This is a genomic window from Amycolatopsis sp. GM8, assembly GCF_021653975.1.
Classification (GTDB): Bacteria; Actinomycetota; Actinomycetes; order Mycobacteriales; family Pseudonocardiaceae; genus Amycolatopsis_E.
Genome location: NZ_JAJKFK010000003.1, coordinates 670915 through 784572, shown reverse-complemented (window position 1 = coordinate 784572; position 113658 = coordinate 670915). Strand labels below are relative to the sequence as shown.

Annotated in this window: 109 protein-coding genes, 1 pseudogene and 1 riboswitch (2 of these 111 cut by a window edge); of the genes and pseudogenes, 81 read left to right on the top strand and 29 right to left on the bottom strand. The window is 71.0% G+C overall.

Annotation, left to right across the window (positions count from 1 at the left end):
* A protein-coding gene (locus LOZ83_RS17050; protein WP_236791749.1) for a bifunctional oligoribonuclease/PAP phosphatase NrnA crosses the window boundary here: on the top strand, nt 1-316 show its final stretch. The gene continues 662 nt to the left of window position 1, outside the view; only the last 316 of its 978 coding nucleotides appear in the window; its start codon lies off the left edge, out of view; its stop codon occupies nt 314-316.
* Nucleotides 317-434: 118 nt separating this feature from the next.
* Here LOZ83_RS17050 and LOZ83_RS17045 read toward each other — a convergent pair whose 3' ends face one another.
* Complete coding sequence (locus tag LOZ83_RS17045; protein WP_236791748.1) at nt 435-1052, bottom strand: TetR family transcriptional regulator; 618 nt, start codon at nt 1050-1052, stop codon at nt 435-437.
* 69 nt (nt 1053-1121) lie between these two features.
* Between LOZ83_RS17045 and LOZ83_RS17040 the strand changes: the two genes are divergently transcribed.
* The 12 genes from LOZ83_RS17040 (at nt 1122) to LOZ83_RS16985 (ending at nt 13188) form a co-directional block, all read left to right on the top strand.
* Nucleotides 1122-1982, top strand: a complete 861-nt coding sequence (locus LOZ83_RS17040; RefSeq protein ID WP_236791747.1) for an SDR family NAD(P)-dependent oxidoreductase — start codon at nt 1122-1124, stop codon at nt 1980-1982.
* Nucleotides 1983-1998: 16 nt separating this feature from the next.
* Entirely contained in the window at nt 1999-3303 is a 1305-nt protein-coding gene (locus LOZ83_RS17035; RefSeq protein WP_236792112.1) for an MATE family efflux transporter, read from the top strand.
* A 123-nt stretch (nt 3304-3426) separates the two neighbouring features.
* The gene (locus LOZ83_RS17030) at nt 3427-4737 is read left to right on the top strand and encodes a nitrate/nitrite transporter (RefSeq protein WP_236792111.1); all 1311 of its coding nucleotides are present in this window, start codon (nt 3427-3429) and stop codon (nt 4735-4737) included.
* 11 nt (nt 4738-4748) lie between these two features.
* Nucleotides 4749-5651: a tRNA pseudouridine(55) synthase TruB gene (gene truB, locus LOZ83_RS17025; protein WP_308190228.1), complete on the top strand. Its 903-nt coding sequence runs from the start codon at nt 4749-4751 to the stop codon at nt 5649-5651.
* Nucleotides 5652-5660: 9 nt separating this feature from the next.
* The gene (locus tag LOZ83_RS17020) at nt 5661-6617 is read left to right on the top strand and encodes a bifunctional riboflavin kinase/FAD synthetase (protein WP_236791746.1); all 957 of its coding nucleotides are present in this window, start codon (nt 5661-5663) and stop codon (nt 6615-6617) included.
* Between the two features lie 119 nt (nt 6618-6736).
* A complete protein-coding gene (locus tag LOZ83_RS17015; RefSeq protein ID WP_236791745.1) occupies nt 6737-7210 on the top strand; it encodes a helix-turn-helix transcriptional regulator in 474 nt (157 codons plus the stop codon).
* On the top strand, nt 7207-7722 hold the full coding sequence (gene thpR / locus LOZ83_RS17010; protein WP_308190227.1) for an RNA 2',3'-cyclic phosphodiesterase: 516 nt from the start codon (nt 7207-7209) through the stop codon (nt 7720-7722). The genes LOZ83_RS17015 and thpR overlap by 4 nt, the downstream gene beginning before the upstream one ends.
* A gap of 121 nt (nt 7723-7843) precedes the next feature.
* Nucleotides 7844-8113 (top strand): 30S ribosomal protein S15, encoded by a 270-nt coding sequence (rpsO, locus tag LOZ83_RS17005; protein WP_236792108.1) that lies wholly within the window; start codon nt 7844-7846, stop codon nt 8111-8113.
* Between the two features lie 222 nt (nt 8114-8335).
* Entirely contained in the window at nt 8336-10579 is a 2244-nt protein-coding gene (locus tag LOZ83_RS17000) for a polyribonucleotide nucleotidyltransferase (protein ID WP_236791744.1), read from the top strand.
* Between the two features lie 76 nt (nt 10580-10655).
* Nucleotides 10656-12005: a pitrilysin family protein gene (locus LOZ83_RS16995; RefSeq protein ID WP_236791743.1), complete on the top strand. Its 1350-nt coding sequence runs from the start codon at nt 10656-10658 to the stop codon at nt 12003-12005.
* A complete protein-coding gene (gene dapB, locus LOZ83_RS16990; RefSeq protein ID WP_236791742.1) occupies nt 12002-12739 on the top strand; it encodes a 4-hydroxy-tetrahydrodipicolinate reductase in 738 nt (245 codons plus the stop codon). The genes LOZ83_RS16995 and dapB overlap by 4 nt, the downstream gene beginning before the upstream one ends.
* Entirely contained in the window at nt 12736-13188 is a 453-nt protein-coding gene (locus LOZ83_RS16985; protein WP_236791741.1) for a hypothetical protein, read from the top strand. The genes dapB and LOZ83_RS16985 overlap by 4 nt, the downstream gene beginning before the upstream one ends.
* Before the next feature lie 118 nt (nt 13189-13306).
* On the opposite strand, the gene LOZ83_RS16980 is transcribed toward LOZ83_RS16985, so the two are convergent.
* Genes LOZ83_RS16980 through LOZ83_RS16970 form a run of 3 tightly spaced genes read right to left on the bottom strand, consistent with a single transcriptional unit; the run spans nt 13307 to nt 15134 of the window.
* Nucleotides 13307-14143 carry an alpha/beta fold hydrolase gene (locus LOZ83_RS16980; protein ID WP_236791740.1) on the bottom strand — a complete coding sequence of 279 codons (837 nt, stop codon included), beginning with the start codon at nt 14141-14143 and terminating at the stop codon, nt 13307-13309.
* Complete coding sequence (locus LOZ83_RS16975) at nt 14140-14559, bottom strand: helix-turn-helix domain-containing protein (RefSeq protein WP_236791739.1); 420 nt, start codon at nt 14557-14559, stop codon at nt 14140-14142. The genes LOZ83_RS16980 and LOZ83_RS16975 overlap by 4 nt, the downstream gene beginning before the upstream one ends.
* 53 nt (nt 14560-14612) lie before the next feature.
* Nucleotides 14613-15134, bottom strand: a complete 522-nt coding sequence (locus LOZ83_RS16970; RefSeq protein WP_236791738.1) for a hypothetical protein — start codon at nt 15132-15134, stop codon at nt 14613-14615.
* Nucleotides 15135-15269: 135 nt separating this feature from the next.
* Here LOZ83_RS16970 and LOZ83_RS16965 point away from each other — a divergent pair, with 135 nt between their 5' ends.
* A complete protein-coding gene (locus LOZ83_RS16965) occupies nt 15270-15767 on the top strand; it encodes a GtrA family protein (RefSeq protein WP_236791737.1) in 498 nt (165 codons plus the stop codon).
* A gap of 32 nt (nt 15768-15799) precedes the next feature.
* A pseudogene (locus LOZ83_RS16960) lies at nt 15800-16753 on the top strand (glycosyltransferase family 87 protein); the annotation flags it as partial.
* Nucleotides 16754-17035: 282 nt separating this feature from the next.
* On the opposite strand, the gene LOZ83_RS16955 reads toward LOZ83_RS16960, so the two are convergent.
* Nucleotides 17036-17593, bottom strand: a complete 558-nt coding sequence (locus LOZ83_RS16955; protein WP_236791736.1) for a GNAT family N-acetyltransferase — start codon at nt 17591-17593, stop codon at nt 17036-17038.
* Nucleotides 17594-17650: 57 nt separating this feature from the next.
* Here LOZ83_RS16955 and LOZ83_RS16950 point away from each other — a divergent pair, with 57 nt between their 5' ends.
* Entirely contained in the window at nt 17651-18853 is a 1203-nt protein-coding gene (locus LOZ83_RS16950; RefSeq protein WP_236791735.1) for a winged helix-turn-helix domain-containing protein, read from the top strand.
* Nucleotides 18854-18986: 133 nt separating this feature from the next.
* On the opposite strand, the gene LOZ83_RS16945 is transcribed toward LOZ83_RS16950, so the two are convergent.
* Both LOZ83_RS16945 and LOZ83_RS16940 read right to left on the bottom strand, forming a co-directional pair.
* Nucleotides 18987-19892, bottom strand: coding sequence for a DUF4097 family beta strand repeat-containing protein (locus LOZ83_RS16945; protein ID WP_236791734.1), 906 nt, complete (start codon nt 19890-19892; stop codon nt 18987-18989).
* Nucleotides 19893-19894: 2 nt separating this feature from the next.
* On the bottom strand, nt 19895-20419 hold the full coding sequence (locus LOZ83_RS16940) for a toxin-antitoxin system HicB family antitoxin (RefSeq protein WP_236791733.1): 525 nt from the start codon (nt 20417-20419) through the stop codon (nt 19895-19897).
* Between the two features lie 112 nt (nt 20420-20531).
* On the opposite strand from LOZ83_RS16940, the gene thyX reads away from it, so the two are divergent.
* The 7 genes from thyX to LOZ83_RS16905 all read left to right on the top strand — a co-directional run bounded on the left by thyX (nt 20532) and on the right by LOZ83_RS16905 (nt 29117).
* Nucleotides 20532-21284 (top strand): FAD-dependent thymidylate synthase, encoded by a 753-nt coding sequence (gene thyX / locus LOZ83_RS16935; protein ID WP_236791732.1) that lies wholly within the window; start codon nt 20532-20534, stop codon nt 21282-21284.
* Complete coding sequence (locus LOZ83_RS16930) at nt 21281-21679, top strand: ACT domain-containing protein (RefSeq protein ID WP_236791730.1); 399 nt, start codon at nt 21281-21283, stop codon at nt 21677-21679. Before thyX ends, LOZ83_RS16930 begins: the two co-directional genes overlap by 4 nt.
* Nucleotides 21680-21754: 75 nt before the next feature.
* Nucleotides 21755-22993, top strand: a complete 1239-nt coding sequence (locus LOZ83_RS16925) for an Nramp family divalent metal transporter (RefSeq protein WP_236791729.1) — start codon at nt 21755-21757, stop codon at nt 22991-22993.
* Nucleotides 22994-23077: 84 nt separating this feature from the next.
* The gene (locus LOZ83_RS16920; RefSeq protein WP_236791728.1) at nt 23078-24535 is read left to right on the top strand and encodes a serine/threonine-protein kinase; all 1458 of its coding nucleotides are present in this window, start codon (nt 23078-23080) and stop codon (nt 24533-24535) included.
* Between the two features lie 130 nt (nt 24536-24665).
* Nucleotides 24666-25679, top strand: coding sequence for a 4-hydroxy-tetrahydrodipicolinate synthase (gene dapA, locus LOZ83_RS16915; protein WP_236791726.1), 1014 nt, complete (start codon nt 24666-24668; stop codon nt 25677-25679).
* A gap of 5 nt (nt 25680-25684) precedes the next feature.
* Nucleotides 25685-27379, top strand: a complete 1695-nt coding sequence (locus LOZ83_RS16910; protein WP_236792107.1) for a ribonuclease J — start codon at nt 25685-25687, stop codon at nt 27377-27379.
* Nucleotides 27380-27446: 67 nt separating this feature from the next.
* Nucleotides 27447-29117 (top strand): substrate-binding domain-containing protein, encoded by a 1671-nt coding sequence (locus tag LOZ83_RS16905; protein WP_236791724.1) that lies wholly within the window; start codon nt 27447-27449, stop codon nt 29115-29117.
* Here the strand turns inward: LOZ83_RS16905 and LOZ83_RS16900 are convergent.
* From LOZ83_RS16900 to LOZ83_RS16885, 4 genes are read right to left on the bottom strand one after another with little or no spacing between them, the layout of a single operon-like run.
* Nucleotides 29069-30061, bottom strand: a complete 993-nt coding sequence (locus tag LOZ83_RS16900; protein ID WP_374202670.1) for a DMT family transporter — start codon at nt 30059-30061, stop codon at nt 29069-29071. The two genes, LOZ83_RS16905 and LOZ83_RS16900, sit on opposite strands and share 49 nt — an antisense overlap.
* A 41-nt stretch (nt 30062-30102) precedes the next feature.
* Nucleotides 30103-30714, bottom strand: a complete 612-nt coding sequence (gene wrbA / locus LOZ83_RS16895; RefSeq protein ID WP_236791722.1) for an NAD(P)H:quinone oxidoreductase — start codon at nt 30712-30714, stop codon at nt 30103-30105.
* A gap of 46 nt (nt 30715-30760) precedes the next feature.
* A complete protein-coding gene (locus tag LOZ83_RS16890; protein ID WP_236791721.1) occupies nt 30761-31546 on the bottom strand; it encodes a 1-acyl-sn-glycerol-3-phosphate acyltransferase in 786 nt (261 codons plus the stop codon).
* A 14-nt stretch (nt 31547-31560) separates the two neighbouring features.
* Complete coding sequence (locus LOZ83_RS16885) at nt 31561-32220, bottom strand: hypothetical protein (protein WP_236791718.1); 660 nt, start codon at nt 32218-32220, stop codon at nt 31561-31563.
* Between LOZ83_RS16885 and LOZ83_RS16880 the strand changes: the two genes are divergently transcribed.
* Together LOZ83_RS16880 and pip are read left to right on the top strand one after the other, a co-directional pair.
* Nucleotides 32219-34498 (top strand): DNA translocase FtsK, encoded by a 2280-nt coding sequence (locus LOZ83_RS16880; RefSeq protein ID WP_236791717.1) that lies wholly within the window; start codon nt 32219-32221, stop codon nt 34496-34498. The genes LOZ83_RS16885 and LOZ83_RS16880 overlap by 2 nt on opposite strands.
* Nucleotides 34491-35438 carry a prolyl aminopeptidase gene (pip, locus tag LOZ83_RS16875; RefSeq protein ID WP_236791715.1) on the top strand — a complete coding sequence of 316 codons (948 nt, stop codon included), beginning with the start codon at nt 34491-34493 and terminating at the stop codon, nt 35436-35438. The genes LOZ83_RS16880 and pip overlap by 8 nt, the downstream gene beginning before the upstream one ends.
* Here the strand turns inward: pip and LOZ83_RS16870 are convergent, their stop codons facing one another.
* Nucleotides 35439-35951 (bottom strand): amino-acid N-acetyltransferase, encoded by a 513-nt coding sequence (locus LOZ83_RS16870; RefSeq protein WP_236791713.1) that lies wholly within the window; start codon nt 35949-35951, stop codon nt 35439-35441. It lies immediately after the preceding gene.
* A 73-nt stretch (nt 35952-36024) separates the two neighbouring features.
* Here LOZ83_RS16870 and rimO point away from each other — a divergent pair, with 73 nt between their 5' ends.
* The 7 genes from rimO (at nt 36025) to LOZ83_RS16835 (ending at nt 42268) form a co-directional block, all read left to right on the top strand.
* Complete coding sequence (gene rimO, locus LOZ83_RS16865; RefSeq protein WP_236791711.1) at nt 36025-37428, top strand: 30S ribosomal protein S12 methylthiotransferase RimO; 1404 nt, start codon at nt 36025-36027, stop codon at nt 37426-37428.
* Nucleotides 37425-38021, top strand: a complete 597-nt coding sequence (pgsA, locus tag LOZ83_RS16860; protein ID WP_236791709.1) for a CDP-diacylglycerol--glycerol-3-phosphate 3-phosphatidyltransferase — start codon at nt 37425-37427, stop codon at nt 38019-38021. The genes rimO and pgsA overlap by 4 nt, the downstream gene beginning before the upstream one ends.
* Nucleotides 38018-38482 carry a CinA family protein gene (locus LOZ83_RS16855; protein WP_236791707.1) on the top strand — a complete coding sequence of 155 codons (465 nt, stop codon included), beginning with the start codon at nt 38018-38020 and terminating at the stop codon, nt 38480-38482. The genes pgsA and LOZ83_RS16855 overlap by 4 nt, the downstream gene beginning before the upstream one ends.
* Nucleotides 38483-38577: 95 nt before the next feature.
* The gene (locus tag LOZ83_RS16850; RefSeq protein ID WP_236791705.1) at nt 38578-39018 is read left to right on the top strand and encodes a helix-turn-helix domain-containing protein; all 441 of its coding nucleotides are present in this window, start codon (nt 38578-38580) and stop codon (nt 39016-39018) included.
* A gap of 248 nt (nt 39019-39266) precedes the next feature.
* Entirely contained in the window at nt 39267-40100 is an 834-nt protein-coding gene (locus tag LOZ83_RS16845) for a PspA/IM30 family protein (RefSeq protein WP_236791703.1), read from the top strand.
* An 11-nt stretch (nt 40101-40111) separates the two neighbouring features.
* Nucleotides 40112-41020: a hypothetical protein gene (locus tag LOZ83_RS16840; protein ID WP_236791701.1), complete on the top strand. Its 909-nt coding sequence runs from the start codon at nt 40112-40114 to the stop codon at nt 41018-41020.
* A gap of 60 nt (nt 41021-41080) precedes the next feature.
* Nucleotides 41081-42268 carry a hypothetical protein gene (locus LOZ83_RS16835; RefSeq protein WP_236791699.1) on the top strand — a complete coding sequence of 396 codons (1188 nt, stop codon included), beginning with the start codon at nt 41081-41083 and terminating at the stop codon, nt 42266-42268.
* On the opposite strand, the gene LOZ83_RS16830 is transcribed toward LOZ83_RS16835, so the two are convergent.
* The 4 genes from LOZ83_RS16830 to LOZ83_RS16815 all read right to left on the bottom strand — a co-directional run bounded on the left by LOZ83_RS16830 (nt 42240) and on the right by LOZ83_RS16815 (nt 46049).
* A complete protein-coding gene (locus LOZ83_RS16830; protein WP_236791697.1) occupies nt 42240-43259 on the bottom strand; it encodes a quinone-dependent dihydroorotate dehydrogenase in 1020 nt (339 codons plus the stop codon). The two genes, LOZ83_RS16835 and LOZ83_RS16830, sit on opposite strands and share 29 nt — an antisense overlap.
* A 15-nt stretch (nt 43260-43274) precedes the next feature.
* A complete protein-coding gene (locus LOZ83_RS16825) occupies nt 43275-43832 on the bottom strand; it encodes a GNAT family N-acetyltransferase (protein ID WP_236791695.1) in 558 nt (185 codons plus the stop codon).
* A gap of 563 nt (nt 43833-44395) precedes the next feature.
* Complete coding sequence (locus tag LOZ83_RS16820; RefSeq protein WP_236791693.1) at nt 44396-45199, bottom strand: DNA-formamidopyrimidine glycosylase family protein; 804 nt, start codon at nt 45197-45199, stop codon at nt 44396-44398.
* Nucleotides 45186-46049 carry a ParA family protein gene (locus LOZ83_RS16815; protein ID WP_236791692.1) on the bottom strand — a complete coding sequence of 288 codons (864 nt, stop codon included), beginning with the start codon at nt 46047-46049 and terminating at the stop codon, nt 45186-45188. The genes LOZ83_RS16820 and LOZ83_RS16815 overlap by 14 nt, the downstream gene beginning before the upstream one ends.
* A gap of 63 nt (nt 46050-46112) precedes the next feature.
* On the opposite strand from LOZ83_RS16815, the gene LOZ83_RS16810 reads away from it, so the two are divergent.
* From LOZ83_RS16810 to LOZ83_RS16795, 4 genes are all read left to right on the top strand, one after another.
* On the top strand, nt 46113-46859 hold the full coding sequence (locus LOZ83_RS16810) for a methyltransferase domain-containing protein (protein ID WP_236791690.1): 747 nt from the start codon (nt 46113-46115) through the stop codon (nt 46857-46859).
* A 25-nt stretch (nt 46860-46884) separates the two neighbouring features.
* Nucleotides 46885-47115 carry a type II toxin-antitoxin system HicB family antitoxin gene (locus LOZ83_RS16805; RefSeq protein WP_236791688.1) on the top strand — a complete coding sequence of 77 codons (231 nt, stop codon included), beginning with the start codon at nt 46885-46887 and terminating at the stop codon, nt 47113-47115.
* 96 nt (nt 47116-47211) lie between these two features.
* Nucleotides 47212-48477 (top strand): DNA polymerase IV, encoded by a 1266-nt coding sequence (dinB, locus tag LOZ83_RS16800; RefSeq protein WP_236791686.1) that lies wholly within the window; start codon nt 47212-47214, stop codon nt 48475-48477.
* Nucleotides 48478-48660: 183 nt separating this feature from the next.
* Nucleotides 48661-49044, top strand: coding sequence for a DUF3040 domain-containing protein (locus tag LOZ83_RS16795; protein ID WP_236791679.1), 384 nt, complete (start codon nt 48661-48663; stop codon nt 49042-49044).
* A 54-nt stretch (nt 49045-49098) separates the two neighbouring features.
* Here LOZ83_RS16795 and LOZ83_RS16790 read toward each other — a convergent pair whose 3' ends face one another.
* From LOZ83_RS16790 to LOZ83_RS16780, 3 genes are read right to left on the bottom strand one after another with little or no spacing between them, the layout of a single operon-like run.
* On the bottom strand, nt 49099-51585 hold the full coding sequence (locus LOZ83_RS16790; RefSeq protein ID WP_236791677.1) for a DUF3488 and transglutaminase-like domain-containing protein: 2487 nt from the start codon (nt 51583-51585) through the stop codon (nt 49099-49101).
* Nucleotides 51582-52868, bottom strand: a complete 1287-nt coding sequence (locus LOZ83_RS16785; protein WP_236791674.1) for a DUF58 domain-containing protein — start codon at nt 52866-52868, stop codon at nt 51582-51584. The genes LOZ83_RS16790 and LOZ83_RS16785 overlap by 4 nt, the downstream gene beginning before the upstream one ends.
* 6 nt (nt 52869-52874) lie before the next feature.
* Nucleotides 52875-53957 carry a MoxR family ATPase gene (locus LOZ83_RS16780; RefSeq protein ID WP_236791672.1) on the bottom strand — a complete coding sequence of 361 codons (1083 nt, stop codon included), beginning with the start codon at nt 53955-53957 and terminating at the stop codon, nt 52875-52877.
* 239 nt (nt 53958-54196) lie between these two features.
* Between LOZ83_RS16780 and LOZ83_RS16775 the strand changes: the two genes are divergently transcribed.
* The 23 genes from LOZ83_RS16775 to LOZ83_RS16665 all read left to right on the top strand — a co-directional run bounded on the left by LOZ83_RS16775 (nt 54197) and on the right by LOZ83_RS16665 (nt 76894).
* On the top strand, nt 54197-54535 hold the full coding sequence (locus LOZ83_RS16775; RefSeq protein ID WP_236791671.1) for a hypothetical protein: 339 nt from the start codon (nt 54197-54199) through the stop codon (nt 54533-54535).
* The gene (locus LOZ83_RS16770) at nt 54525-55013 is read left to right on the top strand and encodes a DUF3558 family protein (RefSeq protein ID WP_236791669.1); all 489 of its coding nucleotides are present in this window, start codon (nt 54525-54527) and stop codon (nt 55011-55013) included. Before LOZ83_RS16775 ends, LOZ83_RS16770 begins: the two co-directional genes overlap by 11 nt.
* Before the next feature lie 106 nt (nt 55014-55119).
* Complete coding sequence (locus LOZ83_RS16765; protein WP_236791666.1) at nt 55120-55662, top strand: PPE domain-containing protein; 543 nt, start codon at nt 55120-55122, stop codon at nt 55660-55662.
* A complete protein-coding gene (locus tag LOZ83_RS16760) occupies nt 55659-56369 on the top strand; it encodes an ESX secretion-associated protein EspG (protein ID WP_236791664.1) in 711 nt (236 codons plus the stop codon). Before LOZ83_RS16765 ends, LOZ83_RS16760 begins: the two co-directional genes overlap by 4 nt.
* 293 nt (nt 56370-56662) lie before the next feature.
* Nucleotides 56663-57094 (top strand): division/cell wall cluster transcriptional repressor MraZ, encoded by a 432-nt coding sequence (gene mraZ / locus LOZ83_RS16755; protein WP_236791662.1) that lies wholly within the window; start codon nt 56663-56665, stop codon nt 57092-57094.
* A gap of 181 nt (nt 57095-57275) precedes the next feature.
* Nucleotides 57276-58232: a 16S rRNA (cytosine(1402)-N(4))-methyltransferase RsmH gene (gene rsmH, locus LOZ83_RS16750; protein WP_236791660.1), complete on the top strand. Its 957-nt coding sequence runs from the start codon at nt 57276-57278 to the stop codon at nt 58230-58232.
* Nucleotides 58229-58975: a hypothetical protein gene (locus LOZ83_RS16745; RefSeq protein WP_236791658.1), complete on the top strand. Its 747-nt coding sequence runs from the start codon at nt 58229-58231 to the stop codon at nt 58973-58975. Before rsmH ends, LOZ83_RS16745 begins: the two co-directional genes overlap by 4 nt.
* Complete coding sequence (locus LOZ83_RS16740) at nt 58975-60876, top strand: penicillin-binding protein 2 (RefSeq protein WP_236791656.1); 1902 nt, start codon at nt 58975-58977, stop codon at nt 60874-60876. Before LOZ83_RS16745 ends, LOZ83_RS16740 begins: the two co-directional genes overlap by 1 nt.
* Before the next feature lie 76 nt (nt 60877-60952).
* Nucleotides 60953-62530: a UDP-N-acetylmuramoyl-L-alanyl-D-glutamate--2,6-diaminopimelate ligase gene (locus LOZ83_RS16735; RefSeq protein WP_236791654.1), complete on the top strand. Its 1578-nt coding sequence runs from the start codon at nt 60953-60955 to the stop codon at nt 62528-62530.
* The gene (gene murF / locus LOZ83_RS16730) at nt 62527-63978 is read left to right on the top strand and encodes a UDP-N-acetylmuramoyl-tripeptide--D-alanyl-D-alanine ligase (RefSeq protein WP_236791652.1); all 1452 of its coding nucleotides are present in this window, start codon (nt 62527-62529) and stop codon (nt 63976-63978) included. Before LOZ83_RS16735 ends, murF begins: the two co-directional genes overlap by 4 nt.
* Nucleotides 63975-65039: a phospho-N-acetylmuramoyl-pentapeptide-transferase gene (gene mraY, locus LOZ83_RS16725; RefSeq protein ID WP_236791650.1), complete on the top strand. Its 1065-nt coding sequence runs from the start codon at nt 63975-63977 to the stop codon at nt 65037-65039. The genes murF and mraY overlap by 4 nt, the downstream gene beginning before the upstream one ends.
* Nucleotides 65040-65044: 5 nt before the next feature.
* Nucleotides 65045-66430: a UDP-N-acetylmuramoyl-L-alanine--D-glutamate ligase gene (murD, locus tag LOZ83_RS16720; protein WP_236791648.1), complete on the top strand. Its 1386-nt coding sequence runs from the start codon at nt 65045-65047 to the stop codon at nt 66428-66430.
* Entirely contained in the window at nt 66417-67850 is a 1434-nt protein-coding gene (gene ftsW, locus LOZ83_RS16715; RefSeq protein WP_236791647.1) for a putative lipid II flippase FtsW, read from the top strand. The genes murD and ftsW overlap by 14 nt, the downstream gene beginning before the upstream one ends.
* On the top strand, nt 67847-68959 hold the full coding sequence (murG, locus tag LOZ83_RS16710) for an undecaprenyldiphospho-muramoylpentapeptide beta-N-acetylglucosaminyltransferase (protein ID WP_308190225.1): 1113 nt from the start codon (nt 67847-67849) through the stop codon (nt 68957-68959). The genes ftsW and murG overlap by 4 nt, the downstream gene beginning before the upstream one ends.
* Nucleotides 68956-70350: a UDP-N-acetylmuramate--L-alanine ligase gene (gene murC, locus LOZ83_RS16705; protein ID WP_308190224.1), complete on the top strand. Its 1395-nt coding sequence runs from the start codon at nt 68956-68958 to the stop codon at nt 70348-70350. Before murG ends, murC begins: the two co-directional genes overlap by 4 nt.
* A 1-nt stretch (nt 70351) precedes the next feature.
* Nucleotides 70352-71140, top strand: a complete 789-nt coding sequence (locus LOZ83_RS16700; protein WP_236791640.1) for an FtsQ-type POTRA domain-containing protein — start codon at nt 70352-70354, stop codon at nt 71138-71140.
* A 276-nt stretch (nt 71141-71416) separates the two neighbouring features.
* Nucleotides 71417-72703, top strand: a complete 1287-nt coding sequence (gene ftsZ, locus LOZ83_RS16695; RefSeq protein WP_236791633.1) for a cell division protein FtsZ — start codon at nt 71417-71419, stop codon at nt 72701-72703.
* A gap of 26 nt (nt 72704-72729) precedes the next feature.
* Nucleotides 72730-73431, top strand: coding sequence for a peptidoglycan editing factor PgeF (pgeF, locus tag LOZ83_RS16690; RefSeq protein WP_236791632.1), 702 nt, complete (start codon nt 72730-72732; stop codon nt 73429-73431).
* Between the two features lie 100 nt (nt 73432-73531).
* On the top strand, nt 73532-74269 hold the full coding sequence (locus LOZ83_RS16685; RefSeq protein WP_236791631.1) for a YggS family pyridoxal phosphate-dependent enzyme: 738 nt from the start codon (nt 73532-73534) through the stop codon (nt 74267-74269).
* Between the two features lie 36 nt (nt 74270-74305).
* Nucleotides 74306-74899 carry a cell division protein SepF gene (locus LOZ83_RS16680; RefSeq protein WP_236791630.1) on the top strand — a complete coding sequence of 198 codons (594 nt, stop codon included), beginning with the start codon at nt 74306-74308 and terminating at the stop codon, nt 74897-74899.
* A gap of 224 nt (nt 74900-75123) precedes the next feature.
* Nucleotides 75124-75408, top strand: a complete 285-nt coding sequence (locus LOZ83_RS16675) for a YggT family protein (RefSeq protein ID WP_236791623.1) — start codon at nt 75124-75126, stop codon at nt 75406-75408.
* 53 nt (nt 75409-75461) lie between these two features.
* Nucleotides 75462-76289, top strand: coding sequence for a DivIVA domain-containing protein (locus tag LOZ83_RS16670; RefSeq protein WP_236791621.1), 828 nt, complete (start codon nt 75462-75464; stop codon nt 76287-76289).
* 86 nt (nt 76290-76375) lie between these two features.
* Nucleotides 76376-76894, top strand: coding sequence for a hypothetical protein (locus tag LOZ83_RS16665; RefSeq protein ID WP_236791619.1), 519 nt, complete (start codon nt 76376-76378; stop codon nt 76892-76894).
* On the opposite strand, the gene LOZ83_RS16660 is transcribed toward LOZ83_RS16665, so the two are convergent.
* On the bottom strand, nt 76875-77630 hold the full coding sequence (locus tag LOZ83_RS16660; protein ID WP_236791617.1) for a helix-turn-helix transcriptional regulator: 756 nt from the start codon (nt 77628-77630) through the stop codon (nt 76875-76877). The two genes, LOZ83_RS16665 and LOZ83_RS16660, sit on opposite strands and share 20 nt — an antisense overlap.
* A gap of 64 nt (nt 77631-77694) precedes the next feature.
* Between LOZ83_RS16660 and LOZ83_RS16655 the strand changes: the two genes are divergently transcribed.
* The 5 genes from LOZ83_RS16655 to LOZ83_RS16635 all read left to right on the top strand — a co-directional run bounded on the left by LOZ83_RS16655 (nt 77695) and on the right by LOZ83_RS16635 (nt 84945).
* Nucleotides 77695-78969 carry an MFS transporter gene (locus LOZ83_RS16655; RefSeq protein WP_236791616.1) on the top strand — a complete coding sequence of 425 codons (1275 nt, stop codon included), beginning with the start codon at nt 77695-77697 and terminating at the stop codon, nt 78967-78969.
* A 232-nt stretch (nt 78970-79201) separates the two neighbouring features.
* Entirely contained in the window at nt 79202-82375 is a 3174-nt protein-coding gene (gene ileS, locus LOZ83_RS16650) for an isoleucine--tRNA ligase (RefSeq protein ID WP_236791615.1), read from the top strand.
* Between the two features lie 81 nt (nt 82376-82456).
* Nucleotides 82457-83986 carry a penicillin-binding transpeptidase domain-containing protein gene (locus LOZ83_RS16645; protein WP_236791614.1) on the top strand — a complete coding sequence of 510 codons (1530 nt, stop codon included), beginning with the start codon at nt 82457-82459 and terminating at the stop codon, nt 83984-83986.
* A 21-nt stretch (nt 83987-84007) separates the two neighbouring features.
* Nucleotides 84008-84679 (top strand): helix-turn-helix transcriptional regulator, encoded by a 672-nt coding sequence (locus LOZ83_RS16640; RefSeq protein WP_236791613.1) that lies wholly within the window; start codon nt 84008-84010, stop codon nt 84677-84679.
* Nucleotides 84679-84945 carry a DUF167 domain-containing protein gene (locus tag LOZ83_RS16635; RefSeq protein ID WP_236791612.1) on the top strand — a complete coding sequence of 89 codons (267 nt, stop codon included), beginning with the start codon at nt 84679-84681 and terminating at the stop codon, nt 84943-84945. Before LOZ83_RS16640 ends, LOZ83_RS16635 begins: the two co-directional genes overlap by 1 nt.
* Here the strand turns inward: LOZ83_RS16635 and LOZ83_RS16630 are convergent.
* Complete coding sequence (locus LOZ83_RS16630) at nt 84881-85450, bottom strand: hypothetical protein (protein WP_236791611.1); 570 nt, start codon at nt 85448-85450, stop codon at nt 84881-84883. The genes LOZ83_RS16635 and LOZ83_RS16630 overlap by 65 nt on opposite strands.
* A 282-nt stretch (nt 85451-85732) precedes the next feature.
* Between LOZ83_RS16630 and LOZ83_RS16625 the strand changes: the two genes are divergently transcribed.
* The 5 genes from LOZ83_RS16625 (at nt 85733) to LOZ83_RS16605 (ending at nt 93868) form a co-directional block, all read left to right on the top strand.
* Nucleotides 85733-87211 (top strand): potassium/proton antiporter, encoded by a 1479-nt coding sequence (locus LOZ83_RS16625; RefSeq protein ID WP_236791610.1) that lies wholly within the window; start codon nt 85733-85735, stop codon nt 87209-87211.
* 13 nt (nt 87212-87224) lie between these two features.
* A riboswitch (SAM riboswitch) is annotated at nt 87225-87339 on the top strand.
* A gap of 169 nt (nt 87340-87508) precedes the next feature.
* On the top strand, nt 87509-88804 hold the full coding sequence (locus tag LOZ83_RS16620) for an aminotransferase class V-fold PLP-dependent enzyme (RefSeq protein ID WP_236792103.1): 1296 nt from the start codon (nt 87509-87511) through the stop codon (nt 88802-88804).
* Between the two features lie 22 nt (nt 88805-88826).
* On the top strand, nt 88827-89378 hold the full coding sequence (gene lspA / locus LOZ83_RS16615; protein WP_236791609.1) for a signal peptidase II: 552 nt from the start codon (nt 88827-88829) through the stop codon (nt 89376-89378).
* Nucleotides 89375-90301, top strand: coding sequence for an RluA family pseudouridine synthase (locus tag LOZ83_RS16610; RefSeq protein ID WP_236791608.1), 927 nt, complete (start codon nt 89375-89377; stop codon nt 90299-90301). The genes lspA and LOZ83_RS16610 overlap by 4 nt, the downstream gene beginning before the upstream one ends.
* Nucleotides 90302-90319: 18 nt before the next feature.
* Nucleotides 90320-93868: an NB-ARC domain-containing protein gene (locus LOZ83_RS16605; protein ID WP_236791607.1), complete on the top strand. Its 3549-nt coding sequence runs from the start codon at nt 90320-90322 to the stop codon at nt 93866-93868.
* A 7-nt stretch (nt 93869-93875) separates the two neighbouring features.
* Here LOZ83_RS16605 and LOZ83_RS16600 read toward each other — a convergent pair whose 3' ends face one another.
* Entirely contained in the window at nt 93876-94676 is an 801-nt protein-coding gene (locus tag LOZ83_RS16600; RefSeq protein WP_236791606.1) for an AsnC family protein, read from the bottom strand.
* A gap of 111 nt (nt 94677-94787) precedes the next feature.
* Here LOZ83_RS16600 and LOZ83_RS16595 point away from each other — a divergent pair, with 111 nt between their 5' ends.
* The 3 genes from LOZ83_RS16595 to LOZ83_RS16585 are packed head-to-tail and all read left to right on the top strand — an operon-like array spanning nt 94788 to nt 99131.
* Nucleotides 94788-96440, top strand: coding sequence for a DUF885 family protein (locus tag LOZ83_RS16595; protein WP_236791605.1), 1653 nt, complete (start codon nt 94788-94790; stop codon nt 96438-96440).
* Nucleotides 96433-98049 (top strand): DUF885 family protein, encoded by a 1617-nt coding sequence (locus LOZ83_RS16590; RefSeq protein ID WP_236791604.1) that lies wholly within the window; start codon nt 96433-96435, stop codon nt 98047-98049. Before LOZ83_RS16595 ends, LOZ83_RS16590 begins: the two co-directional genes overlap by 8 nt.
* A 41-nt stretch (nt 98050-98090) precedes the next feature.
* Nucleotides 98091-99131 (top strand): LLM class F420-dependent oxidoreductase, encoded by a 1041-nt coding sequence (locus LOZ83_RS16585; RefSeq protein ID WP_236791603.1) that lies wholly within the window; start codon nt 98091-98093, stop codon nt 99129-99131.
* 3 nt (nt 99132-99134) lie between these two features.
* Here the strand turns inward: LOZ83_RS16585 and LOZ83_RS16580 are convergent, their stop codons facing one another.
* Nucleotides 99135-99512 carry a nitroreductase family deazaflavin-dependent oxidoreductase gene (locus LOZ83_RS16580; protein ID WP_236791602.1) on the bottom strand — a complete coding sequence of 126 codons (378 nt, stop codon included), beginning with the start codon at nt 99510-99512 and terminating at the stop codon, nt 99135-99137.
* Between the two features lie 91 nt (nt 99513-99603).
* Here LOZ83_RS16580 and LOZ83_RS16575 point away from each other — a divergent pair, with 91 nt between their 5' ends.
* Nucleotides 99604-99810: a hypothetical protein gene (locus LOZ83_RS16575; RefSeq protein ID WP_236791601.1), complete on the top strand. Its 207-nt coding sequence runs from the start codon at nt 99604-99606 to the stop codon at nt 99808-99810.
* A 28-nt stretch (nt 99811-99838) separates the two neighbouring features.
* On the opposite strand, the gene LOZ83_RS16570 is transcribed toward LOZ83_RS16575, so the two are convergent.
* The 4 genes from LOZ83_RS16570 to LOZ83_RS16555 form a co-directional block, all read right to left on the bottom strand.
* Nucleotides 99839-100486, bottom strand: a complete 648-nt coding sequence (locus LOZ83_RS16570) for a dihydrofolate reductase family protein (protein WP_236791600.1) — start codon at nt 100484-100486, stop codon at nt 99839-99841.
* Nucleotides 100487-100568: 82 nt separating this feature from the next.
* Nucleotides 100569-102953 carry a glycoside hydrolase family 65 protein gene (locus LOZ83_RS16565; RefSeq protein ID WP_236791599.1) on the bottom strand — a complete coding sequence of 795 codons (2385 nt, stop codon included), beginning with the start codon at nt 102951-102953 and terminating at the stop codon, nt 100569-100571.
* Nucleotides 102950-103684, bottom strand: coding sequence for an HAD family phosphatase (locus LOZ83_RS16560; protein ID WP_236791598.1), 735 nt, complete (start codon nt 103682-103684; stop codon nt 102950-102952). Before LOZ83_RS16560 ends, LOZ83_RS16565 begins: the two co-directional genes overlap by 4 nt.
* Before the next feature lie 27 nt (nt 103685-103711).
* Nucleotides 103712-104068, bottom strand: a complete 357-nt coding sequence (locus tag LOZ83_RS16555) for a metalloregulator ArsR/SmtB family transcription factor (RefSeq protein ID WP_236791597.1) — start codon at nt 104066-104068, stop codon at nt 103712-103714.
* Between the two features lie 158 nt (nt 104069-104226).
* Between LOZ83_RS16555 and LOZ83_RS16550 the strand changes: the two genes are divergently transcribed.
* Nucleotides 104227-104379, top strand: coding sequence for a hypothetical protein (locus tag LOZ83_RS16550; RefSeq protein WP_236791596.1), 153 nt, complete (start codon nt 104227-104229; stop codon nt 104377-104379).
* A 13-nt stretch (nt 104380-104392) separates the two neighbouring features.
* Here LOZ83_RS16550 and LOZ83_RS16545 read toward each other — a convergent pair whose 3' ends face one another.
* On the bottom strand, nt 104393-105793 hold the full coding sequence (locus LOZ83_RS16545; protein ID WP_236791595.1) for an aminomethyl transferase family protein: 1401 nt from the start codon (nt 105791-105793) through the stop codon (nt 104393-104395).
* 225 nt (nt 105794-106018) lie between these two features.
* On the opposite strand from LOZ83_RS16545, the gene pabB reads away from it, so the two are divergent.
* The 6 genes from pabB (at nt 106019) to LOZ83_RS16515 (ending at nt 112496) form a co-directional block, all read left to right on the top strand.
* The gene (gene pabB / locus LOZ83_RS16540; RefSeq protein ID WP_236791594.1) at nt 106019-107149 is read left to right on the top strand and encodes an aminodeoxychorismate synthase component I; all 1131 of its coding nucleotides are present in this window, start codon (nt 106019-106021) and stop codon (nt 107147-107149) included.
* Between the two features lie 123 nt (nt 107150-107272).
* A complete protein-coding gene (locus LOZ83_RS16535) occupies nt 107273-108613 on the top strand; it encodes an aminomethyl transferase family protein (protein ID WP_236791593.1) in 1341 nt (446 codons plus the stop codon).
* Between the two features lie 31 nt (nt 108614-108644).
* Nucleotides 108645-109502 (top strand): methylenetetrahydrofolate reductase, encoded by an 858-nt coding sequence (locus tag LOZ83_RS16530; protein WP_236791592.1) that lies wholly within the window; start codon nt 108645-108647, stop codon nt 109500-109502.
* Nucleotides 109502-110362: a formyltetrahydrofolate deformylase gene (gene purU, locus LOZ83_RS16525; RefSeq protein ID WP_236791591.1), complete on the top strand. Its 861-nt coding sequence runs from the start codon at nt 109502-109504 to the stop codon at nt 110360-110362. Before LOZ83_RS16530 ends, purU begins: the two co-directional genes overlap by 1 nt.
* A gap of 5 nt (nt 110363-110367) precedes the next feature.
* Nucleotides 110368-110934, top strand: a complete 567-nt coding sequence (locus LOZ83_RS16520) for a tetrahydrofolate dehydrogenase/cyclohydrolase catalytic domain-containing protein (RefSeq protein WP_236791590.1) — start codon at nt 110368-110370, stop codon at nt 110932-110934.
* On the top strand, nt 110934-112496 hold the full coding sequence (locus tag LOZ83_RS16515; protein WP_236791589.1) for an AMP-binding protein: 1563 nt from the start codon (nt 110934-110936) through the stop codon (nt 112494-112496). The genes LOZ83_RS16520 and LOZ83_RS16515 overlap by 1 nt, the downstream gene beginning before the upstream one ends.
* On the opposite strand, the gene LOZ83_RS16510 is transcribed toward LOZ83_RS16515, so the two are convergent.
* Nucleotides 112493-113143, bottom strand: coding sequence for a TetR/AcrR family transcriptional regulator (locus LOZ83_RS16510; RefSeq protein ID WP_236791588.1), 651 nt, complete (start codon nt 113141-113143; stop codon nt 112493-112495). The genes LOZ83_RS16515 and LOZ83_RS16510 overlap by 4 nt on opposite strands.
* Nucleotides 113144-113262: 119 nt before the next feature.
* Here LOZ83_RS16510 and LOZ83_RS16505 point away from each other — a divergent pair, with 119 nt between their 5' ends.
* Nucleotides 113263-113658 carry the 5' portion of a triacylglycerol lipase gene (locus tag LOZ83_RS16505; protein WP_236791587.1) on the top strand. Its footprint extends 459 nt past the window's final position, so 396 of the gene's 855 nt are visible here — the first part of the coding sequence; the start codon lies at nt 113263-113265; its stop codon lies beyond the right edge, outside the window.

Here is a 113658-nt window from a genome sequence, read left to right as displayed (position 1 = left end):
GGCGCAGGGCTACGGGCTCGTGTACGCGTTCGTCACCCTCGAAGCGGCCGCCGACGTGCGGCTGGAAGAGGTCGAGGGCGTCGTCGACGTCGTCCGCTCGGTCCGGGACGCCGAGGTCGCGGCCGTGTTCAAGCAGCAAAAGCCGGACGAGTGGACGGTTTCGCTGCGCGCCATCGGGAAGATCGACGTCTCGGTCGCCGCGCGCGGCCTCGGCGGCGGTGGGCACCGCCTCGCCGCCGGCTGCACCGTGCGGGGCACCGCGGACGAGGTCCTCGCCGCGGTCCGCGACGCCCTCGCCGGCGCCCCCCTGCTCTGACGGCGTGTTCGCCCGCCACGCGCGCGTGTTGGCCCGCCAGGTCGGTGAGTTTGCCCGTTACGTCGGTGAGTTTGCCCCGCGCGCGGCCAACCCACCGACGCGGAGGGCCAACACGCCGTCAGCTCGGGTGGGCGGGGGTGATCGTCGCCATGGCGCGGTCGATGGCCTCGGCGTAGGAGCCCTTCGCGCCGGAGTCGAGCCAGGAATGCTGCGCGGCCACGAGGCATCCGAAGGCCGCGGCGGTCAGTGCGCGGGGCGCCGGATCTCCAGCGGCGTAAGGCTTTCCGGCCGCCTCGGCGCGGGCACGTAGCTCGGCGACGACCGCTTCCTGCAGGTCCTGCAGCTTCTGGAGATAGCCGGCGGACAGCGCGGGCGTCTCGAAGATCATCCGGTGGACCGGCGCCACGAGCTGCTCGTTGACCGGCAGGTCCGCGAGCGAGACCAGCACGTCGATCGCCGCGCGCAGGGACGTCCACACCGGTTCACCGGCCGGGCGGGCGCGCAGCGTGGCGAGCATGTCGTCCACGACGAAGCCGAACTTGCCGAGGACGATCTCCTCTTTGGTGCCGAAGTAGCGGAACACGCTGCTCTGCGACATGCCGACGGCCGCCGCGATGTCGCCGATCGTCGTCGCCTCGAACCCGCGCTCGGCGAACAGTGCGGTGGCGGCCTCGGCGATCTCCTGCTGGACCGCCCGGCGGGTGCGGTCTCTGAGCTGCTGGTTTCTCGTTGTCATGGCAATCCCGATCGTAGCAGTGCGCTTCGAGGATGACAGTGACTCCTATGTTTGGGATAAGCTTCCGTCATGAGTCAGCCCAAGACAATCGTCATCACCGGCGCCAGCGACGGCATCGGCGCCGCAGCGGCTCGCCGGCTCAGCGCCGAAGGCCACCGTGTCGTCGTCATCGGCCGTTCCCGGCAGAAGACCGAGGCCGTCGCGGCGGAAACCGGCGCGGATCACTACGTCACCGACTTCACGCGCCTGGACGAGGTGCGCGCGCTCGCCGCCGAACTGAACTCCGCGTACCCGCGCATCGACGTGCTCGCCAACAACGCCGGCGGTATCTTCGCGCGGGCCGGCAAGACGGTCGACGGGTTCGAGCAGACGTTCCAGATCAACCACCTGGCGCCGTTCCTGCTCACCCGGCTGCTGCTGGACACCCTCATCGCGAGCAGGGCCACGGTGATCCAGACCTCGAGCGTCGGCGCGCGCATGGCGGGCAAGCTGGACCTCGACGACCTCGATCTCGACCGGAACTTCGACTCGCTGCGGGCCTACAACGCGGCCAAGCTCGAGAACATCCTGTTCACCACGGAACTGCACCGCCGCTACCACGAGCAGGGCATCGCGGCCGTCGCGCACCATCCGGGTAATGTCCAGACCAGTTTCGGTTCCGCCACCGACAGCCGGCTGATCAAGTTCGTCATCGCGATCCTGTCCAGCCCGCTGGTCCATCGCTTCCTGCTGCTCACCCCGGACAAGGGCGCCGAGCAGCTGGTGTGGTTCGCGCGGAGCACGCCCGGCGCGGACTGGACACCCGGCGGCTACTACGAGAAGGGCAAGCCGGCGAAGCGCACCAACCCGCAGGCGGGTGACTCTGACCTGGCCCGCCGGCTCTGGGACCGCTCCGAGGACCTGCTCGGGCTGGGGGCCGCCGCCGGTTAACCTGCTGGATGTGCAGATGATCGCCGAGCGGGTGCCCGCCAGGAAAGTGTTCGGGCTCGCGATTCCGGCGCTGGGGGTGCTGTGCGCCGAGCCGCTGTACGTGCTCGTGGACACCGCCGTCGTCGGCCATCTGGGGGCGCTGCCGCTCGCCGGGCTCGCCCTCGGCGGCGTGGTGCTGTCGCAGATCTCCACCCAGCTCACGTTCTTGTCCTACGGCACCACGTCGCGCACGGCTCGGCTGCACGGCGCGGGCCGGCGCGCGGACGCGGTCAGCGAAGGCGTGCAGGCGACCTGGCTCGCGGTCGTGGTCGGGCTCGTCCTCGTGCTGGCCGGGCAGTTGCTGGCCGAACCGATCGCGAAGGCCCTCTCCGGCAGCGACGAGATCGCGGCCGCGGCCGTGTCCTGGCTGCGGATCGCGCTGTGCGGCGCGCCGCTGATCCTCATCACGATGGCCGGCAACGGCTGGATGCGCGGCGTGCAGGACACCGTCCGCCCGCTGCGCTATGTGTTGCTGGGCAACGGAATCTCGGCCGTGCTGTGCCCGGTCCTGGTGTACGCGGCGGGCTGGGGGCTGGAAGGTTCGGCGATCGCGAACGTCGCCGCGCAGGTGATCTCGGCGAGCCTGTTCCTGCGGGCGCTGGTCGCCGAACGCGTCCCGCTGCGGCCGCACCCGTCGGTGATGCGCGCGCAGCTGAGCCTCGGCCGGGACCTGGTGCTGCGCAGTCTCGCGTTCCAGGCCTGTTTCGTCTCGGCCGCCGCCGTGGCCGCCCGGACCTCGACCGCCGCGGTCGGTGCGCACCAGATCGTGCTGCAGCTGTGGACGTTCCTGTCGCTCGTGCTGGACTCGGTCGCGATCGCCGCGCAGTCGCTCGTCGGCGCCGCGCTCGGCGGCGGCGAACAACGGCAGGCGAAGGGCGTCGCCGCGCAAATCACCGGCTACGGGCTGATCTTCGGCTGCGTGCTGTGCGCGGTTTTCGCCGCTGTCTCACAGGTTTTGCCGCACGCGTTCACCTCGGATCCCGGCGTACTCGGGGAAATCCCGCACGCGTGGTGGTTTTTCGTGGCGCTGCAACCGATCGCGGGCGTGGTGTTCGCGCTCGACGGGGTGCTCCTCGGGGCCGGCGACGCGGCTTTCCTGCGCACCGCGACACTCGCCAGCGCCGCCATCGGCTTCCTGCCGCTGATCTGGGTCTCGCTCGCGTTCGGCTGGGGGCTGACCGGGATCTGGACGGGGCTGTCGCTGTTCATGGCGCTGCGGCTCGCCTCGGTACTCGTGCGCTGGCGGTCGGGCCGCTGGGCGGTGATCGGCGCAGTGCGCTGAGCGATGTGGCCGATGACACCGCGGTGATCGGTAAGTTTCTTCCTTACGCGGGCGATGTATTCATCGGTTCCCCGTCCCCGACTCCGCCAGGAGGATTCCGTCGTGCCGCCCGCGCAGGCACCCGTGACCGGTAAGGCCAGCACCCGGTCGTGGCTGATTTGGTTGACCGCTTCTCTCGTCTATCTCCTCGCCGTCTTCCACCGCACCTCCTTCGGGGTCGCGGGTCTGGAGGCCGCCGACCGGTTCGGGGTCGGCGCCGCGGCGCTCAGTACGTTCACCGTCCTGCAGGTCGGCGTCTACGCGGCCATGCAGATCCCCACCGGCGTGCTCGTGGACCGCTACGGCCCGCGCCGGATCCTCGTCGCCGCCCTGCTGTTCCTCGGTCTCGGCCAGGTCCTGCTCGCCGTCGCGACCTCTTATGGTCTCGGGCTGCTCGCCCGCGGCGTGCTCGGCTTCGGCGACGCGATGACGTTCGTCAGCGTGCTGCGCCTGGTCGCCGCCCATTTCCCGGGCCGGCAGTACACCGTGGTCGCGTCGTTCACCAGCGCCATGGGCTTCATCGGCAACCTGGCCGCGACGGTCCCGCTCACGCTGCTGCTCGCCGGTCCCGGCTGGCTGCCGACGTTCCTCGCGGCGGGCCTGGTGACCGCGCTGTACGCGGGAGTCGTCGCAGCGCGCGTCAAGGACACCCCGGCCGGGCACGCGGCCACTCCGGTCGCGGTGGACCGGCGTGAGCTGCTGCGGCAGATCCGCTTCGCGTGGCGGGTGCCCGGCACCCGGCTCGGGTTCTGGGTGCACTTCTCGACGATGTTCGCGCCGAACGTGCTGGCCCTGCTGTGGGGTGTGCCGTTCCTGGTGCAGGGGGAGGGCATGGCGCCCGCGACCGCGAGCGCGCTGCTGACGGTGTTCGTGTTCGGCGCGCTGCTCGGCGGTCCACTGCTCGGCGCCGTCACCGCCCGCCGCCCCGAGTTGCGGATGCCGCTCGTGGGCAGCTATCTCGGCGGCGCGGCGCTGGTGTGGGCGCTGCTGCTGAGCTGGCCCGGCTCGATCCCGGTCGCGGTTCTGGTGCCCTGCTTCGCTTTCCTGTCACTCGGCGGCCCGGCCTCGATGATCGGTTTCGCGCTCGCGCGGGACTACAACCCGCTGCACCGGGTCGGCACCGCGACCGGCGTCGTCAACGTCGGCGGGTTCGTCGCGACCACGATCACCGCGCTCTTGGTCGGCGTGCTGCTGCAGTACACGGACAGTTTCCGGATCGCGCTGCTGGCGGTCGTCGTGATGCTCGCGCTGGGCACCACGCGGATGCTCGTGTGGTGGCGCCGCGCCCGCGCCGAACTGTTCGCCGCGCAGGCACGGGGGGAGCGGGTGCCGGTACAGGTGCACCGCCGCCCGTGGGATGTCCCCGAGGAGACCCCGCTCCCCGCGGCGGCTTAGAGTTTCCCGTCGTGCCACCGAAGAACCCACCGCCGCCGCCCGGTCTGCTCGTCGTCGACAAGCCGCCGGGCATGACCTCGCACGACGTCGTCTCCCGGGTGCGGCGGATCATGGGCACCCGCAAGGTCGGCCACGCCGGCACGCTCGACCCGATGGCGACCGGGGTGCTGGTGCTCGGCATCGAGCGGGCGACCAAGCTGCTCGGCCATCTCGCGCTGGACCGCAAGACCTACCTCGGCACGCTGTCCCTCGGCGCCGCGACGACCACCGACGACGCCGAGGGCGAGCGACTGTCCACTTCGGACACCGAGGCGCTGGCCGCCGTCACCGACGAGCGGATCGCCGCGGGGATCGCCGCGCTGACGGGGGAGATCGACCAGGTGCCGAGCGCGGTGAGTGCGGTCAAGGTCGCGGGCAAGCGCGCCTATGCCCGGGTGCGCGCGGGGGAGGACGTCGAGCTGCCGCCGCGCAAGGTCACCGTGTACCGCTTCGATCTGCTCGCGACCCGCCACGAGGCGGACCGCGTCGAGCTCGACGCGGTCGTCGAATGCTCGTCCGGGACCTACGTCCGGGCGCTGGCCCGCGATCTGGGCGCCGGGCTCGGCGTCGGCGGTCACCTAGCGGCACTGCGGCGGACCACGGTCGGCCCGTTCACCCTCGCCGCCGCCCGCACCCTCGAACAGCTCGAGGAGCGGCCCGAACTGTCCTACGACCTGAGCGCGGCGGTCGCGGCGGCGTTCCCCCGGTACGACGCCGACGCCGCCACCGCGCGCGCCGTCCAATATGGACAGCAGGTGCGCGCGTCCGGGATCGAGGGCACCTACGGCGTGTTCGATCCGGCCGGCCGGGCCGTCGCACTAGCCGTCGACGCGGGCGGCGTGGCCCGTTCCCTGGTCGTGCTCGAACCGGCCTAAGGTGTCCTCGTGCAGAGGTGGCGTGGACTGGAGGACCTCCCCGGCGGGTGGGGCCGGTGCGTGGTGACGATCGGCGTGTTCGACGGGGTGCACCGCGGGCATCAGGCGCTCATCGGCAAGACGGTCGAGATCGCCAAGAACCGCAACCTGCCCAGCGTCATGCTCACGTTCGACCCACACCCGTCGGAGGTGATCCGCCCCGGCAGCCATCCCGCGCAGCTGACCACCCTGCGGCGCAAGGCCGAGCTGGTCGAGGAGCTGGGCATCGACGTCTTCGCGGTGCTGCCGTTCACGGCCGAGCTGATGCGGGTGCCCGCGCACGAGTTCGTGCACAGCGTGCTGGTGGACCGGCTGCACGCGGCCGCCGTCGTGGTCGGCGAGAACCTCACGTTCGGCGCCAAGGGCGCCGGCACCGTGTCGCTGCTGCGCGAGCTGGGCAAGCGGTTCGGTTTCGCGGTGTACGGCGAAGGCCTGCAGGGCGAGCGCGACGACAGCGCCGAGATCACCTTCTCCTCCACCTACGTCCGCTCGTGCATCGACGCCGGTGACGTGACGGCCGCCGCGGAGGCGCTCGGCCGGCCGCATCGGCTGGAGGGCATCGTCGTCCGCGGCGCCGGCCGCGGGCACGACCTGGGCTACCCGACCGCGAACCTGTCCACCCCGCGGTTCGCTGCCGTGCCGGCCGACGGGGTCTACGCGTGCTGGTTCATCAAGGCGTCCGACCCGATCCGGAAGCTGCCGGCCTCGGTGTCCGTCGGCACGAACCCGACGTTCTCCGGGCGCGAGCGCACCGTCGAGGCCTTCGTGCTCGACGTCGACGAGGACTTCTACGGCCAGTACGTCGGCCTGGACTTCGTCAGCAGGCTCCGCGACCAGATCCGGTTCGACACACCGGCCGACCTCGTCGAGCAGATCGACGACGATGTCACCCGCACGAGGGATATCCTCGGCCTGGCCCGAGGGTGAGTGCGTTTGCGAATCACTGGGTGAAAGCGCCCCGCCGAACCGGGCAGTCCTGGCAAAATGCTGGGGACGCCCGTGGGTGCCGGGGTCGTGACGGGGAGTAAAGGGGGAGTGCGGCCAGCGTGGAGGACCACAAGATCGTCCAGCGCAACATCGCGCTGCAGCGGGAATGGTACGGGGAGCCACTGGGGGACAGGGTGCGCCGACTCGTGGTCGCGTTCGACGTCTCGCAGGCCTACCTGGCGGAGGTGCTCGGCATCAGCGCGCCGATGCTCAGCCAGGTGATGAGCGGCCGCCGGGCGAAGATCGGCAACCCGGTCGTGCTGGCCAGGATGATCATGCTCGAGCGCAAGTGCCTGATCCCGGACGTTGCGGCCGGCCGCAAGGAGGCCCTGCTCGCCGCGCTCGAGGACGTCAAGGACGCGCGGCCCACCGTCGGCCGGGACAACATCCCGGTCGCCGCGGACGACGGGCCCGCCCTCGCCGCGCTGCGCGAGATCGCCGAGGACGAGGACCTGACCGAGGCCGCCAAACTGCTGGACGACGACTATCCGGCGATCGCGGACCTGCTGCGCCGCGCCGGACTGCAGGGATGAACATGGTGCTGTTCTCGGCGGTGCTGCCGCCCACCCAGGTCGCGGAGTCGCTCCAGGCGCATCTGGAGCCGCTTCAGGCGGAGGTGCCCGAGCCGCGCTGGATCCCGCCGGCCCAGTGGCACATCACGCTCGGCTTCTACGGTGACCGGGAAGACCCGGACGCGCGGGTGAAATGGCTGCGCTCGGCGCTGGCCGGGTGGCACGCGCCGATGCTGCGCCTGGAAGGCGCCGGCACCTTCTCCCGGGTGCTGTACCTCGGGGTCTACAGCGACGGGCTGACCGAACTCGCCGCCGCGGCCGGCGCGGGCGAACAGCGCCCGTACCTGCCGCACCTGACCGTGGCCCGCACCGAGGACGACGTCCCGGCGGAGCTGCCGAAGCGGCTGTCGGGCTTCGTGAGCGAGCCATGGACGGCCACCGAGGTCGTGCTCATGAGCAGCGAGCGCACCGAGCGGGGCCCGCGGTACGCGGTGCTCGAACGGTTCCCCCTGGAGTCCCGCCAGGCCGGCTGAGGGGCTGCCTGATACCCTGGACCACCGGGTCCGGCTGCAGTCCGTGGCGGCCGTGACCGACTCACCCGGCGCGGTCGCGCGTCCGGGCCGCACGGCACAGGAAATCCAAGGAGAACACAGCGTGGCGCTGTCCACCGACGAGAAGAAGTCGATCCTCACCGAGTACGGACTGCACGACTCGGACACCGGATCCCCCGAGGCCCAGGTGGCCCTGCTGACCAAGCGGATCATCGGGCTCACCGAGCACCTCAAGGAGCACAAGCACGACCACCACTCGCGTCGTGGCCTGCTGCTGCTGGTCGGCCGCCGCCGCCGGCTGCTCGACTACGTGAAGAAGGTGGACATCGAACGGTACCGGTCGCTGATCCAGCGACTCGGCCTCCGCCGATAGCACCAGGCTCCGAGGGGGAGTGACCACCCGGTCGCTCCCCCTCGCCACATAACCGCAAGAAAGAGGCATGCGAACCGCGCGAGGACAAGCCCGCCGGTCCTCGGTAGTGGCTTCCGGGCAGTGTCCCCGGGGGCTTCGATCGAAGACCGGCCTCGTTCCTCGGGCGCTGCCCCGGACGGATGGGGCACACGTTCGCCGTACGAACGAGGAGAACCACAGAAAATGACCGAATCAGGCGGATACCCGGTGCACGAGACCGAAGCCGTCATCGACAACGGCAAGTTCGGCACCCGCACGATCCGCTTCGAGACCGGGAGGCTGGCCCGTCAGGCCGCCGGGGCCGTCGTGGCCTACCTGGACGAAGAGACCATGCTCCTGTCGGCGACCACCGCGTCCAAGCACCCGAAGGATCACTTCGATTTCTTCCCGCTGACCGTGGACGTCGAGGAGCGGATGTACGCCGCGGGCCGGATCCCCGGCGCGTTCTTCCGGCGTGAGGGCCGCCCCTCCACCGACGCCATCCTGACCTGCCGGCTGATCGACCGGCCGCTGCGGCCGTCGTTCGCCGACGGGCTGCGCAACGAGATCCAGGTCGTCATCACGGTGCAGAGCCTGCACCCGGACGACCCGTACGACGTGCTGGCGATCAACGCCGCGTCGGCCTCCACCCAGATCGCCGGGCTGCCGTTCTCGGGCCCGGTCGGCGGTGTCCGCGTCGCGCTGATCGAGGGCCAGTGGGTCGCGTTCCCGACCTGGCCGCAGCTGGAGAAGGCCACCTTCAACATGGTGGTGGCGGGCCGCGTGGTCGGTGACGACGTCGCGATCATGATGGTCGAGGCCGAGGGCACCGAGCGCACGCTCGACCTGATCGCCGGTGGCGCGGCCGCGCCCGACGAGCAGGCGGTGGCCGACGGCCTCACCGCCGCGAAGCCGTTCATCCGCGTGCTGTGCGAGGCACAGCAGAAGCTCGCCGACGTGGCCGCCAAGCCCACCGGTGAGTTCCCGCTGTTCCCCGCCTACCAGCAGGACGCCTACGAGGCCGTCGCCGCGATCGCGACCGACGAGCTCGCGCAGGCGCTGACGATCGGCGGCAAGCAGGACCGCGACAACGCGACCGACGCGGTCAAGGCCGCGGTGCTGGCGAAGGTCGGCGTCGGTGAGGGCGAGGCCTTCGAAGGCCGGGACAAGGAGATCGGCGCCGCGTTCCGGGCGCTGACCAAGAAGCTGATCCGCCAGCGGATCCTGCGCGACAAGGTCCGGATCGACGGCCGCGGGCTGACCGACATCCGGAGCCTTTCGGCCGAGGTCGGCCTCATCCCGCGGGCGCACGGCTCGGCGCTGTTCGAGCGCGGCGAGACCCAGATCCTGGGCGTCACCACGCTCAACATGCTGCGGATGGAGCAGCAGATCGACTCGCTGTCGCCGGAGACCACCAAGCGCTACCTGCACCACTACAACTTCCCGCCGTTCTCGACCGGGGAGACCGGCCGGGTCGGCTCGCCGAAGCGGCGCGAGATCGGGCACGGCATGCTCGCCGAGCGCGCGCTGGTGCCGGTGCTGCCCAAGCGGGACGAGTTCCCGTACGCGATCCGGCAGGTGTCGGAGGCGCTGGGCTCCAACGGGTCCACCTCGATGGGCTCGGTGTGTGCCTCGACGATGGGCCTGTTCAACGCGGGCGTCCCGCTCAAGGCGCCGGTCGCGGGCATCGCGATGGGCCTGGTGTCCGACGAGGTGGACGGGGAGACCCGCTACGTGGCGCTGACCGACATCCTCGGCGCCGAGGACGCGTTCGGTGACATGGACTTCAAGGTCGCCGGCACCAAGGACATCATCACCGCGCTGCAGCTGGACACGAAGCTCGACGGCATCCCGTCGGAGGTGCTCGGCGCCGCGCTGACGCAGGCGAAGGACGCGCGGCTGACCATCCTGGAAGTCATCGCCGAGGCCATCGACGGCCCCGACGAGATGAGCCCGTACGCCCCGCGCGTGACGAGCGTGAAGATCCCGGTCGACAAGATCGGCGAGGTCATCGGGCCGAAGGGCAAGATGATCAACTCGATCACCGAGGAGACCGGCGCCGACATCTCGATCGAGGACGACGGCACGATCTACGTGGGTGCGGCCGACGGCCCGTCGGCGGAGGCGGCGATCAGCAAGATCAACGCCATCGCCAACCCGCAGCTGCCGAAGGTGGGCGAGCGGTTCCTGGGCACCGTGGTGAAGACGGCCGCGTTCGGCGCGTTCGTCTCGCTGCTGCCGGGCAAGGACGGCCTGATCCACATTTCGAAGCTGGGCAACGGAAAGCGCATCGGCAAGGTCGAGGACGTGGTCAACGTGGGCGACAAGCTCCGCGTCGAGATCGCCGACATCGACAACCGCGGCAAGATCAGCCTGGTGCTGGTGAAGGAGGAGGAGGGCGACAAGCCCGCCGAGTCCGAGCCGCAGAAGGCCGACGCCGCCCAGTAGGAGACGAACCACCGCTGAATGGCCCGTCCGGCACCTGCTCGGGCGGGCCATTCGCGCTCTCGAGGTAAGGATTGTCTTGGCGCGTCAGATACCCGGCTACGAACAGCCCGCCGGCACCACGAAGACGCTCGACGCTTCGGTGAAGCGGACCGTGCTGCCCGGCGGGCTGCGGGTGGTCACCGAGCACGTACCGGGCGTGCGCTCGGCCACCGTCGGCCTGTGGGTCGGCATCGGGTCGCGGGACGAGCCGGCCGCCGTCGCCGGTGCCGCGCACTACCTGGAGCACGTGCTGTTCAAGGGCACCAAGAACCGTGGTGCGGCGCAGATCGCGGAGGAGATCGACGCGGTCGGCGGTGAGTTCAACGCCTTCACGGCCAAGGAGCACACCTGCTACTACGCGCAGGTGCTCGACGAGGACCTGCCGCTGGCCATGGACCTGGTCACCGACGTGGTGTTCGAGGCGCTCTGCGCGCAGTCCGATGTGGACACCGAACGCAGCGTGGTGCTCGAAGAGATCGCGATGCGCGACGACGATCCCGAGGACCTGCTGCACGAGACGTTCGTCAGCTCGGTGCTCGCCGGGCACCCGCTCGCGGAACCCGTGCTGGGCACGGAGGATTCGATCCGCGGCATGTCGGCGAAGGCGTTGCGCGGGTTCTACCGCCGCCGCTACACGCTGCCCCGGATGGTGCTCGCGGTCGCCGGGAACATCGAGCACGCGCAGGTGCTTCGGTTGGCGCGCAAGGCTTTGCGGGACAGGCTGGCTGGTACCAGCACGCCGGTGCCGCCGCGGCGCGGCAAGGCGCGCATCACCGCGGGCTCGAAGCTGGCGCTGCACACCAACGACACCGAGCAGGCGCACGTGATGCTCGGCATGCGGGCGCTGTCGCGGCACGACGAGCGCCGCTACACGCTCAACGTGCTCAACGCGGCGCTCGGCGGCGGCATGAGTTCGCGGCTGTTCCAGGAGATCCGGGAGCAGCGCGGCCTCGCGTACCAGGTGTACTCGTCGGTCGCCGGGTACGCCGACACCGGGCACCTGTCGGTCTACGCCGGCTGCCAGCCCGAACGGCTCGGCGAGGTGGCGAACGTGCTGCGCGATCTGCTCGGCCAGGTCGGCAAGGAGGGCTTCACCGACGCGGAGGTGGCGCGCGCCAAGGGCCAGCTGCGCGGCGGGCTCGTGCTGGGCCTGGAGGACACCGCGTCCCGGATGTCGCGGATCGGCAAGCAGGAACTGAACTTCGGGCTGTACCAGAGCGTCGACGACACCGTGGCCCGGATCGACGCGGTCACCACCGAGGAGGTGTACGACCTGGCGCGCGGCCTGTTCCGGTCGCCGGGAGGGGTTTCGGTGGCCGCGGTGGTCGGACCGTACGCTCATGCCGACGACCTGCCGCACGATCTGCACGAGGTGATAGCACGATGACGCGCGTTGGTGTACTGGGCGCCGGGGGACGGATGGGCGCCACGGTGGTGCGCGCTGTCGAAGGCGCCGCCGACCTGGAGGTCTTCGCGGCGCTGGACGCCGGGGACGCGCTCTCGGGGCTCGAGGGCGCCGACGTGGTCGTCGACTTCACCCACCCCGACGCCGTGCTGGACAACCTGCGCTTCGTGGTGGAGCACGGCATGCACGCGGTGGTCGGCACGACCGGGTTCACCGAGGAGCGGCTCGCGACGGTCCGCGAATGGCTGCGAGCCCAGCCGGGGGTGGGCGTGCTGATCGCGCCGAACTTCGCCCTCGGCGCGGTGCTCGCGATGCGGTTCGCCGAGCAGGCGGCCCGGTTCTACGAATCGGTCGAGATCGTCGAGCTGCACCACAACCGCAAGGCCGACGCCCCGTCCGGCACCGCGGCACACACCGCGCGGCTCGTCGCGCAGGCGCGTTCGGCGGCCGGGCTGAAAGCGGGTTCCGACACCACATCGTCCGAAGTGGACGGTGCGCGTGGCGCGCTGATCGACGACGTGCGGGTGCACTCGGTCCGGTTGCCCGGGCTGGTGGCGCACGAGGAGATCCTGTTCGGTGCCGACGGGGAGACCCTGACCATCCGGCACGATTCGCTGGACCGGGCGTCGTTCATGCCGGGGGTGCTGCTCGGCGTGCGCGAGGTGCCGAAGCGGCCGGGGCTGACCGTCGGGCTCGAGAACGTGCTGGACCTGTGAAAGCCCGCAACGTCGCGCTACTGCTGACCGCCGCGCTGGTGGTGTACCTGGTGCTGCTGGCCGACCGGGGCGTGCAGCTGGTCCAGACCGGGAAGCCGGCCGGGATCGCGCTGGGTGTGGCGGTGTTCGTGCTGCCGCTGCTCGGCGCGTGGATGGTGGTCGCGACCTGGCGGTCCGGGCTGCGGATCCAGCGGCTCGGGCAGCGGCTCGACGAGGAGGGCGCGCTGCCCGACGTGTCCGACCTGCCGCGCCGCCCCTCCGGCCGGATCGACCGGGAGGCGGCGGACGCGTGGTTCGAGGAGCGCAAGGCCGAACTGGAGGCGCACCCCGACGACTGGCGGTACTGGTACCGGCTGGCCTACGCCTACGACATCGCCGGCGACCGCCGCCGGGCCCGCGCCACCATGCGCCGTGCCATCGACCTCGAAGCCGCCGACGCGCCCAAGTAGCCCAACGTCGGACTCGCTGTCCCGAACGTACGACTCGCTGTCCCGAGCGTCGGACTCGCGGGGCCGCCCGCGAGTCCGACGTTGGAGACGCCGAGTCCGACACTCAGGAGCGCGAGTTCTACGTTTGCGTGAGGAAGTCCAGGATGGGGTGGGTTTGGGCGGTGATCGCGTGGGCGGCGTCGGGCAGGATCGTGACCGTCGCGTGCGGGATCGCCTGCCGGACGCGACGCTCAGTCTCGTAGGAGGCGAACATCGCGTCGCGGCCCCCGGCGATCACCAGCACCGGCATCTTCAGCCGCCGCAACGCCGCGTCGCCGAACAGCGGCAGCTTGTCCCGGCGCGGCAGGAAATGCGTGAAGATCAGCGTCAGGTAGTCCGCGACCTCCGGGCTGAGCGCGGCGTCCACCCCGGCGACCGCCTTCATCGACCGGCGCAGTCCCCAGGCCCCGAAAGGCTTGTACAGCAGCGCCGCGAACACCCAGCCGTACTTCTGCCGGCCCAGCCCGCCCGGGCACAGCAGCGCGAGCCGCGTCACCCGCCCGGGCCGCCGTGTCGCGTAGTCCAGCGCGAGCCAGCCGCCGAGCGACTCCCCGGCGATCGAGGTCTCCGTCAGCCCCAGCCCGTCGAGGACGTCGTCCAGCCACAGCGCGTACGCCTCGCTGTCCAGTGGCGGCCGCGACGGCGCGCTCAACCCCGGCTCGCCGATCATGTCGACCGCGTACACCCGGAATTTCCCGGCCCATACGGGGACATCGGCCCGCCACATCGCGGCGTTCGTGCCGGATCCGTGCAACAGCAGCAAAGGCGGCGCCTCCTCTGGTCCGGACGCGACAACGAACGTCTCACCCTCCCGTGTGGACAGTCGCAGGTGGTCGGCCGGAACCGGCCACCGGGCAAGGACTTCCTCGTAGCGCGAGCGGATCGCCCGCCCGCCCGCTTCGGTCTTGTAGATCACGAGTCGAGCACCGCCCCCACGTAGTCCAGCAGCCGCGCGGTGTCCGCGAGCCCGCCGAGCACGATGATCTTCATGCGTCCCCTTTCCTCGTCGTAGGCCGTCTCCACCCGCAGCGGCTCGTCGCCCCGGCGCGCGCTCGCCGCCATCAGCAGGGTGCTGATGCGCCCCTGCGTCTCGGGGCTGATCGCGTCGATCTCGACGATGCTCGACACGTCGACATGCCGCTCCCGCTTGACTTCGGGTGTCTCCGGCACGGGCGCGCCCAGCAGCGCTTCGAGGTCCTCCTGCGCGATCCGGTACTGCTTGCCGATGCGCACGGCCTTGAGCCGCCCGTCCCGGACGTACCCGCGCACCGTGCGGACGTGCAGGCCGAGCTGGGTGGCGACCTCTTCCACGGAGTAGAGCTTTTTGTTCACAAACGCATGCTACATGCGCCATGATAGGGAAGTATAGGGAATATTAGGGAAGGTTACAGATGGAGCCAGTGGGCGAAGACCGCCGGGCACGCCGCGAGCACGCAGTACCGGACGAACCGCCCGGCCAGGCCCACCGACAGGAACGTCGTCATCCGCATGTTCACCAGCCCCGCGAGCACCGTCGTCGCCATGAACGGCGGGAGTCCGAAGACCGAACTGACCCCGTAGGTGCCCGCCATCCACTTCGGATGCCGGTGGCACCGCTCGCGGATCGCCTCGACCTTGCCGCGCAACCACTTCGTCCGCAGCCGCCAGCGTTCGCGGCGCGGCGTCGGCGGGCGCTCGCGGTGCAGCCGGTCGAGCAGGGCCGGCGGCAGCTTGATGGATCCGCGCGCGGCCAGGTAGTAGAGCAGCTTCCCGGCCATCTGGCCGACCGCGACCGCGGCGGCGACGAGGTACCAGGGCGCGCCGGGCACGCCGGACATCAGCCCCAGCACGAACAGCTCGACGTTGATCACCGGGATGAGAGCCGACCCGAGCGCGACGCCGAGCGTCAGGCAAAGCCAGCCGAGCATCGCGCCCCCTTCGGGTGTCAGGTAGAAACGTAACGGGACACGGCGGCGTGCACAGGGGGGTTCACCGTACTCTTGGCTTCCTGTTGACCACCGTAAGGTCACCTTCCGTCCACCTGACACTGGAAACCTGGCACTGTGAGTGACGAAGACAAGGGCATCCCTGCCCGCTTCGCGGCGTTCTGTGCCGCAGTCGTGCGCCCGCTGCCGGGGCGCATACCGGCGAACCTCGTCGGCTTCGCGATCATCAACGGCTTCACCTTCGGGGTGGACCTGTCGATCCTCACGCTGACCCGGTCCGGGTTCCACTGGCCGCTGCCGGTGTGCGTCACGCTCAGCTATCTGATCGCGTTCGGGCTGAGCTTCGTGCTCAACCGGACCTTCAACTTCCAGTCCCACGCACCGGTGGCCGGGCAGACCCTCAGGTACGCCGTCGCGGTGGGCGTCAACTATCTCGTCTTCATCCTCGGCGTGGGTGCCGGGCTGGGCCTGATCGGCGTCGAATACCACCTGTCGCGCCTGCTCGCGGGCGCCGGGGAAGCCATCTTCATGTACTCGGTGATGCGCTGGGTCGTGTTCACCGACGCGCAACAGGGGACCCGCCCGACGGTCGCGACACGCAAGCAACCAAGATAGACGCTGCCGCGTCAGTTTCGTGGATACTTCTCGTGGCTTTGGGACCTGGGAGAAGAGTTTTGAATTCTGTCGTCTCGACCTGGAGGCACGGGAGTACCGGCGCGCGAGTGCGCCTCGTACTCGAGCTGGTGCTGGCGGTGGGGCTGTTCGGTGCGCTCACCTACTACGCGCACGGCATCAACAAGTGGCCGACCGACGTCGATGTGTACCGCCTCGGCGCCGACACGTTCCTCAAGGGACATTCGATCTACACGCAGCTGCCGGTCTCGCCGGTGGGCGGCGCGCTGCCGTACACGTACCCGCCGTTCTCCGCGGTGATGTTCGTGCCGCTGGCGATCGTGCCGCCCGCGATCGGGTACCCGCTGCTGACCGGGCTGACCTGCCTGTGCCTGTTCCCGATCGTGCTGGCCTACCGCAAGGCCTCGCCCGAGCTGAGCAACCTCCTGGCCAAGCCGTGGATGGTCGTCGCCGCGGCGTGCGTGCTGGTGGTCGCGCACCCGGTCGCGAACACGATCTTCTGGGGCCAGATCAACGTCATCCTGATGATGCTGGTCGCGGTCGACGTGCTGTGGCCCAATCCGAAGTGGCCGCGCGGCGCGCTGATCGGGATCGCGGCCGCGATCAAGCTGACCCCGGCCGGGTTCGTGCTGATCTTCTTGCTGCGCAAGGACTTCCGCTCGGTCGTCGTGAGTTTCGCCAGCTTTGTGGTGTGCAGCGCGATCGCGTTCGTGCTGATGCCGCAGGACTCGTGGCTGTACTGGACCGACCGGGTGTTCCACGCGTCGAGCATGAACATCGGCCCGATTCACGCGAACGAGTCGGTCATGTCGAGCTTCGAGAAGCTCGGCCTGGCGGGCCACACGCTGACCCTGGTCGGCGGTGCGGGCGTGCTGGCCGTGGTCGTGATGACCTGGCTGGGCACCCGGCGGGCGCTCGACGACGGCAACCTGGCGATGGCGCTCGGGGTGACCGCGACCGGGGTGCTGCTGGTGTCGCCGATCTCGTGGTCGCATCACTGGATTCTCGCGCTGCCCACCGCGGCGCTGATCATGATCATGGGCTACCAGAAGCACAAGTTCTGGCTGTTGTTCGCGGGCTGGGTGGGTGTGGTGATCCTCTGGCTCGCGCCGCATTACCAGGTGCCGCTGGAGTACCAGATCTGGAGTTTCCCGCAGAAGGTCGCGGGTTCGAGCTACCAGATCGTCGCGGTCGTCTTCCTGATCGTGATGACGGTGCGGTGGTTTCTGGGCCGGCGGCGGCGCGCCGCGTCAGCCGATCAGCTGGATTTCGAGCTGCCCAGTGAGGCGCAGCTCACGGAGCCGGCGCTCGCCGGTGTCGAGAGTCCGCACGGTGCCGTCCGGACGCCAGCCGGCGCGGCGGAAGAAGGAAAGTGACGCCGAGTCCGACTCGGCGACCCAGCTGATCCCGCGTTCCGCGCCGTGCTGACGCAGCCCGTCCGCGGCGCCCGCGAGCAGCCGTCCGCCGTGACCGCGCCGGCCCCAGCGGGGCTCCACGAGGAGCGTCGCGATCAGGCCGGTGCGGTCGGCGTCCTCGGGTAGTTCGCCGGAGGCGTTCGCGACCTCGTCCGCCGGGGCGGGCCCGGCCACGCAGAAGCCGACCGTGAACTCGCCCTCGGTGGCGACGTACACGATCGTGCCGGGGTGGGCGATCGCTTCGGCCCACTGCCCCTCGGCGGTGTCCTCGAGCTCGTCGAAAGCCCGCTCGCCGAGCAGGTCGGCGTACGCGGTGCGCCAGGTGACGCGCTGGATGCGGGCGATCTCCGGGGCGTCCGCGGCCACGGCGGCACGGACCTGTGCGGTGCTCATGGCACTGCAAGATACGGCGTCCGGTTTTTGTCGGTGCCTGCTGGCACGATGTCGTCGATGGACACGATGAGCATCGCGGTGGCGCGCCGGATCGCGCTCACCGCGCAGGGGTTCGCGGACGCCCGGCCGGAGGTGGCGACGAGGCGGCATCTGCGGCGGGTGCTCTCGCGCGTGCAGCTGATCCAGCTGGACTCGGTGAATGTCGCCGTGCGGGCGCATTACGTGCCGCTGTTCTCGCGGCTGGGCGGCTATGACCGGACCTTGATCGACGAGGCCGCGTGGGCGCACAGTGCCCGCAAGCCGCGGTTGCTGGTGGAAACGTGGGCGCACGAGGCGAGCCTGATCCCGGTCGAGGACTGGCCGTTGCTGCGGTCGGGGGCGAAGCGGGCCGGCTGGTGGCGCAACTACGCGCGGCTCGTCGACAAGTCCCCGGGCTTGGTGGACGACATCCTCGCCGTGGTCAAAGAGCAGGGCCCGATCGGCGCGGGCGGCATCGAGCGCGAGGTGGCAGGGGAGTCGCAGCGCACGCCCGGCCCGTGGTGGGACCGGTCGGAGGTGAAGAAGGTCTGCGAGTGGCTGTTCGGCATGGGGCTGCTGACGACGGGGACGCGGCGTTCGTTCGAGCGGTTGTACGACCTGACCGAGCGGGTGGTACCGGCGGACATCCTGGCGCGGCAGGTGTCGCCGGAGGAGGGCGCGCGAGAGCTGATCACCCGCTCCGCGGCGGCGCTCGGTGTGGCGACCGAACCGGACCTGCGGGACTATTACCGGCTGGGTCCGGACGTCAGTCACCAGGCGGTGGCCGATCTCGTGGAATCCGGTGTGCTGCAACCAGTACGGGTCCGTACGTGGCGTTCGCCGGCGTACCGGTTCACGGGCGCCAGGGTGCCGCGGAAGATCACCGGCAGGGCGCTGCTGTGCCCGTTCGACCCGCTGATCTGGGAGCGGGCGCGGACGGAGCGGTTGTTCGACTTCCGGTACCGCATCGAGATCTATGTACCCGAGGCGAAGCGGGAGTACGGGTACTACGTCTTCCCGTTCCTGCTGGACGGTGAACTGGTCGCGCGGGTGGATCTGAAGGCCGACCGGGAGGCGGGTGTCCTGCGGGTGCAAGCCGCCTTCGCCGAGCCGGATGTCGACCACACACGGGTCGCCGCCGAACTGAAAGAAGAGCTGCGTCTGATGGCGAATTGGCTGAGCCTGGACAACGTGACAGTCGCACCAAAAGGAAACCTGGCAGCCCTATTAAAAAAGGCCTAAACCGCCACCCGGCAACCACACGCACCCACCAACCGTTAGACGATCAAAAGTCGGGGTGGGCAGGACAAAAAGAAGCGAGGGACGCCCACCCCCGGTCGCGGCGGGCGTCCCTCGCATCCCCCTGGAATCCGCGCTACTGGGTCGCGCGGGTGATCACTGCGGCGCCCATCCCGGTGCGGGCGCGAATCTTCAACGGCACATCGCCTTCGGGCGCCTCGAGTTCGAGGTCGAGTTCGCTGGACACCTTCCCGGCGTTGGAGGTCAGGTCGACCTCGGCGGCCACTCCGGGCCGTACGCCGATCCGGATCTCGCCGGAACCGGTGATCAGTTCCAGCGATCCGCTCGCGGCTTCGGCCACCGACAGGTCGCCGCTGCCGCTGCGCGCCATGATTTCGCCGGATGCGGCGCCCAGCCAGACGTCCCCGGTGCCGGTGACGACCGTCGCCGAGCCGGACAGCGACGACGCCTCGACGTCACCGCTGCCGGTCCGCAGCTGCAGCCCGCCGAGTGTCGGCCCGAGCCGGATCCCGCCCGAACCGGTGCGCACGATCGCCGCCCCGTCGGCGCGGTCCAGTTTCACCTCGCCGGCCCCGGTCAGCACATCGGCCCGCCCGCACGCCCCGGTGACGGTCACCGCCGCGGACCCGGCCCGGATCTCCAGCGAGGATCCGGCGGGTGCCTTCACCTTCACCGCGAGCGGAACATTGCGCAGTGGCAAGGCTTTCGCCGCGCGCACGACCAGTCGCTTGCCGGTCAGCTCGATCCGCGCCTGGTCGACGGCCTCGGCCGGCTCGCCCCGCAGATCCGTGCCGATCTGGTCGCCGAACCGCTCGCTGACCCAGTTCAGCAGGCTGGTCACGCCCTGCGCCCACGGCTCGTTGACCTCCGTGGCTTGCCGGACCTCGACGTACGTCTCGCCGTCTTCGGCGGTCAGCTCGATGTCGATCTTGCCCAGCGTGACGCTGACGTCGAGGTCCAGCGGGCCTTCCGCGTCGAACGTCTCGGTGCGGATGAGGTCTTCCCCCGGTTGCTCGGTCATGGTCATCCTTTCACCCAGCCGTGCAGGTGTGAGTCGGTCTGCTTGCCGGGCTTGCTCTTGCGCTCGCCGTGCAGCTGCTGCGTGCCGTGCAGCGCGCCCTGAACGGCCTGCGAGATGAACGTGTTGAGCGAAACCCCCTGCGCGGCCGCGGCCTGCTCGGCCTGGCCCTTGATCTGCTCGACCATCCGCAGCGTCATCCGCGCGATGTTGTCGGTGCCCTCGCCGGCTGCGAACGGTGGCGGGGGCGGCGGCGGTGGTGGCACCGGGCCGGCTTGCTGCGGCGCCGCGGTGCCTGTGACCACGACCCGCACGTCGCGGCCGTCGAGGCGGACCTCGACGACGTGGTCGGGCAGCTGCGTGGTGACTTCGGCGGCCAGGTCGGCGAGCGCGTTCATGAGCGCCAGCCGCACGGCCGGTTCCAGTGCCGCCGAGAGCACCGCCGCGGCCCGCCGGGTCTGTTCGTCCCCTGCGGACGCCGTCGCGGTCAGGTCCTCACGGAGGCTCGTGATGTACGGCGACAAATCCATGACACCACTATGACGTCATTGGTGGTGTCAGTCAAGGCGTCACGTGGCGCCTCCGCGATGCCCGGCTTGCGGCCGGTTACGCTGCCAGGGTCGAAAGAAGGGGAGTGCGAACGTGGCCGAGACCGTTTCGCCGAAGGTGCAGTTGATCGCGAAGACCGAGTTCTTCCCGCCGGACGACGTGCCGTGGTCCACCGACGCCGACGGTGGCCAGGCGCTGGCCGAGTTCGCCGGCCGCGCGTGCTACCAGTCGTGGAAGAAGCCCAACCCCAAGACGGCGACCAATGCCGGCTACATCGACCACATCATCGAGGTCGGGCACCTGTCCGTGCTCGAGCACGGCTCGGTGACCTTCTACATCACCGGCATCTCGCGCTCGCTCACGCACGAGCTGATCCGCCACCGGCATTTCTCGTACTCGCAGCTGTCGCAGCGCTATGTGCCCGAGCGCGACGCCGCCTTCGTCGAGCCGGACGTGATCGGAGGCGACCCGGTGCTGCACGAGAAGTTCCTCGCCGCCGCGCAGGCGAGCGTCGACGCGTACACCGAGCTGCTCGCCGGGCTGGAGGAGAAGTTCGCCGACGCGCCGAGCGCGACCCTGCGCCGCAAGCAGGCCCGCCAGGCCGCCAGGGCGGTCCTGCCGAACGCCACCGAGACCCGCATCGTCGTCACCGGGAACTACCGGGCCTGGCGCCATTTCATCGCGATGCGCGCGACCGAGCACGCCGACGTCGAAATCCGCGCGCTCGCCGTGGAATGCCTGCGGCAGCTGCACAAGGCGGCCGGGAACGTGTTCGCGGACTTCACCATCTCCACCCTGCCCGACGGCACCGAGGTGGCTTCCAGCCCCAAGGTCCTCGAAGGGTGAAGCGGCTCGCGATCGACGTCCAGCCGGGCGAGTACGCCATCGCGCGCCTGGCACCGGACACGGGCGTGCCCGCGGATCTGCTGGCGCCGGGCCGCGCCGGCCTGGTCTCGGTGACGCGCACCGGCGGCGAGCTGTCGGTGATCTGTCCCGCCGCGGACGCGCCCGAAGGGGCGAAGGTGGAGGCGGGCTGGCGGCTGCTCACCGTGCGCGGCCCGCTCGCGTTCACCCTCACCGGCATCATCGCGGCACTGGTCAACGAGCTCGCCTCGGCCGGGGTCGCGCTGGTCACGCTCTCCACCTTCGACACCGACCATGTGCTGGTGAAACAGCCCGACCTGAGCAGGGCGGTCACCGCGCTCAAGGCCGCGGGCAACGAGGTGTTCCTCCCGGCGTAACAAGTGTCTCAGCATGCTTGAACCTTGAAGTTCGGTCTGCCTAAACTTTGAGTTGGGCAGACGAGAGGTGCAGGCATGGCGGTGGCGGGGACGGCCGGTCCGAAGCTCGCCCGGGTGCGTGCCGGGTCCATGCTGCTCGGGCCCGCGTTCGTCGCGGCCATCGCGTATGTCGACCCGGGCAACGTCGCCTCCAACATCAGCGCCGGGGCGCAGTTCGGCTACCTGCTGGTCTGGGTGATCGTCGCGGCGAACCTGATGGCCGGGCTCGTCCAGTACCTGTCCGCGAAACTCGGTCTGGTCACCGGGATGTCGCTGCCCGAGGCCGTCCGCGAGCGGACGCCGCGTGCGGGGCGGCTGGCCTACTGGGCGCAGGCCGAACTGGTCGCCGTCGCGACCGACCTCGCCGAGGTCGTCGGTGGCGCGATCGCGCTGAACCTGTTGTTCCAGCTGCCTTTGGTGGTCGGCGGGGTGATCACCGGCATCGTCTCGATGGGCCTGCTGCTGGTGCAGGACCGGCGTGGGCAGCGCCCGTTCGAGCGGGTCATCACCGGGCTGCTGGCGATCATCGCGATCGGCTTCCTGGCGAGCGTGTTCGTCGAACCGCCGTCCGGATCCGGCATCCTGGGCGGGCTGGTGCCGCGGTTCGACGGCGCCGAGAGCGTGCTGATCGCCGCGGCGATGCTCGGCGCGACCGTGATGCCGCACGCGGTGTACCTGCACTCCGGGCTCGCCCGCGACCGCCACGGCAAACCGGAGGGGCGCGGGCTTTCGCGGCTGCTGCGGATCACGCGGTTCGACGTCGGGCTCGCGATGCTGCTGGCGGGCGCGGTGAACCTGTCGATGGTGCTGCTGGCGGCGACGGTGCTGCGCGGGCGCGCGGACGTCGACTCGATCGCCGGTGCGCACTCCGCGATCGGGCAGCTGCTCGGCGGCGGCGTCGCGCTGCTGTTCGCGATCGGGCTCCTCGCGTCCGGCCTGGCCTCCACCTCGGTCGGCGCGTACGCGGGCGCGATGATCATGCAAGGCTTGCTGCGCAAGCGAATTCCGCTGCTGCTGCGGCGGCTGGTCACGCTCGTCCCGGCGATTCTGGTGCTCGCCGCCGGCGCCGACCCGTCGCGCGCGCTCGTGGTGTCGCAGGTGGTGCTGTCCTTCGGGATCCCGTTCGCGCTGATACCGCTGGTGCGGATCACCAGCGACCGGTCGGTGATGGGCGCCAACGCGAACCACCGCGTCACCACCGGCCTGGCGTGGGCGATCGCCGCCGTCATCATCGCGCTCAACGTCGCGCTCATCTATCTGACCTTCGCCGGTTGAACCGGTTGGGCCGGGAACCCGTCGCGCCTGTGAGAGGTCGGAATAGCATCTCGCTGTCCCGAGTCCCCGAGAAAGGCCGCGACCGTGACCCACGAGCAGACGACGCAGGCGACCCAGCCGGCGCCCCGCATGATCGCCGAACGGTACGTGCTGCTCGGCGAGCTGGGGCGCGGCGGCATGGGCATCGTGTGGCGTGCCGAGGACCGGGTGATCGGGCGGCAGGTCGCGATCAAGGAACTGCGGCTCGCGCACGGCGCCGAGGGCGCGGTGGCCAGCGAACGCGTGCTGCGCGAGGTCCGCACCGGCGGGCGGCTCAACGACCCGGCCGTGGTCACCGTGTACGACGTGGTCGCCGAGCACGGCGCCACCTACATCGTGATGGAGCTGGTCGAGGCGCCGACGCTGGCGGAGCTGGTGCGCCGGCACGGGCCGCTACCGCCCGCGCAGGTCGCGTCGATCGGGCAGCAGGTGCTCACCGCGCTGCAGGCCGCGCACGACGCCGGGTTCGTGCACCGTGACGTCAAGCCGGGCAACATCATGGTCGCGCCGAACGGCCGGGTGAAGCTGACCGACTTCGGCATCGCGCAGGCCGTGGACGATCCGCGGCTGACCACGAGCGGCATGATCATCGGCTCACCCGCGTTCATGGCGCCCGAACGCGTCGCGGGCAAGGAGGCTATGCCCGCCTCCGACCTGTGGTCGCTGGGCGTCACGTTGTTCTTCGCGGTCGAGGGCACGCTGGCGTTCGAGCGGCCCACCACCGCGGCCACCCTGCACGCGATCATGAACGAGGTGCCGTACCTGACGCGCACCCAGGGGCCGCTCGCGTCGGTGATCATGGGCCTGCTGATCTCGAGCCCGGAGGCCCGGCTGGCGCCCGCGCAGGCCCAGCATCTGCTCGCGATGGTCGCGAACACCCAGCCCCCGACCCCGCCGGCGTGGCCGCAGCCGCAGCCCACGCAGGTCGCGCCCACGCCGCGGAACACGCGCACCCCGCTGTGGATCGCGGTGTCGGTCGTCGCCGCGATCGCCTTGCTGGTGGGCGGTTTCGTGGCCGGTGACCGGTGGGCGAGGCCCGTGACCGACGCGGCGATGCGCGCGACGCTCACCTACGGTCCGGGCGGTGACCTGCCCGACTTCGAGCCCAGCAGCAGCTACCCGTGCGTGACCGTCGCCGTGCAGGGGCCGGGCAGTATCGCCAAGAACGCCTGGGTCGCCTGCGCGGACAACCTGCACTACACGGAGTTCTTCGACACGGCGGTCACCTACGATGGCAGCGGTCGCGACGCGATCGAGGCCGCGTACCCGTCGAACCTGCGGGCGTGGGCCGAGGCCCGGTGCTCGCTGACCTTCCACTCCAACGCGATCCCGGACCAGGTGCGCGGGAGCTTCACCTACCGGGCGCTCGTCCCGACCCCGCAGGCCTGGCAGACCCAGCCCGACAGCGAGTACTCGTCCTATCCGGTGCGCAAGATCTACTGCCTGATGGCCAAGGCGGACGGCTCGGCGTGGACGGGACAGACGGCCGGCGACCTGAAGTGACGACAGAAGTTCCCGCGTAGCCAGACGGTAACCGGCGAATCTCCGGCGGCTCGCCGACGCAGCCTGGTGATCGTGCCGAACCGGCAGGTCGTCGCGGAGAACCTTGCCCGGAAGAGGTACCGTCATCGATATGTCCACTCCACCTACCGCAGCCCCCGGACGGCCGTTCGGGCGCGTACTCACCGCGATGGTCACCCCCTTCGACGCCGACGGTGCCCTGGACCTGAAGCGGGCGCAGGAGCTCGCCGAGCACCTGGTGGAGCTGGGCAACGACGGCCTGGTGCTCAACGGCACCACCGGCGAGGGCCCCACCACCAGCGACACCGAGAAGGCCGAGCTGATCCGGGCCGTGGTCGAGGCGGTCGGCCACCACGCGACCGTGATCGCCGGGGGCGGCACCTACGACACCGCGCACAGCATCGAGCTGACCCGGCAGGCCGAAAAGGCCGGCGCGCACGGGATCCTGCTCGTCACCCCGTACTACTCCCGCCCGTCGCAGGCGGGCCTGCACGCGCATTTCACCACCGTCGCCGACGCGACGGACCTGCCGGTGATGCTCTACGACATCCCGCCGCGCTCGATCGTGCCCATCGAGGTCGACACGCTGCGGCGCCTCGCCGAGCACCCGCGCATCCTCGCGGTCAAGGACGCCAAGGGCGACCTGCTGGCCGGCAGCGAGGTCATCGCCAACACCCAGCTGGCCTACTACTCCGGCGACGACGCGCTGAACCTGCCGTGGTTCTCCGTCGGCGCCTGCGGCGTGGTCAGCGTCGTCGGGCATGTCGTGGCGGGCCGGATCCGCGCGATGCTCGACGCCTACGAGGACGGCGACACGTCCACCGCGCGCACCAACCACCGCGGCATGCTGCCGGTCTACCGGGCGATGTCGCGCGTCGGCGGCGTGGTGTTCGCCAAGACGTCGCTCGCGCTGCGCGGCCACGACGTCGGCGGACCGCGGCTGCCGCTGGTGCCCGCGTCCGAGGAACAGGTCGAGGCCATCGCGGGCGATCTGACCCAGGCAGGGGTCCCCCTCGACGAGTCGCGGAACCGCGACTGGCACAGTTCCAGGGTCGCGCAAGCGGACTCGGCGGCAGCCTACGTCGCCCCGACCACTCATACCAGCGTTGGGATCATTCCTAGGTGACCTCGATTTCCCCGCCCAGCGGACCCGGACCGACGAACAACCCGCCCGCCCTGCCCGACGGTGCCCTGCGCGTGGTCGCGCTCGGCGGCATCGGCGAGGTCGGCCGCAACATGACCGTGTTCGAGCACGCCGGCCGGCTGCTCATCGTCGACTGCGGCGTGCTCTTCCCCGAGGACGCCCAGCCCGGCGTGGACCTGATCCTGCCCGACTTCCGGGCGATCGAGGACCGGCTCGACGACATCGACGCGCTCGTGCTGACCCACGGGCACGAGGACCACATCGGCGCCGTGCCGTTCCTGCTGCGGATGCGGCCGGACCTGCCGGTCTACGGGTCCCGCTTCACCCTGGCCCTGCTCGAGGCGAAATGCCGCGAGCACCGGCAGCGGCCGAAGCTGATCGAGGTGACCGAGGCCGAGCACCGCACGGTGGGCCCGTTCGCGCTGGAGTTCTTCGCGGTCAACCACTCCATCCCGGACGCGCTCGCGGTCGCGATCCGCACCCCGGCCGGGGTCGTGCTGCACACCGGCGACATCAAGCTCGACCAGCTGCCGCTCGACGGGCGGCTGACCGACCTGGCCGGGTTCTCCCGGCTCGGCGACGAGGGCGTCGACCTGCTGTGCATCGACTCCACCAACGCCGAGGTGCCCGGGTTCGTCACGCCGGAGCGCGACATCGGCCCGGTGCTCGACGACGTCATCGGGCGCGTGACGCAGCGGGTGATCGTCGCCTGCTTCGCCAGCCATGTGCACCGCGTGCAGCAGGTGCTCGACGCGGCGCTGCGGCACGGGCGGCGGGTGTCGTTCGTGGGCCGGTCGATGGTCCGCAACATGGGGATCGCCGCGGACCTGGGGTTGCTGAACATCCCCGAGGGCCTGCTGATCGATCTCGACGAAGCGGTGCACCTGCCCGAGACGAAGGTGCTGTTCGTGTCGACCGGTTCGCAGGGCGAGCCGCTCTCGGCGCTGTCCCGGATGGCGCGCGGCGAACACCGGCAGATCTCCATCCGCGCGGGGGACACGGTCGTGCTCGCCAGCTCGCTGATCCCGGGCAACGAGAACGCGGTGTTCGGTGTCGTGAACGGCCTGGTGCGGCTCGGCGCGCACGTCGTGCACCAGGGCAACGCGAAGGTGCACGTGTCCGGGCACGCGTCCGCGGGCGAGCTCTTGTTCCTGTACAACGCGATCCGCCCCAGCAACGTGATGCCGGTGCACGGCGAGTGGCGGCATCTGCGCGCCAACGGCGAGCTGGCCGTGCGCACGGGCGTGGCGCCGGAGAACGTGGTGCTCGCCGAGGACGGCGTCGTGGTCGACCTCGTCGACGGCCGGGCGCGCACGACGGGCCGGGTCGAGGTCGGCCACGTGTACGTCGACGGCCTGTCCGTCGGTGACGTCGGCGAGTCGACCCTGTCCGACCGGCTGGTCCTGGGCGAGGGCGGGTTCATCTCGATCACCGTCGTGGTGGACGGGACCACCGGGCGCGCCATGGGTGTCCCGACGGTGTCCGGGCGCGGGTTCTCCGACGATCCGAAGGCGCTCGACGCGGTCGTGCCGCTGGTGGAGATGGAGCTGTCCCGCACCGAGGCCGAGGGCATCACCGACAGCCACCGCATCGCGCAGTCGGTGCGCCGGGTCGTGGGCCGCTGGGTCGCCGAAACGTACCGCCGCCGCCCGATGATCGTGCCCACGGTCATTCCGGTCTGAATGGAGTAACCGGGACTGCGCCCGCTGGCGCCTGGTGCCGTGCGGTTTTCGCTCTAGCCTCTACCGGGTGGGGCGACACGAGCCCGCCGCCGGGCGGCGGGGCATCCGCACGACGATCGTCGTCACCGCGGCGGTGCTCGTCGCGGCCGCGGGCGGCTGGGTCACCGTCGCGCGGGTGACCGCGAGTGCCGGCTGCGCGCAGGAGGACGTCGTCCGGGTGGCGGTGGCCCCGGACCTCGCCGCCGCGGTGGACCGGATCGCGCACGGCGTGGCCGCGGGGCAGTGCTTCCGGTTCGAGGTCGAGGACCGGGATCCCGCCGCCGTCGCGTCGTCGCTCGCGGTCGCCGACGGGACCCGCCGGCCGGACGTCTGGATCCCCGACTCGACCCTGCGGCTGCGCCGCGCGAAGGCCGCGGGCGCGGCCGACGTGCCAGTGTCGGGCTCGTCCGTGGCGAACTCGCCGGTGGTGTTCGCGATGACCGAGGACACCGCGAAATCCTTGGGGTGGCCCGGAAAAACGCCGGCCTGGCAGGATCTGCTGGACTCCCCGGTCAGCCTGGGCATGCCGGATCCCGGCTCGGACCCGGTCGGCGTGTCGACGTTGCTGGGCGTCGCGAAAGCGCTTCCCCCGGGACCGGCGGCGGCCCCGGCCTTCGCGGCGGCGATGCGGCGGCTGGCGCCCATCACGCTGCCCGGCGTGGACGACCTGTATGCCCGCCTGCCCGGCGCCGGCAGCTCGAAACAGGCGGTCAGCGCGTTCCCGGCCTCGGAGACCTCGGTGCTGCGGTACAACGAGCGCGCCGGCGTGACGGCCACACCCGCGCAGCTCGTCGCGGTGTACCCGCCGCAGGCGGTGCCATCGCTGGACTACCCGTTCGCCGTGCTGGGCAACGCCGGGCGAGCCCAGCAGGACGCGGCCGCAAAACTACTGACCGCCCTGCTCGGCGCCGACGGTCAGGCGGTGCTCGCGGGCGTCGACGTGCGCACGCCGGACGGGCGGATGCTGTTCGGCCACACCGGGGACACCCACGTCGCCGCGGGCCCGCAGGCGCTCTCGCCGCTGCCGTCCGAGGATGCCCTCGACCAGGTGCTCAACCAGTGGGCGAAGGTCAACACCAGCTCGCGGGCCCGGGTGCTGATCGACATCTCCGGCTCGATGAACGCGATCGTGCCGGGCACCGGGCGGACCCGGATGGCGCTGACCGCGGAGGCGGCCGCGCGGGCGCTGGACCTGTTCAAACCGACCTCGGAGAGCAGTACCTGGGTGTTCTCGACCAACCTGGACGGCGATCACGACTACCGCGAAGTACTGCCGATGTCGCCGGTCAGCGTGCAGCTCGCGACCGGCGCCGCGCAGAAACTGCGGGACCTGCGGGCCACGCCGAACGGCCAGACCGGTTTGTACGACACGGTTCTCGCCGCCTACCAGCAGGCCAGGGCCGACTGGACGGCCGGGCGGCTCAACCTCGTGATCCTGATGACCGACGGCCGCAACGAGGATCCGCACGGTGTCACGCGCGAGCAGTTGCTCGATGGGCTCAACGCCCTGCAGGATCCGCGCCGCCCGCTGCCGGTCATCGCGATCGGGATGGGGCCGGACATCGACGCCGGCGATCTCGGCGCGATCACCGCGGCGACCGGCGGGAAGACGTTCGTCGCCCCGGACCCGGCGAAGATCGCGGACGTGTTCTACGGCGCGCTCGCCGGACTCTCCTGTCCCACCCCGGGTTGCACCTGAACGGTCTGTCTACTGTGGACCATCTGCACGATGGTCGCGCCGCCCAGCAGGACGAGCGCCCCGGCCAGTTGCACCCAGCGCAGCGACTCACCGAGCAGCGCCCACGCCGTCGCCGTCGCGACGATCGGTTCGAGCAGGCCGATGACCGACGCGACCGCGGCGGGCAGGTGCCGCAACGCCGACGTGCCGAGCGCGTACGCCAGCGCTGTCGACAGCAGCGCGACGGCCACCACGAGCAGCCAGACCGGCGGATGCCACGGGCCGAGATCGGCCGGCGCGTCCAGGATCGCCACCGGAATCGTCCACGGCGGCGCGATCGCGGACACCGCGACCGCGCCGATCACCACGCCCCAGGTGACCATGCCCAGCGGTTCGCGGGTGGTCGCGCCGTGCTCGCCGATCAGGAAGTACGCGGCCGAGCACACCGTGCCGCCGAGCCCGGCCAGCACACCGACGGCGTCCAGGCTGAGCCCCTCCCACACCTGCGCGACGAGCGCGAGCCCCAGCATGGCCAGCGTGATCCCGAGCCACATCGCGCGCGGCAGCCGCACGTGCCGCACGAACCGGGTCCACAGCGCGATCAGCACCGGCGACATGAACTCGAGCAGGATCGCGATACCGACCGGCAGCCGCTGTACCGCGACGAAGTAGCACAGCTGCACCCCGGCCACGCCCAGCAGCCCGTAGCCGAGCAGGAGCGGCCACTCGGTCTTGCGCACGCGCAGCAGCCGCGGCCGCACCAGCCCGATACCGGCCAGCAGGACCACCGCCGCCAGCCCGATCCGGGCCGCGGCGACCTGCTCGGGCGAGAGGCCCGCGATCATCGCCGGTTTCGCGATCGTGCCCGACATGCCGAAGCAGACCGACGAGACCAGGATGAGCGCCGTGCCGCGGCCGCGCTGGGCACGCGGTGCGGGCGCGACGGCGGGTACTTCGATCGTCACCACCCGAGGCTATGCGGTCGATACCGGTGCGGCGAAGTGAATTATCCCGTTTCCAGGCCCGCGGCGACGTAACCGGTGATCGTCGCGAGCCGGTTACCCTGGATCCGCAGCGCGCCGAGCGCCTCCTTGTCGGGCGAGGCGGACTTGCGCGAGACGAACGAGCCGCCGTACGGGTTCCCGGTGTCCATCAGGTGCGCGTGGGTGTAGCCGAGCGGCACCACGATGGCGCCCCAGTGGTAGAAGACGTTGTTGATCGCCAGCACGGTGGACTCCAGCCCGCCGTGCGCGGTGGACGCCGTGGTGAACGACGTGGCGACCTTGTTCGCGAGCTTTCCCTGTGCCCACAAGCCACCCGTGCTGTCCAAAAAGGACTTCAGCTGGGCGGCGGGGCCGCCGAACCGGGTCGGGCTGCCGACCGCGAGCCCGTCCGCCCACTCCAGGTCCGCGAGCGTGGCCGGTTCCGCGTGCGGGCCGGAGTCGACGTAGGCCTGCCAGCGCGGGTTCCGCGCGATCGCGTCCGGGGGAGCGGTCTCGGCCACCGTGCGCAGCCGTACCTCGGCGCCGGTCTCGGCCGCGCCTTCGGCGAGCGAGGCGGCGAGCTCGGCGGTGTTGCCGGTCGCGCTGTAGTAGACCACCAGGATGCGTGTGCTCACGCCGCTCACCCTAACGATCTCCCGGCGCGGCTCTCAGTATCTGGACTCAGGGCTTCCAGGGGCTGACGGTGTCCGTCGGGCGGGTCGGGTCTTGGAACCGCGGGCGGTCCAGCTCGCCGGATCGCAACGGCACCATCCCGGCCGCGATCGCCCGCATGATCTTCGCGTGCGCCCGCACCCCGGCACCGGGGCGCTCGGTGTCCACATCGGACAGATCCACCGGCGCCCCGAAGTGCACCTTGAACTTCGGCCGCCGCAGGGGTGCGGTGAGCCCGGACCGCGCCAGCGGCACGAGGTCCGCCGGGCCGTCCACCTTTTCCGTGCCCCAGTACACCGCCTCGTGCGCGCCCCACTGGCTGACCGGGATCACCGGTACCCCGGCCGCCAGCGCGAGCCGCGCCGCCCCGGTCTTGCCGCGCTCGGGCCACAGCCCGGGATCGTGGCTGATCCGGCCCTCGGGGTAGACGATGATCGGGCTCGTCGTGGTCCGCATGGCCTCGACGGCCTGGCCGAACTGCTCCACCGCGCTCGCCTTGCCGCGGTCCACCCGCAGGTGCCCGCTGGCCCGCAGCGCGGGACCGAGCACCGGCGCGTCCAGCAGCCCGCCGGCGAGCAGGAACCGCGGCGCGAAGCCGAGCCGCCGGCACGCCGCGATCAGCACGAACGCGTCGAACACGCCGATGTGGTTCGGGGTCAGCAGCAGCGGCTTGCCCCGCAGCTCGCGCGGGATGCGGCCGCTGACCTCGAGCCTGCCGACCAGGTGGACCAGACCGGTGTCCAGCGTCGCCATCGTGCGCCAGATCGCCGGTGCCCGGCGCGGTGACCCGTTCATGAAGACAGAGGATCTCAGACGCGTGGGGGACCGGGCGCTACCTGGTAGGGGGTCAGTTCGCCGCGAGCGCGGACGAGATGTCGGCCCCGCTGCGGATGATCACCGGATCCCGAGCAGCTCGGCGGGAACGTGGGCGGCCTGCTCGGCGCGGTCAGGAATGCCGGGCAACCGGGCGCAAGGACGACCGCGTCCGCCTGCCGGGCGAACCGCGCGACCAGATCCAGGACTTCGCCCGGAGAGAAGTGATTGATCGCCAGGCTGTCGAACGACTCGCCGTCGGTGGGGCCGTAGATATCGGCTTCGCCGCCGTCGGGGGTGCGGAGGCGGCAGTCGTGAAATTCGGGTTCGGTCCGATCGATTGGTTCCCGGCTCCGACAGAACGCGTGGGGGAAAAGTTCGCCTTGGGCCGAGAGTGGCGTACGGGACTCCTGCGGTTCTGCCGTTACCGTAGAAGCCATGGCAGGCGGCTCGGCGACCACGAGGAGAGGGACGACGGCGAAACGCGGTGGCAGCAGGAGCCCGGCGCGCGGGTCGCGTGCGGGGAGCAAGCCGCGTGCGAGGTCGGCCGGAGCATCTGCGTCACGCAGGCCACCGGCCCGCCGCTCGTCCGGCGGCGCGTTCGCCAAGACCGTCCGCGGCGGGTGGACGTTGCTGGCCCGCGGCGTCGGCAGCATGGCCAGGACCGTCGGGCGCAGCCGTGAGCTGGAGCCCGAGCACCGCCGCGACGGGATCGCGCTCGGGCTCATCGCCCTCGGACTCGTCCTCGCCGCCGCGTTGTGGTGGCGTGCGGGCGGCCCGATCGGCGGGTATCTCGAACTCGCCGCGCGCACCGTGTTCGGCGCCGCGTCGGTGTCGCTGCCGCTGGTGCTGTGGGTGACCGCGGTCGCGCTGATGCGGTCCGAACCGCGGCCCGAGGCCCGGCCACGCATGGTCATCGGCACCGTGCTGGTCACGTTCGCCCTGCTGGGCCTGCTGCACCTGTTCAGCCGCCGCCCCGAGACCAACGACGACCGGATGTACGCCGGCGGTCAGCTCGGCGCGCTGTCCGGCGGCCTGCTCGCCCGCGGCGTGACCCCGTGGGTCGCCGCGCCGGTGCTGATCCTCGCCCTCGCCTACGGCGTGCTCGTCTTCACCGGCACCCGGATCCGCGACGTCCCGCAGGCGCTGCGCGAGTGGGGCCTCGACCCCGAAGAGCGCGAGCGGATGGCCGAGGAGCAGCGCGCGTTCGAGGAAGAGCACAAGGCGATCGAGGAGGCCGACCCGAAGGCGGTGCGGCTGCGCAAACCGTCGCGGCGCCGCCAGGGCAGCGGCGACGGCGCGGGGGAGCAGCTCGACATCGACGCCGCGCTCGCCGAGCCGCCGACCCCGGCCCGGCCCCCGAAGGTCAAGCCCGCGGACGTGCCGGAGAAGAAGCCGAAGAAGTCCGAGGCCGCGCCCGCGATGGCGGTCACCAGGACCGTCGAAGGCGACTACAAGCTGCCTTCGCCCGACCTGCTGCAGCTCGGCGACGTGCCGAAGGCCCGCAGCAAGGCCAACGACACCATGATCGAGGCGATCACCGGTGTGCTGGAACAGTTCAACGTCGACGCGCAGGTCACCGGCTTCACCCGCGGCCCGACCGTCACCCGGTACGAGGTCGAACTCGGCCCCGGCGTGAAGGTCGAGAAGATCACCGCGCTGACCAAGAACATCGCCTACGCGGTGGCGACCGACAACGTGCGGCTGCTCGCGCCGATCCCCGGCAAGTCCGCCGTCGGCATCGAGGTGCCGAACTCCGACCGCGAGATGGTCCGGCTCGGCGACGTGCTGCGCGCGCCCAAGGCGGCCAAGGACAACCACCCGATGGTGATCGGGCTCGGCAAGGACATCGAGGGCCACTTCGTCACCGCGAACCTGACGAAGATGCCGCACCTGCTGGTCGCCGGGTCCACCGGTTCCGGTAAGTCGAGCTTCGTCAACTCGATGCTGGTGTCGCTGCTGGCGCGGGCGACGCCGGACGAGTGCCGGATGATCCTGATCGACCCGAAGATGGTCGAGCTGACCCCGTACGAGGGCATCCCGCACCTGATCACGCCCATCATCACCCAGCCGAAGAAGGCGGCCGCCGCGCTCGCCTGGCTGGTGGAGGAGATGGAGCAGCGGTACCAGGACATGCAGGCCAACCGGGTGCGGCACATCGACGACTTCAACAAGAAGGTGAAGTCGGGGGAGATCACCGCGCCACCCGGCAGCGAGCGTGAGTACCGGCCGTACCCGTACATCATGGCGATCGTCGACGAGCTGGCCGACCTGATGATGACCGCGCCCCGCGACGTCGAGGACGCGATCGTCCGGATCACACAGAAGGCCCGCGCCGCCGGGATCCACCTGGTGCTGGCGACCCAGCGGCCGTCGGTGGACGTGGTCACCGGCCTGATCAAGACGAACGTGCCGTCGCGGCTGGCGTTCGCGACGTCGTCGCTGACCGACTCGCGGGTCATCCTGGACCAGCCGGGCGCGGAGAAGCTGATCGGCATGGGCGACGCGCTGTACCTGCCGATGGGCGCGGGCAAACCGGTGCGCGTGCAGGGCGCGTTCGTCGGCGACGAGGAAATCTCTGCGATCGTCTCGTTTGCCAAGGACCAGGCGCAGCCGGACTACACCGACGGGGTCACCGCCGCGAAGGCCGGCGAGGCCAAGGAGATCGACCCGGAGATCGGCGACGACCTCGACGTGCTGCTGCAGGCGGCGGAGCTGGTGGTCACCTCGCAGTTCGGGTCCACCTCGATGCTGCAGCGCAAGCTGCGGGTCGGGTTCGCCAAGGCCGGCCGCCTGATGGACCTGCTGGAAAGCCGTGGCGTGGTCGGCCCGTCGGAGGGCTCGAAGGCCCGTGACGTGCTGGTCAAGCCGGACGAGCTGGAGGGCGTGCTGTTCATGATCCGCGGCGGCGGCGCGCCCGCCGACGATGAGTAGGCGCTACCCGGAGATCGAACCGTACGACTCCGGCATGCTCGGCGTCGGCGACGGGCACTCGCTGTACTGGGAGGTCTGCGGCGATCCGGGCGGCAAGCCCGCGCTCGTGCTGCACGGCGGGCCCGGTGGTGGCTGCTCGGCGAACCACCGCCGCATGTTCGATCCCGCGCGGTACCGGATCGTGCTGTTCGACCAGCGCAACTGCGGGCGCAGCACCCCGTCCGCGGCCGAGCCCGTGGTGGACCTGTCCGCCAACACCACCCCGCACCTGATCGCCGACATCGAACGGCTGCGGGCGCACCTGGGCATCGGCCAGTGGCTGGTCTGGGGCGGCTCTTGGGGCGTGACGCTCGGCCTCGCCTACGCACAGGCGCATCCGGACCGCGTGACGGGAATGGTGCTCGCGGCGGTCACCAGCGGCCGGCGCCTGGAGACCGACTGGATCACCCGCGACATGGGCCGCGTCTTCCCGCGTGAATGGGAGCGTTTCCGGGACGGCGCGCCCGCCGGGGAATCCGATCTCGCCGCCGCGTACAGCCGCCTGCTCCATGATCCCGATTCGGCGGTGCGCGCGAAGGCGGCGCAGGACTGGTGCGACTGGGAAGACACGCACATGTCCCTCGCGCCGGATGCCGCGCCACGCCTGTCGATCGCCGACCCGGCTTTCCAGCTGACCTTCGCGCGGATCGTCACGCACTACTGGGCGAACGGCTCTTTCCTGGCGGACGACCAGATCCTGCGCGACATGCACCGCCTGGCCGGTATCCCCGGCGTGCTGATCCACGGCCGCTACGACGTCAGCGGCCCGCTGGACACGGCATGGCTGCTGCACCGGGCCTGGCCGGGAAGCGAACTGACCGTCCTCGACGACGCGGGCCACGGCGGCCTGTCCATGACCGGCGCGGTCGTCGAAGCCACCGACGCGTTCGCGGCACAGTAGCTATAGCTCCAGCAGCATCCTGGAGTTGCCCAGCGTGTTCGGCTTCGCGTACGGCAGCTCCAGGAACTCCGCCACACCGGGATCGACCGACCGGCGCATTTCGTCGTAGACCTGTTGCGGCACCGGCGTTCCGTCGATCTCGCGGAAACCGTGCCGGGCGAAGAAACCGGTCTCGAAGGTGAGCACGAAGATCCGCCGCAGGCCCAGTTCCCCCGCGTGCTCCACGAGCCGCCCGACGAGCCGGTGCCCGATGCCCTGCCCGCGGGCGGCCTTGTTCACCGCGACCGTGCGGATCTCGGCCAGGTCCTCCCACAGCACGTGCAGCGCGCCGCAGCCGAGCACCTCGCCCCCGGCGTCGGCGACCCAGAACTCCTGGATGCTCTCGTACAGCGTGACGAGTTCCTTTTCCAGGAGCACCCGGCCGGCGTCCGCGTCCACGAGGGCCTTGATCTGGCGGACGTCGGCGATCCGGGCGCGGCGGATGCCGATCCGGGTGGCGGGATCATGCGGCACCGGCCGACGGTATCGGGCCGGCACGCCCCTGTCGCCGTGGGTTCCCCCACTTCCGCCAGCTACCCTGAGTGTTGTGTCTGCCGCCGCCGAATCCCGTCGCGTCTCCCTGCTGACCCTGGGGTGCGCCCGTAACGAGGTCGACTCCGAAGAACTCGCCGGCCGCCTTGCCGCGGGCGGCTGGCAGCTGAGCGAGGATCCCGAAGACGCGGAAGTCATCGTGGTCAACACCTGCGGCTTCGTCGAGTCGGCGAAGAAGGACTCGGTGGACACGCTGCTCGCCGCCGCCGACACCGGCGCGAAGGTCGTCGCGGTCGGCTGCATGGCCGAGCGCTACGGCGCCGAACTGGCCGACAGCCTGCCCGAGGCCGACGCGGTGCTGGGCTTCGACCACTATCCGGATCTCGCCGAACGGCTCGGGGAGATCGTCTCCGGGCACAAGATCGCCTCGCACACGCCGGGTGACCGCCGCAAGCTGCTGCCGATCAGCCCCGTCGAACGGCCCACCGCGGCGGCGGAGGTCAGCGTCCCCGGGCACGGCTGGATCCCGCGCGCCCGGCTCGGCACGGGCCCGGTCGCGGCGCTGAAGATCGCCTCCGGCTGCGACCGGCGCTGCTCCTTCTGCGCGATCCCTTCGTTCCGCGGCTCGTTCGTCTCGCGGAAGCCCGACGACATCGTCGCGGAGGCCGCCTGGCTGGCCGGTGAAGGCGTCAAAGAACTGTTCCTGGTCAGCGAGAACTCGACGTCCTACGGCAAGGATCTCAGCCGCGAGGACGGCGGCACGCAGGCCCTCGAACGGCTGCTGCCGCGGCTGGCCGCGATCGACGGCATCGAGCGCGTGCGGGTGTCGTACCTGCAGCCCGCGGAGACCCGGCCGGATCTGGTGCGCACCATCGCGACCACGCCCGGCGTCGCCGACTACTTCGACCTGTCGTTCCAGCACTCCAGCGAGACCGTGCTGCGGCGGATGCGCCGGTTCGGCTCCACCGACTCGTTCCTGGCCCTGATCGGCCAGATCCGCGAACTGTCCCCGGCCGCGGGCATCCGCACCAACGTGATCGTCGGCTTCCCCGGCGAGACCGAGGAGGACGTCGCCGAACTGGAACGGTTCCTCACCGGCGCGCGGCTGGACGCGGTCGGCGTGTTCGGCTACTCCGACGAGGACGGCACCGAGGCGGAGGGGTTCGAGGCGAAGGTCGACCCGGAGCTGGTCGCCGAGCGGGTCACCAAGATCTCGGGCCTGGTCGAGGAGCTGACCGCGCAGCGCGCGGAGGACCGCGTCGGCGAACTGGTCGACGTCATGATCGAGGAAACCGGCGACGAGGTCGTCGGGCGGGCGGCGCACCAGGCGCCCGAAGTGGACGGCGCGTGCATCGTGCTCGACGCCGGTGACGTCGCGGCGGGCGAGTTCGTGCGCTGCCGCGTGGTGGACAGCGAGGGTGTGGACCTGCTGGTGCGCCCCGAAAGCGAGGACGGGTGAGCGCCGTGGCCGACGAGACCCCGCCCCGCGTCTCCAACATCAACATCGCGAACATCCTGACGTGCACGCGACTGCTGCTGGTGCCGGTGTTCGTGGTGGCGCTGTTCGTCGACGACGGGACCAGTACGGCCTGGCGGATCGGCGCGACGGCGCTGTTCGCGCTCGCGTCGTTCACCGACCAGGTCGACGGCTGGGTCGCCCGCCGCTACGGGCTGGTCACCGACTTCGGCAAGATCGCCGACCCGATCGCCGACAAGGCACTGACCGGTGCCGCGCTGATCGGCCTGAGCGTGCTCGGCGAGCTGTACTGGTGGGTCACGATCGTGATCGCGGTCCGCGAGATCGGGGTGACCCTGCTGCGGTTCTGGGTGATCCGGTACGGCGTGATCGCGGCCAGCCGCGGCGGCAAGGCCAAGACGCTCACCCAGATCGCGGCCATCGTGCTGTTCCTGCTGCCGCTGCCGGCCTGGACCGACCCGGTGTCCTGGACGCTGATGGGGATCGCGATCGCGCTGACCGTGGTGACCGGCGCCGACTACGTGCTGCGCGCGGTGCGGCTGCGCGCGGGCGGCACCCGGACCGTCGCGCCGTGACCCTGGCCCGCGACCTCGTCGCCCGGCTCATCGAGCGCGACGAGACCGTGGCGACAGCCGAGTCCCTCACCGCCGGCCTGGTCTGCGTGACGCTGACCGAAGTGCCGGGGTCGAGCGCCGTCGTCCGGGGTGGGCTGATCGTCTACGCCACCGAGCTGAAAGCGGTCCTCGCCGGGGTCGACGCGGTGCTGCTGGCCCAGTGCGGCGCCGTCCATCCGGAGGTCGCGGCGCAGCTCGCCGTGGGTGCCCGTGACCGCTGCGGCGCCGACTGGGGGCTGGGCCTGACCGGCGTCGCCGGGCCGGATCCGCAGGACGGCGTGGCCCCCGGCACCGTGCACATCGGGCTGGCCGGAGCCGGGGTGCGCGAGGTCCGGACGTACCGGTTCGAAGGAGATCGGGCCGGGATTCGAACCGAATCGGCCCGCGCCGCGTTGGTCTTACTGGGGGAACATCTGGCCTGAGCCAGACGTTCGCCCTTGGCGTACGACCGTGTCAACCGCTGCATTCGAGGGCTCGGTCTGGGTAACGTGGTCGGTACCAGGAAGGGAGGCGCGTGATGACCGTGCTGTTGCGTGAGGCGATCGGTGATCGGCTCCGTCATGCCCGCACAAACCAGCGTCGCACGCTGCGCGACATCTCCCGCGCCGCCAAGGTGAGCCTCGGCTACCTGTCGGAGGTGGAGCGCGGCCAGAAGGAAGCCTCCAGTGAGCTGCTGGCCTCCATCTGCGGGGCGCTGGAGCTCCCACTCGGCGAACTGCTGCACAACGTGGCCGCGGACATCTCCTCGCTCGACACCGTCGACGTCGCGGCGATGGCCGAAGGCGAAGCCGCGAAGGGCGAGCAGGCGGAGCGCCACGAGGCCGCCGACGGGCTCGAAGGTGGCCGCATCGTCGACGGCATGATCGGCAACGACCTCGCGGACCTGCGGGTTTCGCCGCAGCGCATGGGCCCGGCCCTGCGCACGACGATCCGCGCGCCGAAGATGGTCGCGGCGTAAACCACCGGTTTCCTCACGCGAGGCCACCTTCCGGACATCCCACGTCCGGAGGGTGGCCTCGAGGTCATTTCGGGGAGCAGGATCGGGGTAGTCCCTGAATTCCCCCGGGGTCGCCTGGAACCGCGGGCGCTGACCTGACACGATGGAACCCACGCCGAGGCCGGGACGTTGCCAAGCTAGGGTAGTGCAGCGCCCCATCGGTCGGGACAACTTGGACAGAGTGGGACGTAAGAAGGCAGGCGGAACAGATGGCCAACCCGTTCGTAAAGGCCTGGAAGTACCTGATGGCCGCGTTCTCGTCGAAGATCGACGAGCACGCCGACCCGAAGGTGCAGATCCAGCAGGCCATCGAGGACGCGCAGCGCAACCACCAGGCGCTGTCCCAGCAGGCGGCGGCGGTGATCGGTAACCAGCGCCAGCTGGAGATGAAGCTCAACCGCCAGCTGGGCGAGGTCGAGAAGTTGCAGGCCTCGGCACGGCAGGCGCTCGTGCTGGCCGACGAGGCCCGCTCGAAGGGCGACGAGCAGAAGGCGACCCAGTACGAGAACGCCGCCGAGGCGTTCGCGACCCAGCTGGTCACCGCCGAGCAGAGCATCGAGGACCTCAAGACCCTGCACGACCAGTCGCTGCAGGCGGCCGCGCAGGCCAAGCAGGCCGTCGAGCGCAACGCCACGATGCTGCAGCAGAAGCTGGCCGAGCGCACCAAGCTGCTCTCCCAGCTCGAGCAGGCCAAGATGCAGGAGAAGGTGTCGGCCTCGCTCAACCAGATGTCGGAGCTGGCCGCGCCGGGCAACACGCCATCGCTGGAAGAGGTCCGGGAGAAGATCGAGCGCCGCTACACCACCGCGCTGGGTTCGGCGGAGCTGGCGCAGAACTCGGTCCAGGGCCGGATGCTCGAGGTCCAGTCGGCCACCACGGAACTGGCCGGGCACTCGCGGCTGGAGCAGATCCGGGCGTCGATGAAGGGCGATTCGGTCGCGCAGGTGACCGACGGCTCGAAGGCGCCCGCGTCGTCGTCGGGCGACATCCAGCGTGAGATCCAGGCGCGGGTGCAGGCCGAGCAGCAGAACAACAAGGCCTGACCGGAGCCGTCATGGTGTCGGGCAGACGGGACTTCGGCGAGTTCGGCGCGAAGCTGGAGAAGCATCTCGAACGGCTGCCCGACTACGCGCAGCGCGCTCAGGAAAAGCTGCAGCAGTACTTCCCGCCCGACGCCGGAGGGCAGCGGGCGAATCCGCTGCGGCGGCCGGCGCCTGCGCGTCCCACGGCGATCACCGACGTACCGGTGATCGCCGAGGCGCGCTCGCGCTGGGCACGGTGGAACGCGCCCGCGGCGAAGCTCGAACGCCGCAAGCGGCGGGCCTCGCGGGCGCTGACCCTGTGGATCATCCTGACCCTGCTGTGCGGCCTGTACGCGGTGGCCACCGGGTTGGGGCTGATCGGCGCCGGCGGGCTGACCGAGGCGTTCGGCGGCATCGCGGGCGCGATCGTGTTCGGCACCCTCGGGGTGCGGACCGGGCTGCGGTTGCGCCAGCTGCACCGGACGGAGCTGCCGGTCAGCACCACGCCGCCGCCACTGCCGAGCCCCCGCTCGGCGGCCCGGGAGCCGATGGAGCGGCTCGCCGAGTCCGAGGCGTCGCTGGCCGAGCTGCTGCGACAGCTGTCCGCCCCGGCGTCGATGGTCTCCGACGAGTCGGTCGAGGAGGCACGGGCGACCGCCGCCGAGGCCGCGTCCGCGCTTCGTGGCCTCGCGGGCCGCATCCAGGCGATCGAGCGCGCCCGCAATTCGGCGCCGGCGGGCGACCGCAAGGCCCTCGACACGGCGATCCGTACCCTGCGTGAGCAGCTCGACGACGGGCTCGAGGGCTACGGTGCCCTGGTCGCCGCGGCCGGGCACGCGGTGGCCGCCGGGGGAAGCGGCCTGCGGCAGTCGAAGGACGCGCTGACCGATGCGACCGACCGGCTCGCCGGCCTGGCGATCGCGCTGCGCGAAATCAGCTGATACCTGTGTGTAACGTTTGACGGCTGGTGCGCGGAATATCCGCTGCTTACCGTCAATGGGATGGAGACGCTGCCCCCAGAACCGGCACCACTACCCCCGGTGCCGCCCAGTGCTCACCGTCAGGTCCTCGCCGCATACGACCGTATCGCCGAGGGCGGCCGACCGGAACTCCTGCCCACCCTCCGCCCGTTCGAAGACGTCCTCGTCGAGGCCAAGGCCGTCGACGTCCGCGTGCGTGCCGGCGAATCCCTGCCGCTCGTGGGCCTGCTGGCCGCGGTCACCGGCACGCTCGACCTGAGCGACACCGCCGTCCGCCGCCTCGCGGACGCCGGCGCCATCGTGCTCGGCACGACCACCTCGGCCACGGCCGTCGCGCTCGGCCTGACCGACCTGGCCATCGGCACCGAGATGGCGGCGTGCGAAGGCACCGCCGTGCTCACCCCGACGCCGGGCTTGGTTCCGCGCACCGTCGTCGCCCGCTCCGTCGCCGACGGCCAGCAAGCCCTCATCGCGATGACCGGGCCCGATCCGGCCTGGCCAGCGGCGGTGCGACTCGCCGTAGGGGAGCGGCCGAAGCTCGCCATCGCCGGCGAGGGCCCGGACGCGTTCCGCAAGGCGGTCGATGATCTGCTCGCCGCCGGCGCGAGCGTGGAAACCATTGACAGCACGGAACTCCACGGCGATCACGACGCGCTGCTGCTGCCGGCCGGCGTCGCCGGGCCGCGCGGGCTGCCGGCCGTCACCGTCGCCGGCGTCACGATCGTCGCGCGGCCGTTCGAGGACCAGGTCGTGCTCGACCTGGCCGCGTACCTCAACGTCGAGCAGCTGAAGAACCCTTACCCGGCAACGGGAATCGACCTCGTCGTGTTCGGCACCCACCTGCGCGGCCAGCCGCTCAACGCGCAACTGGTCGCGCTCGGCGCCCGCTACCGCGGGCAGGTGCTGACGTCCGGCCGCTACCGGCTGTACGCGCTGCCCAGCAGCCCGCCGAAACCCGGCGTGCGGCCGGTCACCCACGGCGCCCCGCTGGCCGGCGAACGGTGGACGATCTCCCCGGCCGGGCTGGGTTCCCTGCGGGCCGGCCTGCCCGGACTGACGCTCGCCGAGATCGAGCTGGCGGACGGCAGTACCGCGGCCGGCTTCCACTGCACCGCGCGCGCCGCCGCGAAAGCCCGTGACATCACGGAGTTCGGCGACTGGCGGGCCTACCTGCGCTACCTCACCGCCACCCGGCCAATGTCCTGTTGATCTCCCGGATCAGCCCCGGCCCCTTCAACGCGAACCCGGTGTAGACCTGGACGAGGCTCGCGCCCGCGTCCAGCATCCGCCGTGCGTCCGGTCCGCAAAGGACACCGCCGACCCCGATGATCGGCAACCCGCTGTGGGTGTGCACGAACTTCACGACCTCGCGCGCCCGCTCGGCCAGCGGGCGGCCCGACAACCCGCCGGCCTCGGCGCCGGCGGCCGCCTCGGGACCGGTCAAACCGTTGCGGGACAACGTGGTGTTGGTCGCGATGACCCCGGCCACGCCGTGCGCGTCGCATACTTCCAGCAGTTCGGCGAGCGCGCTGTCGGTCAGATCCGGCGCGACCTTGACGAGCAGCGGCGTCGTACCGAGGTCCGCCGACGTGCGCTGGAGTTCGCCCAGCAGCTCGGCCAGCGCGGCCTTGTCCTGCAGCTCGCGCAGGCCGGGTGTGTTGGGGGAGCTGACATTCACCGCGAAGTAGTCCGCGTACGGATACAGTGCGCGCAGCGAGTACCGGTAGTCCTCGACCGCCTCGCCGAGCGGGACCACTTTGGACTTGCCGATGCTGATGCCCAGCGGCACCCCGGGTTTCCCGCGCGCGGCGAGCTTGGCGGCGAGCGCGTCGGCCCCGGAGTTGTTGAACCCCATCCGGTTGATGACCGCGTCGTTCCCGGCGAGGGTGAACAGCCGCGGCTTCGGGTTTCCCGGCTGCGCGAGCCGGGTGACCGTGCCCACTTCGACGAAGCCGAAGCCGAGCGCGGGCCACGCGTGCAGCGCGCGCCCGTCCTTGTCCATCCCGGCGGCGAGCCCGACCCGGTTGGGGAAGCTCAGCCCGAACACCGTGGCGGGGTCGTCCTCGGCGTAGATGCCGCGCAGCAGCGGAGGTTCCGCGCGCAGCAGGCTCAGGGCACGCACCGTCCGCTCGTGCACGGTCTCGGGGTCATTGCCGGCCAGCCGGTAGAGCGCGGGGCGGATCAGCTTCTCGAACAGCACGCCTTACATCTTCGCTCAGCGTCTTCGCCACTCCGTGGCCAGCATGGAGTAGATCAGCTCCTCGCTCCACTTCGGCTTGAGCTCCTCGCGCTCGCGCAGCGTGGGGTCCCGGTGCATGCCGAGGCCCTCCATCAGGGAGGCGGAGGCGATGTTGCGCGTGTCACAGGCGCCGAAGATCTGGTACAGCTTGAGCACGTCGAAGCCCAGCCGGAGGATCTCGAGGCACACCTCGGCGCCGTAGCCGTTCCCGTGGAACCGGGGATGCAGCACGATGATCACTTCGCCGTTTTCGTGCTCGCCGCGCACCCAGCCCAGCGAGATGTCCCCGATGACCTCTCCGCTGTCGACGAGGATGACCGCGAGGGACAGCGACTGGCCGGGCTCGGTGATGGCGGTGTGCTTCGCCTTGCGTGCCAGCAGCTCGCGAATCTCCATCCGGCCGTGCGGCTCCCACGTCAGGTAGCGGATCACGTCGGGATGGGTGTAGATCGCGGTGAACGCGGCGATATCGGTGCTGGTGAACGGGCGCAGGTTCAGCCGCGGCGTCCTGATGGGGTATGTGGGCTGCAGCACACGGAGCAGCGTAGTCGCATGTGCGCGGGTCACCTGGGCAATTACGGCAGGAAAATGTTGAAAAGTTACAGCGCCGTCCACTACCAATCCGACGGCAGCCACGGCGGAAACGGGTGTCTGTGAGCAGGTCGGCTGCGGACCGTGTCCGCCTACTTTCGGTCGGATTGGTAGTTGGCCCGCCGGAAGTGTCCGATGCGCGGCAAGTCCGGCGGAACTCCCGGTCTTGGACGGCGATCCGGGAGACAGGAAACCCCCGGCGCGTGCTCCCGCAGCGTCGTCAGCCGCTGTGGGCCCGAGCCGGACTGTGCTCGGGGCGCCGGGGGTCCGGTGACTGCCTGGTATTGCCTCGCAGGCCTCCACTGTCCTGTCGCGGCCCGGACGCCGGCGGCGTCGACGGGCGCGGCACTTCGTACCGGCTTGCGGCCGGCACGAGCTTCTCGCAGCTTTGTCCGCTAGCGGACAGCCACCTCACGAGTCCTGTCGATATTCAACGTAGGACCACCTCCTTTCCCGTGTACCGCAAAGTTATGCCGGCGCCGGGCGTCGCCGCAACATCATTTATTTCACTCCGCGGGCGCGGGCCCGCGCTGGCAGCGCGGGCAGTACCAGGTGGGCCGCCGCCGCACGTCCGTGCCCTGGGTGCCGACCCGCACCGGGCCGCCGCAGCGATGGCAGCCGGCCCGGGTGCGCTCGTACACCCAGGTGCGGCGGCCGCGCGCGAGGTCCCCGGTGGTGACCTGCTCGTGCCGCCAGGCGTTGGCCAGCAACAGCTTGCGCGCCAGCGCCACGGCCTTCGCGGTGTCCACTTCGGACACCGGAACCCACGGCGTGACGCCGAGCAGGAAACAGATCTCGCACTTGTACAAATTCCCGACACCCGCCATGACTCGCTGGTCGAGCAACGCCAGACCGAGTTCACGCGCGGGATCGGCGGCCAGCGCGGCGGCGGCCAGCGCGGTGTGCTCGTCCGTCCACTGTGGATCGAGCAGGTCCGGGCCGAGGTGCCCGACGAGCCGGGACTCCTCGCCGGTGGGCAGCAGCTCGAGATCGTGCAGCCGGAACCCGACGGCCTGCACCCGCGCGTCGGCCAGCACGACCCGCATGTGGTGCGCCGGATGCCGCCACCGCGCGCCGGCCCGGTAGATCTCCCAGGTGCCGTCCATCTTGAGGTGGCTGTGCAGGCTCAGCTCGCCGGAGAACCGGGTGAACAGGTGCTTGCCGACGGTGCCCACGCCCAGCACCTGCCGGCCGGTCAGGTCGGCGGTGGCGAGTGCGGGATGGCGGAAGTCGGTGCGGGACAACGTCCGTCCGGCGAGCGCCCGGTCGAGCATCTTGCCGGCGAGGAAGACGGTGTCACCCTCGGGCATCGGTGCGGATCGCCTCGATCGGCCCGGTGGTCTCGGTCTCGTCGGCGTCGATCCGGTGCCGGCCCGCGCGGGTGGACCGAAGGATCTTGGCCAGCACCATGTTGAACGTCAGCGCGATCTCCTGCGCGCCGGGGGAGTGCCACTCGTGGATCGGGCTGCACGCGCCCTGTGCCTGCTGGATCGCGAGCCGGTCGGGGATCGCGGTCGGCATGACCAGCGCGCCGAACGACTCGCGCAGCTCGGCGATGCGGAACTGGTGCTCGTGCGAGCGCGGCCGCAGCCGGTTCACCAGCACGCCGACCGCCCGCAGGCCCTGGTTGTGCTCGTCGCGGATCTTCTCGATCGCCTCGAGCGCGCGCTGCGCCCCGGAGACGGCGTACATCGTCGGCTCGGTGACCAGGAGCGCGCTGTCGGCGGCGACCAGCGCCGACTTCGTGAGCCGGCCCAGCGACGGCGGGCAGTCGAGGATCACCAGGTCGTACCCCTTGCCGCGGGGCGGTGAGTCGTGCAGCTCGTCGAGCGCGCGCGACAGGCTGGCCAGCCGCCGCTCGTCCGGGCCAGGCTCGTTGAGCGCCTCCAGATCCTCGGCGCCGACGAGCACCTCGACGTCGTCGCTCCACACGCTGGCCGCGATGGCGCGTTCGAGGACCGACCGGTGCGGGTTCTCCAGCACGTCGGCGAGTGTCGCGTCGGTGTAGGGCGGGTCGAGCGACGCGGTGGCGTTGCCCTGCGGGTCGAGATCGGCCACCAGCGTCCGGATGCCCCTGCGCATCGCGGCCGAGGCGATGCCCAGCGCGACCGTGGTTTTGCCGACGCCTCCCTTGAGGCTGAGTACGGCGACCGTGTGCACGACCCCGAGAGTAGCCGGGTGCGCCCACGGGTCGCGCCCGCTGTCTTACTACGCTGTCTCACCATGCGAACCGAGATCGGGGCGGCACGCGGCTCGAGCGCCGTCTGGCGGGTGCTCGACGACGAGGTGGCGCGCGTCCGGGCGCAGGGCAGGGCCGAACCGCGCGTGGTGGACGTGGGTGGCGGGACCGGGGTCTGGGCGGTGCCCCTGGCCGCCGCGGGATGCGTCGTGACCGTGGTCGACCCGAACCAGAACGCGCTGGCCATGCTGAGCCGCCGCGCGCAGGAGACGGGAGTCGCCGACCGCGTCACCGTGGTGGCCGACGACACCGACGCGCTCGCCGCGCGGGTGCCGGCGGGGTCGGCCGATCTGGTGCTGGCACACGGTTTGCTGGAGGTCGTGGATGATCCGGCCCGGGCGGCCGCCGCACTGGCCGCGACCGTCGCGCCAGGAGGTGCCGTGTCGGTGCTGGCCGCGAACCGGTTCGCGGCGGTGCTGCACCGGGCGCTCGCCGGGCGCCTGGCCGAGGCACGGCACCTGCTCACCGGCGCCGACGGCGTCCTGGCCGATGACGGCGAGAGCCTGCGGCGCCGCTTCGACAGCTCCGGGCTGCGCGCGCTGCTGGAGAGCGTCGGCGTCGAGATCGCGCTCCTGCAGGGCGACGGCGTGGTGTCCGACTCACTCGGCGAGGCGGAGGCCGCCCAGTACGGCGGCGACGACCTGACGGACTTCGAGACCGCGGCGAGCATGGTCTCCCCGCTGCGCGACATCGCTTCCCGGCTGCATGTACTGGCGAGGCGTCCGGGCTGATCGGAACGTGCGGGACCGCAAACGTATGGCGGAGAGCTACTTTCTGACCGCGCTGCTCACCCCCGACCCCGATGGCGGCCAGGTCGTGCAGATCGTCGAGCGGCCCGGCGCGATCATCCAGAGCGAGACGGTCGAGGCCGCACTGGCGAACGTGCGGGACGCTGCCGAGTTGTCTCTGGAAGAGGCGACGCCGGAAGAGATGGCCGGGTTGACCGCCCATCCGGTCACGGCGCCGGTGCAGGTGAGCGTGGCGTGACCCGGCCGCAGGTCATTTCCCGCGCCCAGGTGATCAAGGCATTGGAGCGGGCGGGCTTCCTGAAACTGTCGTAGGGGCCACGTAGGCTCGGCGGCGATGGGAAGGAACTCCGCCCTGCCCGCTGGTCACGAGCGGTTCAGGGTGTCGCCGCGGCAGATGCCGGACGACTCCGGCTGCGGTCTGCTGCACGTGGACATGGACGCGTTCTTCGCGGCCGTCGAGTTGCGCACCCGGCCCGAGTTGGCCGCCAAGCCGGTGATCGTGGCCGGCAGTGGCCCGCGCTCGGTGGTGACCTCGGCCAACTACCCGGCGCGCGAGTACGGCGTCCGCGCCGCGATGCCGGCCTCGGTCGCGCGGCGGCTGTGCCCGCACGCCGTGTTCATCCCGCCCACCCCGGGCCTCTACGGCGAGGTTTCCCGCGGCGTGATGGCGATCTTCCGCGAGCTGACCCCGCTCGTCGAACCGATGAGCCTGGACGAGGCCTTCCTGGACGTCAGCGGCGCCCTCCGGCGGCTCAAAGCCACCCCGGTGGAACTGGCCGAGCTGATCCGCCGGCGAGTCCACGCGGACCACGGCATCACGTGCTCGGTCGGCGTGGCCGGGGTCAAGTTCATCGCGAAGCTCGCCTCCGGCATGGCGAAACCCGACGGCGTCGTCGTGGTGCCGGTCGCCGACACCCTGGCGTTCCTGCACCCGCTGCCGATCTCGGCGCTGTGGGGTGTCGGCAAGCGCACCGAGGAAAGCCTGCGGCGGATGGGACTCACCACGGTCGCGGAGGTCGCCGCCGCACCGTTGCCGAGGCTGCGCCGCGCGGTCGGCAACGCCGCGGCCGAGCACCTGCACGCGCTCGCCAACGGCCGCGACGAGCGCGGCGTGGTCGTCGACAACCCGGACAAGTCGATCAGCGCGGAGCACACCTTCGACACCGACCAGAGCGACCGGCAACTCCTGGAACGCGAGCTGCTGCGGCTGTCCGAACGCGTCGCGGCGAGCCTGCGGGCCAAGAAGGTCCGCGGCCGCACGGTGTCGATCAAGGTCCGGTTCGCGGACTTCCGGACGATCACCCGGGCCCGCACCCTCGCCTCGGCCACCGACGTCGCGCGGGTGATCCACTCGACCGCTGTCGCGTTGCTCACGGAGGCGATTTCCGGCGCCGAGATCCGGCTACTCGGCGTGCGGGCCGGCGGGCTCACCGGAGCCGACACGCCCGAGCAGCTGAGCTTCGAGCGGGCCGAACCACGGTGGCGGGACGCCGAGGTCGCGGCCGACGTCGCACGATCGAAGTTCGGATCCGCGGCCATCCGGCCGGCGTCACTGCTGGCACCGGGCCCGGCTGAACCGCGGCGCCACGGTCCCACGTGAGAAGGGAACGTGGACCAGGAACACAGATGAACCGAACGGGGCACAGCTTCCCGGCGGGATCGGGTAGTCCTCCGCGCGCAGGACTCGTATCCTGGACTCAAGACACCCCGGTCGGGGTGTGATTGTTGGGTCCAGGACGTTGCGCGGCCCGGCGCCCGTGACAGCTGTGCCGGAGGAGGAAAGATGCCACTCTCCGAGCATGAGCAGCGGCTGCTCGATCAGATCGAGCGCGAGCTCTATGCCGAGGACCCCAAGTTCGCGTCTACCGTACGGGGGGCCCGGTTCCGCCGGCCAGCCCGCCGGCGCCGCGTCCAGGGGATCGCGCTGTTCGTAGTCGGAGTCGCGCTGCTCGTGGTGGGCGTGATGGTCAGGGCGCTGTGGGTCGCCGAGGTCCCGATAGCGAGCGTGCTCGGATTCCTCGTGATGTTCTTCGGGGTGGTGCTCGCCGTGATGGGCGGCCGCGGTGGCGCGGCGGCCAAGGACGGCAAGGGTGCGCCCGCCAAGCAGAAGAGCTCGTTCACGCAGCGCATGGAAGAACGCTTCCGCCAGCGCTTCGAGGACCAGTAGTCCGAAGACGAAAGCGAGTGCCCGCGCGGGCACTCGCTTTTCGTGTGCTCGTGCTCACCGGCCCCGGCGGCGGAAGATCGACCGCGGGAACAGCCGGCCCCGCCACGACATCGGTGCGTTGCGCCGCAGGCTTTCCCGCACCCCTTCGAACGCCGGCACGAACGTCGGGTCCTGCGCGCCGCCCTCCGGTGCGTACCAGGATCGCTCCACGACACCGACCACGGTCCGCAGGTTGTCCTGACCACTCTGGTCCAGATGCTGCTGCTGCGCGACCTTCTGCGCCGCCGCGCGCACGGTGTCCGACGGCGGGATCGGCATCCCGCGGTCCGCGCACTCGTCGAGCAGCTCGGCCCAGGCCGCGTCGGCCGCGCCCGGCTCGCTCGCCGTGATCGCCCGCCAGCGCCGTCGCCGGTGCACCTCCCGCACGATCGCGGGCGCGAGCACCGCCCCGGCGAGCACCAGCAGGATCAGCGCCAGCGACCAGTGGATCAGCCACGCGCTCAGCAGCACGGCCAAGAGCCACGCCCCGGCCGCGACGAGCGGGAGCCAGCGAACCCGGTCACGCGCGAGCCTCGCCCCGAAGTACGCCCCGGCGGTCAGCACGACCGCCAGCAGCACGAGCACCAGCGCCAGCCAGCCGGTCCAGCCCGGCGCCGACCCCGGAGGCGAGGCCTGCTGGCCGCCGTTCGCGCCGGTGCCGCCGTTCTGCGCGTCCTGCGCACCGCTGGGGGCCACGTGCGTGGTCGAGATGCTCGGCACTTCCTGGGTGTCCGACGCCGACGGGTCGCTCGGCGTGCCGCTCGATTCCAGGTACGGCGGCACGTAGCCGCGCCCGTCGGAACGGGGCGTCGGGTCGAAGCTGACCCAGCCGAGCTCGTCGCCGAAGTAGACCTCGACCCAGGCGTGCGCGTCCTGCGAGGAGATCATGCGGTAGTCGCCGTCGGCATACCCGGTGGTGAAGCCGACCGCCACCCGCGACGGGATGTGCAGCACCCGCAGCATGACCGCCATCGCCGACGCGAACTGCTCGCAGAACCCGCGCTTGCCGTTGAGCAGGAAGTCGGCCAGCGCGTCGGAGTCGGCGGCCGCGGCGGTCTGCGTGTCGTAGGTGAAGCCGTTGGCCGCGGTGAAGTACCGCCAGATCGCGCTCGCCTTGTCGAACATCGTCGGCGCGCCCGCGGTGATCTGCTGGGTCAGCGCCACCACCCGCGGGTCCACGCCGCTGATCTGCGAGTACACCGCCGGGGCCGCCGGGGCGCGGTTGATGGTCTCCAGCTGCGCTTTCGACGGCTCGGTGAGCGAGGCGACCTCGGTGTAGGGCTGCATGTGCTGCTTGCGCTCGCTGAACACCGCGCCGCTGGCCGGGTCGTAGTACCAGCCGGCGTCGACACCTTGCAGGCCGCGCAGCTGGCCGTACACCGGCAGCCACACGTCCACCCAGTTCACCGGCTCGATCTGGATCTGCCGCGACTCGGCGGTGCCGTCGTCACCCGGGGCGGCCGGCAGTGTCTGGTTCGCCGGGTAGCCCGCCGGCATCGGCCCGTCCGGCAGGCTCCAGCCCTGGTTCGGCCGGTAGGTGTCGAGGGTGAACGCGCGCAGCAGGCGCTTGTCGTTGCCGAGACCACGGACCCGGAACAGGTCCACCGCGCTGCCCTGGTCGAGCATGCCGCGCAGCGACGTGAACGGGTTGACGCCGAGCCCGCCGGAGCCAGCGCCCTGCCCGTTGTGGCCGCTGCCGGGCAGCCGCCCGACCGTGCCGACGAACGTGAACGTGGTGCCGGCGACCAGCCCGCACACCAGCGCCAGCACCACGACGACGACCGGCGCGGACGCCGTGGCCGGGGAGGTGCCGAGGCCGGGCGCGTCGCGGTTGCGCCAGCGGCGGTGCCGGTGGTTGCCGTCCACCGCGAGCAGCGCGGCGAACGCGGACGCGCCGAGCAGGAACGTCCACCAGGGCAGCATCGTGTCCGACAGCGACGCCGGGACCGCGTACACGCACAGCAGCACCAGACCGGTCGCGGCCGGCGCGGACGCGGCGACGGCGAGGGTGTCGACGAGCACCGCGACCAGCCCGATCGCGATCGTGACCAGGCACAGGATCGGCGGGGTCGGGTCGACCGGCGGCAGGCCGGTGCGGATCTGGTCGAACGCGGCCACGAGCACGTCGTTCAGCTCGGCGAACGCGGCCGGGCCGGGGATGAGCGCGAGGATGCCGCTGCCGGTGAACACGCCGGTGACCAGCAGTAGGAGCACGACCAGCTGGGCCAGCCCGACCAGCGGGGTGGGGGTGCGGATCGAGCGCAGCGCGAGCCCGGTGCAGGCGACCAGCACGACGGTGACCGCGACGTAGCCGAGCCAGCTGGCGCCACCGACGACCCCGGTCAGCGAGGTCGAGGCGGCAAGCACCGCGACCCCCGCGCCGACCGGTGCGAGCACGCTGCTGCGCCAGGCGGGCGGCGGCCCGGCGTACCGCTTGGTAGGGGTGTGCAGCCGGGGCGGTCCCGGGGGAGCGGTGTCCGGGCGGGGCAGGGTACTGGTCACAGCGGACCGCCGATCAGCGCGCCGCGGCCCGCGCCCGTGCGGCACAGCTCGGTCCACACCTGCGGCATCGGCGTGGCCGGGTCGGCGATCACGACACCCCAGCCCGCGGCGCGCAGCAGCGCGGCCGACTCCTCGGTGGCGGCGGCCCGTTTCTCGGGCACGCTGACCCCGCTCGCGAACGCGGGCGTGTCCAGCAGCACCGCGAGGCTGCGGATGCCGCGCGGCCGGAACCGGGCCAGCTCGTTGACCGCCTCGTTGCTCACGGTGCCCAGGATCGCGATCAGTTCCTGCCCTTCGGCCGGGTCGTGCCCGGTGGTGAGATCCCGCTGGTGCGCGGGCTGCAGCGCGGCCAGCGCGTCCAGGATGACGTTGTCGGCGGTGTTGTTGCTGCCTTCGCCCTCGTAGCCCGGCGTGTCCGCGAGGACCTTGCCGTGCTCGCTGACCAGCCGCACCCGGTGCCCGGCCTTGCGCACGTGCACGCAGACGCTGGCGGCGAAGGAGACGGCCCATTCCAGGCTGGCCGCGGGCCCGGTGCCGTGGTGCGCGGTCGCGCGGTGGTCCAGCAACACCGTCGTACCGCCGCGCCACGGGCGCTCCTCGACCCGGACCATGATCTCGTCGCGGCGGGCCGTCGAGCGCCAGTGCACCTTGCGCAGGTCGTCGCCCTGGCGGTAGTGCCGCACGATCACGTCGGCCTCGCCCTGCCCGGCGTGCAGCCGGACGCTGCCGTCGTCGCCCGCGCCGATCCCGGCGCCGCTCGGCAGGCCCCACAGGGTCACCACGCGCGGCACCACGACGAGCCGGGTGTGCCCGATCAGCTCGCGGTCGAACTCGCACAGCCCGAACGGGTCGGTCAGGGTCGCCCGCAGCGGGCCGACCTGCTGGATGCCGCGCAGCATCGGCTGGATCGGGTAGCGCAGCGCGACGACCCGCCCGTGCGGCAGCCGTTCGACCACGAACCGCGGCCGCGCACCCAGCGCGTACGGCACGCCGTCCTCCAGCAGCACCTCGCCGCCGGGGAGCTTTCCGTTGCGCCACAAGGCAAGTTCGACCTCACTGGCCGACCCGGCGGAGACCCGGTCGGGCAGCATCCGCCGCGCGGCGCCGATCCGCACCCGCGACGCCGCGATGAACACCGCCACCACGAGCGGCAGGGCTACCGTGAACACCGCGACCCGCAGCAGGTCGCGCTCGTTGAGCACCACCGCGCACACCGCCGCCGCGATCCCGGCGGCGAGCAGGCAGCGGCCTCGCGTGGTCAGCCCCGACAGCGACCGCAGCATCGCCGGCTACCGGCGGGTCTGGCCGTTGAGCGCGGGCCCGCCCTGTGGCACCGGGACCCGGTGCAGCACCGAGCGCACCACGTCGGTGGCCGAACGGCGGGCGGCGTGTGCCTCGGTGGTCAGCACGAGCCGGTGCGCGAGCACCGGGATCGCCACCGCGTGCAGGTCGTCGGGCACCACGAAGTCCCGGCCCGACAGCGCCGCCTGCGCGCGGGCGGCGCGCACGAACTGCAGCGTCGAGCGCGGGGACGCGCCGAGCCGGATCTCCGGCACCTGGCGGGTCGCGGCGACGACGTCCACGGCGTAGCGGCGCACCTCGGGGGCCATGTGCACCCCGCGCACCTGGCGGATCAGCCGCATCACGGTGGCCGCGTCCGACACCGGCTCCAGTTCCCGCAGCGGGTTGTGCCCCGAGTGCTCGTCGACCATGGCGAGCTCGGCCTGCTGGTCGGGGTAGCCGATCGAGACGCGCGCGGTGAACCGGTCGCGCTGCGCCTCGGGCAGGGCGTAGGTGCCCTCCATCTCGATCGGGTTCTGCGTCGCGATGACCATGAACGGGTCGTCGAGGGTGTAGGTCGTGGTGTCGACCGTGACCTGCTGCTCCTCCATGCACTCCAGCAGCGCCGACTGCGTCTTCGGTGAGGCGCGGTTGATCTCGTCACCGACCACGATGTTCGCGAACACCGGCCCGGGCCGGAACTCGAACTCGCCGGACTGCCGGTTGTAGATCGACACCCCGGTCACGTCGCTCGGCAGCAGGTCCGGCGTGAACTGGATGCGGCTCACCGTGCAGTCGATGGACCGCGCGAGCGCCTTGGCCAGCGAGGTCTTGCCGACCCCCGGCACGTCCTCGACGAGGAGGTGGCCCTCGGCGAGCAGCGTGACGAGCGCGATGCGCACCACTTCGGGCTTGCCGACGATCACCCGTTCGACATTCGACGCGATCCGCCGCATCGTGTCGTTCAGTTCGTCGAGCGGCGCGTGCCCGTTGTGGGCGGGCGCCGCCGACGGGTGGTACGGCGCTTGTCCCGGCGGCCCCTGCTCGCCGGTGTACTCGCCAGGCGTCGCGGGCTGTGTCCTCGACGTCACTCGACCTCCTGGTGCTGAAGCTGTCGCGTGCTCGGACCGGACCGAGTCCGGGCGCCCCCGGTGACTGGTGGCGCGGCAGCGTCTCCTCGGCGGATACCCACTGATATCCAGCCTGCCACCAAGTGTGTCAAACCTACGCCAACCCCGTGAGCCAGCCCTCAATTTCGCTGGTGATGGGTTTTCGCCGGGGTACCCCTTATGCTTGCGGTGAGGATTCAGCCGGTCACGGAAAGGCGCGGATGGGCGAGACGCAGGTGCACCTGGGCGCGTTCGCGGTGTCCCCGGAGCTCGCGACGGCCACGTTCGCGCAGCTGACCCAGTTGCAGGATGTCGTCGGCGAGATGGTGCGGGAGGCCCGCGTGCTGGGCCGGACGGTGCCGCTCGGCGGTGGTTACGCCGCGGAGATCGGCGAGTTCATGGCGCGGTACGGGATCGACGGTCCCGGTTCGGCCGCCGAGCAGCTGACCCGGTTCGGCCGTGAGCTGGACAAACTCAAGGGCGACATCGCGAAGGCGCTGAAGCAGTACCAGGACTCCGACGACTCGGCGGCCGGCGGCGTCGACTGCCATGGCGGCTAGGGCACTGGCCGGCCCGGCGCTCGCGGCCGGTCTGCTCCTGGCCGGGTGCGGTGCCCAGGTGGCCGCGCCGCCCGCGCCCGCCCCGGAACCGAAGACCGGACTCGCCGCGCTCGCCCCCTGCGATCTGCTGTCCTCGCCTGACCGGTCGGACGCCGGGCTGACCTCGCTGGGCAAGGACAAGGTCATCGGCCCGGCGCGGGCCTGCGACTGGACCGTGTCGGGCCTGTTCGGCCTGACCGTCACCCTCGACGACACCGCCGCGGTCACGGACCTGAAGACCGACGGCGGGAAAGCGCTTACCGTCGGGCGCCGCGAAGCGACCCGCGTGCCCGGTGACGGGTCGTGCGCCGTGCTGCTGCCGGCCGGCGCGAAGGCGAGCGTGCAGGTCGACGTGACCAACGCGAGCTTCCGCGACACGAATCTCGCTTGCCGGCGTGCCGTCACCGTGGCGCAGCTGATCGAACCGAAGCTGCCGTAGGGGGTGTCTTGACAAGCGGCGGAGCCGCTTGCGGTGGGCCGTCAGCTGGCGCCGCCACCCGCACCACTACGCAAACCAGTTTCAACCAATCTCTTGGGGAGTGGCCGTGGGAGTTCCGGAACCGGTGCGCGGGTACGAGTCCCGCACGCACGAGGAGATGGCGGCGGAAGTGGCCGCGGGCAACGATCCCGCCGCGGCCGGCCAGGTCGGGCAGCAGTGGGCCGGGCTCGGCGCGCGGTTGCGTGAGTCGATGGAGCTGCTCTCGTCCATGGCGGACCGCAGCCAGGAGGGCTGGCAGGGGCCGGGCGGCGATGCCGTGCGCGCGGCGCTCGGCCGGGTGTCGGCGTGGTCGGAGCAGGCGGCCGGGGCGTCGTTCGCGCTCGCGGACGCGGTGACCGACCAGGCCGGGATCGCCGCGCGGGCGCGGGCCGAGATGCCGCCGCCGGTGCCGTACGACCCGGTGGCGATGATCCGCGAGACGGCGGGGAACGTGCTCGGGCTGATCGGCCTGTCCGACGCGATGGCAGCGCGGCGCGAGCAGTCCGAGGCGGCCCGGCTCAAGGCGATCGACGTGATGAACGCGCGGGATTCCGCTCTGCGGGCCGCGGTGCCGGCGCGGTCGTTCGAGGCGCTGCCGGAGCTGTCTTGATCCGCGTTTCGGCTTCGGCGTTCGACATCCTGTGGCAGGACCTGGGGCACGCCCGGGTGCCGGTGCCGCTGGACGTGCGCGGTGTCGGCGGGACGGCGGCGGAGCGTGCCGAAATCCGCGAGGCGGTGTACGAGAACCTCGCCGAACGAGGGCTCGCCACGGCGGGCCGGGCCGGTTCCACGCTGAGCTCGCGGCTGGAAACGCTGGCCGACGCCGACGTGTACGTCGAATGCGAGGCGCTGGTGTCGCTCGATGACGAGACGCCGTTGCGGGCGGTGGCCGCGGCGGGCGGCAGGCGCGCGGTGCTGGCCGCGCAGCCGAGCCGGACCATCGGCCTGTCGGCGATCCGCGACGCCGAGCTGTTCCCGGCGATCGTGGGATTACTGCCGCCGTTCGACGCCGGCCCGGGGTTCGGGGTGAGCGTGCCGTCGTCCGCGCTCGAGGGCAAAGCTTCGGACGCGGTCGCGAAACAGCTCGCGGAGATCCGCGCGATCCAGGCGCGGCCGGTGCTGGGTGCCGGGCAGTTTTCGGTACGGGTGCGCGAAAACGGCCGGGTCCGGCGGGTCGGCGGGGTCAGCTGGTTCACCACCGGCGCCGGCGCGTACTGCGGGATGGTCGCGCCGGGCCGCGGCGGCGAGGACTGGCTGACGCTGATCCCGGCCGATCCAGCCCGGCTCGCCGCGCGGCTGGCCGAACTCCTCGACTGAGCCCCACTCGGCCCCCCACTCCCCACCACGCTCCACCCGGCTCCCCACTTCGCCCCCCGAACGCCCCGGATGACCCTGCCGGGCTAGCTCGGGGCGCGTCTTCTACCCCCGATGCGGGGGAGGGGCGGGCGCCGTCCCCCACCTTTCCCCCACTCGGCACCACCAGGTCTCACCTGCGCAAACTCGGCGACATTCGCTCAGAAGGGGCGTCAGAAGCCGTTGACTGTGGAGAAAAGTGGGGTACCGTGGTGCACAGTGGGGCGGAAGGGAGTCCCCGTGGGAGGTGGGGCCCGGTGTTCCTCGGTACCCACACTCCGAAACTGGACGACAAGGGGCGGCTCACGCTGCCCGCGAAGTTCCGCGACGCGCTGGCAGGTGGGCTGATGGTCACCAAGGGACAAGACCACTGTCTTTACGTCTTCCCGCGCGCCGAGTTCGAGCAGATGGCCCGCAAGGTGGCCGAAGCGCCGTTCACCAACGAAGCGGTCCGCGCCTACCAGCGTTATCTGTTCGCCGGGACGGATGAGCAACGCCCGGACGGGCAGGGGCGCGTCGCGATCGCGCCCGAGCTCCGGCGCTACGCCGGGCTCGAGAAGGACTGTGTGGTGATCGGCGCGATCACCAGGCTGGAGATCTGGGACGCCCAGGCCTGGGAGACCTATCTGGAAGAGCACGAGGACAGCTACGCCAAGGCGCAGGAAGAGGTTCTGCCGGGCGTGTTCTAGACGTGGCGGTGAGCCGGTACCCACGCCGTCGGGGGGCGTGGGACCCGGCAGGACGACCTGGACTCGGATGCCGTGAGGCCTCTGTCCGCTCAGTGGCCCTGGTGCACCTTCCCCGGCACCAGGTTCTCAGCGGGCGGGCGGGGACCTGACGGCATCCGTTTTCTCTTGGGGCGAAAGGGGGGTGATCGTGGCCGAACATGTGCCGGTACTGCTGGAGCGGGTGCTCGACCTGTTCGCTCCCGCCATCACCGGGCGTCCCGCGGTGCTCATCGACGCGACCGTGGGTCTCGGCGGCCATTCCGACGCCCTGCTGTCCGCGCACCCGCGACTGCGGCTGATCGCGCTGGACCGGGACCCGGACGCGCTCGAGCGGTCCCGGGAAAGGCTTGCCCGCCATGGGGATCGGGTCGAGCTGGTGCACGCGGTGTACGACCGGCTGCCGGATGTCCTCGCCGATCTTGGCCTGTCCACAGTGGACGGTGTGCTGTTCGACCTCGGTGTCTCGTCGATGCAGCTCGACCGGACCGACCGCGGGTTCGCCTACGCCCGCGACGCGCCGCTCGACATGCGGATGGACCCGACCACCGGACCGACCGCGGCCGACGTGCTGAACACCTATCCGCCCGGCGAGCTGGTGCGCATCCTGCGTGACTACGGCGAGGAGCGGTTCGCCCAGCGGATCGTCAAAGCCGTTGTGGCGGAACGGGAACGCGAGCCCTTCGACCGCAGCGACCGGCTGGTGCGGCTGCTCTACGACGCCGTGCCGGCGGCCAGCAGGCGGACCGGCGGGCATCCGGCGAAGCGCACCTTCCAGGCGCTGCGGATCGAGGTCAACGGTGAGCTGGCGGTCCTGCGCGACGCGATCCCGGCCGCGCTGAAAGCGCTCTCGGTCGGCGGCCGGATCGTCGTGGAGTCCTACCAGTCGCTGGAGGACCGGATCGTCAAGCAGGCCTTCGCCGAGCTGGCGAAGTCCCGCACGCCACCGGGGCTGCCGGTCGAGCTCCCCGGGCACGGACCGGAACTGAAACTGCTGACCCGAGGGGCCGAGAAGGCCGGCGAGACCGAGATCGAGCACAACCCGCGGGCCGCTTCGGTGCGGCTCCGCGCGGCGGAACGGATACAGGAGGCGGCGGCATGACAGCGCCCACCCGGACCCGGCGGAAGCCCCCGGTCGAAGACCCGTCGCAGACCGGCACGGTGACCAGGGAGGCCACCCGCACCGAGCGGCGGCACACCCGCGCCGGCCAGCAGCGCAGCACCGCGGCCGAGCGGGCGTACGCGCGCCGCGCACAACGCGCGGAAGAGGTGCGCCGCGACGAAACCGGGCCGCGGCCCGAGCCGCGCAAGCTTCGCCTGCACTGGCCCCGGTCGCGGGCTTCGTTCGTGCTGATCGTGATGACGCTGCTCGCCGCCGGGGTGGCCACCACGCTGCTGCTCTCGACGCAGGCGATCGCCGACTCCTACCGGCTGGAGCAGATCCGGCAGGAGAACGCGGGCCTCGCCGAGCAGTCCGAGCTGCTGCAGCAGGGGGTGACCAAGGCGGAGGCGGCGTCCTCGCTCGCCGACCGGGCCAAGGCGCTGGGCATGGTGCCCGCCGGTGACCCGGCGCACCTGGTGCAGAACCCGGACGGCTCGATCACCGTCGTCGGGCAGCCGAAGAAGGCCGTCCAGGCGCCGCCGCCGCCCGCCCCGACGACCCCGGCATCGACGCCGCCGCCCGCCGCGCCGCCCGCGGCCCAGAACCCGCCGGCGACGCCGAATCCGACGACACCGAACCCGACGACGCAGGCTCCGCCGACCGGCCAGAACACCGCGCCGATCGAGGGGGATGTGGCCCAGGGCGACGAGCAGCAACCGCCGGTGCAGGCGGGAGGCCAGTAATGGCGGGCCGCGGCCGGCCCCGCCGCACCTACACCGCCCGCGTCCGGCAGGTCGCGGGGCGGCCGGGTGCGGCCACCGGCAAGGGACGCTACGTCGCGGTCCGGATCGCGCTGGTCGGGGTGCTCGTCGTGGCCGCGCTGAAACTGGTGCAGGTACAGGGTTTCCAGGCGGAGGCGCTGTCCGCGAAGGCGGAGAGCCAGCGCACCACGACGATGACCATCCCGGCGAAGCGGGGTGCGATCGAGGACCGCAACGGCGTCAAGCTCGCGTTCAGCGTGGAAACGCGCGCGCTGTCGGTGAACCTGAAGATCATGCGCCGGACGTGGACGGACTACGCGCAGAAGAACCCGGCGCTGGGCCAGAACTTCGACACCCGCGCGGCCGCGGCCGCGAAGTTCATCGCCGCGAAGCTGCCGGGCAAGGTCACCGAGGCCGAGATGCTCGCCGACTTCCACAAGCCGCAGGACTTCACCTACCTGGTGAAGGACGTGGAACCGTCCGTTTCGGACGAGATCACCAAGCAGTTCCCGGAGATCGGCAGCGAGCAGCAGGCGGCGCGCGAGTACCCGGGCAACACGCTGGCGTCCAATGTGGTCGGTCTGGCGAACTGGCGCACCGACGATCCCGATGTGTCCAAGCACAACTTGCACGGCCTCGCCGGGCTCGAGATGACCAGGGACGCGGACCTCGCGGGCAAGCCGGGGGAGTACGTCGCCGATACCGCGCAGGGCAACAACAATGTGATCATCCCCGGTACCGAGCGTGACGTGCAGCCGGCGACCGCGGGCAACGACCTGGTGCTGACGCTGGACTCCGACGTGCAGTACGCGTTGCAGAGCCAGCTTTCGGACTATGTCCAGCAGTCGCACGCCAAGGGCGGCAGCGCGGTCATCATGGACGCGAAGACGGGGGAGATCTACGGCCTCGCCGACGACCGGACGTTCGACCCGAACGACCCGTCGACCTTCGCCGATCCGACGTTGATGAACCTGCAGGCGGTGACGACCCCGTACGAACCGGGTTCGGTGAACAAGATCATCACCGCGACCGCGGCGATCGACACCGGCGTGACGACTCCGCAGGCGGTGAACCAGGTTCCCGGCTCGCTGAAGATCGCCGACCACACGGTGCACGACGCGTGGACACACGGGACGGTGCAGTACACCACGACGGGGATCTTCGCGAAGTCGTCGAACATCGGCACGCTATTGCTGGCGCAACAGGTCGGCCCGGACCGGTACCTGGACTACCTGAGCAAGTTCGGCATCGGGCAGCCGACGGGCATCGGCCTGCCGGGCGAGAGCCGCGGGTTCGTGCCGCCGCGCAACACGTGGACGGGCACCACGTTCGGCAACCTGCCGATCGGGCAAGGGCTTTCGATGACCGTGGTGCAGATGGCCGGGATGTACCAGGCGATCGCCAACAACGGGCTGCGCGTGCAGCCGCGCATCGTGAAGAGTGAGGTCCGGCCGGACGGCACCGTGGTGCCGGAGCCCGCGCCGAAGACCGAGCGGGTGGTCAGCCCGCAGACGGCGACGACCGTGCGGGACATGCTGCGCGCGGTCACCCAGACCGGGAAGAACGGTAACAGCGGCACGGCGCCGACCGCCTCGCTGGAGGGGTACCAGATCTCCGGCAAGACGGGCACCGCGCAGCAGGTCAACCCGGTGACGAAGGCCTACAGCGATTCGCTGTACAACATCACGTTCGCCGGCATGCTGCCCGCCGACAACCCGCGGTTCGTGGTCGGTATCTGGCTCAACGCCCCGGACACGACGCTGCCCGCCGGCCACTCGGCGGCCCCGCTGTTCCACGATCTCGCGTCGTATCTCACGCAGCGGTACCAGATCCCGCTCTCCCCGGAGCCGACGCCTTACATGCCCTTGCAGATCAACCAATGAGCCTGCGGGCCCCGATCCCGGCGGAATCCGTACCGGCTCGCGGGAGTGGACCATCGCGTCGGTAACCTTCCGGCCTGTGTCGGTCAACAATGAAGGGCAGGTCCCGGACAGCCCGGTCAAGGCGGCGATCGCGCCGCCGCGGCCCGAGCGGATCGAGCCGGTTCCCGTCGCCACACTGGCCGCCCGCGCCGACGCCCGGGTGATCGGGCAGGACGAGACGGCGGTCGCCGGCGCCACGCTGCGCGCCCAGCACGTCATCCCGGGCGACCTCTTCGCGGCGCTGCCCGGCGCCCGCGCGCACGGCGCGGACTTCGCCGCCGAGGCGCTCGCCGCGGGCGCCGCCGCCGTGCTGACGGACGAGGCCGGTGCCGAGCGCCCAGCACTGCGCGATGCCGAGGTGCCCGTGCTGGTGCACAACGATCCCCGCGCGGTCCTCGGTTCGGTCGCCGCGTGGATCTACGGCGAGCCGTCGCTCGAACTGGCCGTGCTCGGCGTCACCGGGACCTCCGGCAAGACCACGACGGCCTACCTCGTCGAAGCCGGGCTGCGTGCTGCCGGCCGCACCACCGGGCTCATCGGCACGGTCGAGACCCGGATCGCGGGCGAGCGGCTGGCGAGCGCGTTCACCACCCCGGAGGCACCGGATCTGCAGGCGCTGTTCGCGGTGATGGTCGAGCGGGGCGTCACGCACGTGCCGATGGAGGTCTCCAGCCACGCGCTCGCCCTCGGCCGGGTCAACGGCACCCGGTTCGCCGTCGGCGCGTTCACCAACCTCTCCCAGGACCACCTGGACTTCCACCGCGACATGGAGGAGTACTTCGCCGCCAAGTCGCTGCTGTTCGACGGGCGCTCCAGCACCGAGGTCATCGTCATCGACACCGCGTGGGGCCAGGCACTGGTCAAGCCGCACACGATCACCGTGTCGACCCAGCAGGGCGTCGAGGCCGCCTGGACCGCCGCCGACGTCGAGACCACACCGACCGGCAAGCAGTCCTTCACGCTGCACGGACCCGAAGGCCGCGCCGCCCGCGCGACACTGCCGCTGCCGGGTGCCTTCAACATCGCCAACGCGCTGCTCGCGGCCGCGATCCTGGACACCACCGGCGTCGCACTCGACGAGATCGTCAAGGGCCTCGCCGACGTCGAGGTGCCGGGCCGGATGGAGCGCGTCTACCTCGGGCAGGAGTTCGCCGCCGTCGTCGACTACGCGCACAAGCCCGCGGCCGTCGCCGAGGCGCTGGACGCCCTGCGGGCCCGCACCGACAACCGCGTCATCACCGTGCTCGGCTGTGGCGGCGACCGCGACACCGGCAAGCGCCCGATGATGGGCGAGGCCGCCGCGCGCCGCAGCGAGGTGCTCATCGTGACCGACGACAACCCCCGCTCGGAGGACCCGGCGCTGATCCGCGCGGCGATGCTCACCGGGGCGCGCGCCGCCCGCGCCGGCGGCCGGGTGCTGGAGATCGGGGACCGCCGCGCCGCCATCGGTAAGGCCGTCGAACTGGCCGAGCCCGGCGACGTGGTGCTGATCGCGGGGAAGGGGCACGAAACCGGCCAGGAGGCCGGCGGCGTCGTGCATCCCTTCTCCGACCGTGACGAGCTGGCGGCCGCCATCCGCCACCGGCTCGAGGGACAACCAGGAGTATCCGTTTGATCTCGCTCAGCCTGGCGGAGATCGCCAGCATCGTCGGCGGGACGGTGCACGACAGTGACGGCAGCGCGAAAGTCACCGGCAGCGTCGAGTTCGACTCCCGCAAGGTCGGGCCCGGTGGGCTTTTCCTTGCCCTGCCAGGGGAAAAGGTCGACGGCCACACGTTCGCCGGGAAGGCGGCGCAGGCCGGGGCTGCCGGTGTGCTCGCCGCGCGGCCGGTCGGCGTGCCCGCGGTGGTCGTGCCGCCGGTCGGCGACGGGGCGCACGAGCGGTCGTACGTGCTGGCCGGGGACACCGACGGGTCCGGCGCCGCCGTGCTCGCGGCGCTCGGCAAGCTCGCGCACTACGTCGTGACGCACCTGAAGGACCTGACCGTCGTCGGCGTCACCGGCTCGTCCGGCAAGACGTCCACCAAGGACCTCATCGCGCAGCTGCTGGAGCCGCTGGGCCCGACGGTCGCGCCGCCCGGGTCCTTCAACAACGAGCTCGGCCACCCGTGGACGGTGCTGCGCGCCGACGAGCACACCCGGCACCTGGTGCTGGAGATGTCCGCACGCGGCCGCGGTCACATCGCCGAGCTGGCCGCGACCGCGCCACCGCGGATCGGCGTCGTGCTCAACGTCGGCTCCGCGCACGCCAGCGAGTTCGGCTCGCGGGAAGCGACCGCGCAGGCGAAGGGCGAGCTGGTCGAGGCGCTGCCCGAAGACGGGGTTGCCGTGCTGAACCTGGACGACCCGCTGGTCGCCGCGATGGCGAGCCGTACCAAGGCGCGCGTGGTGTACGTGGGGGAGCATCCCGACGCCGACATCCGCGCCGAGGACATCACGCTGGACGAGCAGGCGCGCCCGTCGTTCCGGTTGATCACCCCGCGGGGCGAAGCGAACGTCACGCTGGCGCTGCACGGTGAACACCATGTGGGCAACGCGCTTTCCGCCGCCGCGGTCGCGCTCGAACTCGGGTCCGATGTGGCCGCGATCGCCGCCCGTCTGTCCACTGTGGAGCGTCGCTCGGCGCGCCGGATGGAGGTCGTCACCCGCGCCGACGGGGTCACGATCCTCAACGACGCCTACAACGCCAACCCCGAATCCGTCCGCGCGGCACTCAAGACGCTCGCCTCGATGAGCCGCGGCCGGCGATCTTGGGCGGTCCTCGGTGTGATGGGCGAACTGGGTGCCGATAGCGTGTCCGCGCACGACGAGATCGGCCGCCTCGCGGTCCGGCTCAACATCAGCAGGCTGGTGGCCGTCGGAGACGAGGCCGCGGCCATGCACCAGGGAGCCAGTCACGAGGGCTCCTGGGGAGAGGAGTCCGTTCTGGTGCCCGACACCGACGCGGCTACGGCGCTGCTGCGCGCGGAGCTCGAACCCGGTGACGTCGTACTCGTCAAGGCCTCCAACTACACCCAGCTGTGGCGGGTGGCGGACGCGCTGCTCGAGGATGGTGTCGCTTGATCAGCATTCTGGTCGCCGCGGGGATCGGCCTCCTGGTCTCCATTCTACTCACGCCGTACCTGATCCGGGTGTTCTCCCGGCGCGGGTTCGGCCAGGAGATCCGGGAGGAGGGCCCGCAGGGGCACAAGTCCAAGCGCGGCACCCCGACCATGGGCGGGGTCGCGATCATCACCGCGACCGTCGCCGGCTACTTCCTCGCCCACCTGATCAACTGGCAGCTGCCGTCGGTTTCCGGCCTGCTGGTGCTGTTCCTGGCCGTGGGGCTGGGTGTCGTCGGTTTCCTCGACGACTTCATCAAGATCCGCAAGCAGCGGAACCTCGGGCTGAACAAGACCGCGAAGCTCGTCGGGCAGCTGATCGTCGCCGTCGCGTTCGGCGTGCTGGTGCTCAACTTCGCCGACAAGTACGGCCTCACACCCGCGTCGCGGCATCTGTCCTACGTGCGTGACCTGGCGCTGATCACGTTCCCGTCGATCCTGTTCGTGGTGTTCGTCTACATCGTGGTGTCCGGCTGGTCCAACGCGGTCAACTTCACCGACGGCCTGGACGGGCTCGCCGGCGGGGTCTCGGCGATGGTGCTCGCGACGTACGTGGTGATCGCGTTCTGGCAGGAGCGGCTCTCCTGCGTGAACAGCCCGCAGGCCGCCTGTTACGACGTGCGTGATCCGTTGGACCTGGCGGTGGTCGCGGCGGCCGCGGCGGGGGCGTGTATCGGCTTCCTGTGGTGGAACGCCGCACCGGCCAAGATCTTCATGGGCGACACCGGTTCGCTCGCACTCGGCGGGCTGGTCGCGGGGCTGTCCATCACCACCCGTACCGAGCTGCTGGCCATCGTGATCGGCGGCCTGTTCATGGTCGAGATGATCTCGGTGGTGCTGCAGATCGCGGTCTTCCGCACAACCCGGCGGCGGCTGTTCCGGATGGCACCGTTCCACCACCACTTCGAACTCGCGGGCTGGGCGGAAACCACGGTCATCATCCGGTTCTGGTTACTGGCCGCGATCTGCTGCATGTTCGGGCTCGGCCTGTTCTACTCCGAGCAGCTGGGCGCGGGAGGCTAGTACCCGTGTTCGCCGGACGTCACGTGCTCGTCGCCGGCGCCGGGGTCACCGGGCGTTCGGCGGTACCCGCGCTGTTGGAGCTGGGCGCGCGCGTCACCGTCACCGACGGCAACGTCGCCCGGCTCGCCGAGCTGGCGGGCCTGGGCGCCGAGCTGGTGCCCGGGCTCACCGAGCCGCCCGTGGGCGTCGATCTCGTGGTGACCAGCCCCGGCTGGCGTCCTACCTCGCCGCTGCTGGTCGCGGCGGCCGGCGCCGGGGTCGAGGTCATCGGCGACGTCGAGCTGGCCTGGCGGATCGGGCAGCGGCGGGAGAAGCCGCCCGTGTGGCTCGCGGTCACCGGCACCAACGGCAAGACCACCACCGTCGGCATGCTGGAGTCGATCCTGCGCGCGGCCGGGCTCAATGCCGTCGCCTGCGGGAACGTCGGGTTCGCCGTGCTGGACGCGGTCAACGCCGGGTACGACGTGCTGGCCGTTGAGCTGTCCAGCTTCCAGCTGCACTGGTCGAACACCCTCGCCCCGCGGGCCGCCGTGGTGCTCAACGTCGCCGAGGACCACCTCGACTGGCACGGCTCGATCGAGGCGTACGCGGCCGACAAGGGCAAGCTCCTCGGACACGCGGAAGTCGTGGTGCACAACGCCGACGACCCGTGGTCGCCCCGGCTGGCCGAGGCGAACGAGCGGGCGCGCCACATCGGCTTCCGGTTGGACACGCCGCGCCCCGGCGAGCTGGGCCTGGTCGAGGACCTGCTGGTCGACCGGGCCTATGTCGAGGACCCGGTGAACAGCGCGGAGGAGCTGTGCGCGGTCGCCGACGTGCGCCCCGCCGGTCCGCACAACCTCGCCAACGCGCTCGCCGCCGCCGCGCTCGCTCGCGCACACGGCGTCGGCCCGGACGCCGTCGCCAAGGGACTGCGCGAGTTCCAGCCCGGTGCGCACCGGTCGGTGGAGGTCGGCGAGCTGGACGGCGTCCGCTACATCAATGACTCCAAGGCCACCAACCCGCACGCCGCCGCCGGATCGCTGCTCGCCCATCCCGATGTCGTGTGGATCGCGGGCGGGCTGCTCAAAGGCGCGCACGTGGACGACCTGGTCGTCGCGGTGGCGGACCGGTTGCGGGGCGCGGTGCTGCTCGGCACCGATTCCGGGGTGATCGCCGCCGCTCTCGCGCGACACGCGCCGAATGTCCCCGTCCGGCAGGTGCCGCCGGGTGACGATGAGCCCATGAACGCGGCGGTTGAGGCGGCCCGGGTGCTGGCACGTCCAGGTGACGTCGTGCTGCTGGCACCGGCCGCGGCATCGATGGACCAGTTCCGGGACTACGCGCACCGCGGCGACGCGTTCGCAGACGCCGTGCGTGGACTCCGGGACGGCGCGGATGACCGCGGTTGAGGAGAAGCCCGAGGCAGGTGAGCACAGACCGCGGCGCAAGCAGCGAGGCGACAGCAGGCTCGGGTCGGTCTACACCGCGCTGACGGCCTGGCTTTCCCGGCCGCTCGCGGACTTCCACCTGGTGCTCGCGCTGACCGGGCTGCTGACCTCGATCGGCGTCGTGATGGTGCTGTCGGCGTCCTCGGTCGCCTCCGTCGACCCGGCCACCGGCTCGGGCGTGTACTCGCTGTTCAAGAAGCACCTGGTGTTCGTGGCCAGCGGCATGCTGGTGTTCTGGCTGGGCCTGTGGCTGCCGCTCAAGCGCACCCGCGCGCTGTCGTCGGTGGCCGTGCTGATCTGCCTCGGCATGCTCGCGCTGGTGCTGACCCCGCTGGGCTCGGCGGGCGGCGGCGCGCAACGCTGGTTCGTGATCGGCGGGTTCTCGGTGCAGCCGGTCGAGTTCACCAAGGTCGTGCTGGCCCTGTGGGGCGCGCACGTGCTGGTCACCAAGTACCAGCTGCTGCACCAGTGGCGGCACCTGCTGGTCCCGGTCGTACCGGTCGCGCTGCTGATGTTCGCGCTGGTGCTGGCGCAGCCCAACCTGTCCGGCACGATCACCCTCGGCGTGGTGCTGGCGTCGCTGCTGTGGTTCGCCGGCGCGCCGAAACGGCTCTTCGCGGTGCTGCTCGGGGGCGGTATCGCCGCGGTCGTGGTGCTCGCGCTGACCGCCAGCTACCGGGCCTCGCGCGTGCTCTCGTTCCTCTCGCCCGCCAACGACACCAGCGGCGCCGCTTATCAAGCCACACAAGCGAAGTACGCGCTCGCGGACGGCGGGCTGTTCGGCAAGGGGCTCGGCCAGGGACCGTCGAAATGGGCGTACCTGCCCAACGTGCAGAACGACTTCATCTTCGCGGTGATCGGCGAGGAGCTGGGTTTCATCGGCTGTGTCGTGGTGATCGGCCTGTTCGTCGGGCTCGCGATCGTCGGCCTGCGCATCGCGACCCGCAACCTCGACCCGTGGATCCGGATCGTGGCCGGCACGCTGACCGTGTTCACCGTGTCCCAGGCCGGGATCAACATCGGCTACGTGGTCGGGCTGCTGCCGGTCACCGGGGTCACGCTGCCGCTGATCTCCGCCGGTGGCACGTCGATCTGGGTCACCATGTTCCTGATGGGCCTGCTGGCGAACGCGGCCCGGCACGAACCCGAGTCGGTCGCCGCACTGCGCACGCAGGGACCGGGTAAATTCGGGCGTCTCCTGCGGTTGCCCGCGCCCGAGGTCTACCGCCCGCCGGCGAAGCGGCGCGGCGGTGGGCGCGCGAGCGCGTCCCGCGGGGCCCGGCCGTCCGCCCGCCGGACCCGCTCCGCCCAGCCGGCGGAGCGCCGGCGCCAGGGCCGGGCAGACTACGGTAGACGTTCGACGCGAAGAGGAACCACGTGACTGAAGGCGTTACCGGCGCGGTCACCGGACCGGCCCCCACCGTCGTGGTGGCGGGCGGCGGCACCGCCGGACACATCGAGCCCGCCATGGCGCTCGCCGACGCGGTGAAGCGCCTTCGCCCCGACGCGACCGTGGTCGCGCTGGGCACCCCCAAAGGCCTGGAGAACGAGCTCATCCCGCCGCGCGGCTACCAGCTGGAGCTGATCCCGCCGGTGCCGCTGCCCCGCAAGCCGACCACCGACCTGCTGCGGCTGCCGCTGAAGGTGCGGGACTCGGTCCGGCAGGCCCGCGAGATCTTCGACCGGGTCGGCGCGGATGTCGTGGTCGGCTTCGGCGGCTACGTGTCGCTGCCGGCGTACCTGGCCGCGCGCGGGCGCGTGCCGATCGTTGTGCACGAGGCCAACCAGTCGCCGGGGCTGGCGAACCGCGTCGGTGCCCGCTTCGCCAAGCGGGTGGCCGTCGCCGTGCCGGACACGCCGCTGCCGAAGGCCGAGGTGATCGGGATCCCGCTGCGGCGTTCGATCACCTCCCTCGATCGCGCCGCGCTGCGCGCCGAGGCCCGCAAGCATTTCGACCTCGACCCGGACGCGCCGACCCTGCTGGTGTTCGGCGGCTCGCAGGGTGCCCGCTCGATCAACAACGCGGTGTCCGGCGCGGCGAAGGAGCTGGCGGACGCGGGCATCGGCGTGCTGCACGCGCACGGACCCAAGAACACCCTTGTGGTGCAGGAGTTTCCGGGCCGCCCGCCGTACGTGCCGGTGCCGTACCTGGAGCGGATGGACCTCGCGTACGCGGCGGCGGACATGGTGCTGTGCCGGTCCGGCGCGATGACCGCGGCCGAGGTGTCCGCGGTCGGCCTGCCCGCGGTGTTCGTACCGCTGCCGATCGGCAACGGCGAGCAGACCACGAACGCGCGCCCGGCCGTCGACGCGGGCGCGGCGCTGCTGGTGGAGGACGCGAACCTGAACCCGGCGAAGGTGGCCGAACTGGTCATCCCGCGCCTGACCGACGCGGACCGGCTGGCGAAGATGAGCGCGGCCGCGGTCGGCATGGGCCACCGCGAGGCCGACGAGGTGCTGGCGAAGATCGTGCTGGAGGCGGCGAAGTGAGTGTCCCCGGCCAGTTGGAGCGCGCGCACCTGATCGGTATCGGCGGGGCGGGCATGAGCGGTATCGCCCGGATCCTGCTGGCCCGCGGCGGGCAGGTGTCCGGCTCCGACGCCAAGGATTCGCGCGCGTTCCTGACCCTGCGGGCCCAGGGCGCGCGCATCGAAGTGGGCCAGCGCCCCGAGAACCTGACCGACCCGACGGCCGTCGTGGTCTCGACCGCGATCAAGGACACCAACCCGGAGCTGGCCGCGGCCCGCGAACGCGGGATCCCGGTGCTGCACCGGGCACAGGCGCTCGCGTTGCTGATGGACGGGCACCGCGTCGCGTGCATCGCGGGCACGCACGGCAAGACGTCGACCACCTCGATGCTCACCGTCGCGCTACAGCACTGCCGGCTCGACCCGTCGTTCGCGATCGGCGGCGACCTCAACGAGTCCGGCGCGAACGCGCACCACGGTGAGGGCGGCATCTTCGTCGCCGAGGCCGACGAGAGCGACGGGTCGTTCCTGACCTACTCGCCGTCCGTCGCCGTCGTGACCAACGTCGAACCGGACCATCTCGACCACCACGGCACGCCCGAGGCGTACGTGGCGGTGTTCACGGAGTTCGCCGGGCGGATCCAGCCCGGCGGGCTGCTGATCGTGTGCGGCGACGACGCGGGCGCGGACGCGCTCGGCGACCGGGCCGCCGCGGACGGGGTTCGCGTGCAGCGCTACGGCCGCACCGTCACCGGCGCCCGCGACGCGCGCGTGCTGGAGTACCGCGCGACCGAAACCGGTGGTGCGGTGCGGATCGAGCTGGACGGCGAGCAGCTCACCGTGCCGGTCGCGGTGCCGGGCGAGCACATGGGGCTCAACGCCGTCGCCGCGCTGCTGGCCGGGATCGAGCTGGGCGCGCCGGTCGATGGCCTCGCCGAGGGGCTGGCCGCGTTCGGCGGGGTGCGGCGGCGGTTCGAGTTCAAGGGCCGCGCCGGGGACGTCCGGGTCTACGACGACTACGCCCACCACCCTACCGAGGTCGCCGCGCAGCTGCGGGCCGTGCGGCACGCGGCCGGCAACGGGCGCGTGGTCGTGCTGTTCCAGCCGCACCTGTACTCGCGGACGAAGCTGTTCTCCACCGAGTTCGCGGAGGCGCTGTCGCTGGCCGACGAGGTCGTCGTGCTCGACGTGTACGGCGCGCGCGAAGAGCCGGAGCCGGGCGTCACCGGCGCGCTGATCGCGGACCGGATCTCCGGCGCCGGGGTGCACTACGAGCCGGCGTTCGACCGCGTCGTGCCGCTGGCCGCCGACCTGGTCAAGCCCGGGGACCTGCTGGTCACCATGGGCGCCGGGGACGTCACCCAGCTCGGCCCGGAGATCCTCGCCGAACTAGACCGGCGCGCGGGAGCCTGAGGTGGTCACCCGGCAGCGGGAGGAGCGGCGCCGGCCGTCGGCCCGGCGGAACACCCCGGTGCGCAGCCACCGGGGCCGCCGCCCGTTGACCGCGCGCACCCGCACCGGGACCGGGCTCAGCCGGCGCCGTGGCGCGCGCCGCCGGTGGATCGCGCTGCTCAGCGTGCTGACCGTGCTCACGCTGGTGTACCTGGTGTTCTTCACGTCGTTCCTCGGCGTGCGTTCGGTCGAGATCGAGGGCGCGGCGGCGGTGCCGGCGGACCAGATCCGCGCCGCCGCCGAGGTACCCGACCGCAAGCCGATGATGCTCATCGACACCGGCGAGATCGCCGCCCGGGTCATGCGGCTGCCCGGGGTGGCGTCGGTGGACGTCTCGCGCTCGTGGCCGTCCACTCTCGACATCACCGTGACCGAACGCACGCCCATCGCGTTCTTCACCGGGCCTGGCGGGGTACACCTCGTCGACAGCACGGGCCTGGACTACAAGACGGTGCAGAACAAGCCGGACAAGCTGCCCGAGCTGAGCCTCGCGCACGTCGCCCCGGACGACGCGGCGACCCGGTCGGTGACCGCCGTGCTGGCGTCGCTGCCGCAGTCACTCAAGGACCAGGTCACCGCGGTGCGCGCGAAGACCCCCGGCGGCGTCGAGTTCACCCTGGCGAACGGCAAGATCGTGCGCTGGGGGAGCGCGGACGAACCGGACCGCAAGATGAAGGTGCTGTCCGTGCTGATGACCCGCGACGGCAAGATCTACGACGTGGCGAGCCCCGAGCTGCCCACGGTTTCCTGACCCGCCCGTCGCGCGACTGTCCACTGTGGCCTGGTGCCGCCGAATCCCTTGCGGTCACCCGGGGGACGCCTTGACGGGGGAGTCCGGGCGCGCGAAAGTGTTGTGGCGAAAAAGCCTTCCGCGACACGCGGCGTGGCTGCTGGATTCCTGCCTGCCTGATCCCTACCGTCCTCGAACAAGCCAGAAGTTGACATAACTCTAAACCTTGAGTTGAGGTTTCCGGTTGTGCCACTCCGGGCGAGCGGTACGAGACTCACGATCAGGAAGGCGGACCCGATGACGCCCCCGCACAACTATCTCGCGGTGATCAAGGTCGTCGGCATCGGCGGAGGCGGCGTCAACGCCGTCAACCGCATGATCGAGGTCGGCCTCAAGGGTGTCGAGTTCATCGCGGTGAACACCGACGCACAAGCACTGCTCATGTCCGACGCCGATGTCAAGCTCGACATCGGCCGCGAACTCACCCGCGGCCTGGGAGCCGGCGCCAACCCCGAAGTGGGGCACAAGGCGGCCGAGGACCACCGCGAGGAGATCGAAGAGGTCATCAAGGGCGCCGACATGGTGTTCGTGACCGCGGGCGAGGGCGGTGGCACCGGCACCGGTGGCGCGCCCGTCGTCGCTTCGATCGCGCGCAAGCTCGGCGCGCTGACCATCGGCGTGGTGACCCGCCCGTTCACCTTCGAGGGCAAGCGGCGCGGCAAGCAGGCCGAGGACGGCATCCAGGCGCTGCGCAACGAGTGCGACACCCTGATCGTGATCCCCAACGACCGGCTGCTGCAGCTCGGCGACATCGGCGTCAGCCTGATGGACGCGTTCCGCTCGGCCGACGAGGTGCTGCTCTCCGGTGTCCAGGGCATCACCGATCTGATCACCACACCCGGTCTGATCAACCTCGACTTCGCCGACGTCAAGTCCGTCATGTCCGGCGCGGGCAGCGCGCTGATGGGCATCGGCTCGGCCCGCGGCGAGGGCCGCGCGGTGCAGGCCGCGGAGAAGGCGATCAACTCGCCGCTGCTGGAGGCCTCGATGGAGGGCGCGCACGGCGCGCTGCTGTCCATCGCGGGTGGTTCGGACCTCGGCCTGTTCGAGATCAACGAGGCCGCCTCGCTCGTGCAGGAGGCCGCGCACCCGGACGCCAACATCATCTTCGGCACGATCATCGACGACTCGCTCGGCGACGAGGTCCGGGTCACGGTAATAGCGGCCGGGTTCGACGCCGGCGCGCCGACCCACAAGAAGATCGAGTCGCCCGCGCTCGGGTCACGGCCGGCGGGCAGCACGGTGTCCGCCGAGGCCGGTCAGGTGCGCACCCCGCCGCCGCCGGCGACGCCGCCGCCGCCCGCGTCCGGGGCGTACCCGCCGCCGGTCGCACCGCCGCGCACGGCGCCGCCTGCCGGCTACCAGGCGCAGCCGCAGTCGCCGTCACTGCCGCAGCCCGGCGGGTCCAGTCGCGGCTACGCGGCGCCGCGCGGCGGTCAGGGCAGCCTGCCCGGCCGGGCCGTGCCGGTCACCGACGACCCCTCGGACGACGAGGTCGACGTGCCGCCCTTCATGCGCCGCTGACCCCGCCTCCGTGGGAAAGTGGAGGCGTGCGGATCAGACGGGTAGTGACGACCCGGGCCGGTGGGGCCTCGACCGGCGAGTTCGAATCCTTCAACCTCGGTGACCACGTCGGTGACGACTCCGCCGCGGTCGCGGCCAACCGCAAGCGGCTGGCCACCGAGCTGGGCCTGGGCAAGATCGCCTGGATGGAACAGGTGCACGGGCGGACCGTCACCGTCGTCGACGGCGCCGAGGACGGCCCGGCCGAGGCGACCGACGCACTCGTGACCGCGACGCCCGGCGTCGCCGTCGCGGTGCTCGTCGCCGACTGCGTGCCGATCCTGCTGGGCGACGCCGAGGCCGGTGTCGTCGCCGCAGTGCACGCCGGTCGCGTCGGGGCGCGGGTCGGGGTGCTCCCGGCGACGCTGAAGGCGATGCGGGACGCCGGGGCCGAGCTGAGCCGCATCGAGGTGCTGCTGGGCCCGGCGATCTGCGGCCAGGACTACGAGGTCCCGGCGGACATGGCGCGTGACGTCGAGCGGCATCTGCCCGGCAGCGCGACGAAAACCCGCAAGGGCACACCCGGGCTCGACCTGCGGGCCGGGCTCTGGCAGCAGCTCGCGGACGCCGGCGTCGGCAAGGTCGGCGTGGACCCGCGCTGCACGTTCGAGGAAAAGAGCCTGTTCAGCTACCGCCGCGACGGCACCACCGGCCGCATCGCGGCGCTGACCTGGACCGAGCACGAATGAGCGGCGACGACCGGAGGGAGGAGTCGCTCAAATCGACACTGGCGGCTCGTGCCTCGCGGGCGTTCTCGCGGACCGAGGAACGAGGGGAGCGGGAACGGCCGTGAGCACTCGGCAGGCTCAGCTGGCCGCCGCGCTCGACCGGGTCGAGGCACGGGTGCGCGGCGCTTGTGCGGCCGCCGGGCGTGCCCGCGAGGAGGTCCGGCTGCTGGCCGTCACCAAGACGTTCCCGGCGTCGGACGCCGCGCTGCTGACCGATCTCGGGCTGACCGATCTCGCCGAGAACCGTGACCAGGAGGCGGGTACGAAGGCCGCCGAAGTCGGCCGGTTGCGGCCGGACGCGGCGATCCGCTGGCACATGGTCGGCCGGCTGCAGCGCAACAAGGCGCGCTCGGTGGTGCGCTGGGCCGACGAGGTCCAGTCGGTGGACTCGGTCCGGCTCGCGGACGCGCTCGACAAGGCGGTGCTGGCCGAAGGGCGGCCACGGCTGGACGTGCTGATCCAGGCGAGTATCGACGGCGACCCGGGGCGTGGTGGCGCTCCGCTGCCGGAATTGCCCGAGCTGGCCGCGTACATCGCCCGCACGGGTGGTCTTCGGCTGCGCGGTGTGATGGCCGTGGCGCCCCTGGGCGCGGATCCCGGCCCGGCCTTCGAGCGCCTGGCCGAGGCCGCCGAACGCCTGCGTAGGGACCATCCCGGGGCCACTGAGCTGTCCGCGGGGATGAGCGGCGATCTGGAACAGGCGATCCGGCACGGTTCGACATGTGTGCGTGTCGGAACCGCGTTGCTCGGCGGGCGCGGTTTAGCCTCGCTGGAGAGCGGATCACCCGGACGTGCGTGACGACCGGCGGGTGATGGGGAGCGGCTAGGGAGAGGCATGAGTGCGCTGAGCAAGCTGAAGGCCTACTTCGGCATGATCCCTGCCGACAGCGACGAGTACGACGGCTACGACCAGTACGACGGCGACGACTACCGGCAGGACTATGCCGAGGATTCGTACGACGCGTACGAGGAGGAGCCGCCGCGCTCCCGGCGACGTTACCGGTCGGACTACGACGACGAACCAGTGGGCCGCCCGCGGGGCGGCCGTGAGCCGTCCGTGCACGGCGCGCTGGCGGTCGACCGGCAGCCGGAGCCCGTCGCGCGGCTGCGGCCGGTGGCGGAGACCGCGCACGCGCCGCAGCGGGACCCGCTGAGCCGCATCACGACCCTGCACCCCTCGAGCTACCTGGAGGCGCGGGCGATCGGCGAGGCGTACCGCGAGGGCACGCCGGTGATCATCAACCTGACCGAGATGGCGAACGCCGACGCGCGGCGGCTCGTGGACTTCGCGGCCGGGCTGGCGTTCGCGCTGCGGGGCTCGATGGACCGCGTCACCAACAAGGTCTTCCTGCTGTCGCCGCCCGATGTCGAGGTGACCGCCGAGGAGCGCCGCCGCATCGCCGAGGGCGGGCTCTTCCTCCGCCACTGATCGTCCGGCACTGATCTTCCGGTACCGAGGTCTTCTTTCATCACCGAGCGCCACCGTGGTCTGTCGGTGTGTGCCCGGAGAGGTGTAATTGCCCGATGACATCGAGTGAGATCTTGCTCCGTTCGGGTGACATCGTTGGATAAATCACAACCGGGTCACGAGACCTGGACAGTTCGGTCGTCTCGGGTGCGAGGAGCCTTCGCGAGGTGTGGCAGAGTGGTGGCGTGGATGTGCTCTGGCTTGTCGTCTACTACGTGCTGTTCGTCTTCTGGCTGCTGCTCACAGCGCGTGTCGTGGTCGAACTCGTGCGCGCCTTCGCCCGCGAGTGGCGGCCGGCGGGTGGGGTTGCGGTGACGCTCGAGACCATCTACACAGTGACCGACCCACCGGTCCGGCTGGTCCGGCGGATCATCCCGATGGTGCGGATTGGCGGCGTCGGACTGGACTTATCGATTATGGTGCTGCTGTTGGTTGTGTTCATACTGATGCAACTGGCGTATCCCGGGTGACTCGGGGAAACCCGGGATGTCGGAGCAGGCCATGGAGTGCGTGAGGTGATCTGATGTCGTTGACCCCCGCTGACGTGCACAACGTCGCGTTCAGCAAGCCGCCCATCGGCAAGAGGGGCTACAACGAGGACGAGGTGGACGCGTTCCTCGACCTGGTGGAGACCGAGCTGGCCCGGCTGATCGAGGACAACAACGAGCTGCGCCAGCAGGTCGAGCAACTCGATGCCGAGCTGGAGTCCGCGCGTGGCGACCTGGACGCCGCCCGTGCCGGCGGCGGCCCCACCCAGGAGACGTCGCGGAGACTGGCCCCGGTGCCGCCGCCGTCCCCGGTGGAGCAGACCCAGGCCCACTCGATGGCCGATGCCGGCGAGCCGAACGTGCAGGCCGCCAAGGTCCTCGGGCTGGCGCAGGAGATGGCCGACCGGCTCACGGCCGAGGCCAAGACCGAGTCCGACGGCATGCTCGCCGAGGCCCGGGCCAAGTCCGAGCAGCTGCTGTCGGACGCGCGGTCGAAGTCGGACTCGATGGTGAACGAGGCGCGCACCCGTGCCGAGACGATGCTGAACGACGCCAGGACCAGGGCCGAGACCCTGGAACGCCAGGCGCGCGACAAGGCGACGTCGATGGAGCGCGAGGCGCAGCGCAAGTACACCGAGACGATGAACAACATGAACGCCGAGAAGTCCACGCTCGGCAAGAAGATCGAGGAACTGCGCACGATAGAGCGCGAGTACCGGACCCGCCTGCGTGGCTTCCTGGAGTCGCAGCTGCGCGAGCTGGACGACCGCGGTTCCGCGGCCCCGGCGTCGGCCTCCGCGACCGCCGGCTCGTCCGGTGGTGGCCAGGGCTACTCGTTCGGTCCGCGCGCCGAAGCTGGCTGACGGTTTCATCCTCACGCACCGAAACGGTTCCGGCACTCTCCGAGGGTCGGAACCGTTTCCCGGCGTGGTTCGTGTTGTAATTCAGCGTGCTCTACATCGTTCTGATCCTGGTCCTCGGCGCGCTCGGGCTGCTGGTCACGGCACTGATCACGGCGAACTCGCTGTGGGCCTGGGTTTCGATCGCGCTGTCGGTGCTCGCCGCGCTGCTGCTGGTGGCGGACTTCGCCCGCCGCCGCGCCGCCCGTCGCCGCGCGGCGCGCGCGGTGGCGACCAAAGTGGACGCCGAGGTCGTCGAGGAACCGGTCGAGCGCACCGAGCCGGCCAAGCCCTCTGACGAGCCGGAGCCGGTGCCCGCGGCTGTCGACGACGAGAACGGCGAACCCGCGGTGGAGGCGACTTCCACCGTCGACGCCGAGCAGGTCGCGAAGCTCGACGCGGAGGTCGTCGTGGTCGACGAGCACCCGCGCTACCACGTCCTGGGCTGCCCCTGGCTCGGCACGCGCGACACGATCCCGATCGCGGTCAAGGAAGCGCGGGATCTCGGCTTCACCCCGTGCGCCCGCTGCACGCCGGACGCGAAGCTCCTCACCGCCGCGAAATCCTGACCCCGAGCCGGTCGCCTAACTGGGCGCGCCCGGTTTCCGTCAGCCGCAGGGCCCGGTTGCCGGGCGTACGTGGTGCCAGCCAGCCGAGCCGTCGCAAGGCGGCGGCGAGTTCGGCGCCGAGCGCGCCCGCCAGGTGGTGGCGCTGCTCGGACCAGTCCAGGCAGAACTTCAGCAGCGGCCGCCGGTGCCGCGCGACCGCGTCGAGATCCACGTCCAGCTCGCCGAAGACCTGCCCGGCTTTCGGGCCCAGCGCATAGGGATGTGTCGCCATCGGCGCCGAGAGGCGGTCCTGTTCGCGTCGCTCGGTGGTGGGCAGGCCGTCGGTGGTCGCGAGCGCGCCCTGCTCCAGCAGCGCCGCGGTGACGGCGACCCCGAGCCGTCCCGCGAGATGGTCGTAGCAGGTGCGGGCGAAGCGCAGCGCTTCGGCGCGGGTGCCGGTCTTCAATGACGTCACGGGTTGGGGCGGCGAGATCCGGGCGAGCGTTTCGAGTATCTCCGCCACCTGCGGCCCGGCGAGCCGGTAGAACCGGTGCCTTCCCGATCGTTCCGCGACGACGAGGCCCGCCTCGCGCAGCTTCGCCAGGTGCGCGCTCGTGCCCTGCGCCGAGAGCCGGGCCTCGCCGGCCAGCACGGACGCCGCGAGCGCCCGGCCGTCCGCGAGTGCCACCAGTACCCGCACCCGCGCCGGATCGGCGAACAGCGCGGCCGTGCGGGCGATATCCGCGTCGCCCCGCATGACTCCATCATGCGACCCGCACGGTTCCACCGCGCTGGAACCGTTTCGGCGCTGTCCTGGCGGCATGGTGCTGTTGCTGACGATGTGCGCCGGGATGTTCCTGGTGCAGCTCGATGTCACGGTCGTCAACGTCGCCCTGCCGACCATCGGGCACGAGCTCGGTGCGGGGGTCGCGACGTTGCAGGAGGTCGTCGACGGTTACGCGGTCGTGCTGGCCGCGCTGCTGCTGGCCGGTGGCGCGCTCGGGGACGTGCTGGGCCACCGGCGGATCGTGGTGACCGGCTTCGCGACGTTCGGGCTCGCCTCCGCGGGCTGCGCGCTCGCGCCGTCCGGGCCGGTGCTCGTGGGTTTTCGCGCGCTGCAAGGACTTGGCGCGGCGCTGCTGCTGCCCGGAACGCTGGCGGTGATCACGAGCGCGTACCCGGCGCGACGTGAGCAGGCGCGGGCGCTCGGCGTGTGGGCCGGGGTGTCGGCGCTCGCGCTCGCCGGCGGACCCGTCCTCGGCGGTGCTCTCGTGGCCGCGGCGGGCTGGCGGATCCTGTTCTGGCTCAACGTCCCGCTCGTCGCGCTCGCGATCGCCGGATCGCTCCGGCTCCTCGAGCCGGGCGGGGGGATTCGGCGCCGGATCGACTTCGCGGGCGCGGCGAGCGCGGCCGTCACGCTGGCCGCGCTCGTGTTCGCCGTGATCGAGGGCTCCATCGTCGCCGGGGTGGTCGCCGTCGCGGCCGGGGCCGTGTTCGTCGCCGTGGAGCGACGGGCAGCCGACCCGATGCTGCCGCGGGAACTGCTGCGTTCACGCCAGTTCGTCGGCGCGAACCTCGTCGCGGGGGCGATGAACTTCGTCGGGCTCGGCATGATCCTCGTGCTCACGCTGTACCTGCAGGGCGTGCTCGGCTACCCGCCGCTCGCCGCGGCGGTGCGGCTGCTGCCCGGGTTCCTGCCGCTGTCGCTGCTCGCCCCGGTCACCGGACGCCTCGTCGGGCGCTTCGGGCCGCGGCCACCGATGATCGCCGGGCTGGTGCTCGGAACGCTAGCGTTGCTAACCCTGCTGCGCGCTCAAACCGGCTACGCGCTCGTTCTGCCCGCCTGGCTCGGCCTCGGAATCGGCATGGGCCTGCTGACGGCAGCGGTCGTCGCGGCGGCGGTCGCCCACGTGCCGCCTGGGCGCGCCGGCGTCGCGAGCGGGGTCAACAACACCGCGCGCCAGGCCTTCGGCGCGCTCGGGGTCGCGGTGTTCGGGCACTACGGCACGTCGGTTGCCGGGCTGCACACCGCGGGCATCCTGGGGGCGGCGGTGTGGGCGGCGGCCGTCGCGATAACCGGGTGCGCGGTGCGCTAGCCTGGTGTGCAGCAAGGCGTCGATCCGGCCATCACCGGGGAGCCTCCGGAAGAACGGGCGCGTGCCCCAGTAGAACCGGACGGGTGTGGCCCGTGACAGCCGCCGAACGAGCGGCCCGCACGTGCGCGGGCAAGCGGGGTGGTACCGCGGAACGCGCCGGCCGGTGCGTCTCGTCCCCGTGCGGGATCGCCAGATCCCTTACGAGAGCGACGAAACCGCGAGGAGCGCACCGATGTACCCCAAGGCAGCACTGGGGGAGCAGACCCCGGGCCAGGTCGAATCCCAGCCGTCCTTTCCCGCGCTGGAAAAGGACGTGCTGGCGTACTGGGAATCCGACCGCACCTTCCGGGCCTCCATCGAGGCGCGCGACCCGGGTGTGCACGGCAACAACGAGTACGTCTTCTACGACGGCCCGCCGTTCGCCAACGGCCTGCCGCACTACGGGCACCTGCTGACCGGGTACGTCAAGGACATCGTGCCGCGCTACCAGACCATGCGCGGCAAGCGCGTCGAGCGGCGCTTCGGCTGGGACACCCACGGCCTGCCGGCGGAGCTGGAGGCCGAGCGGCAGCTGGGCATCACCGACAAGGTGCAGATCGACGAGATGGGCATCGCCAAGTTCAACGAGGCGTGCCGCGAGTCCGTGCTGCGCTACACCAAGGAATGGCAGGAGTACGTCACCCGCCAGGCCCGCTGGGTCGACTTCGAGCACGACTACAAGACGCTCGACGTGACCTACATGGAGTCGGTGATCTGGGCGTTCAAGCAGCTGTGGGACAAGGGCCTGGTTTACGAGGGCTACCGCGTGCTGCCCTACTGCTGGCGCGACGAGACGCCGCTGTCCAACCACGAGCTGCGGATGGACGACGACGTCTACGCGAGCCGCCAGGACCCGGCCGTCACCGTGGGGTTCCGCTTGGAGGGCAACGGAACCGATCTCGACGGCGCGTATGTGCTGATCTGGACGACCACGCCGTGGACGCTGCCGTCGAACCAGGCGACTGCCGTGCACCCGGACCTCGACTACGTCGTCGTCGAGTCCGGCGGAAAGCGCTTTCTGCTCGCCGAGGCCCGCGTTCCGGCGTATGCCAAGGAACTCGGCGAAGAGCCGCCGGTTGTCGCGCGGTACAAGGGAAGCGCGCTGGAGGGGCTGCGCTACGCCCCGCCGTTCCCGTACTTCGCGGGCGCGAAGAACTCGCACAAGATGCTGCTCGCGGACTTCGTCACCACCGACAACGGCACCGGTGTCGTGCACATGGCGCCCGCCTACGGTGAGGACGACAAGGCCGTCGCCGACACGTACGGGATCACCCCGGTGACTCCGGTCGACGCGAAGGGCCGCTTCGACGCGACCGTGCCGGACTACCAGGGCCAGCAGGTGTTCGAGGCCAACCCGAACATCATCAAGGACCTCAAGAACGGCACCGGTTCCGCGGCGCGGCAGGGCGCGATACTGCTGCGGCACGAGACCTACGAGCACTCGTACCCGCACTGCTGGCGCTGCCGCAACCCGCTGATCTACCGCGCGGTGTCGTCGTGGTTCGTGAAGGTGACCGAGTTCCGCGACCGGATGGTCGAGCTGAACCAGCAGATCACCTGGTATCCCGAGCACGTCAAGGACGGCCAGTTCGGCAAGTGGCTGGAGGGCGCGCGCGACTGGTCGGTCTCGCGCAACCGCTACTGGGGCACCCCGATCCCGGTGTGGATGTCGGACGATCCCGAGTTCCCGCGCACCGACGTGTACGGCTCGCTCGACGAGCTGGAACGGGACTTCGGCGTGCGCCCGGAAGACCTGCACCGGCCCTACATCGACGAGCTGACCCGGCCCAACCCGGACGACCCGAGCGGGCGGTCCACCATGCGCCGGGTCCCCGAGGTGCTCGACGTGTGGTTCGACTCCGGGTCGATGCCGTATGCCCAGGTGCACTACCCGTTCGAGAACGCGGACTGGTTCGAGCACCACTACCCGAGCGACTTCATCGTCGAGTACATCGGCCAGACCCGCGGCTGGTTCTACCTGCTGCACGTGCTGGCGACGGCGCTGTTCGACCGGCCCGCGTTCAAGACGTGCGTCTCGCACGGCATCGTGCTCGGCTCGGACGGGCAGAAGATGTCGAAGTCGCTGCGGAACTACCCGGATGTCAACGAGGTGTTCGACCGCGACGGGTCCGACGCGATGCGCTGGTACCTGATGGCCAGCCCGATCCTGCGTGGCGGCAACCTGGTCGTCACCGAGAAGGGCATCCGCGACGCGGTCCGCCAGGCCGTGCTGCCGCTGTGGAACTCGTACTACTTCCTTGCCCTGTATGCGAACGCGGACGGGGTCGAGGGCCGCTGGCGGACCGACTCCAAGCACGTGCTGGACCGCTACATCCTGGCCAAGACCAACGAGCTGGTCACCGATGTGCAGTCCGGTTTGGACGTCAGCGATGTCGCGGGCGCCTGCCAGAGTGCGCGCGAGTTCCTGGAAGTGCTGACGAACTGGTACGTGCGCCGCTCGCGTGACCGGTTCTGGGCCGGCGAGCAGGACGCGATCGACACGCTGCACACGGTGCTCGAGGTGACCAGCCGGACGCTGGCGCCGCTGCTGCCGCTGACCACCGAGGCGGTGTGGCGCGGGCTGACCGGCGAGCGCTCGGTGCACCTGACCGACTGGCCGCTGGTCGACGAGGTGCCCGCGGACCCGCGGCTGGTGCACGCGATGGACCGGGTGCGGCAGGTGTGCTCGTCCGCGCTTTCCTTGCGCAAGGCCAACAAACTGCGCGTGCGGCTGCCGCTGGCGAAGCTGCTGGTGGCGGCGGGCGACGCGGAGTCGCTGGCGGACTTCACCGACATCATCGCCGACGAGGTCAACGTCAAGACGGTCGAGCTGAGCACGGATGTCGCCGCGCACGGCGGGTTCGAGGTCGCGGTGAACGCGCGCGCCGCCGGGCCCCGGCTGGGCAAGGACGTGCAGAAGGTGATCAAGGCCGTGAAGGCGGGGGACTGGACCACGTCGCCGGAGGGCGCGCTGGTCGCCGCGGGCATCGAGCTGCTGGACCACGAGTACGAGCGGCGGCTGGTCGCGAAGGATCCCGGTGCCGCGGCGGAACTGCCGGCGAGCTCGGGTCTGGTGCTGCTGGACACCGAGGTCACCCCGGAGCTGGCGGCCGAGGGCATCGCGCGGGACCTGATCCGCGTCGTGCAGCAGGCCCGCCGCGACGCGGGGCTCGACGTGGCGGACCGCATCGAGCTGACCGTCGATGCGCCCGAAGACGTTGTCGCGGCGGCGAAAGCACACGAGAGCGTCGTTCTGGGCGAGACCTTGACGGTGGAGGTCACCTACGGCCCGGTCGAGGGCGGTTTCGACGGCACTGTCGGCGAGGGCGTCAAGGTCCGGGTGGGAGTAACGAAGTCCGGTTCGTGATCGATTGACCGGCAAGAGAAGCCGGGGGTAATCGTGTCGCGAAACGCGAAAAGATGGGTGCTGGCTGCCGGTGCGGTTGCGGTGATCGCGATCGTGGCGGCGGCGATCGTGGTGCTGCGCGGCGGTTCGGACACGCCACCCCCGGCCGCGCCCAGGCCGTCGTCAGAGGACGCGGGCGATGTCGTCAACCGGTACCTGTGGGCCTGGTCGTCCGGTGACGACGCGGCGGCCGCCGCGCTGACCGACGACCCGGCGGGCGCCGTGGCCGCCTTCGCGGCTGTCCGGGCGAGCCTCGCCCCGACGGGGTTCGCCGCGACCTTGCGCCAGATCACCGGCCAGAAGGCGGGCATCCATGTGAAATGGACCCTTGCCGAGGGGCGGGTGTGGAACTACGACAACGACCTCTCGCTCGTGCACGGCGACGGGGGCTGGCGGGTGCATTTCACGCCGGCCGCGATCCATCCGCAGCTGGCCCCCGGCGATCGGCTCGTGGTGCGCGCCGGCGCGGAGGGGCCCGCGGTGACCGACCGCGACGGCAAGGCGCTGATGACCTGGCAGCCCAACGGTCCCAAGGCCGTGGACCCGGGGTTCGCGCCGCTCGTACTGCCCGGGATCGGCCGGCTGGCCACGGGCAGTGGCAGGGCGTGGGGGGTCGTGCTCGTCGACCCCGCCAACAAGACGACCACGGTGTACAACGAGGGGACCGAGAACGCGAAGGCACTGACCACTTCGCTGAGCAGCAAGGCGCAGGCCGCCGCGCAGGCGGCCGTCGACGGGGCCGGGTTCCCGGCGATGCTGGTCGCGATCCAGCCGTCGACCGGCGACATCCTGGCGGTCGCGCAGAGCGCTTCGGTGACTTCGGGCAACGCGCTGACCGGGCTGTACGCGCCGGGTTCGACGTTCAAGATCGCCACCGCCGCGGCGGTGCTGCAGGCCGGGGCGGCGGACGCGAACACCGTGCTGCCCTGCCCGGGCACCGCGCAGATCGGGCAGCGCACGATCCCGAACGACGACCAGTTCTCGCTGCCGTCGCTGCCGCTGCACTCGGCGTTCGCGCACTCGTGCAACACGACGTTCGCGCAGCTGGCGTCCCAGCTGCCGGCGGACGCGCTGGCGAAGGCGGCGAGCCAGTTCGGCCTCAACTCGGACTTCGACATCCGGGGGCTGACCACTGAGGCGGGCAAGGTTCTGCCGTCGGCGAACTCGGCGGAACAGGTCGAGTCGGCGATCGGGCAGGGCAAGGTGCAGGCGAGCCCGTTCGGCCTCGCGCTGATGGCCGCGACCGTCAGTGCGGGCAAAGCCGTTACGCCGCAACTGGTCCGGGGCCAGGACACGTCGGTCACGACCGGCTACCAGGCCCCGTCGGGCGCGGTGCTGACCGCGCTGCGGTCGATGATGCGCGAGGTGGTCACCGGCGGCACGGCGACCGGGCTGGCCCGCAGCGGCAACGTGTTCGGCAAGACGGGTACCGCGCAGTTCGGGGACGGCAGTCAGGCCAACGGCTGGTTCACCGGCTACCGCGACGATGTGGCGTTCTCCGTGCTGCTGCTGGGATCCAACTCGTCGAAGCCCGCGGTGTCGGTGTCGGCGGCGTTCCTGCGGGGGCTGTGACCGCGGGCTAGCGTGATGGTCATGGAAACCGTCGAGCTGGCCGAGGTCGCCGCGGTGCTCGCCGAGCCGAGCCGCGCGGCGATGTGCCTCGCGCTGCTGGACGGGCGGGCGTGGACGGTCGGCGAGCTGGCGAAGGCCGCCGGGGTCGGCCCGTCGACGGCGAGCGAACACGTGACGAAGCTGCGGGCCAGCGGTTTCGTCACCGGGGCGAAGCAGGGGCGGCACAGCTACGTGCGGATCGCCGGCCCGCGGGTCGCGGAGCTCATCGAGCATCTCGCGCAGCACGCCGGGCACCGGCCCGTACGCGGGCTGAAGGAGTCGCTGCGCGCGCGGCGGCTGGCCTTCGCCCGTACCTGTTATGACCACGTCGCCGGGACGCTCGGGGTCGCGCTGCGCGACGGGATGGTGCGCACCGATCTGGTCGACGTCGGGGCCGGGCTCGCCCTCACAGCGCGTGGCCGCGCGATCTTCGAGGACCTGGGGGTGCCGGTGCCCGCCGGCGGGCGGCGTCCGTTGCTGCGTGACTGTCTGGATTGGACGGAGCGCCGCGAGCACTTCGGTGGCGCGCTGCCCGCTGCCCTGCTCGATCGTGCCGTCACAGCGGGCTGGCTCGGGCGTGAGCCGCATCGCGCGATCCGGCTGCTGGACCCGGAACCGTTCGCGCGCCTCGGCGCCCGGTTGGACGTGGCGTGATGCGGTTCGCGATCCGCGTCAAACCCGGCGCGAAACGGGATTTCGTCGGCGGCGAGCACGCGGGCGCCCTGATCGTGTCCGTCAAGGCGCCCGCGGTCGAGGGCAAGGCGAACGAGGCCGTGCGGAAGGTGCTCGCGAAGGAGCTCGGTGTGCGCGGCCGCGATCTCGTTGTGGTGCAAGGAGAACGCGGGCGCGACAAGATCATCGAGCTGGACGCGGCCCCGGCCGGGATCGAGGACGTGTTGTCGGCACTGCGACAGCGGTGAGCCGCCGCGGCCATTCGAACCGCAGCCCGGTGCCGGGTGGCAGGTGGGCGAACGCGTCGGCAAGTCTTGTCAAAGTACTGGTGGCACGTTGTAAATCCATTTCACCGTAAGGGAACGGATCCTCCCGCACGGACGCCCACCCGGCTCTGGCGGCGGCGAACGCACTCGGGCGGTGGTGTTCCACCGTGTCGTGCACGATCCCGGACAGCAGCTCGGCGATCGCGATATCCCGCTCGTGGCAGGCGATCAGGCGGCGGCTGCGCGCGGCCGCGTCGTGCCGGGTGCGCCCGTCGAGCACGCGGACGGAGGAGAACAGGGCGCCGCCGGCGATACAGCCGAAGATGCCGCCGCTCAGCCCCAGCTCGCGTTCGGCCACGGCGTGCGACAGATCGTGTGGTACCCGCCACTTCCGGTCGTACGACCGCATTTCGAGCGTGACACGGTCGTCGCGATGCAGCACGGCGCGGGTACCGCCGCCGCGGGCGGGATGGAAGAAGATGAGCACGCGCACAAGCATCCGGCGCGCTGTGCCGCCCGGTCCATGCATTTTTCGGGCGTTTCTTTACGATGTGTGCCGGGCCTATGTTTTCGAAGCGGCGGAGCCGCTTGCTGTGGGCAAGCAGCTCGCACCGCTGCGGGTTCTGAGGTGGTTCCTGGCGAGGACAGCGCCGACGTGGTGAATTGGCATTCATGAGGAGGCGATCCCGGAGCCAGGGGCCGCCTCAGGTTCCGCCACCGGCACCGCCACGCAGGCCCTCTGGAATAATCTTCTTCAGGGGAGGTGACGGTGGCGGAACTGCCGGTCGTGCTGGGGGTGGGCGCGGCCGTCCTGCTGGCCGCGGTGCTCGCTGTCCGGCTGTCCACCCGGGTCGGCCTTCCCTCGCTGCTGATCTACCTCGGGCTGGGGGTGCTGCTCGGCGAGGCGGGGTTCGGCATCCGCTTCTCCGACGCGTCGCTCACCCAGTCACTCGGCCTGGCCGCGCTCGTGCTGATCCTCGCCGAAGGTGGCCTGACCACCCGCTGGTCCTCGGTGAAACCCGCGCTGTGGCAGGGAATCACACTGTCCACTGTGGCCGTCGCGATCAGCGTCGCGATCACCGGGTCGGCGCTGCACTGGCTGCTCGGGCTCGACTGGCGGATCGCCCTGCTGTGGGGTGCGGTGCTCGCGTCCACCGATTCGGCCGCGGTGTTCTCGATGCTGCGCACGGTCGCCATCCGCAAGCGGCTCGTCGGCACGCTCGAGCTCGAGTCCGGTATCAACGACGCCCCGGCCTACCTGCTCGTCGTCGCGCTCGTCGAGACCACCGAGGTGGACTGGACGCTACCGCTGCTGGAGATCTACGAACTGCTCGCCGGCCTCGCGATCGGCGCCCTGCTCGGCTGGGCCGGGGCGTGGGCGCTGCGCCGGGCCGCGCTGCCCGCCACCGGCCTGTACCCGCTCGCGACGGTCGCGGTGTGTGTCGTCGCGTACGCGTCGGGTCAGCTCGCGCACGCGTCCGGCCTGCTCGCGACCTACGTCGCCGCGCTGGTGCTCGGCAACTCCCGGCTGCCGCACCGCTCGGACACGCTGTCGTTCGCCGAGGGGATGGGCTGGCTCGCGCAGATCGGCCTGTTCGTGCTGCTGGGCCTGTTCGCGTCGCCGGAACGGCTGGTCGACGCCATCATCCCGGGCCTGGTCGCCGGGGCCGTGGTGCTGCTGCTCGCCCGCCCGCTGTCGGTGCTGCTGGCGCTGCTGCCGTTCCGGGTCCCCTGGCGTGAACAGGCGTTCCTGTCCTGGGCGGGGTTGCGTGGCGCGGTGCCGATCGTGCTCGCGATGATCCCGCTCGCCCATGGCGTGCCCGGCGCCGAACGGCTCGTGGACGCGGTGTTCGTGCTGGTCATCGTGCTGACCCTGGTGCAGGGCACGACGCTGGCGCCGGTCGCGAAGTGGCTCGGGCTGGAGCGGGACACCGAGCCCCAGGAGATCGAGGTCGACGCGGCGGCGCTGGACGAGCTGGACGCCGCGCTGCTGCAGGTGCGGATCCAGCCCGGGTCACGGCTGCACGGCGTGTACCTGAACGAGCTGCGGCTGCCCGTGGGCGCGACGCTGAGCCTGGTCGTGCGCGGCGGGTCGAGCTTCACGCCGCAGCGCACCACCCGGCTGCAGGAGGGCGACCAGCTGCTGGTGGTCGCGACCGAAGGGGCACTCGTGGCCGCGGAACGGCGGCTGCGCGCGGTCGACCGGGCCGGTCCGCTGGCCCGCTGGCGCGGCGAGACGGGACGCTGATAAGGTTCGCGTAGGTCATGAGTGCCAGCGCGTAGCCCCGGCTTGCTGGCCGGCAACCCTCCAACCGCGGTGGGGTGCCCCGGGTGAGGACCTGGCCGGCCGCGCAGTGCGGCGGGCAAGCGCGGGCCCCTCACGGGTCCCCAGGACCGCCGAGGAGGCGTCATGACATCCCTTGTGCCGACCCTAGGGTTGGAATCAGGCCGAGCCCTTCCCCACCGCACCTCAGGGGAACGTGACGCAAGCCAGCCACAAGTACGTGACCAAACAGAACCGTCCTTCCACGACGTGACCAACACAGTGAATTCCGGGGAGGCGGGCCAGCCTTCCGTTCCGGCCACACTCACCACCCAGGTCCCGCTCGTCACCGGCGAGACGGTGGAGTACGCCAATCTGGACCACGCCGCGAGCGCGCCCTGTCTCGACGCCGTGCGGCACGCCGTGGACGAGTTCCTGCCGTGGTACGCGAGTGTCCACCGCGGCGCGGGTTTCGCGTCGCAAGTGTCCACAAAGGTCTATGAACGCACCCGCGATGTGCTGCGCCGCTTCGTGCACGCCCGCGCCGGCGACAGCGTGATCTTCACCCGCAACACCACGGACGCGCTGAACCTGCTGGCCCGCAGCGTCCCGCGGCACACGTCGGTCGTGCTGTTCGACACCGAGCACCACGCCGCGCTGCTCCCGTGGCGTGGCCCGGACGTCCGGCGCGTCGAGACTCCCCGGACGCGGGCGGTGGCAGTGTCCGCTGTGGACAGTGCGCTCGCGGAATGCCCGACGGGGCCGCGTTTGGTCGTGCTGACCGGCGCGTCCAACGTGACCGGTGAACTGCTGCCGGTCGCCGAGATCGCCGCGGTCGCCCGGCGGCACGGGGCGCGGATCGCGCTCGACGCCGCGCAGCTCGCCCCGCACCGGCCGATCTCCGTGCGGGAGCTGGATGTCGACTACGTGGTGCTGTCCGGGCACAAGCTGTACGCGCCGTTCGGCGCGGGTGCGCTGGTCGGGCGGTCCGACTGGCTGCGCGCGGCGCCGCCGTACCTCGCGGGCGGCGGCGCGACGAAGCTCGTCACCGAACGCGACGTGGTGTGGAACGCCGGACCGGAACGGCATGAGGCCGGTTCACCGAACACCGTCGGAGTGCACGCGCTGGGCGTCGCCTGTGAGCGGCTCGCTGCCGGCTGGGATGCCGTGGTGGCGCACGAAGAGGAGCTGCTGGCGCGCCTGCGCCGCGGGCTCGCGGCGGTGCCGGGGCTGTCCGAACTGCGGTTGTTCGACGACGACGGCGACCGTGTTGGCACGGTCAGCTTCACCGTGGACGGGTACGAGCCGGGCTGGCTCGCGGCGGTCCTGTCGGCCGAGTACGGCATCGGGGTCCGGGACGGCGCGTTCTGCGCGCACATCGCGACGGCGCGGCTGACCGGCGGCGCGCAGGCGCTGCGGGTGAGCCTCGGGCTCGCCACCACGGCAGAGCACATCGACCGGCTCGTGCTGGCGCTGCGGCAGGTTCTCGCCCGCGGTGCCCGGTGGACCTACGGCAAGCCGGACGGCCGCTGGGCGCCGGTGCCCGACCCTCGTCCACTGCCGGAGTTCCTGGTCTGAGGGCGTCCGGCACAATGGCCAGGTGAGCACCGAACAAGGATCGCAGCCGGAGACCGAACCGGTGGCGCCGGGCAGACGGCGGGTCGTGCTGCTGGCCTGCGTCGCGGTCATCGCGCTGGTGGTCGACATCGTCAGCAAGATCGTGGTCGTGTCCACTTTGGAAGATCACGAGCCGGTGCGGATCCTGGGCGGGGTCGTGTACCTGCAGCTGATCCGCAACCCGGGCGCGGCGTTCTCCATGGCGACCGGGCTGACCTGGGTGTTCGCCCTGGTCGCGATCGGGGTGGCGGTCGCGGTGATCTGGTTCGCCGGGCGGCTGCGCTCGGCCGGCTGGGCGGTCGGGCTCGGCCTGGTGCTGGCCGGCGCGCTCGGCAACCTCGTCGACCGGATCTTCCGCGCACCCGGCCCGCTGCAAGGGCATGTCGTCGACTGGATCTCGGTGTTCGGGCCCAACGCCGAGTACTTCCCGGTGTTCAACGTCGCGGACTCGTGCATCACGATCGGCGGGATCCTGGTCGTGCTGCTGAGCCTGCTGGGCGTCGAGTACGACGGGACGCGGCGGGGCCGCAAGTGAGCACGAGGATGCTGCCCGTCCCCGACGGGCTGGACGGGATGCGCGTCGACGCCGGGCTGGCGAAACTGCTCGGGCTGTCGCGCACCGTGGTCGCAGACCTCGCGGAGACCGGCGAGGTGCTGCTCGACGGGAAGCCGGTGGGGAAGTCGGAGCGGCTCGCCGCGGGCGGTCTGCTCGAAGTGACGCTGCCCGACCCGGACAGCCCGATCGAGGTCGTCGCCGAGCCGGTGCCGGGGCTGCGGGTGCTCTTTCAGGACGACGACATCGTCGTGGTGTCGAAGCCGGTCGGGGTCGCGGTGCATCCCAGCCCCGGCTGGACCGGCCCGACGGTCGTCGGTGGTCTCGCGGCGGCGGGGCTGCGGATCTCGACTTCGGGTGCGGCCGAGCGGCAGGGCGTCGTGCACCGGCTCGACGCGGGGACCACGGGCGTGATGGTCGTCGCGAAGAGCGAGCACGCGTACACGGTGCTGAAGCGGGCGTTCAAGGAGCGGACGGTCGACAAGGGCTACCACGCGGTGGTGCAGGGGCACCCGGATCCGACGCGGGGCACCATCGACGCGCCCATCGACCGGCACCCGCGGCACGACTACAAGTTCGCCGTCGTCGCCGGTGGCCGCCCGAGCATCACGCACTACGAGGTGATCGAGGCCTTCCGCGCGGCGTCGCTGGTCGATGTGAAGCTGGAAACCGGGCGGACGCACCAGATCCGGGTGCACTTCTCGGCGCTGAAGCACCCGTGCGCCGGTGATCTGACCTACGGCGCGGACCCGGTGCTGGCGCGGAAACTCGGCCTGACGCGGCAGTGGCTGCACGCACGGACACTGGGTTTCGCCCACCCCGCCGACGGCCGGTGGGTCCAGTTCGAGTCCGAATACCCGGATGATCTGGCCCACGCCCTGGAAATCCTGCGCGCGGAAACCTAGCGATCGTCTGGAGTCGGTGTGAGGTCGGTGCGCAAGCAGGTCGTCCCGGCGGCGGCGACCGCGGTGAGCATCGCGGTGGCCATTGTGGTCAACCTGCTGACTTCGGGCTGGAGCTGGCTGTTCTTCGTGCTGCTCGCAGTGCTGTCCGGCTTGTGGATCGCGCTCGAAGCCTGGCGGGCGGCGCCGAGCCGGACGATCGCCGAGCCGCTCGGCGCGCCCGCACCGCCCGGGGGCACCGGCACCTTCGTCGCACGTCCCGAACTGACCGGTCCGATCGTGCGCGCGCTGCTGGCCGGCAAGCGACGCAAGTTCGGGATCACCACGGGGCTCGCCGGTGCGGGCGGTTTCGGCAAGACGACACTCGCGGCGGAGGTCTGCGCCCGTCCCGACGTCAAGGCGGCGTTCGACCGGATCGACTGGGTCACCGTGGGGCAGGAGGTCCGCGGCGCCGCGCTCGCCGACGCGATCAACGACATCAGCGAACGCATCGGCGGGCAGCGACCGGGTTTGACCAGCCCGGAGCAGGCCGGGATCCGGCTCGGCGAGCTCCTCAAGGCGAAGGGCAGGTCGCTGCTGGTCGTCGATGATGTCTGGACCGCGGAGCAGCTCCGCCCCTTCCTCACCGCGGCGGGCGGCTGCACTCTGCTGATCACGACCCGGGTTCCCGACCTGCTCCCCGGCGACGCCGAAACCGTCAAGGTCGACCAGATGAGCCGGCCGCAGGCCGGCGAGCTGCTGACCGAGGGCGTCCCCGGGCTGCCGGACGCGGTCGGCGGGCGGTTGCTCGACATCACCGGCCGATGGCCGCTCGCGCTCGGGCTGGCGAACGGCGCGCTGCGCCGCGCCGTCCGCGACGGTGCCGATGTGGGGGAGACGGCGGAACAGCTGTTCCGGCGGTTGCGGGACCTCGGCCCGTCGGCGCTCGACGTGACCGACTCGGCGCGCCGTGACCGGGCGGTCGCGGCGACGCTCGAGTCGTCGCTGGGCGTGCTCGGCGATCAGCGCGGCCGGGTCGTGGAACTCGCGATCTTCCCGGAGGACGCCGAGATCCCGGTGGAACTGGCCGCGCTGCTGTGGCAGCGGACCGCGGGCCTGCCGCCGGAGAAGGGCGAGCTGCTGTGTCAGGAGCTGGTCGACCTGTCGCTGCTCACGTGGTCCGGCGGTCGCCTGCGGGTGCGGCTGCACGATGTCATCCGCTCGTATCTCTGGCACGAATGCGGTCCCGAACACCTCGGGCGGCTCCACAATGCCCTGCTGGACGCGGTGGCCGCGACGCTTCCCGAGCCCGCCGGCTGGTGGACCCTGCCGAGGTCGGCCGAGTACCTGTGGCGCCGGCTCGCCTACCATCTCGAAGGCGCCGGCCGCGCGGCCGAGTTGGCCGTGCTCGTGACCGCACCGCACTGGGTCATCGGGAAACTGCGCAGGTTCGGTCCGGTCGCCGTGGCCGAGGACCTGGCCTTCGCGCGGACCGACGCCGCGAAGGAACTCAGCAGGTTCATCGACCAGCAGGGACATCTGCTGATTCCGGGCGAACCCGAGCACGCGGTGGTGAACGCACTCGCGCTGCGCCTCCCGCAAACCGGTGCGCTCGAAGAGCTTCGCCGGGTGGCCGAAGCGGAAGTGGCGGGAAGGCCGCGGCTCGTCCCGCGCCGGGCGATGCCGGACCTCCCGGATCCGGCGCTGAACCGGGTCCTGTCCGGCCACGACGGCTGGGTCGACAGGTGCGCGTTCGCTCCCGACGGCAGCTTCCTGGTCTCCGTCGCCCGTGACGGCATCCGGGTTTGGCATCCCGAGACCGGACAGCTCGTGCGGCTGATCGAGACCGGCGTCTACACCACCGACTTCGCGCTGTCACCGGACGGGCAATTCCTGGTTTGTGAAGGTCCGGACAACCAGATTCAGCTGTGGGACACCGGCAAGTGGCAGTTTCGCGCGCTGCTCCCGCACGAGAACTACGTTGAAGGGTACTGTTTTTCGGCCGATGGCCACACGCTCGTGGGTCTGGGTAAGACCATTGTGGTCTGGGATGTCGAGGCCGCCAAAGTCTTGCGCTCGTTCAAGGCGACCGAGTTCGCCAAGACGTCCGAGGAATTCGGTGACGACAACAGTCTCGTGGGCGGAAAAGCAATCGGCTTCTTCGCCGACCGCTGGAAAACGTGGGACTTCCTCCCCGAGGCCCGTACCGGGCTGGACCCGGCCACCTCTTCCCTGTTCGGCGTCGCCGTCGATCGGAACGGTAAGTGGGCGGCGCGGCTCGAGAGCGCCGGACTCTCCGTCTACGACCTCACGGAACCCACGCGGCCGCCGAGAATGCTGCACCAGCCAACCGATCTGTCCACGGCCGTCTTCTCCCCGGACGGCAGCATCCTTGCCACCGGTGGACGAGACGGAGTGATCATTCTCTGGAATGTGCCCGGATGGCGTCCCCGGGCGCAGATCGGCGCGCATCTGTCGGAGATCAACGCGCTTTCCTTCTCGCCGGACGGTTCCGTGCTGGCCTCGGCGAGCGACGACGGCACCGTGAGATTGTGGAATCCGGTGCGAGCCGACGAGTACAACGTGCGTCATCTGGCGGTGAATGACACCGCGAACGCCTGCGTCGCCGCGCAGGACGGCTCTTGGCTCGCGGTCGACAACGGGGACTCGATCACGATCCACGATCCTGCTTCCGGTATTCGCGAGAAGCTGGACTACACCGGCCGCTTCTACGAACTGGCGCCGGTCGGCAGTAGCTATCTGGCTGTTGAACAGTACAGCGAGATCCTGATCTGTGAATCGGCCAACTGGCAGGCATCCCGGACACTGCGCCATCCCCATGACTCGATGCTCGGCGACCTGTCCACGGGCGGCACCTTCGTGTGCGCGACGGATCGGGAGAATCGGATACTGGTGTGGGACCTGGACACCTGGGCGCCGCCGTTGTTCCTGGAAGCCGGCGAGTCGGGTGTCAAGGTTCGCGAGAAACCGGCAAGGCCCCGGAAATCCCTCTACCGCTGGCTCGCCCGGCGAGTCCCACTACGGCCGACGGGGTGGCGAGACCGGTTGGTGGCGCGGCTGCTGAGGCCGGTGGTCAGGCGCGCGGCCCGGCGTAGTGCTGATGTCACGATGGTGGTGGCGCCGGACGGCGCCTGGCTCATGGTGATCGTTGACGAGACAGCCCACGTGGTCGCGCCGAAGACCGGTGACCCGATCGCGACCTTGCGGCTGGGTACGAACCAGGTCAAGGTCCTCCCCGATGGCAGCCGGTTCGCGGTCGGTATCGGCGACACGATCGAGTACTGGAACACCGGTTCCTGGACCAGGGAAACCGAATTCGAGGCACCCGAGATCGTTTCCGCGACCGATGGCGCGTGGTCGCCCGACGGCTCGCTGCTGGCCACGGTGTCCGACGACGACCGCACTCTCCGGATCCACGACAGCGGCGACGGGACCTGCCTGACCGAACTGCGTTTCGACGGCGAGCTGACCGAGTGCCGGTGGTTGACGGACGAGCGGCTGGTGGCGGTCGGCGGGCGCGGCGTCTACTGGTTCAGCTACCTGCCGGCGGAACACGCAACGGAATCCTGAGTCCCCGTCAGTCCAGCGCCCACGTCAGGGTGCGCTCGTCCGGCTCCGGGCGCGGGCTCCAGCGCACGGACACGACGCGCGTCGCCTCGGGCAGGACGTAGATCGTGTGGCCGCCGGTGGTTTCGCCCGGTTGCACGCCGATCTTGTGCGGTGGCCGCGAAGTCAGCGAGACCGGCGCCTTCGCGATCGCCTTGCCGCCGGCCGTGATCAGCTCCAGGAAGTTGTCCGGCAGCGTCGCGATCGGCACCGTGCCCCGGTTGGTGATCTCCGTGTGCACGACGATCGCCCGCTCGCCCGCGTCGAGCCGGTAACCCGCGGCACCGAACAGGAAGTCCGCCGGGTCCTGCACCTCCAGCAGCTGGATGCTCAGCTGCTCCCCGTCGAGACCCTGTGCGGGCAGCGCGTCCCCGATCCGGCCCGCCGGCCGCGCGGGAGCGGCGGCCTTTTGGTCACCCCGGGCCCAGGACGCCGTCTGCGGCGGCCCCCAGGTGCTGATCACCGGGTCGACCGGGCGCGGCTGCGGGGGAGGCGGGGCGGGCGGCGCCGGCGGCGGGAACGGCCCGGACGGGCGGGCGACCGGTGGCGCGACGGGCGGCGGCCAGGCACCGGCGAGCGCGGCGCGCAGCCCGTTCGGGTCGCTTTCCACGCCGACCAGCAACGGCAACCCGCTCCCGGACAGGCCGACCAGCCGGTACGCGACCTCGCGGGGGTCCATGCCGACCTTCGCCGCGAGCTCGTGCACCGCGACCTTGCCCACCTCGGCGAGTGCGGCGAGCAGTCGGGCGTCCACGGGATCGGTCACGGCCACAGCCCGGAACGCTACCTGTTCACACCGGAGAGCCGCCCCCGGACATAGCGCCGGCCCCTCGCCCGACCACCACCCCCCAAGGTCACGCTCCGCGTGGCTAGTCTTCATGGCATGACCGAGGTGACGAAGCTGGCCGACGAGTTCGTGGAAGCACTGTTCGACGCCGATCCCTTGTGGCCGGCGGTGCTGGGCATCGAGTCCGATCGCGACGGCATCGGCGAGCTCAGCGACGTGGCCGAGGCCAAACAGCGCACCGTGCTCAAGGATTTCGCGAGCCGCGGGCTCGCGCTCGAACCCCGGACCGCCGAGGACCGCACCACCCGCGACGTGCTGGTCAGCCTGGCGAACGGCCAGCTGGACCGGATCAGCTCGCACAGCGCCGAGTACACGATCACCGACATGCTGGTCGCGCCCGCGGCCGGCCTGCTGACCGTGCTGCCGATGATCGCCATCGGCACGCCGGTGCAGGCCGAGCGGCATCTGCGGCGCCTCGCGGCCATTCCGAAGTACCTGGAGCAGGCCGCTGAGCGGCACCGCAGCGGTGTCGCCGCGGGCCGGGTCCCGGTCGAGCACCTGGTGCGCGCCGCGATCGATCACCTCGACCGCTACCTCGCCGATCCCGCCGCCGACCCGCTGCTGCGCCAGCCGATGCCCGACGACGAGTTCACCAAGCGGCGCGCCGAACTGGTCGAGAGCACCGTCCGGCCGGCGTTCGCCGCCTACCGGGACGTGCTGGCGAACGAGATCGTGCAGCATGGCCGTCCCGCCGACAAGCCCGGCCTGAGCTGGCTGCCCGGCGGCGAGCGGATGTATGCCGCGCTCGTCCGGTCGCACACCACCACCGAGCGCACGCCCGACGACCTGCACGACACCGGGTTGCGGATCATCGACGAGCTGGCCGCCGAGTACGCCGAGCTCGGCTCCCGCGTGTTCGGCACCACCGACCTGGCCGAGATCTTCGACCGGCTCCGCAGTGATTCCTCGCTGCGCTGGACGAGCGAGGACGAGCTACTCGACTCCGCTCGCGCGGCAATCTCTCGCGCGGAAGAGGCTTCCGCGCAGTGGTTCGGCCGGGTCCCGCCGCACCCGTGGGTCGTCGAGGCCGTGCCCGCGGCCGATGCGCCCGGCGCGCCCACCGCGTACTACATGCAACCCGCCGTCGACGGCTCCCGGCCGGGCACCTACTTCGCCAACACCTACGAGGTCACCCAGCGGTTCCGGCACACCTCCGAGGTGATCGCCTTCCACGAGGCCATTCCCGGCCACCATTTCCAGCTCTCCACCGCGATGACGCTGACCGATCTGCCGCTGCTGCGCCGGATCGGCGAATTCACCGCCTACGTCGAGGGCTGGGGTCTCTACACCGAGCGGCTCGCGCAGGAGATGGGGCTCTACTCCAGCGATCTGACCCAGCTGGGCATGCTGACCATGGACTCGATGCGGGCCGGGCGGCTGGTCGTCGACACCGGCTTGCACGCGAAGGGCTGGAGCCGGGAGCAGGGCGTGGCCTTCCTGCGGGAGCACACGCCGATGCCGCAGGTCGAGATCGACTCCGAGGTCGACCGCTACATCGCCTACCCGGGCCAGGCGCTGTCGTACATGGTGGGGCGCCTGGAGATCCTGCGGATCCGGGACCACGCCAAGCGGGCGCTGGGGGAGAAGTTCGACATCCGCGAGTTCCACGACGTCGTGCTCGGCGGGGGCGCGTTGCCGCTGTCCGTGCTGGACGCCGTGGTCACCGGCTGGATCGAGCAGCATGAGTGAGGTCGAGGAGATCGCCGGCGACTTCGTCCAGACGTGGTTCGACGAGGACCCGCTCCGGGCGTCGCTGCTGGGCCTGCCCGGTGATCACGGGCGGCTGGCTGATCTGAGTTCCGCGTCGCAGCAACGGTTCCGCACACGGTACGAAGAGCTGGCCGGCCATGCCGAGGACGCCGCGGGTGACTCGGTGACGCGCGGTGTCCTCGTGCAGCAGGCGCGGGCGGCGATCGACCGGCTGGACGCGGCCGAGATCGAGTTCTCGGTCAGCGACACCCTCAGCGCGCCCGCGCTGTCGCCGCTGGTGCTGCTGCCGATGGTCACGCTCGACGACGACGAGAAGGCCCAGGGATACCTGTCCCGCCTGGCATCCATTCCGTCCCTTGTGGATACTGTGATCGAGCGGCAGCATGCCGCCGTGGTGCCGGGCTTCCTCGTGCAGGCCGGTGCGGACTTCCTCGACCGGTACCTCGCGAACCCGGAGCAGGACCCGCTGCGCCTCAGTGGACACTCCTATGTGGACCGTCAGGAGACGTTGCTCGCCGACGTCGTGCGCCCGGCTTTCGCGCGATACCGGGATTTCCTGAACGACGAGCTGAAACCGCGGGCACTGGGGGAGGAGCAGGCCGGGCTGTGCTGGCAGCCGGACGGGGAGCGGCGGTACGCGAGCCTGATCCGCCTGCACACGACCACCGACCGCGGTGCGCGGGAGCTGCACGAGACCGGGCTCCGGATGATCGACGAGCTCGCCGAGGAGTACCGCGAGCTGGGCTCGCGGGTGTTCGGCCTCAGCGAGTTGCCGGAGATCTTCGAGCGCCTGCGGACCGATCCCGCGCTGCGCTGGAATAGCGGCGACGAACTGCTCGAAGGTGCGCGCTCGGCGATTCGTCAGGCGGAAGCCGTTGCGCCCCAATGGTTTCGCACGGTGCCGTCGCAGCAGTGCGAAGTGCGCCCGGTGCCGCCCGCCGAGGCCGACGGCGGCACGATCGCGTACTACGTGCAGCCGGACTTCGCCGGCACGCGGCCGGGCGTCTACTTCGCCAACACGACGCAGGCCCACGAGCGCTTCCGGCACGTGAGCGAGGCCGTCGCCTTCCACGAAGCCGTGCCGGGGCACCATTTCCAGCTCACCACCGCGATGAACCTCGACGGCGTCCCGTTGCTGCGCAAGGTCGCCGAGATCAATTCCTATGTGGAGGGCTGGGGGCTCTACGCCGAGCGGCTCGCCGACGAGATGGGCCTGTACTCCAGCGACGTCTCGCGGTTCGGGATGCTGACCCAGGACTCGATGCGGGCCGGGCGGCTGGTCGTCGACACCGGGCTGCACGCGCTGGGCTGGAGCCGGCAGCAGGCGGTGGACTACCTGCGGGCGAACACCCCGATGGCGCCGGTGGAGATCGAACTCGAGATCGACCGGTACGCGAGCATCCCCGGGCAGGCTCTCTCGTACATGGTGGGGCGGCTGGAGATCCAGCGCGTGCGGGCGGAGGCCGAGCAGGCGCTGGGGGCGGCGTTCGACATCCGCGACTTCCACGACACGGTCCTCGGACAGGGGATCCTGCCGTTGAGCGTGCTCGACGCCGTGGTGCGGGACTGGGTCGCGTCCGTGCGGTAAGGTGCGCGGTAAGCGGGTGCTTAGTTCGGAGGGCGGCACAGATGCGCATCGGGACGCAGATCAACTACGCCGGCGGGTTCGCCGAGAGCGTGGCCGACGTCGTGGAGCTGGAGAAGGCGGGGCTGGACATCGTGTCCGTGCCCGAGGCCTACTCGTTCGACGCGGTCAGCCAGCTCGGCTACCTCGCGGCGCGGACCGAGCGGGTCGAGCTCGCTTCGGGGATCCTGCAGATCTACACCCGCACCCCGACCCTCACCGCGATGACCGCCGCAGGGCTGGACTTCGTGTCGGGCGGCCGGTTCTCGCTCGGCATCGGCGCGTCCGGGCCGCAGGTCATCGAGGGTTTCCATGGCGTGCGCTACGATGCGCCGCTGGCGCGGACCCGGGAGATCGTGGAGATCTGCCGTCAGGTGTGGCGCCGTGAGCGGGTCGTGCACGAGGGCAAGCACTACCAGATCCCGCTGCTCGAGGGGCAGGGCACGGGGCTGGGCAAGCCGTTGAAGCTGATCAACCACCCGGTGCGTGAGCGCGTGCCGATCATTCTCGCCTCGCTGGGCCCGAAGAACGTCGCGATGACCGCGGAAATCGCCGAGGGCTGGGAGCCGATCTTCTTCCACCCGGAGAAAGCGGCGGGTGTCTGGGGCGCGTCGCTGGCCGAGGGCAAGGCGAAGCGGGACTCCTCGCTCGGCGAGCTCGATGTCGTGGTCGGGGCGCCGGTCGCGATCGGCGAGGACGTCAAGCACATGATCGACTGGGTGCGGCCGATGGTCGCGCTCTATGTCGGCGGGATGGGCGCGCGGGGCAAGAACTTCTACAACGAGCTGGCCTGCCGGTACGGCTACGAGGCCGAGGCGAAGCTCATCCAGGATCTCTACCTGGACGGGAAGAAGGACGAGGCCGCCGCGGCCGTCCCGGTGGAGCTGCTCGAGGCGATTTCGCTGATCGGGCCCGCCGCTTATGTGAAGGAGCGGCTGGCCGCCTACGCCGAGGCCGGTGTCACCACGCTGCAGGCGATGCTGCTCGAGCCGGGTGTGCAGCGGCGGGTCGAGGTCGTGAGCCAGCTGCGGGAGCTGATGGACTGAGGCTCACGCCCGGTCGAGATACAGCAGGTCGGTCACGCCGATCAGGCCGAGGAACTGGCGGACCCCGAAGGGAAGCGCTTGGCGTTGCTCGTCGTGCACGAGGCGGGGATGGGTGAGTTCGACCAGCTTTCCCAGCGTTTCCAGCTCACACCCGCCCGCGGCGAGGACATTGCGGACCCAGTCGGTTTCGGCGCCATAGGTCAGCGCGACGACGTACCCCGCCGGCACCCGGAACACGTTCACCGGCGTGCGGTACTCGCGGCCGGAGCGGCGCCCGCGGTGCACGATCTTGCCGAACCCCGGGGCCCGGCCGGCGATCCTGCCCAGCACCCGGTTGGTCCCGACGCGGTTGAACCTGGCGAGCTTCTTCGACAACACCATGTGTCCAGGATGCGCCGCGTGCGGCAGAAAATCAACACGTGATGAATTGTTGCCGGGTTGACGTCTCGGGGAAATGCGGTAAGCCGGTGCCATGACTCAGGATCAGGACAAGAAGCGCACGGCGGAGCCGGACGAGGGGCTCGGTTCGAGCTTCCCGCGGCTCCGCCATCCGGATCTCGACCTCGACAAGACGGACGAGGTCGACGACGTCGCGAACCGGGACGAGGTGCGGGCTCCCGGTCAGGACGACGATGTGCCGGCTCCCGGGCAGCAGGCTGTAGAGCCGCCAACCGCTTAGTACCCGGCTCGAGGTAGCTCGGTCCCGGTCACCGCGGCTTGGCCGTGAAGGTCAGGTGCGTGACGCCGCCCGGGGTCGAGACCGCCTCGATGTCGTAGGTCTCCTCGAGTGCCTCCAGGCCGTTCCAGAGGCGGACACCGCGGCCGAGCACGATGGGCACCTGCACGACGTGCATGTGGTCGACCAGTCCCGCGGTCAGGAAGTCGCGCACGACGGTGGGCCCGCCGCCGATCCGCACGTCCTGACCGTCGGCCGCCTTGCGGGCCTGCGCGAGCGCCTCGCCCGGCGTGGCGTCGAGGAAGTGGAACGTGGTGCCGCCCGCCATCTCGATCGAGGGCCGCGGCCGGTGGGTGAGCACGAACACCGGCGTGTGGAACGGCGGGTTGGGGCCCCACGCGCCCTGGTAGCCGGGATCGTCCTGCCAGCCCGGCGGGCCGAACTTGCCGGCACCCATGATCTCGGCGCCGATCCCGGGGCCGTACCGCTCGGCGAACGCGTTGTCGGTGCCGGCGCTCCCGCCCCGGTCGCCGACCATCTGATGCCAGAACCGGGTGGCGAACATCCACTCGTGCAACCGTTCGCCGGCATGCCCGAACGGCGCGCCGGCGGCCTGGCCTTCGCCGGTGGCGAAGCCGTCGAGCGAGATCGCGAAATTGTGGACGCGGACCTCGGACATCGGGAACTCCTTCCGGTCAGCTGCCTGTCAAAGGCCAGCGTGGACCGTCCGGCTCAGGACGTCCAATGCAAACCACCCGGGGTCAGGGTTGCGGCAGTCCCTGCGCCGGGCGGAGGCGTTCGGGTTGCCGGCGTGACGGTATGCGGCCGACGGGCTGGCGCGGCGCGGTGCCAGGGTGCAGCTCCGGGATCGGCAGGGTCACCGGGCTCTCGCCGATGGTGCACGGCGTCCCGTGGTGCGTGATCTCCGCGGGCTTGCCGTCCAGCAGCCGGTAGGTCGCCCGGTCCGCGTGGATCTCGACCGCGAACTTGCTGCCCCGGAAGCACATCCTGAACTCGAGCCGATCCAAATTGGACGGTAACCGGGGCGCGAAGGTGAGCTCGCCGTCGTGGTCCCGCATCCCGCCGAACCCGGCGACGAAACCGAGCCACGCCCCGGCGAGCGAGGCCATGTGCAGTCCATTTCGGACGTTGTTGTGCACGTCGTGCAGGTCGGTGAGCGCGGCTTCGCCCAGGTAGTCGTACGCCAGGTCCAGATGCCCGACCTCCGCCGCGATCACGGACTGGGTGGCGGCCGAAAGGGACGAGTCGCGCACGGTGCGGGCCTCGTAGTAGGCGAAGTTCCGCGCCTTTTCCTCCGGCGTGAAGGAGTCTCCGCACAAATGCAGCGCCAGCACGAGATCCGCCTGCTTCACGACCTGCCGCCGGTACAGATCGAAGTAGGGGTAGTGCAGCAGCAGCGGATAGTCCGCCATCGGCGTGTTCGCGAATTCCCAGTCCAGGTGCTCGGTGAAGCCCTCGGACTGCGGATGCACCTGAAGTTCTTCGTCGTAGGGAACGAACATCCGCGCGGCGGCGTCACGCCACTTCGCGATCTCCTGCTCGGTCACGCCTAGCCGGTCGGCGATCTCCGGCAGCCGGGTGCACGACGCCGCGGCCTCGCGCAGGTTCCGCCGCGCCATCAGGTTGGTGTAGACGTTGTTGTCCGCGACCGCGGAATACTCGTCCGGTCCCGTCACGCCGTCGATCCGGAACCGGTTGTGCGAGTCGAAATGTCCGAGCGACATCCACAACCGTGCCGTCTCGGTCAGGATCTCCGTGCCACAGCCGCGTTCGAACTCCTCATCGGCCGAGGCGGCCAGGTAGCGGGCCACGGCGTCGGAGATGTCGGCGCTCACGTGGAACGCGGCGGTGCCCGCCGGCCAGTACGCCGAGCATTCGGCACCGTTGATCGAGCGCCACGGGAAGGCCGCGCCCCGCAAGCCCAGCTGTGCGGCCCGATCCCGTGCCTTGTCCAAAGTGGAGTGACGCCAGCTGAGCGCGTCCCGTGCGGCTTCGGGCAGCGTGTACGTGAGCACCTGCAGCACGAAGGATTCGGTGTCCCAGAACGCATGCCCGTCGTAGCCGGGACCCGTCAGCCCCTTGCCGGGAATGGCGCGGCTCTCGCCACGGGCCCCGGCCTGCAGGATGTGGAACAGCGCGAATCGGGTCGCCTGCTGCAGTTCCGGGTCGCCGTCGACCTGGATGTCCGCGGTGTCCCAGAAATCGTCGAGGTACGCCTTCTGCTCGGCCAGCAGGCCGTCCCAGCCGGTCTGCACCGCGCCCGCGAGACCGGCGTCGACCTGCGCCCGCAGCGCGGGGATCGACCGCTGCGCGGACCATCCGTAGGCGAGGAACTTGGTCAGCCGCAACACTTTTCCGTGCGGCACGTCGACGGCGATGGTCAGCCGCGCGAGGTCGTCCTCGACGTCGATCGTGGTGCGCAGGCCGTCGGGCGACTCGATGAGATGGTCCATCGCCGCGGCCATCCGCAGCCCGGACCGCCGCGTCCGGTGCACGAGCGCCGCCCGGTAGCCCTCGGCGAACGAGAACTCGTTCTCCAGCGGGTTCTGCAGCGCGGCGGCCACCCGCGGGTCGCTCGTGTCGGACTCGATGGGTTCGTTGGCCAGCAGGTCCGACTGCAACACCACCTGCGTGTCGCCGTCGAGCGGCTCGACCTCGTACCGGATCGCGACCACGGCCCGCTGCGTGAACGAGACCAGCCGCTGCGTGCGCACCCGCACGTGCCGGCCGGTGGGGGAGATCCATTCGGTGTTGCGGGTGAGCGTGCCGGTGCGGAAGTCGAGGGTGCGGTCGTGCACGACGGCCTGGCCGTAGCGCATGTCGAACGGCTCGTCTTCGACCAGCAGCCGGATGATCTTGCCGTCGGTCACGTTGACCACGGTCTGCCCGGCCTCGGGATACCCGTAGCCCCCCTCGGCGTAGGGCAGCTCGTGCTCCTCGTAGAACCCGTTGAGATAGGTCCCCGGCAGCCCGCGCGGCTCACCCTCCTCCAGCGTGCCGCGCACCCCGATGTGCCCGTTGCCGAGCGCGAACGTCGACTCGGTGCGCTGCAGCTGGTCGACGGCGAGCCCCCGCCAGCACAGCTGCCACGGCGCGGTTTCGTAACCCCTGAATTCGTCGGTCATGCCTGGGCTCCCAGCAGGTCCGCCAGATCGTCCACCACGACATCGGCGCCGTGGGCACGCAGTTCGTCCGCCTGATCGGCGCGGTTCACCCCGACAACGTAACCGAACTCGCCGGCCCGGCCCGCCTGGACGCCCGCGAGTGCGTCTTCGAACACCGCGGCCTGCCCGGCGACGACGCCCAGCGCCTTGGCGCCGGCGAGGAAGGAGTCCGGCGCGGGCTTGCCGCGCAGGCCGTCCCGCCTGATCACGATCCCGTCGACCCTGGCCTGCACGAACCGGGTCAGGTTGGCCGCGTCGAGCACGGAGGCACCGTTCGCGGACGAGGTGACGACGCCTATGGTCAGTCCCGCCTTCTGGGCTTCTTCCAGGTAGCGCACGGAACCCGGGTACGGCTCGACCCCGCGTTCGGCGATGATGCGCAGCACCAGCTCGTTCTTGCGGTTGCCGACGCCGTTGACCGTGGACTCGCCGGGCGGGTCGTCGGGGGCGCCCTCGGGCAGGGTGATGTCGCGCGAGGCGAGGAACTCACGCACGCCGTCGGCCCGCGGCCGCCCGTCGACGTGCTGGATGTAGTCGGCGGCGGTAAAGGGGCGGAAACCGTCCCCGTCCCGATCGCGCAGGAACACGTCGAATGTCTGCTTCCACGCCTCCCGGTGCAGGGATGCCGTGTCGGTCAGCACCCCGTCGAGGTCGAACAGACAGGCGGAGATTCCTTCGGGTAGCCCGATCATGCCCCGAACGGTACCTGCACGGCGGGACTACGGCATCGTCCCCGGATGGGGCCGCACGTGATGGATCAGCTCGTGAACGGTGGCGTCCGCGAGGCGGTAACGGACCACCCGGCCCGAGCGGTGACCGGTCACCAGCCCGTGTGCGCGCAGCAGCCGCAGTGCCTGCGAAACGGCCGTGTCGGTCATGCCCGCCGCGACGGCGAGATCGGTCACCGCGATCTCGCGCGCGTAGTGGATGCACACCAGCAGCGTGAGCCGCGACGGGTCGGCCAGTACCGAGAACCGCTCCGCCCACTGCCGCACGACCGCGCGGTCGCCCAGGCCACTGAGCGCGACCGCGACCGCCTCCGGGTCGATGACCCGCCGTTCCGGCTCGTCAGGCATGCCTCATGATCTCATCACCGGACATCCCCGGCGCGGTCGCCTGACCCGGTGAACCGTGCCCGCTGAACTGGCCGCGCGCGGGGCGGCTGGGCAGGCTGCCTGATGTGGACGAGGGACGACGCCTCCGCACTTATCTGAGCCGCTGCGAGGAACACCAGGTGGACGCGAGAGACGCGGAGCGCGCGCTCGCCGCCGCGCGGTTCGACGTCCGGAACGGCCGGGTGGCCGGCCGTGACCCGTTCCGCCTCGCCTGGCGGCGGCTGCGCCAGACGGAGTCCGAAATGGACGGTCAGCCGGACGCGCCGGGCTGACCGTCCAGCCGGATCAGACGGCGACCGCGGTGCGCCAGCCGGTGTGGTAGCTCTCGCGGGCCATCGCCGAGTACGGCGCGGGGCTCACGATCGCCCGCACCGCGAACTGCTCGTGCGGCTGCACGGTGGTCTTGCCCGACCCGCCGTTCGGCTCGCCCCAGATGACCCGGACCTCGGCACCCAGCGGCACATCGGGGTTGACCGTGGCCAGCGACAGCGCGCGGCGCTCGTTCGCGCTGTAGCCGGTGAACAGCGAAACCCCGACGAGGTTGCCGTCCGCGTCGACCACCGAGTCGAAGTTGGACGAGCCGTAGTTGGCGTTGGGCAGGTCGAAGAACTGGTAGTCGGGCCCCTCGTCGACGAGCGAGGACAACAGTCGCGCGACGTCCTCGGCGTTCCAGGCGAGCGTCACCTTCCGCCGCTGGGTCGACGGTTCGATGGCTTCCAGCGCGTCGCGCCCGACGAAGTCGTGGTCGAACTTGACGAACGAGCCGTAGCCCAGCTCCCACGGGTTGAGGTAGTAGTCCTCGACCTTGTCGGAGACGAAGCTGCCGGCGAGCGCGTTGGTCGCTTCGTAGCTGTCCGCGCCGAGCCACTCACGGTACGGGCGCAGGTCTTCGTGGGTGTAGATCGCCGGCAGCGGCGAGGGGATCCAGCCCGACTCGAGGGTGTTGCACGCGTACGCGCGCGAACCGCACGGTTCGAGGCCGAACTCCTGGCCCGCTTCGAGGATCGCGTCACGGACGCGGTCGTAGCTCTCGTACGGGCCCCAGATCTCCAGGCCCGGCGCGCCCGCCATGCCGTGGCGCAGCGTGCGGACCGGCTGCCCCGCGATGGTCATGTGGCCCATCCGGAAGAACTTGACCTGCTCGACGGTGCCGCCGTGCACCTTCTCGATGACGTCCCAGGCACGCGGGCCCTGGATCTGGAAGCGCCACACGTCGCGGGTGACCGGCTTGCCGTAGGGCCGCGACGGGGACCGCGGGTCCAGCCGGATGTCGACGTTGTACCCCTTGGCGGCCTTGAAGCTCAGCCAGTTCGTGACGGGTGCGCGGCCGACGAACACGAACTCCTCCTCGGCGAGCCGGAAGAGGATGCCGTCACCGATCACACCGCCTTCGGGGGAGACGGGGACGAACTGCTTCGCCGAGTCCACCGGGAACTTGGCGACGCTGTTGATCCCGGTGTCGGAGATCAGCTTCAGCGCGTCCGGGCCGGAGAGGAAGATGTTGGCCATGTGGTGTGACTGGTCGAACAGCACCGCCGCGTCGTTCCAGGCCTTGACCTCACGGCGCCAGTTGGTGAACTCGGCGGGGACGACCGGATAGATGTAGGCCCCCAGCTGGGAGTTGCGCAGGAGTTCGACCGTGTTCCCCTTCTGGTCCAACACTTCCTGCAGGTTCTTCGCGTTCATGGGTTTCCGTTCTGGTAGTCACGATCCTCGCCTCATCACGGACACTAGAAGCCAGGGCGGCGCGGCACGACCTTCCGGCGACTGGTCTGCCGTAGGACATTCGACTCGGTCCGCCACCAGCCGCCCAGCGTGTGAAACCGGTCATCAGGCCGTTTCCACCGCGGGCGCGGAGTCGTAACGTGGACGGATGAACTGTCCACTCCGGACTTCCCCGGTGCCGCCGAGATGAGGCGCCCGATTGTTTCCGCGCGGTTCGACGACCTGCGCGAGGGCACCGCGCTGTGCTTTCCCGATTTCGCCTACGACCTGGTCGCCACCCGTCCCGAGCACGTGCCGGGGGTGCTCGCCGAGGTCGAGTACGCGACCCGGAAAGGCTGGTGGGCCTTCGGGTTCGTCTCCTATGAGGCGGCGGCGGGGCTCGATCCGGCGCTGCCCGTGCACGAGCCCGTGCCGGGCCTTCCACTGGCGTGGTTCGGGGTGAGCACCCGGCCCGAACCCGTGCCCGTGGTGACCCCGCCGGTGCGCCGTGCGTATCGGGTCGGCGACTGGGAGTACCGGTGGGACCCGGCCGAGCACGCCCGCCGGGTCGACAAGGTGCTGGGTCACATCGCCGCGGGCGAGACCTACCAGTGCAACCTGACCACCCGGATGACCGCGGAGATCAGCGGCGAGCTGCCCGAGCTGTACGCGGATCTCGCGCTCGGCCAGGGTGGTTCCTACAACGCGTATCTCGACCTCGGGCGGTTCGTGATCGCCAGCGCCAGCCCCGAGCTGTTCTTCCGGACCGACGGCGACCGGGTGCTGATGCGGCCGATGAAGGGCACCGCGCCACGCGGGCGCACGGTCGCCGAGGACGAGCGGAACGTCGCGCGGCTGCGGGCGAGCGCGAAGGAACGCGCGGAGAACATCATGATCGTGGACCTGGTGCGTAACGACCTCGCGCGGGTGGCCGCGACGGGGAGCGTGGCCGTCACCTCGTTGTGCCGCGCCGAGCGGTACGAAACCGTGCACCAGCTCACCTCCGACGTCACCGCGCGGCTGCGGCCCGGCACCGGGCTCACGGACCTCTTCCGCGCGCTGTTCCCGTGCGGATCCGTCACCGGCGCCCCGAAACCCCGCACCATGGGGCTGATCCGCGACCTGGAGGACGGGCCACGCGGTGTCTACTGCGGCGCCATCGGGTTCGCCGGCCCGTCCGGTGCCCAGTTCAATGTGGCGATCCGCACGCTGGTGGCCGACCGCGACACCGGTATCGCCACCTATGGCACCGGCGGCGGGATCACCTGGAGTTCCCGCGCCGACGCCGAATATGCCGAGCTCCAAGCGAAGGCGGCGGTGCTCGCGGCGCGGGCGTGACTCGCGGCACCTTGGTCATTTGTCGCGGAAGATTCCGTTCCGATGCCGGACGAAAGTCGGCGTCTCCTCGGCTGTACTGACTCCCAGAGCGGGTTTTCCGCGAACAGGAGGTACCGCCGAGCCATGGGTGTCGAGAGTCTCGAAGCCGCCATCCGGCGTGCGGGGTCTGCGGTCGGACTGCTGCGTGATTCGGCGGTCCGGCCGCACACCTTCCCCGTCGCACCCGAGTTCACGAACTGGCGGTCCGAGCAGCGAGCGTGGCGCACCTCGTGCGCGCTGCTCGACCAGTCGCACCACATGACCGACCTCTACCTCGGCGGACCGGACGCGCTGAAGCTGTTGACCGCCTACGGCGTCAACACTTTCCAGAACTTCGTGCCGGGCAAGGCGAAACAGTACGTCGCGGTGAACTCGGACGGGTACTTCATCGGTGACGCCATCCTGTTCTCCTTGGGAGACGGGCTCTTCGACCTCGTCGGGCACCCGACGGTGATCAACTGGCTGCAGTTCCACGCCACCGGGTTCGACGTCACCGTGGAGCGCGACGACAATTCCTACGACCGCCCGTCCGGACCGCCGAAGGTTTACCGCTACGAGCTGCAAGGCCCGGCCGCGCTACCGCTCGTCGAGAAGCTGACCGGTGAACTGCCCGACGTGAAGTTCTTCCACACCACCGAGTTCACCATCGCCGGGCACCGGGTGCGCGCGCTGCGGCACGGGATGGCGGGCCGGCCCGGATTCGAACTGTTCGGCCCGTGGGCCGAGGGCGAAGAGATACTGCGGGCGATCCTCGGCGCGGGCGCGGAGTTCGGGCTGGTGCGCGCCGGGGCGAAGGCCTACTCGACGGCGAACCTGGAGTCCGGCTGGATTCCCGCCGTGGTACCGGCGATCTTCGGACCGGATGAACTGTCCTATCGGGACTGGTTACCCGCCGGCGCGCTCGGTTCGCTGGGTGGCAGCATGGATTCCGCCGACATCACCGACTACTACTGCACACCGTATGACCTCGGCTACGGGAAGACGGTCAGGTTCGACCACGACTTCCTCGGCCGGGCGGCGCTGGAGCCAATGGAGCAGCGGCGCGCGAAGGTGACGCTCGTCTGGCACCCTTCGGATGTCGCCGCCGCCGTCCGGTCGCTGTGCGAGCCCGGTGTCCCGGCCAAGTTCGTCGACCTGCCGAAGGCACGCTATGCCTTGTACCAGGCGGACAAGGTGCTGCGCGGCGGTGAAGCCGTGGGCATCTCCACCGATGTCGGCTACATCGCGAACGAACAGGCCTTCGTGTCGCTGGCGACCGTCGGCCTCGCGGCGAGCGAGCCGGGCACCGAGGTGACGGTGATTTGGGGCGAGGAGCCGAACTCCGCGAAGCCCGCGATCGAACCGCACCGGCAGGTGGAGATCCGCGCGACCGTCGCGCCCGCCCCGTACGTCCGCGAAATCCGCGAGTCCTACCGCAAGTCCTGACCTTTCCCTTACGCAGACGGGATTTCAGCACATGACCAACCCGCCCCGGCGCTCCGCACTGGCCGATCTGGTGCGCACCATGAGCTATGAGGTGATGCCGTTCAAGAAGACCGAGCAGGACGTGCTCGACGCGGTACCCACCTCCGTGCCGCTCACCGTCACGGTCACCGAGGCGAAGGGGATCGAGACGACACTCGCCCTCACCGAACGCCTGCTGGGCCACGGTTATCAGACCACGCCGCACCTGCCGGCGCGGCTGTTCACCGACCAGCAGCACGTCGCCGACGTGGTGGCGCGCCTGGCCGAAGCCGGGGTGCGGTCGGTGTTCGTGATCGGTGGCGACGCGCCGCAGCCGGCGGGCAAGTTCAACGACGCCTACGCGCTGCTTCAGGCGATGGAAGAGGTCGGACACTCCTTCGAGGAGGTCGGCATCGGCGGGTACCCGGAGGGGCACGGCACGATCCCGCAGGAGGCGATCGACCTGGCGCTCAAGCAGAAGGCGCCGCTCGCGACCCGCATCCTGACGCAGATCTGTTTCGACGCCACGAAAATCGCGTCGTGGGCGGCGGAGATCGCGACCGCGGGAGTCGATCTGCCGGTTTACGCGGGGATGCCGGGGCCGGTGAACCGCCAGAAACTGATGCGGATCTCGGCCGGGCTGGGGCTCGGCCAGTCGGCCCGGTTCCTGCAGAAGCAGCAGAGCCTGCTATGGCGTTTCCTGCTGCCGGGCGGATACAGCCCGTCGAAGCTGGCGAAACGGCTGGGCATGGCCGTGCCCAAGACCCACGGCAACATCCGCGGGCTGCACATCTTCACGTTCAACGAGCTACGCGGAACCGAGCAGTGGCGCCAGGATCTGCTGGCCGCACTGTCCGAAAAGGATGATTGATGATTGACGACGACTATGGCCGGCTGATCGTGCAGGGCGCGGACCGGCCGGGGATCGTGTCGAGCGTGTCGACGGTACTCGCCGAGCAGGGTGCGAACATCGTGGCACTGGACCAGACTTCCAGCGACCCCTCGGGCGGAAGGTTCTTCCAGCGCACCGTTTTCCACCTGCCCGGCCTGTCGGAGCGACGCGCGGAGCTCGATCTCGCGCTGGAACAGCGGCTCACCGAGGAGCTCGGGCTGACCTACCGGCTCGTGGAGGTCAAGCGGCGCAAGCGGGTCGCGATCATGGTGTCCAAAGCGGACCACTGCCTGCTCGACCTGTTGTGGCGGCAACGGCGCGGCGAGCTGCACATGAACGTCCCGATGGTGATCTCCAACCATCCCGGCCTCGGCGACGACGTCCGGGGTTTCGGTATCCCGTTCTTCCACGTGCCCGTGGAGAAGGACCAGAAACCGGTGGCGGAGAAGGAACATCTGAACCTGCTCAAGGGCAATGTGGACCTGGTGGTGCTCGCCCGGTACATGCAGATCGTGTCGGGGGAGTTCCTCGACGAGGTCGGCGTGCCGGTGATCAACATCCACCACTCGTTCCTGCCGGCGTTCATGGGCGCCGCCCCGTACCAGCGGGCGAAGGAGCGCGGGGTGAAGCTCGTCGGGGCGACCGCGCACTACGTGACCGAGGACCTCGACGAGGGCCCGATCATCGAGCAGGACGTGATCCGCGTCTCGCACCGGGAGTCCGCCAGTGAGCTGCAGCGCAAGGGCGCGGACGTGGAACGGCTCGTGCTCTCGCGCGCGGTCGCCTGGCACTGCGACGATCGCGTCATCCGCGACGGCCACACCACTGTGGTTTTCTAGACGACATGACCGCACAGATACTGGACGGCCGCGCGGTGGCCGCCGAACTGCTCGACCGAGTGCGCACGGAAGTCGCCGAACTGGGCCGGAAGCCCGTGCTGGCCACGGTTCTGGTCGGCGACGACCCGGCGTCGCGCACCTATGTCCGGATGAAGGCGAACCGCTGCGTGAAGGTCGGCATGGAGTCCCGGCGGATCGAACTGGGCGCCGATATCACGACCGCCGAACTGGTCGCGCGGATCCGGGACCTGTCGGAAGATCCCGAAGTCGACGGGATTCTTTTGCAGCATCCGGTACCGGACCAGGTCGACGAGCGCACGGCGTTCGAGGCGATCGACCCGGCGAAGGACGTCGACGGGGTGACCCGGACGTCGTTCGCGATGATGGCCTTCGGCGAGGGCGGGTTCGCCTCGGCCACGCCGGGCGGGATCATGGCGCTGCTCGACGCCTACGACATCCCGCTGTCCGGCCGGCGGGGTCGGCCCGATGACCATCGCCGTCCTGCTCGCCCAGACCGTGCGCGCGGCGCGCGACCGCGGAGGGCGGACGTGATGCTGGCACTGGAGGTCTGATGGATGTCTCGTTCGGCACGATCTGGGAGGCTGTCGCGCGCAGCCTGCCGGCAGAGGTGGCGATCTCCGAGCCCGGGCGGGACTACACATATGCCGAGTTCGACGAGCGGTCCGCGCGGCTGGCGACCGCGTTCGAGGCGGCCGGGGTCGGGCCGGGCGACAAGGTGGCCTGTTACCAGTACAACAGCGCCGCGTACCTGGAAACGGTGTTCGCCGCGTTCAAGCTCGGCGCGGTGCCGGTCAACGCGAACTACCGCTACACGCGGGACGAGTTGTTCTCGCTGCTGCGCGACGCCGACGCGGCCGCGCTCGTGTTCAGCGACGAGCTGGCCGCGAACGTCGAGAACGCCGCCGAGCACGTGCCGACGCTGAAGCCGGTGGTCCGGATCGACGCCGGGTACGAGAACTTCCTGTCCGCCCACGATCCCAGGCCTCAGCAGCCACGCCCGGGGTCCGATCAGCTCTTCATGTACACCGGGGGCACCACCGGGCGGCCGAAGGGCGTGATCTGGCAGCTCGCCGACCTGCTGCACTCGATTTTCGTCGCGGTGTTCCGGCCGCTCGGCGTGACCTCGCCGCCGTCGGACCTCGACGAGGCGGTCAAGATCGCCGTCTCCGCACGGACCGAGGGGCGGGCGCCGGTGATGATGCCGGCCGTTCCGCTCATGCACGGCACCGGGTTCTTCAACTCGCTGGGCGCGCTGCTGGCCGGCGGCCGGGTCGTCACGATGCGCCCGCGCGGGCTCGATCCGCGCCACGCGTGGGAAACCGTTGCCACGCAACGGGTCAGCACGATCATCGTGGCGGGCAACGCGGTGTGCCGGCCACTCGTCGACGAGCTGGTCACCGGCGGCCCGCACGATCTGAGCTCGCTGCGGTCGGTGCTCAGCTCCGGCACCGCGCTGAGCGACGACCTCAAACGCGTGCTGCACGAACGCGCGTCCGTCACGATCACCGACGCGATCGCGTCGACCGAAGGCGGTCCGTTCGCGTTCGCCATCACGTCCTCTGTGGACGATCTGCCAGCTCGCTTCTTCCCGGTCCCCGCGACGAAAATCGTGACCGCGGAGGGAAACGACGTGGCGCCGGGGGAGACCGGGGTGCTGGCCTATTCGGGGCCGATGCCGTTGGGCTACTACAAGGACACGGCCAAAACCGCCGCGACTTTCCGCGTCATCGACGGCGTCCGGCACGCGATTCCCGGTGACCTCGCGGAAGTGGCGGCGGACGGCTCCGTGCGGTTCCTCGGCCGCGGGTCCGGCGTGATCAACACCGGTGGCGAGAAGGTGCACCCGCCGGAGGTCGAGGAGGTGCTGCTGGCGCACCCGGCGGTGACCGACTGCGTCGTGCTCGGGGTGCGCGACGACACCTGGGGCGAGCGGGTCGCGGCGGTGGTGGCGACGCCGGGCGGCGTGACGGAGCAGGAATTGCGGGACTTCGCCCGGCGCAGCCTTGCCGGATACAAGGTGCCGCGGTCGCTGGTGCTGTTGCCCGAGTTGCGCCGGACGCCGACCGGGAAACTGGAACTGGCGTGGGCAAAGCAGATTGTCGAGAACAGCTAGACCCGGTCCGGCGGTGTGTTCTCGGCGGCCGAGCGGATTTTCGCGACGGCGTCACCGGCGATGAGCGCGAGCACGGTGCCGAGGAGGCCGTCGGGCACCGCCTCCTCGTCGATGCCCGATTCGACCGCGAGCCCGTTGCTCAGCGCCAGCAGGATCACGGCGAGTTCCGTTGACGGCAAAGGAAACTGGATGTCGAGCCCCTCGGCGAGCCGGTCGAGCGCACGCGCGATGGTCTCCCGGACCGCGCGGCGGCGGCGCCTGAGCGCGTCGCGGCGTTTCGGGTCGTGGTGTGCCAGCGCGAAGAACTCGGCGAGCAGCCGGTGCCAGACGGCGTCCGCCCGCATCTCGTGCATCAGCACCGCCGCCACGTTCGCCAGCGCCTGCTCGCCGTCGCCGGCCTCGGCGAACCGCGCGAGGCTCGCTTCCAGCCGGTGCGCGGCGTGTTCCTCCATGAGCGCGAGGACCAGTTCGTCCTTGGAGGCGAAGCTGGAGTAGACCGCGCCCTTGGTCAGCCCGGCCGCCGCGGCGACGTCGGTCAGGGCCGCCGCCGCGATCCCGCGCTCGCCGAACACGGTGAACGCGGCGTCGAGGATCCGGCGGCGGGTCTCGGCCCGGGTCGGGCGCGTCCGGCCCGGCTGTGCGGCCATGGTCCGAACCTCCCTCGTTCGGGTCTTGACGCGACATCGCGAGTTCAATACCTTCGGGTATCCAATACCTGAGGGTATTCGAAGTCAAGCGGGCTCTCGCTGTGCGGAAGGGCGTTTCGATGAGGAAACGACTGCTGGTCATTCCGGCGCTGGCGGCACTGGTGACCGCTCTGTTCGCCGCCCCGGCCGACGCCGCGGGCGGGGGCGTGAACGACTCGTCGTGCCGGCCCGGCGCCGCGCATCCACGGCCGGTGGTGTTCCTGCACGGCCTCGGCGCGACCTCCTACGAGGACCTGAACTTCCTGCAGGCGTCGGTCGCGGCCCAGGGGTACTGCACGTACAGCCCCACCTACGGCGCCTACCCGGGATTCGACCTGGTCGGCGGCCTGCGGCCGATCGCCGATTCCGCCGCGGAGATCAAGCAGTTCATCGACTCGGTGCTGGCAGAGACGGGAGCGTCCCAAGTGGACCTCGTCGGCCACTCCGAAGGCGGCTTCCAGTCGTTGTACGTGCCC

Coding starts and splice junctions, on each gene's coding strand:
- LOZ83_RS17045 (WP_236791748.1), bottom strand. CDS start 1,052: ATGACAACGAGAAACCAGCAGCTCAGAGACCGCACCCGCCGGGCGGTC.
- LOZ83_RS17040 (WP_236791747.1), top strand. CDS start 1,122: ATGAGTCAGCCCAAGACAATCGTCATCACCGGCGCCAGCGACGGCATC.
- LOZ83_RS17035 (WP_236792112.1), top strand. CDS start 1,999: ATGATCGCCGAGCGGGTGCCCGCCAGGAAAGTGTTCGGGCTCGCGATT.
- thpR (WP_308190227.1), top strand. CDS start 7,207: ATGAACATGGTGCTGTTCTCGGCGGTGCTGCCGCCCACCCAGGTCGCG.
- LOZ83_RS17000 (WP_236791744.1), top strand. CDS start 8,336: ATGACCGAATCAGGCGGATACCCGGTGCACGAGACCGAAGCCGTCATC.
- dapB (WP_236791742.1), top strand. CDS start 12,002: ATGACGCGCGTTGGTGTACTGGGCGCCGGGGGACGGATGGGCGCCACG.
- LOZ83_RS16970 (WP_236791738.1), bottom strand. CDS start 15,134: ATGCTCGGCTGGCTTTGCCTGACGCTCGGCGTCGCGCTCGGGTCGGCT.
- LOZ83_RS16955 (WP_236791736.1), bottom strand. CDS start 17,593: ATGAGCACCGCACAGGTCCGTGCCGCCGTGGCCGCGGACGCCCCGGAG.
- LOZ83_RS16950 (WP_236791735.1), top strand. CDS start 17,651: ATGGACACGATGAGCATCGCGGTGGCGCGCCGGATCGCGCTCACCGCG.
- LOZ83_RS16945 (WP_236791734.1), bottom strand. CDS start 19,892: ATGACCGAGCAACCGGGGGAAGACCTCATCCGCACCGAGACGTTCGAC.
- LOZ83_RS16940 (WP_236791733.1), bottom strand. CDS start 20,419: ATGGATTTGTCGCCGTACATCACGAGCCTCCGTGAGGACCTGACCGCG.
- LOZ83_RS16925 (WP_236791729.1), top strand. CDS start 21,755: ATGGCGGTGGCGGGGACGGCCGGTCCGAAGCTCGCCCGGGTGCGTGCC.
- dapA (WP_236791726.1), top strand. CDS start 24,666: ATGTCCACTCCACCTACCGCAGCCCCCGGACGGCCGTTCGGGCGCGTA.
- LOZ83_RS16890 (WP_236791721.1), bottom strand. CDS start 31,546: ATGAACGGGTCACCGCGCCGGGCACCGGCGATCTGGCGCACGATGGCG.
- LOZ83_RS16880 (WP_236791717.1), top strand. CDS start 32,219: ATGGCCAGGACCGTCGGGCGCAGCCGTGAGCTGGAGCCCGAGCACCGC.
- LOZ83_RS16885 (WP_236791718.1), bottom strand. CDS start 32,220: ATGCTGCCGACGCCGCGGGCCAGCAACGTCCACCCGCCGCGGACGGTC.
- pip (WP_236791715.1), top strand. CDS start 34,491: ATGAGTAGGCGCTACCCGGAGATCGAACCGTACGACTCCGGCATGCTC.
- LOZ83_RS16850 (WP_236791705.1), top strand. CDS start 38,578: ATGACCGTGCTGTTGCGTGAGGCGATCGGTGATCGGCTCCGTCATGCC.
- LOZ83_RS16845 (WP_236791703.1), top strand. CDS start 39,267: ATGGCCAACCCGTTCGTAAAGGCCTGGAAGTACCTGATGGCCGCGTTC.
- LOZ83_RS16840 (WP_236791701.1), top strand. CDS start 40,112: ATGGTGTCGGGCAGACGGGACTTCGGCGAGTTCGGCGCGAAGCTGGAG.
- LOZ83_RS16835 (WP_236791699.1), top strand. CDS start 41,081: ATGGAGACGCTGCCCCCAGAACCGGCACCACTACCCCCGGTGCCGCCC.
- LOZ83_RS16820 (WP_236791693.1), bottom strand. CDS start 45,199: ATGCCCGAGGGTGACACCGTCTTCCTCGCCGGCAAGATGCTCGACCGG.
- LOZ83_RS16810 (WP_236791690.1), top strand. CDS start 46,113: ATGCGAACCGAGATCGGGGCGGCACGCGGCTCGAGCGCCGTCTGGCGG.
- LOZ83_RS16805 (WP_236791688.1), top strand. CDS start 46,885: ATGGCGGAGAGCTACTTTCTGACCGCGCTGCTCACCCCCGACCCCGAT.
- dinB (WP_236791686.1), top strand. CDS start 47,212: ATGGGAAGGAACTCCGCCCTGCCCGCTGGTCACGAGCGGTTCAGGGTG.
- LOZ83_RS16795 (WP_236791679.1), top strand. CDS start 48,661: ATGCCACTCTCCGAGCATGAGCAGCGGCTGCTCGATCAGATCGAGCGC.
- LOZ83_RS16785 (WP_236791674.1), bottom strand. CDS start 52,868: ATGCTGCGGTCGCTGTCGGGGCTGACCACGCGAGGCCGCTGCCTGCTC.
- LOZ83_RS16775 (WP_236791671.1), top strand. CDS start 54,197: ATGGGCGAGACGCAGGTGCACCTGGGCGCGTTCGCGGTGTCCCCGGAG.
- LOZ83_RS16770 (WP_236791669.1), top strand. CDS start 54,525: ATGGCGGCTAGGGCACTGGCCGGCCCGGCGCTCGCGGCCGGTCTGCTC.
- LOZ83_RS16745 (WP_236791658.1), top strand. CDS start 58,229: ATGACAGCGCCCACCCGGACCCGGCGGAAGCCCCCGGTCGAAGACCCG.
- LOZ83_RS16740 (WP_236791656.1), top strand. CDS start 58,975: ATGGCGGGCCGCGGCCGGCCCCGCCGCACCTACACCGCCCGCGTCCGG.
- ftsW (WP_236791647.1), top strand. CDS start 66,417: ATGACCGCGGTTGAGGAGAAGCCCGAGGCAGGTGAGCACAGACCGCGG.
- ftsZ (WP_236791633.1), top strand. CDS start 71,417: ATGACGCCCCCGCACAACTATCTCGCGGTGATCAAGGTCGTCGGCATC.
- LOZ83_RS16680 (WP_236791630.1), top strand. CDS start 74,306: ATGAGTGCGCTGAGCAAGCTGAAGGCCTACTTCGGCATGATCCCTGCC.
- LOZ83_RS16670 (WP_236791621.1), top strand. CDS start 75,462: ATGTCGTTGACCCCCGCTGACGTGCACAACGTCGCGTTCAGCAAGCCG.
- LOZ83_RS16660 (WP_236791617.1), bottom strand. CDS start 77,630: ATGCGGGGCGACGCGGATATCGCCCGCACGGCCGCGCTGTTCGCCGAT.
- LOZ83_RS16655 (WP_236791616.1), top strand. CDS start 77,695: ATGGTGCTGTTGCTGACGATGTGCGCCGGGATGTTCCTGGTGCAGCTC.
- ileS (WP_236791615.1), top strand. CDS start 79,202: ATGTACCCCAAGGCAGCACTGGGGGAGCAGACCCCGGGCCAGGTCGAA.
- LOZ83_RS16640 (WP_236791613.1), top strand. CDS start 84,008: ATGGAAACCGTCGAGCTGGCCGAGGTCGCCGCGGTGCTCGCCGAGCCG.
- LOZ83_RS16635 (WP_236791612.1), top strand. CDS start 84,679: ATGCGGTTCGCGATCCGCGTCAAACCCGGCGCGAAACGGGATTTCGTC.
- LOZ83_RS16595 (WP_236791605.1), top strand. CDS start 94,788: ATGACCGAGGTGACGAAGCTGGCCGACGAGTTCGTGGAAGCACTGTTC.
- LOZ83_RS16590 (WP_236791604.1), top strand. CDS start 96,433: ATGAGTGAGGTCGAGGAGATCGCCGGCGACTTCGTCCAGACGTGGTTC.
- LOZ83_RS16585 (WP_236791603.1), top strand. CDS start 98,091: ATGCGCATCGGGACGCAGATCAACTACGCCGGCGGGTTCGCCGAGAGC.
- LOZ83_RS16580 (WP_236791602.1), bottom strand. CDS start 99,512: ATGGTGTTGTCGAAGAAGCTCGCCAGGTTCAACCGCGTCGGGACCAAC.
- LOZ83_RS16575 (WP_236791601.1), top strand. CDS start 99,604: ATGACTCAGGATCAGGACAAGAAGCGCACGGCGGAGCCGGACGAGGGG.
- LOZ83_RS16570 (WP_236791600.1), bottom strand. CDS start 100,486: ATGTCCGAGGTCCGCGTCCACAATTTCGCGATCTCGCTCGACGGCTTC.
- LOZ83_RS16565 (WP_236791599.1), bottom strand. CDS start 102,953: ATGACCGACGAATTCAGGGGTTACGAAACCGCGCCGTGGCAGCTGTGC.
- LOZ83_RS16560 (WP_236791598.1), bottom strand. CDS start 103,684: ATGATCGGGCTACCCGAAGGAATCTCCGCCTGTCTGTTCGACCTCGAC.
- LOZ83_RS16555 (WP_236791597.1), bottom strand. CDS start 104,068: ATGCCTGACGAGCCGGAACGGCGGGTCATCGACCCGGAGGCGGTCGCG.
- LOZ83_RS16545 (WP_236791595.1), bottom strand. CDS start 105,793: ATGAACGCGAAGAACCTGCAGGAAGTGTTGGACCAGAAGGGGAACACG.
- pabB (WP_236791594.1), top strand. CDS start 106,019: ATGAGGCGCCCGATTGTTTCCGCGCGGTTCGACGACCTGCGCGAGGGC.
- LOZ83_RS16535 (WP_236791593.1), top strand. CDS start 107,273: ATGGGTGTCGAGAGTCTCGAAGCCGCCATCCGGCGTGCGGGGTCTGCG.
- LOZ83_RS16530 (WP_236791592.1), top strand. CDS start 108,645: ATGACCAACCCGCCCCGGCGCTCCGCACTGGCCGATCTGGTGCGCACC.
- purU (WP_236791591.1), top strand. CDS start 109,502: ATGATTGACGACGACTATGGCCGGCTGATCGTGCAGGGCGCGGACCGG.
- LOZ83_RS16520 (WP_236791590.1), top strand. CDS start 110,368: ATGACCGCACAGATACTGGACGGCCGCGCGGTGGCCGCCGAACTGCTC.
- LOZ83_RS16515 (WP_236791589.1), top strand. CDS start 110,934: ATGGATGTCTCGTTCGGCACGATCTGGGAGGCTGTCGCGCGCAGCCTG.
- LOZ83_RS16510 (WP_236791588.1), bottom strand. CDS start 113,143: ATGGCCGCACAGCCGGGCCGGACGCGCCCGACCCGGGCCGAGACCCGC.